The following is a 115343-nucleotide window of genomic DNA, read 5'->3' on the forward strand; positions in this document are numbered from 1 at the left end:
ATGAACTGAAGCGACCCGCTCTCGAAACCTACTCAACTCATTGAATCTCAAGGAGTTTTCCGTTTCGACTGCGCCGGAAGTGGGGCGAATTATAGACGTCTGGAATCTGCCGTCAACCGCTATTTTCATAATTCTGTCATATCAGTCAAAAAAGCCCGAAAACGCAAAGGCCGACCTTAAAAGGTCGGCCTTCTGCATGCCCTTCTACTTATAAGCTAGGGAATGCGAACTGCGAAGCCTCATGGCTCGCACGCTGCGGCCAGCGCTGAGTGATCGCCTTGCGACGGGTATAGAAGCGCACGCCATCCGGGCCGTAAGCATGCAGGTCGCCGAACAGCGAACGCTTCCAGCCACCGAAGCTGTGATAAGCAACCGGCACCGGCAGAGGAACGTTGACGCCAACCATGCCGACTTCAATCTCATCACAGAACAGACGCGCCGCTTCACCATCACGGGTGAAGATGCAGGTGCCATTACCGTATTCGTGATCGTTGATCAGTTGCATGGCCTCTTCCAGGCTGTTGACGCGAACAACACACAGCACCGGACCGAAGATCTCTTCTTTATAGATGCGCATCTCAGGGGTGACGTTGTCGAACAGGCAGCCACCCAGGAAGAAGCCTTCTTCATGGCCCGCCACGCTCAGACCACGACCGTCGACCACCAGAGTCGCGCCCGCCGCCACGCCGTCATCCACATAACCGCTGACTTTGTCGCGAGCCTGACCGGTAACCAGCGGCCCCATGTCCAGACCGCAGGAAGTGCCGGCACCGATTTTCAGCGCCTTGATCTGTGGAACCAGTTTGGCCACCAGCGCATCCGCAACCTGGTCGCCCACACACACGGCTACCGAAATCGCCATGCAACGCTCACCGCATGAACCGTAAGCCGCGCCCATCAGTGCGCTGACCGCGTTGTCCAGATCGGCATCCGGCATCAGCACCGCATGATTCTTCGCGCCGCCCAGTGCCTGAACGCGTTTGCCGCGCTTGGTGCCTTCGGCATAGATGTATTCCGCAATCGGCGTCGAACCGACGAAGCTCAGCGCTTTGACTTCCGGCGCTTCGATCAGCCCGTCTACCGCGGTCTTGTCACCGTGCACCACGCTCATTACGCCTTTCGGCAGACCCGCTTCCAGCAGCAGCTGAGCGATCAGCAGCGTGGAGCTCGGATCACGCTCGGACGGTTTGAGGATAAAGCAGTTGCCGCAGACGATCGCCAGTGGGTACATCCACAGCGGCACCATGGCAGGGAAGTTGAACGGCGTGATACCGGCAACAATGCCCAGCGGCTGGAAGTCCGACCATGCGTCGATGTTCGGGCCGACGTTGCGGCTGTACTCGCCCTTAAGGATTTCCGGGGCGGCGCAGGCGAACTCGACGTTCTCGATACCGCGCTTCAGTTCACCGGCAGCGTCTTCCAGGGTCTTGCCGTGTTCTTCGCTGATCAATTGCGAGATGCGCGCTTCGTTCTGCTCCAGCAGTTGCTTGAAGCGGAACATCACCTGGGCACGCTTGGCCGGCGGCGTGTTGCGCCAGGCCGGGAACGCAGCCTTGGCGGCATCGATGGCTTTCTGGATGGTTTCGCGGGTGGCCAGTGGCAGCTTGTGGATCGCCTGGCCGGTAGCCGGGTTGAATACATCAACCGCGCGACCGTTCTCGGTTACCAGTTCACCATTGATCAAATGCGGGATAACGCTCATCGAAAACTCCTGAATTCTTGTCCGCGGATGCCCACGAGGGGCACCCGCCGTTTGTAGGTATATATAGAAGGAAAAATCAGTCGAGCTTGTTCAGCACTTCGCCGACCGCGTCGAACAGACGATCGAGGTCTTGCGGCTTGCTGTTGAAGGTCGGGCCGAACTGCAGGGTGTCGCCGCCGAAGCGCACGTAGAACCCGGCTTTCCACAGGGCCATGCCCGCTTCGAATGGACGCACGATGGCATCGCCATCACGACCGGCAATCTGAATCGCACCGGCCAGGCCGTAGTTGCGGATGTCGATGACGTTCTTCGAACCTTTCAGACCGTGCAACGCATTTTCGAAATGCGGGGCGACTTCGGCAACGCTTTGCACCAGGTTTTCCTTTTGCAGCAGATCCAGCGATGCCAGGCCAGCAGCGCACGCCACCGGGTGCGCCGAGTAGGTATAGCCGTGCGGGAATTCCACGGCGTATTCCGGGGTCGCCTGGTTCATGAAGGTCTGATAGATCTCGGAGCTGGCAATCACCGCGCCCATCGGGATCGCGCCGTTGGTGATTTGTTTGGCGATGCACATCAGGTCCGGGGTGACGCCAAAGCTGTCGGCACCAAACATCGAACCGGTGCGGCCGAAACCGGTGATCACTTCGTCGAAGACCAGCAGGATGTTGTGCTGATCACAAATCTCGCGCAGACGCTTCAAGTAACCCTGCGGCGGCACCAACACACCGGCGGAGCCGGCCATCGGTTCAACGAACACCGCGGCGATGTTCGACGCGTCGTGCAGTTCGATCAGCTTCAGCAACTCGTCGGCCAGGGCGATACCGCCCTGTTCCGGCATCCCACGAGAGAACGCATTGCTCGCCAGCAGCGTGTGCGGCAGGTGATCGACGTCCATCATCGACTGACCGAACAGCTTGCGGTTGCCGTTGACGCCGCCGAGGCTGGTACCGGCGATGTTCACACCGTGATAACCACGGGCACGGCCGATCATTTTGGTTTTGGTCGCCTGACCTTTCAGACGCCAGTAGGCACGGACCATTTTCACCGCGGTGTCGGCGCACTCGGAGCCGGAGTCGGTGAAGAACACATGGTTCAGGTTGCCTGGGGTCAGGTCAGTGATTTTTTCGGCCAGTTGAAAGGACAACGGATGGCCGTACTGGAAACCCGGCGAGTAATCGAGGGTGCCCAACTGTTTGGAAACCGCTTCCTGAATTTCCTTGCGGGTATGCCCGGCGCCGCAGGTCCACAGACCCGACAGCGAGTCGTACACCTTGCGGCCTTTGTCATCGATGAGCCAACTGCCTTCGGCACCAACGATCAGTCGCGGATCGCGCTGGAAGTTACGGTTGGCGGTGTACGGCATCCAGTGCGCGTCTAGCTTCAATTGGCTGGCCAGTGGCGACGGAGCGTTTTCGGGCATGTTCATCGGGCAAAACCTCGCAGGGCTTAAGCTTCAGGGAGATAAAAGTCGTTGTTGCAGCTAAATTGCCACGCGGATAAAGTCGGTGAAATCCAACTCTTCTAACCTTCAGTTAGAGCATCACTAAACTTTGAGCGATTAAACATGAGCAGCCGCCGTCCCGATCCGCTGGCCCAGGTCAGTGACTTTGATATTCGCCTGCTGCGGATCTTTCGCAGCGTGGTGGAATCCGGCGGCTTCTCGGCAGCGGAAACCGTGCTCGGCATCGGGCGCTCGGCAATCAGCCAGCAAATGAGCGATCTGGAGCAACGCCTCGGTTTACGTTTATGTCAGCGTGGCCGCGCTGGATTCTCGCTGACCGAAGAAGGTCGCGAGGTCTATCAATCAGCCCTGCAGCTATTGAGTGCGCTGGAAAGTTTTCGCACCGAGGTCAACGGCCTGCACCAGCACTTGCGAGGCGAACTGATCATCGGCCTGACCGATAACCTGGTCACCCTGCCCCACATGCGCATCACTCACGCCCTCGCCCAATTGAAGGAGCGCGGGCCGGATGTGCAAATCCAGATCCGCATGATCGCGCCGAATGAAGTCGAACAAGGCGTGCTCGACGGTCGTCTGCATGTCGGCGTGGTGCCGCAGGCCAGTGCGCTGTCGGGTCTGGAGTATCAGCCGCTGTACAGCGAGCGTTCGCTACTTTATTGCGCGGTCGGTCATCCACTGTTTTATGTCGATGACAAACAACTCGATGACGAACGCCTAAATAGTCAGGACGCCATTGCCCCGACGTTTCGTTTGCCGGCGGAAATCCAGGCGCACTATCAAGCGCTCAACTGCACTGCCAGCGCTTCCGACCGTGAGGGCATGGCGTTTCTGATTCTGACCGGGCGCTACATTGGTTATCTGCCGGATCATTACGCCAGCCTTTGGGTACAGCAAGGGCGTTTACGCGCACTCAAGGCCGATACACGTTTTTATGATTTGAGTCTGGCATCGGTCACGCGCAAGGGCCGGCGCCCTCATTTGGTGCTGGAAAGCTTTCTGGAGAGTCTGGCGGCAACACGTTGAAAACCAACAAACGCCCAGCCACGTTAGGCCCTAGAGACAAAATTAACCAATAACCTGAGCAAGTGGACAGCTTTTTGCAAAGCAGGATCAATCCCGATCCTTCAACAAGAAGCCCAACGCCATGCAGCCAGATTCTGAACCGTCCAGCGACTTGATCTACGGCCTCAACGACCGCCCCAAACCGCTGGCCGCGACCCTTGCCGCCCTGCAACACGTGCTCGCCAGTTTCGTCGGCATCATCACCCCGCCGCTGGTGATCGGCTCGGCGCTCGGGCTGACCGCGCATTTGCCTTACCTGATCAGCATGGCGCTGATGGTGTCCGGGGTCGGCACGTTTATTCAGGCACGCCGCCCGTTCGGGATTGGCGCAGGGATGATCTGCCTGCAAGGCACCAGTTTCGCCTTTCTCGGCGCGGTGCTGTCGGCCGGGTTTCTGGTCAAGCAGCGCGGCGGCAGTCCGGAAGACATTCTGGCGATGATCTTTGGCGTGTGTTTTTTCGGCGCGATTGTGCAGATCGTGCTCAGCCGTTTCATTGGTCAATTGCGCAGGGTGGTCACGCCGCTGGTGACCGGGATTGTCATCACGCTGATCGGCATCAGTCTGATCAAGGTCGGCATTACAGATCTCGGCGGTGGCTTCAATGCCCCGGACTTCGGCGCGCCGGGCAATCTGGCGCTGGGCGTGTTCGTGTTGCTGACGATCATTTTGCTCAACCGCTCGAACACGCCGTGGGTGCGGTTGTCGGCAATCATCATCGGCTTGGTGCTCGGCAGCCTGGCGGCGTGGTTCAGTGGGAAACTGGTTCCGCAGCCGTTGCCTGACTTGCCGCTGGTGAGTTTTCCTACACCGTTCAAGTTCGGATTCAGCTTCGACTGGACCGCGTTCCTGCCGGTCGCGCTGATTTATCTGATCAGCACCATCGAAACCGTCGGCGACCTCACCGCCAATTGCATGCTCGCCCGTCAACCCATCAGCGGCCCTTCTTATATAAGCCGCTTGCGCGGTGGTGTACTGGGTGATGGCGTGAGCTGCATGATCGCCGCAACGTTCAGCGCCTTCCCCAACACCACGTTTGCGCAGAACAACGGCGTGATCCAGTTGACCGGCGTTGCCAGCCGTTACGTTGGCCTATACATCGGCGCGATTCTGTTTTGTCTCGGCCTGTTTCCAATGATCGGTGCAGTGCTGCAACAGATCCCTAAACCAGTACTCGGCGGCGCCACTCTGGTGATGTTCGGTGCCGTCGCCGCTGCGGGTGTGCGCATCCTCGCGCAATCGCCGCTGGATCGGCGCAGCATGCTGATCATCGCCACGTCGTTCGGCGTCGGCCTGGGCATCGCCGCGCAACCGAACCTGCTGCACCTGCTACCGAAACTGGTGCAAAACCTGTTCGACTCGGCGATTACCAGCGGCGGGCTGACGGCAATCATCCTTTGTCTGCTGCTGCCGGAAGCAAAACCAGCCCCCACTGAAGTACATGCGCCGCTGAACAAGATCGAACAGGCGTAACGGTTTTATCGTTTCAGGACTTGTCGGATACGTGTGGGTGCGCTATCAACGCAACTGGTTGCACCCACAGACAAACCCGGAAGTGCCTATGACCTTTGAAGTCCCCGCTCACGGCGGCAAGCCCGCCAGCCGCATTCGTCAGAAGAACGAAGAGACCATTCTCAAAGCCGCCGAAGACGAGTTCGCCCGTCACGGGTACAAAGGCACCAGCATGAACACCATCGCGCAGAATGCCGGGTTGCCCAAGGCGAACCTGCATTACTACTTCACCAACAAGTTGGGGCTGTACGTAGCGGTGCTGAGCAACATCATCGAGTTGTGGGACAGCACCTTCAACACTCTCACCGCCGAAGACGATCCGGCTGAAGCGCTGACCCGTTACATCCGCGCCAAAATGGAATTCTCCCGTCGCCAGCCACAAGCCTCGCGAATCTTTGCGATGGAAGTGATCAGTGGCGGCGAATGTCTGAGCGAATATTTCAACCAGGATTACCGCGCTTGGTTCCAGGGCCGCGCGGCGGTGTTTCAGGCGTGGATCGATGCCGGCAAAATGGACCCGGTGGATCCGGTGCACCTGATCTTCCTGTTGTGGGGCAGCACCCAGCATTACGCCGACTTCGCCACGCAGATCTGCCGCGTCAGCGGGCGCAGCAAGTTGACCAAGCAGGACATGGAAGACGCCGGCAACAACCTGATCCGCATCATTCTCAAAGGCTGCGGCCTCACTCCTTCTCTATAAGACGTTTATGCCTTTCACCCTCAGCGGTTTTTGCGAGTACCGCGAAGAGATTCGCAAAAGCCGCTTTATCACTTTCGCTGCACCGATCAGCAGCCCCGCTGACGCGCAGGCGTTCTTCGAACAGCACAGCGACTTGAACGCCTCGCACAATTGCTGGGCGTGGAAACTCGGCGATCAATATCGCAGCAATGACGACGGCGAACCGGGCGGCACGGCCGGGCGACCGATACTGGCGGCGATTGAAGCGCAGGATTGCGATCAGGTCGCGGTGCTGGTGATCCGCTGGTACGGCGGCATTCAACTCGGCACGGGGGGATTGGCCCGGGCCTATGGCGGCGGAGCGAACAAGTGCCTGCAAACGGCGGCGAAAGTCGAGTTGATCAGCCGCGTGCCGTTGAGTTGTGCCTGTGGTTTTGCCGAGTTGGCGCTGGTGAAGTTGCGGGTAGCGGATCTGGGTGGGTTGATTGTCGAAGAAAACTTCACGGCAAACGGCGTTGAGTTGAAGTTAGCTGTGGGGGAAGCGCAGATCGAGGTCTTGCAAACGCAGCTAGCCGATTTGAGTCGTGGGCGGATTTTGCTTCAACGATAAAAGATCAAAAGATCGTCCGATCGCGGCCCGAGCGTTCCGCAGGTCCTACACTTGAAATGCATTCCCCTGTAGGAACTGCCGAAGGCTGCGATCTTTTAGGGCATCACCCTTTTCCGTTATTACCCGGACTTGCCCACATCGGCTGTGCACCCGGCTGTGGATAACCTGAGCACATACCGCTGTAACCCTTCTGTCATGCGGCTTTGCGCGATTTGTTCACTTTTCGTTCAATTCCCCCGACGAAATGCAAATCCCACGCAAAAACAATCAGTTATCTTGGTTTATCACCATTAGAAGAAAGCACCGCGGTGCTTATGCCCGGGATTTCAGCTTGCGCACAATAACTGTGGAACAACCTGTGGATAACCCGTTCATGGCTGTCGCAGTCGCCGATGCTGTATAGCTCCAATGAGTTTGCTCGTTTTTTGATCAATTGCCGACGAGCAAAACTGGAGCCTGATCATCAGCTTTGCTCTCAATTGGTGCTTGGCATCACCGGGATTTGACCTCGCCAGCTCTGCACCAAATGCTGGGAGGCGATGCGTGGCGGACTTCCTGACTCAATGGCCAGGAAATTGCTTTATCCACAGGCACAACTCCAAGCAAGTCGAGCCTGTCATGTCCATCGCCCCCCCTGTCCCGCGCCTGCAACTGCGCCATATCAGCAAACGCTACCCCGGATGTCTGGCCAATGACGCCATTGATCTGAGCATTGCGCCTGGTGAAATCCATGCGCTGCTCGGTGAGAACGGCGCAGGCAAAAGCACGCTGATGAAGATCATCTACGGCGTCACTCAGGCCGACGCGGGCGAGATGCTCTGGCAAGGACAGCGCGTGAACATGCGCAATCCGGCCCAGGCGCGACAGCTGGGGATCGGCATGGTCTTCCAACATTTCTCGCTGTTCGAAACTCTGACCGTGGCGCAGAACATTGCCTTGGCAATGGGTGCGGCAGCGGGCACACCGAAACAGCTTGAGCCAAAGATTCGCGAAGTCTCGCGGCGCTACGGCATGGCGCTGGAGCCTGAGCGACTTGTCCACAGCCTGTCGATCGGCGAGCGGCAACGGGTGGAAATCATTCGCTGCCTGATGCAGGACATCCGGCTGCTGATCCTCGACGAACCGACTTCAGTGCTGACGCCGCAGGAGGCCGACGATTTGTTCATCACCCTGCGCCGTCTCGCCGCCGAGGGTTGCAGCATTTTGTTTATCAGCCACAAGCTCGGTGAGGTTCGCGCCTTGTGCCACAGCGCCACGGTCTTGCGCGGCGGGCGGGTAGCCGGGCATTGCGTACCGGCCGAATGCTCGGATCAACAGTTGGCGCAGATGATGGTGGGCGAAGCGGCGGCGTTGATTGGCGACTATCCAAAGGCCAGCGGTGGCGCGGTGTTTTTGCAGGTCAGCGGTTTGAGCTGGCATAACCCGGACCCGTTTGGCTGCTCACTGACAGGTATCGACTTGCAGGTGCGCAGCGGTGAAATCGTTGGCATCGCCGGAGTCGCGGGCAATGGCCAGGATGAACTGCTTGCCCTGCTCAGTGGCGAGCAAACGCTGCCACGGGCCGAAGTCGAAAAGATTCGTTTCGGTCATCAGGCCGTTGCTGATTTACGCCCCGATGCACGACGCAAACTCGGTCTGGCTTTCGTCCCGGCAGAGCGTCTCGGCCATGGTGCGGTGCCGGAGTTGAGTCTGGCCGACAACGCGCTGCTGACAGCCTTCCAACAAGGGCTGGTGAGCAACGGTTTGATCGAACGCGGCAAAGTCGAAGCCCTCGCCCAGCAAATCATCCAGCGCTTCGGGGTAAAAACGCCGAATACGCAAACCGCCGCCCGCAGCCTGTCCGGCGGCAATCTGCAGAAATTCATCCTCGGCCGGGAAATCCTCCAGCAACCAAAACTGCTGATCGCCGCGCACCCGACCTGGGGCGTCGACGTCGGCGCCGCCGCGACCATCCACCGCGCGTTGATCGCCTTGCGCGACGCCGGCGCGGCGATTTTGGTGATTTCCGAAGACCTCGATGAACTGTTCCAGATCAGCGACCGCCTCGGCGCCTTGTGTGGCGGCAAGCTGTCGGCGCTGCAAAACACCACGGACACACAGTTAAGCGACGTCGGCGGATGGATGGCCGGTCAGTTCGATGCCCCTCAACAACACGCCACGGTTTAACGGAGTTTCAAACATGCTGCTTTCCCTCGAACCCCGTGGCCAGCAATCGCGCCTGATGCTCTGGTGCTCACCGCTGTTGGCGGCGGCGCTGACGCTCGGTTGCGGTTCGCTGCTGTTCATCGCCCTCGGTCATGATCCGCTGCAAACCTTGCATACGCTGCTGATCGCGCCGGTCAGCGACTTGTACGGCGTTTCGGAATTACTGGTCAAAGCCTTGCCGATTCTGCTCTGCGCGCTGGGCCTGGCGGTGGCCTACCAAGCGCGAATCTGGAACATCGGCGCCGAAGGTCAATTGCTGCTGGGCGCACTCGCCGGCAGTGCCTTGGCGGTCAACATCATCGACATGCAAAGCCGTTGGGCGCTGGTGCTGATTCTGCTGACCGGCACCGTCGCCGGCGCCGCATGGGCGGGGCTCACCGCATGGCTGCGCACACGCTTCAACGCCAACGAAATCCTCACCAGCATCATGCTCAATTACATCGCGCTGAACTTGCTGCTGTTCTGCGTACATGGGCCGCTGAAGGATCCCGCCGGTTTCAATTTTCCCGAGTCGGCAATGTTCGGCGACGCCAGCCGTTTGCCGCTGTTGCTGGAGGATGGCCGCGTGCATGCCGGGGTGTATTTCGCCCTGCTCGCGCTGGTCGCGGTGTGGGTGTTGTTGCAGAAGAGTTTTATCGGTTTCCAGATCAAAGTGCTCGGGCTCGACAAGCGTGCGGCAGGGTTCGTCGGCTTTCGCGAGAAGCGTTTGATCTGGCTTGCCCTGTTGATCAGCGGCGGGTTGGCGGGGCTTGCCGGGGTCTGCGAAGTCACCGGCCCGATCGGCCAATTGGTGCCGCAAGTGTCACCGGGTTATGGCTACGCGGCGATCACCGTGGCGTTTCTCGGGCGGCTCAACCCCATCGGAATTCTGTTCGCAAGTTTGCTGATGGCGCTGCTGTACATCGGTGGCGAGAACGCGCAGATGAGCCTCAATCTGCCGCAAGCGATCACGCAACTGATTCAGGGAATGATGCTGTTTTTCCTGCTCGCCAGTGATGTGCTGATTCTCTATCGACCACGCCTGAATCTGCGCTGGGCACGGCGCACACAGACCCCCACCGTAACCGCCGGAGCGCTGTGATGGATATCGATCTGCTGAGCAATATTTTCTTCGCGATGGTGCGTTGCGGCACGCCGCTGCTGTTGGTGGCGCTGGGTGAACTGATCTGCGAGAAGAGCGGCGTGCTCAACCTCGGTCAGGAAGGGATGATGCTGTTTGGTGCGGTGATCGGTTTTATCGTCGCGCTCAACAGCGGCAACCTGTGGCTTGGCGTATTGCTGGCGATGCTCGCCGGGATGTTGCTGTCGTCGCTGTTTGCTTTGGTGGCGCTGGTGTTCAACGCCAATCAGGTGGCGACCGGGTTGGCCCTGACGATTTTTGGCGTGGGGTTGTCGACTTTCGTGGGGGCGGCGTGGGTCGGCAAACCATTGGCTGGATTCGAGCCGTTGGCGATTCCGTATCTGAGTGAAATTCCGCTGATCGGACGGATGCTGTTCGCGCAGGATCTGCTGGTGTATCTGTCGTTTGCGCTGTTTGCGCTGGTGGCGTGGGTGATCATCAAAAGCCGCGTCGGGCTGATCATTCAAGCGGTCGGCGAGAACCCGGATGCGGCCAGTGCGATGGGCTTGCCGGTGTTGACCGTGCGCACCCTGGCAGTGCTTTTCGGCGGCGCGATGGCCGGGCTGGCCGGGGCGTATCTGTCGCTGGCGTATACGCCGATGTGGGCGGAAAACATGACGGCCGGGCGTGGCTGGATTGCTTTGGCGCTGGTGGTATTTGCCAGTTGGCGGGTGTGGCGGTTGTTGCTGGGCGCCTATCTGTTCGGCCTCGCCAGCATCCTGCACCTGGTGGCGCAGGGGTTGGGTTTGGCGATTCCGTCGAGCCTGCTGGCGATGCTGCCGTACGTGGCGACGATTGTGGTGTTGGTGTTGTTGTCGCGCGATGCGCTGCGCACACGGTTGTATGCGCCGGTGTCGTTGGGGCAGCCTTGGCAGGCGGGGCATTGATGCATTGACCTTGTTGGCCCTATCGCGAGCAGGCTCACTCCTACATTGGATCGGGTTCACAATTCACTTGTAGGAGTGAGCCTGCTCGCGATGGCTTTTCAACAGGCAACACCTGAGCGATGCCCCACGCCAGTTCGAAGACGAGGAAAACCAACAGAATCGAACTGGCGCCATGCAGCAAGGCATACCCCTGCCAAGCCGCAAACAGAAACCGCGCCACCGCGTCATAACGTCCATAAAGCGCCTGCGGATCACGAATCCGCAGCACCGCCCACACACAAACCACCGAACCCAACATATTCGCCATCAACATGTGCATCGGCGCGAACGCCGGCAACTCACCCGGCAAATCCATCGTCTGACTCAGCGCCGCGAAAACCCCATGCAAAAAAGCAAAACTCCACGGCGTCACAAACGCCGCCGTGACGATCAGGTCGTACCAGGCGCTGCCGCGCACCACGTTTCGATATTGTGTTGAAGTCCACATCGTCCATGCTCCAGAAATTTGAGGAGCAACCACGTTAAAGCCTGGAGTATGCTCCAGGGTCAAGCCCTCTTCAGAGCATCACAAATGCGCATCGGTGAATTGGCACAGGCCAGCGCAGTCAGTCGCGACACGCTGCGTTTCTATGAGCAACGCGGATTGATCGCGGCGCAACGCAGTGCCAATGGTTATCGCGACTACCCGCCGGAAATGCTGCAACTGGTGCTCTACATCAAGACGGCGCAGCGCCTGGGTTTTACCCTCGGCGAGATCGGCGACAGCGTTGCCGCACTGTGGAACGCGCCCGATCCGCAAAACGCTGTGGCGCAATTGCTGCGCGACAAGCTGCTACTGATTGAAACCCGCATGAGCGAACTCGACGCGCTACGGCATGAGTTGCAACTACGGCTCGGTCAGGCGTGTCCATTGAATCCTGAACTTTGACTTTCAAGGAACCCATCATGTCCCAGGCAAAAAACGCACTGATCATCGGCGCCTCCCGAGGCTTGGGCCTCGGGTTGGTGAAGACCCTGCTGGGCGACGGCTGGCAAGTGACCGCCACCGTGCGCAATCCCTCGAATGCCCAGGCGCTGCAAGCGCTGGGCAACGTGCGGATCGAGAAGCTCGACATGGATGACCAGCAGGCGGTGATCGCCTTGAGCCAACAGTTGAAGGGCGAAACTTTCGACCTGCTGTTCGTCAATGCCGGGGTCAAAGGCCCGGCCGTACAGACCCCGGGCGGCGCGACCCTGGCGGAAGTCGGTCAGCTGTTTTTCACCAACGCGGTGGCGCCGATCAATCTGGCGCAACGCTTTGCCGGACAGATCCGCGATGGCAGCGGCGTGCTGGCGTTCATGAGTTCGGTACTCGGCAGCGTGACCATGCCGGATGCGCCGGAACTGGCGCTGTACAAGGCGAGCAAGGCTGCGCTGAACTCGATGACCAACAGTTTTGTCACGCAATTGGGCGAGCAAAAACTGACCGTACTGTCGCTGCATCCGGGTTGGGTGAAGACCGACATGGGCGGTGAAGGGGCTGACCTTGATGTGGACACCAGCACACGCGGTCTGATCGATCAGGTGAATGCGTTTACCGGCAAGGGCGGACATCACTTCGTCAATTACAAAGGCGAAACCATTCCCTGGTAATCCCGGGTTTCTCTATCCGCAAATACCTGTAGGAGCTGCCGTAGGCTGCGATCTTTTGATTGTAAAAAACAAGATCAAAAGATCGCAGCCTTCGGCAGCTCCTACAGGGGTCGTCACGTTATGGTTTGAGTTGGGCGGGGTGTTGTCCTGTCGGGTGGGGCTTGCCCGGCGCAACGATTTGTTTGAAACTGCGCACCTCGTCCGTCGCGGCGAACCTGGATCAGCAGACAGGGCAACACTGAGCTGGCAACCCTGAACCCACTTTCAGAGGAGCCGGCGACAATGCCTGCGACCCGTACCTGGTTAAAAAACCCCCTCGCCATTTTCACCTCCAACGAGCTCGATGCCCGTGGCGGTCTGGTGCTGCAAGACGGCGTGATCGTCGAAGTGCTTGCCGCCGGTCAACAGCCGTCGGCGCCATGCAATGAAGTGTTCGATGCCCGCGAGCATGTGATCCTGCCGGGCCTGATCAACACCCACCATCACTTCTATCAAACCCTGACACGCGCCTGGGCGCCGGTGGTCAATCAGCCGTTGTTCCCGTGGCTGAAAACCCTGTACCCGGTGTGGGCACGGCTGACGCCGGAAAAACTCGCCCTCGCCACCAAAGTCGCGTTGGCCGAGTTGCTGCTGTCGGGTTGCACCACCGCTGCCGACCATCATTATCTGTTTCCGGACGGTCTGGAAAACGCCATCGACGTGCAAGTCGAAACCGTGCGAGAACTGGGCATGCGCGCCATGCTCACCCGTGGCTCGATGAGCCTCGGCGAGAAGGACGGCGGCCTGCCGCCGCAGCAGACCGTGCAGGAAGGCCAGGTGATTCTCGACGACAGTCAGCGCCTGATCCACGAGTACCACGAGCGTGGCGACGGTGCGCAAATCCAGATCGCTCTGGCACCGTGCTCGCCGTTTTCAGTGACGCCGGAAATCATGTCGGCCAGCGCCGAACTGGCGAACAAACTCGACGTGCGCCTGCACACGCACCTGGCCGAAACCCTCGACGAAGAGGATTTCTGCCTGCAGCGTTTCGGCCTGCGCACCGTGGATTATCTGGACAGCGTCGGCTGGCTCGGCCCGCGCACCTGGCTGGCCCACGGCATCCACTTCAACCCGGACGAAATCGCCCGCCTCGGTCAGGCCGGCACCGGCATCTGTCATTGCCCAAGCTCGAACATGCGTTTGGCCTCGGGCATTTGCCCAAGCATTGATTTGACCGACGCCGGTGCGCTGTTCGGTCTGGGCGTGGATGGCTCGGCGTCCAACGATGCATCGAACATGATCCTCGAAGCGCGTCAGGCGCTGTACATCCAGCGCCTGCGTTACGGCGCCGAGAAGATCACCCCGGAGCGCGTGCTGGGCTGGGCGACCAAGGGCTCGGCGAGTCTGTTGGGTCGTACCGACATTGGTGAACTGGCGGTGGGCAAACAGGCGGATCTGGCGTTGTTCAAGCTCGATGAACTGCGCTTCTCTGGCAGCCACGATCCGATTTCGGCGCTGCTGCTGTGCGGCGCAGACCGGGCGGATCGGGTGATGATTGGCGGCAAGTGGCGCGTGGTTGATGGCCAGGTCGAAGGGCTGGATCTGAAAGGCCTGATCGCCGATCACAGCCAGGCGGCTCGCCAGTTGATCGCCGGCACCTGATTCACCGCGATCCCCTGTAGGAGCTGCCGCAGGCTGCGATCTTTTGATTGTGTTTTGAAAAACGAGATCAAAAGATCGCAGCCTGCGGCAGCTCCTACAGGGGGGGGTGTGGCGGGCTTAAAGGCCCAGCAGGGACAGCATGATGAAGGTCGCAAACAACACAAAGTGCGTCATGCCTTCAATAGCATTGGTCTCGCCGTCATTGAGATTGATCGCACTGACGATCAATGTGAGAAAGATCATCACCGTCTGCACCGGTGTCATCGCCATCTGAAAGGGTTGACCGGTGTACAGCGCCATCGCTTCCATCACCGGCACGGTGAGGATCACCGTCGACAGTGACGCACCCATCGCAATATTGACCACTGACTGCATGCGATTGGCCAGCGCCGCCCGCAACGCGGTCAAAATCTCCGGCGCCGCCGAAATCGCCGCCACCAGAATCGCCGTGATCACTGGAGGAGCGCCCGTCCCTTCCAGGCCCAGATCGAGGGTCTTGGACATCACCTCGGCCAATGCGCCGATCACCACAATGCCGAACACCAGAATGCCGATCGACAGGCCGATGCTCGGTGCTTTCGCCTGCGCGTCCTGCGGTTCTTTCTTGCGACGTTTGTCCGGGTAGCTGTAGCTGAAAAAGTAACTGTGCGGGCCGACCTGCATGCGCAAAAACAGCGCGTAAAGCACCACCATTGCACCGATGGTGAACGCCGAATATATCTTCCAGTTGGCCTCGGGAATGAACTCCGGCACCACCATCGACACGCCCATCGCGGTGAGGATCATTACGCTGTAACTGCGCGCCGAATCGTCGTTGTAGGACTGCTCGCCATGCTTGATCCCGCCCATCAGCGCAGCGAGGCCGAGGATGCCGTTGATGTCGAGCATCACTGCCGAATAAATCGTGTCGCGCACCAGCGTGGGCGACGCTTCGTTGCTCATCATGATCGCCAGAATCACCACTTCCACCAGCACGGCGGCCAGCGTGAGGATCATCGTGCCGTATGGGTCGCCGACCTTTTCGGCGAGCAATTCGGCGTGATGGGCGACGCGCATCGAAGCGGCGACGATGAACGCGATCAGCACCAGACCGGCAGTCAGCGCGACGATCTGGCCGCTGTGCAGCATCCAGTGTTCCAACGGATAAGCGACGACTGCGGCGAGCAGGGCCAGCAGCAGAAAGCTTTCTTGCTTGAGGATTGAGAGCATGGCGGGCCTTTTTTGCCAAAGATTCGAATGAGCTACTGACTACGGCGCGGCGCTAACGTTTCGTTACACATTAGCGCACCAGCCGAAAGCAGCCGTTTCAACCGATGCACTTTTATTGGCCTCACCGGCCCCATCGCGAGCAGGCTCACTCCTACAGGGGAACGCTATTACCTGTAGGAGTGAGCCTGCTCGCGATAGCCTTCATGCGATTCCGGACGGGTTTGTTGTCCTGTTGGTCAGCAATTTGCATTGCCCCTGACCACACACAACAAAATGGAGCTCCAATTCATGCAAATACGTCCGCTGCACAAACTGCTGTGCGCCGCCATTGGTCTGGGGATAAGTCTGAGCGCCAGCGCTGCCGATCCGCTGAAGGTCGGTTTCGTCTACATCGGCCCGATCGGTGACCACGGCTGGACGTATCAGCATGAACAGGGGCGCAAGGCGCTGGCGGAGAAGTTCGGCGCGCAGATCACCACCAACTACGTGGAGAACGTCGCCGAAGGTGCCGACGCCGAGCGGGTGATCCGCAACATGGCGAAGGACAAGTACGACCTGATCTTCACCACGTCCTTCGGTTACATGAACCCGACGCTGAAAGTTGCCAAACAATTTCCCAAGGTGACCTTCGAGCACGCCACCGGCTACAAGCAGGACAAGAACCTCGGCACCTATCTGGCGCGCACCTACGAGGGCCGTTACGTCGGCGGCTTCCTCGCGGCGAAGATGACCAAGACCAAAAAGATCGGCTACGTCGCCTCCTTCCCGATCCCGGAAGTGATCCGCGACATCAACGCCATTCAACTGGCCCTGAACAAGTACAACCCCGGCACCGAGATCAAAGTGGTGTGGGTCAATTCGTGGTTCGATCCGGGCAAGGAAGCCGATGCAGCCAACGCGCTGATCGATCAGGGCGTCGACGTGGTGTTCCAGCACACCGACAGCCCGGCACCGATTCAGGCCGCCGAACGTCGCGGCGTGTATGCGGTGGGTTACGCCTCGGACATGGCGCACTTCGGGCCGAAAGCGGTGCTGACCTCGATCGTCAACGACTGGGCGCCGCACTACATTCAGGCGACTCAAAGCGTGATCGATCACAGCTGGAAGTCTCAGGATTACTGGGGCGGGCTGAAGGAAGGCACGGTTGAACTGCCGATCAGCGACCTGGTGCCAGCACCGGTCAAAGCCGAGGCCGAGCAGATCATTGCCGATATCAAGAGCGGTGCGTTGCAGCCGTTTACCGGGCCGATCAAGGATCAGGCCGGGGTCGAGAAAATCCCCGCGGGTGTGAGTGCGACCACGGCGGAACTGGCGTCGATGAACTATTACGTGGAAGGCATGAAGGCTGAGATGCCGAAGTAATTCTCCCAGAAACACCACCGAACCTGTGGGAGCTGGCTTGCCAGCGATGAGGCCATCACCTTCAACATCATTGTTGCCTGGGAGATTGCTATCGCTGGCAAGCCAGCTCCCACAGAGATCTCCGTTGCTTTTCAATCTGAGTTGCATCAGGACAAACGTATGAACAGTCTTCCGATCATCGACATCAGCCCGCTCTACACCGACAACCAAAACGCCTGGCCCGCCGTTGCCGAGCAGATCGACCACGCTTGCCGCGAGTGGGGTTTCTTCTACATCAAAGGTCATCCGATCACAGCCCAGCGCATCGACGCGCTGCTCGATCACGCGCAGCGTTTTTTCGATCTGCCGGCGGCAGAGAAGCTCAAGATCGACATCACCCAGACCCGCCACCATCGAGGCTACGGCGCCGTCGCCACCGAACAGCTCGACCCGGACAAACCCAGCGACCTCAAAGAAACCTTTGACATGGGCCTGCACCTGTCGGCGAACCATCCCGAAGTGCTGGCGGAAAAACCCTTGCGCGGGCCCAACCGCCATCCGGCAATTCCCGGTTGGGAGGCGCTGATGGAACAGCACTACCTGGACATGCAGGCCCTCGCGCAAACGCTACTTCGCGCCATGACCCTTGCCCTGGACATAGAACGCGACTTCTTCGACAAGCGCTTTCTTGAGCCCGTGAGTGTGCTGCGCATGATCCATTACCCGCCGCGTCACACCGCCAGTTCCGCCGAGCAGCAAGGCGCCGGGGCGCACACCGATTACGGCTGCATCACCCTGCTCTATCAGGACAGCGCCGGCGGCTTGCAAGTGAAGAACGTCAAAGGCGAGTGGATCGACGCTCCACCGATTGACGGGACGTTTGTGGTCAATCTCGGCGACATGATGGCGCGCTGGAGCAATGACCGATATCGCTCGACACCGCACCGGGTGATCAGCCCGCTCGGGGTGGATCGCTACTCGATGCCGTTCTTTGCCGAGCCTCACCCGGACACCCGTATCGAGTGCCTGCCCGGTTGCCAGAGCGCAGAACACCCGGCGAAATATCCGACGACCACTTGTGCTGAATTCCTGCTGTCGCGCTTCGCCGATACCTACGCTTATCGACGGGAACAGGAAGCGGTGTGACGGATCGCTTGGTCAGGTTTTGCCAATTATTTCAGCAAGCATCTGTAGAATGCCGTCATTGCACCTGATGAGAAAAGAATATGTACGACTGGCTCAACGCCCTGCCCAAGGCCGAACTGCACCTGCATCTGGAAGGCTCGCTGGAGCCTGAGTTGCTGTTCGCTTTGGCCGAACGCAACAAGATCGCCCTGCCGTGGAACGACGTCGAAACCCTGCGCAAGGCTTACGCCTTCAACAATCTGCAGGAATTCCTCGACCTGTATTACCAAGGCGCCGATGTGCTGCGCACCTCGCAGGACTTCTACGACCTGACCTGGGCCTACCTGCTGCGCTGCAAGGCGCAGAACGTGATTCACACCGAACCGTTCTTCGACCCGCAGACCCACACCGACCGTGGCATCCCGTTCGAAGTGGTGCTCAACGGCATCGCCGCCGCGTTGAAGGATGGCGAGCAGCAACTGGGCATCACCAGCGGTTTGATCCTCAGCTTCCTGCGCCACTTGAGCGAAGAAGAAGCCGAGAAAACCCTCGATCAGGCGCTGCCGTTCCGTGACGCGTTTGTCGCCGTAGGTCTGGACAGCTCCGAAATGGGCCATCCGCCAAGCAAGTTCCAGCGCGTGTTCGATCGTGCCCGTCACGAAGGCTTCCTGACCGTCGCCCACGCCGGTGAAGAAGGCCCGCCGGAATACATCTGGGAAGCCATCGACCTGCTGAAAATCCAGCGCATCGACCACGGCGTACGCGCCATCGAAGACGAGCGCCTGATGCAGCGGATCATCGACGAGCAGATCCCGCTGACCGTGTGCCCGCTGTCGAACACCAAGCTTTGCGTGTTCGATCACATGTCGCAGCACAACATCCTCGACATGCTTGAGCGTGGCGTGAAGGTGACTGTGAACTCCGATGACCCGGCGTATTTCGGTGGTTACGTCACCGAGAACTACCATGCGCTGTACGAACATTTGGGCATGACCCAGGATCAGGCCAAACGCCTGGCGCAGAACAGCCTGGATGCACGTCTGGTAAAACCTTAAGAGCAATACAAAAACCTGTGGGAGCGGGCTTGCCCGCGATGAGGCCATCAATTCCAACATCATTGTTGACTGACGGACCGCTATCGCGGGCAAGCCCGCTCCCACAGGTACAGTGTTAGCTCATGGATTCGGGCTCAGGCAAAGATTTCACACGCTCTGCTACGCCAGTTCCAGCTCTGTTTCCTTGGCAAATCGATGCAGTTCTCGCTGGCCAATAGCGGTCAGTTGCAACGCCCTCGAGTCATGGGGCAAGGTCAGCCAACCGGACTGCATGAACAACTGCAGCAACGCCGCGCCGAGTGACCCACCCATGTGCGGACGACGCTCGCTCCAGTCCGGGCAGGCACAGGCTACCTGCACGTTGCGATGGGCCAGCGCCTGGATGAACACGCCACGGCCGGCCAACTTGTTCGCGCCTTTATGGGTCACCACCACGCGTTGCTCAAGCTGTTCGATCCAGCCGGCGTCGAGCAGGCGCTGATACAGATCGGCGGCCAGTGTGCCGCCCAGGTGGTCATCACAGAAACGAGCGCGCAACAGTGAAGACGGCGCCGCCGCAACCTTGGCCATCGGTGTCTTACGTTTGAACACCTCGGCGACTTCTCGCGGGGCACTGGCGATGGTGGCGCTGGCCAGCGCTTCGATCGCAGCCCCTACCTCCGGTGCCGAGAGGCGGAAAAACCGTTTACGCCCACGGACTTCAACCTTCAGCAGTCCGCCAGCGGCCAGCCGTGCCAGATGCGCGCTGGCCGACGACGGCGACAGCCCTGCCAGTAGCGCAAGCTCCTCGGTCTGCCGGGCCGAGCCATCCATCAACGCCCACATCATCGCGCTGCGCTTGGGGTCGGCCAGCAACGTGGCGATCTGGCTGATGCAAGGTGCATGTTCCATGTATTCACTCCCTGTGGAATCGTATCGTCTACTGCTCGGAGACATCTTGACCAGTAATGAGTCGGCGGCCAAGACGCGAAAAACGCCCTGAGCCGGGGCAAGGCAGGCCATTGACACAACATGTTCCGGCGCCGAACCCGCAACCGCGGCAGTACCCGCAATTAAACAAGGCAGCTCGGCATTGAAGGCGTTCGGGGCCGGGTTTCGGTACTGGCATGAGGCGGGCGCTAGTATAAGCGGGATGCACGCGCCGTCCCGCGCTGCGGACTGCACGGGTGGTGATTGTTCCTGACAGAAATTTCTCTATTTACCTGCGACTAATGATCAACTTTCGAGAAAGCGGGAAATTGACTACTCAAATCAGCGCAACGGCTGGCGAGCATCTCCCTTAAAAGGTTCACAGGCTTACTCAATTGTGCGCGATGGGCGCACAACAAGTTCAGCGGAGCGCGCTCACACAGCAGCTCCGGCAATAGCACTTTGAGGCGCCCGGCGAGAACATCGGCGCCCACGTCCAGCCAGGATTTGTAGGCAATGCCGGCGCCCGCCACGGCCCACAGACGTACCACGTCGGCGTCGTCGCTGAAGCGGTCACCCGTGACAGTAAGGCTGACTTCGCGCTTGCCGTCAGTGAAGCTCCAGTGGTCATGGACCCGACTGCCGAGCATGAACAACAGGCAATTGTGCTGGGCCAGTTGTTCGAGTTGCCGCGGTTCGCCGTGCCGCGCCAGGTACGCCGGGGATGCGCAAAGCACGCGACGATTGTGCGGCGCGATGGGCAAGGCGATCAGGCTGGAATCTTCCGGCTCGCCATAACGCAGGGCGATGTCCACCGGCTGGCGAAACAGGTCGGCAATGCGGTCGCCGAGCAGCAAGCGCACGGTCAGTTTCGGGTGCTCGCGCTGGAACTCGTCGAGCCACGGCAGCAACAGGTTGCGGCCAAAGTCGGAAGGCGCCGACAGCTGCAAGACTCCGCTGACCTGATCCTGCCCGCTGGCCAGCAAACGTCGCCCCTCCTCGAGATTGCTCAACGCCGCCCGAGCGTATTCGAGAAAGCCTTCACCCTCGGCCGTCAGGCGCAAGCTGCGCGTCGAACGGGCGAGCAGACGCGCACCGAGTTGCTGTTCGATACGTTTCAGCGCCGCGCTGGCCACCGCGGCGGACATATCCATCACCCGCGCCGCCGCCGACAGGCTGCCCAGATCCGCTGCCCGGACAAACAATTGCAAGTCATCGAAACGCAGCATTCCAGCCTCGATTATCAAAAAAATATTGAAAGAGACTGCTCTTTTAGCCGGTTTTATCTCGCAGAGAAATAGCTAATCATCAGCCCTGTCTTCTACTACCTGTGCGGAGCCCTCCATGAAAGCCATTGCCTACTACGCCTCACTGCCCATCAGCGACGCCAAATCACTGCAAGACATCGATCTGCCTGAGCCAGTAGCCGGCCCGCGCGACTTGCTGGTGGAGGTCAAAGCCATTTCGGTCAACCCGGTCGACACCAAGGTGCGGCAGAATGTGGCGCCTGAAGACGGGGCCGCGAAAGTGCTGGGCTGGGACGTGGCCGGCGTGGTCAAGGCAGTTGGCAGCGAGGTGACGCTGTTCAAGGCTGGCGACAAGGTTTTCTACGCTGGCTCCATCGCCCGCGCGGGCGGCAACAGCGAACTGCATGTGGTCGATGAGCGTATCGTCGGCCATATGCCCAAGTCCCTCGGTTTCGCCGAAGCCGCGGCCCTGCCGCTGACCGCGATAACCGCATGGGAGTTGCTCTTTGAACGCCTGCAAGTCAGCGAAGGCCATATCGATAATGGCCAGAGCCTGCTGATCGTCGGTGCGGCGGGTGGCGTCGGTTCGATCCTCACCCAATTGGCCAAGCAACTGACCGGCCTCAAAGTGATCGGCACCGCCTCCCGTCCACAGACCCGCGACTGGGTCAGCGAACTGGGGGCGGATCTGGTCATCGACCACAGCCAGCCGCTGAGCGAAGAACTCAAACGCGCCGGCATCAATAACGTGACCCACGTCGCCAGCCTGACTCAGACCGATCAGCACCTGGATCAACTGGTCGAGGCCCTGGCGCCGCAAGGCAAACTGGCGCTGATCGACGACCCGAAGTCGCTGGACGTGACCAAGCTCAAGCGCAAGAGCCTGTCGCTGCACTGGGAGTTCATGTACACCCGTTCGCTGTTCGAGACGCCAGACATGATCGAACAGCACAAGCTGCTCAACCGCGTGGCCGAGTTGATTGATGCAGGCACGTTGAAGACGACCGTCGGCGAGCACTTCGGCACGATCAATGCGGCGAATCTGCGTCGCGCGCATGAGTTGCTGGAAAGCGGCAAAGCCAAGGGGAAAATTGTTTTAGAAGGTTTCTAAGGATCAGAAGATCGCAGTCTGAGGTAGCTCCTGCAAGGGCTGCGATCTTCTTTTGCCGTCAGTCAGATGCTTGACCGTTGTCACAATTGCGATCGTATTCAGGTCTACAATCGAAACCTCTGCGATACATCTTTTACGCAAGGGAGGTCAGCAATGAAGATCCTGATAAAAGAAGTGGCAAAGTCTCAATGGCAGGTTCGACTCGACCAGCACGCCGTGACATTCCGCAGTGAAGCCGAAGCGCTGGCCTTCACTCGCACCCTCGAAGCGCGACTCTGCGCGCCACACAAGATTCCCGATCACGGCCAGCAACGCGCGGCAGGCTGAGGTTCAAGCCTCGGCCTGGGCCTGAGCCAGGGCTCGGGCATTTTGCAGACGTCGGGTAAGAATCGCGACGATCACCACCAGAAAACCGCACACGCTGATGACGATGGCCATCGGCACGGCTGTGCCATCGTGCAATACCCCCACCAGTGCCGAGGCCCCGGCCGCGACACTGAATTGCATGCAACCGAGCAACGCCGAGGCGCTGCCGGCGCGCGCGCCCTGCCCGTTCATCGCGCAGGCGGCAGCGTTAGGGCTGATACAGCCGAGGCTGGACACGCAGATGAACAATGGAATCAACAACGGCCAAAGCGCATCGGTGTGCAAGGCGCTGACGGCCAGCAGTGTCAGCCCGGCAGCCAAGTAAACCCAGACCGCACGCGATAACAGAAACGCCGGGCCACGCTTGGCCAACAACCGCGCATTAACCTGCGCTACCAGAATGAACCCCGCCGCGTTCGTACCGAACAGCCAGCCGAAATGCTCGGCCGGAACGCCATACAGTTTGATGAAGATGAACGGTGAGCCGGCAATGTAAGCAAACATTCCGGCGATCGCGATGCCGCCGGTCAGGGCGTGGCCGAGGTAAATCCGATCCTTCAGCAGCCGTCCATACTGGCGCAGTGCACCGGACAGCGGCTGGCGCGGCATGTCTGCGGGCATACTTTCCGGCAGACCGAGCGCCACGGCCAGACCTGCCAACGCGCTGAACCCGGTCAGCACCAAAAAGATCGACTGCCAGCCGGTGGTATTGACCAACAGTCCGCCGAGCATCGGCGCCAGAATCGGCGCCAGGCCCATCACCAGCATCAACTGCGAGAAGACTTTCGCCGAGCCCACGGCGTCGCATTTATCGCTGACCACCGCCCGGGCGATCACCATCCCCGCACAACCGCCCAACGCCTGGACGAAACGTGCGCCGATCAGCCATTCCAGGTTCGGTGCATAAGCACAGGCAAGTGATGCCAGAGTGAACAGCGCCAGACCTATGAGCAACGGAACCCGTCGACCGAAGCGATCGGCTACCGGGCCGTAAGCCAGTTGGCCGATGGACAGACCGAGAAAATACGCTGCCAACGTCATCTGCACGTGCTTCTCGTCGGTGCCGAACGCGAGCGCCATGGACGGAAATGCAGGTAAATAGAAGTCGATCGCCAACGGACCGAAAGCGGTCAAGGCTCCGAGAATCAGAATGGTACGAAAGTTCATCAGGCATCCAGGTTGGCAAGTCGGCAGCCCGACAGTCTAGCCGGGCATGGACGCCTTGAACATTCCGATAGCTGGCTAACAATCAGAAATCCGGATATCAAGATCAAAAGATCGCAGCCTTCGGCAGCTCCTACAAGAGCAACGCAAATCCCCTGTAGGAGTTGCCGAAGGCTGCGATCTTTTTGCTTTTTTCAGTCAAGAACAATCAGGCAAGTTTCACCGCGTACCCTTCTTCGCTGATGATCTCGATGACCTGTTCGGCACTCAATGTACTTTCGACGCCGACCTCTTTTGCTGCCAGATCAACGCGCACACTGGCCGCCGGATCCTTGGCCTGCACGGCTTGAGTGACGGCTTTGACGCAGTGACCGCAGGACATGCCTTGAACATTGAACACTTGCATGGAATGACTCCTTTGAGTGAGGTTGCCGGCAGTCTCGAGCTTGCCACGATGGCAAGGTCAAGTTCTTGAATAAACTGCCGGGCTGGCAATCGGCGCCGCGCTCGGCCAAGCTGCATCCATCAATGACATGAATTCAGGAGATTCAGCCATGCGCTGGTCAGCTTTCAGCCTGTTTGGCTTTCTCGGCCTCTTTGCCGCCATCCCTTCGGTGCACGCCGCAGGTGAGGACTATGGGGTGCTGATCATTTCCCGCGAGCGACTTGAAGTAGCGACCTCGTGCGAGATTGGCGTGTATATCCAGGATCAACTGTCGGCGCGGCTGTTCCAGGAACAAAGCACCTCGTTCAACCTGCCGCCAGGCACCGTATCGTTGCGTCTGAAGTTGCTGCCGGGGCAAGCGCCAGGTTGCAATCCTGGTTTGCTCGCACCGGGCTCGCAGGAAATCAAATTGCAGGCCGGTGATATCCAGAAGTACCGGATCGCGATGACGCGGGAAGGCATGTACCTCAAGCGCGCCGACCTCGGCTATTAGTCAAATCCAAAAATGTATGAACAACCTTTGTGGTGAGGGGATTATCCCCGATGGGTCGCGCAGCGGCCCCCGCCTTCCGAAAATACACAGGAGCAACGACTGCAACACGATATTGACTGACACGACGTCTTCGCGAGCAAGCTCGCTCCCACATTTATCGTCTTGCGGCATTCTCAAGATTGGCGCTTGACCTTGCCCGCATGGCAAGGTTGATCCTGTAGGCAACTTCTACAGGGAGCGTGAACGATGTCCGAATCCATCACTTTCGATCTGCCGATTGCCGGCATGACCTGCGCCAGTTGCGCCGGGCGTGTCGAGCGGGCCTTGAGTAAAGTCAGCGGTGCCAGTGCCGTCAGCGTCAACCTCGCCACCGAACAGGCCCGCGTCAAGGCGCCCGGGGACAGTCTGCCGGCGTTGATGGACGCGGTTGAACGCGCCGGTTACAGCGTGCCGCAACAGACCCTCGAATTGAGCATCGACGGCATGACCTGCGCGTCCTGCGTCGGTCGTGTCGAGCGCGCCCTGAACAAAGTCCCCGGGGTGAAAAGCGTCAGCGTCAATCTGGCCAACGAACGCGCCCACCTCGAATTGCTCAGTCAAATCGATCCACAGATCCTGTTAGAGGCGGTGAGCAAGGCCGGTTACGCCGCCAGCGTCTGGCAAGCCGAACACCCTCAAAACGATAATCAGCAACAGCGTCTGCAACGTGAGCGCTGGGCACTGATCTGTGCCATCGCCCTGGCCTTGCCGCTGGTGTTGCCGATGTTGCTGCAACCGTTCGGCATCCACTGGATGCTCCCGGCCTGGGCGCAGTTTGCCCTCGCCACCCCAGTGCAATTCATCTTCGGCGCGCGGTTTTACGTGGCGGCTTGGAAAGCCGTTCGCGCCGGAGCCGGCAACATGGATTTGCTGGTCGCCCTCGGCACCAGCGCCGGTTATGGCTTGAGCCTCTACGAATGGGCCACCGCCGCCGGGCGCATGCCGCACCTGTATTTCGAAGCGTCGGCGGTGGTCATCGCGCTGGTGCTGCTCGGCAAATACCTGGAAAGCCGCGCCAAACGCCAGACCGCCAGCGCCATCCGCGCCCTCGAAGCTTTGCGTCCGGAGCGGGCGATTCAAGTGATTGACGGCCGCGAACAGGATGTCGCCATCAGCGCTCTGCGCCTCAATGATCGGGTGTTGGTCAAACCCGGCGAGCGCTTCCCGGTCGACGGCGAAGTGCTGGAAGGCCAAAGCCACGCTGACGAAGCGTTGATCAGCGGCGAGAGCCTGCCGGTGCCGAAACAGCCCGGCGACAACGTTACCGGCGGCGCCATCAACGGTGAAGGCCGGCTGCTGGTGCGCACCACTGCCCTCGGCGCGGAAAGCGTGCTGGCGCGCATCATTCGCCTGGTCGAAGACGCCCAAGCGGCGAAAGCACCGATCCAGAAACTGGTGGATAAAGTCAGCCAGGTGTTCGTCCCGACCGTGCTGGTGTTGGCGCTGGCGACACTGATCGGCTGGTGGCTGTACGGCGCGCCGCTGGAAACCGCGTTGATCAACGCCGTCGCGGTACTGGTCATCGCCTGCCCCTGCGCCCTTGGCCTCGCCACACCCACCGCGATCATGGCCGGCACCGGCGTGGCCGCGCGCCACGGCATTCTGATCAAGGACGCCGAAGCCCTGGAGCGCGCCCATGAAGTCAGCAGCGTGGTGTTCGACAAGACCGGCACGCTGACCTCCGGCACGCCGCGCATCGCGCATTTCAGTGCAATCGACGGTCATGAAAATAATCTGCTGCAACTCGCCGGCGCCCTGCAACGCGGCAGCGAACACCCGCTGGCCAAAGCGGTGCTGGATGCGGCCGCCGAACGTGAGCTGGATGTACCGGACGTCAGCGACAGCCAGTCGCTGACCGGTCGCGGCATCGCTGGCAATCTCGACGGTCGGCGCCTGGCTCTGGGCAATCGGCGAATGCTCGAAGAAAGTGGCCTGAGCGCCGGCGATCAGGCGGATTCGGCAAAAGCCTGGGAAGCCGAGGGTCGTACGCTTTCGTGGCTGATCGAACAAAGCCCCGAGCCCCGCGTTCTCGGTTTGTTCGCCTTCGGTGACACCCTCAAACCCGGTGCACTGGAGGCGGTGCAACAGCTTGCCGCTCGAAATATCCAAAGCCATTTGCTGACCGGGGATAACCGTGGCAGCGCGCGCGTGGTGGCTGAGGCTCTGGGCATCAACAACGTCCACGCCGAAGTCCTGCCAGCCGACAAAGCCGCCACCGTCACCGAACTGAAAAAAACCGGCGTCGTGGCCATGGTCGGCGATGGCATCAACGACGCCCCGGCGCTCGCGGCAGCCGACATCGGCATTGCCATGGGCGGCGGCACCGACGTCGCCATGCACGCGGCGGGCATAACGCTGATGCGCGGTGATCCACGACTGGTGCCGGCGGCGCTGGAAATCAGCCGCAAGACATACGCGAAGATTCGCCAGAACCTGTTCTGGGCCTTCGTCTACAACCTGATCGGTATTCCGCTGGCGGCGTTCGGCTTTCTCAACCCGGTGCTGGCCGGCGCGGCGATGGCACTGTCGAGCGTCAGCGTAGTGAGCAATGCGCTACTGTTGAAAACCTGGAAACCCAAGGATCTGGAGGAGCATCGATGAACATCGGCCAAGCGGCCCGGCAAAGTGGTCTGAGCGCAAAAATGATCCGCTACTACGAATCGATCGGCCTGCTCAAAGCTGCCCACCGCACCGACAGCGGCTACCGGGTCTACGGCGCTGACGACTTGCACACACTGGCGTTCATCAAGCGTTCGCGCGACCTCGGTTTTTCACTGGAGGAAGTCGGCAAGCTACTGACCCTCTGGCAGGACCGTCAACGAGCCAGCGCCGATGTGAAGGCGCTGGCGCGGCAGCACATCGACGAACTGAACCAGAAGATCCGCGAGCTCGGCCAGCTGCGCGACACGTTGCAGGACCTGGTCGAGCATTGTCAGGGCGACCATCGCCCCGACTGCCCGATCCTCAAGGAACTGGCGTCGGGCTGCTGCGCGCAACCCGCCCGCGCCTGAGCGCCAGCCCCTTCACCGTCAGCAACGTGCCGAGTGGAATGCCGTGGAACAACATGACCACGGCACCCGGCGTCCACCATGAGTAAAACGGTGCGGCGATCAGCATGCCGACGCCGAAGCCGGTCATCTGCAGTAACGTCAAAAAGCTGAAAATCGGCAGGCGCAAATGCTCGGGCTCGCGTTGCAGGCGCGACATCAGACCGACCTCGGAAAAGCCGTCCCCCAGCCCCGCCGGCAACGAAAACAACAGCAGTCCATACAGGCTGTGCTGCTGGAACATCAGGATAAAACCGCAGGACATCAACGCCACCCCGAAGAAAAACCGACGCTCGAGGTGGATGTTGTCCGAGCCTTTCAAACGGCTGGCGATCCGCGCGCCGAGCAGTTTGCCACTGGCCCACACCGCCAGCATCAGGCCCAGGGTTGTGCTTGCTGAATCCGGTGACAGCAGTTTGGAAATGATCGGGAATCCGACGTTGTGCGCGGCGCTGCCCAAGGTGTCGGCCATCGTCACCGCGAGCATCGCAGCAACTACCGGGGCACTGCGCAAACCTTGCTTGAGGGCCGACCACTCGCCACGCTCGGGCGCTGGGTTGATAGTCACAGGCTCGAAACGCAGCGGCACAATCAACAACGCCGCGAGCAAATAGGTCAGCGCGTTCAAGGCAAATACCGTTTCGAACCCAAACCCCGCCACCAGCAACCCTGAAACCAGGCTGCCACCGACCATGGCTGCGGAAGAAGCCGAGGTGATCCAGGCGTTGGTCTTGAGCAACTGCGACGGCTCGATCAGCCGTGGTAACTGACTGTTGAGACCGATGGCAAACATCGAATTGCCCAAGCCCAGCGCGAAAGCGATCACCGGCAACAACAACGCTTGCTGACTGACCGGCACGATCAACAACAATCCGAGCACGCCGGCGCGCAACAGATCAAACGCGATCAGCGGCAGACGGCCGCTCCAGCGTCGGTAAAAACGCGTGCCGATCAGACTGGCGAAAATCCCGCCCCCCACGCGGCTGGCAAGGAAAATCCCCACGCTCATGGCGCTGTTGCTGAGCAGATAGACGTAGGTGGCCAACGCGACCATGTTGAGGAAGGCGCCGAAATCGGAGATCAGCCGGGCAGTGATGATGAAGCGGGTGTTGGCGTTCACATACGATCCTTGTAGGAGCTGCCGAAGGCTCGGGCCGCGATCGGACGATCTTTTGATCTTGCCTTTGAAAAACAAGATCAAAAGATCGCAGCCTTCGGCAGCTCCTACAAGGTCAGCAGCATCAAATATGTTTGTGGTTGCTTATGGGAATGTATCGGGCGCAAAAAACCCGGCCGAAGCCGGGTTTCTGTTCAAGCAATCACTGCATCCACGGGGGAGGCGGTGGCTCGTCCGACTTGCCCTTCGGCTCGTCGTCCGCCGCACGAATCGCTTGCTTGCGCTCTTCATCGAGTCGCGCCGCTTCGATCTCGCGCAGAATGCCGCCAACATCCGCCTGCTCTTCCGGATCGTCGAACTCACCGGTCAGCACGCTGGCCGGGTGCAAGGTGCCGGCTTCGTATAGCGCCCACATTTCCTTGGCGTACTTGGTCTTCTTCAACTCCGGCGCAAAACGTCCGAAGTACGAAGCCATATTGCCAACGTCACGCTCCAGCATGCTGAACGCGTGGTTGTTGCCCGCCGCATCGACTGCCTGCGGCAGATCGATGATCACCGGGCCGGTTGGTGTCAGCAGCACGTTGAACTCCGAGAGGTCACCGTGCACCAGACCGGTACACAACATCAGCACGATCTGCGAAATCAGGAACGCGTGATACTCGCGCGCCTGATCCGGCTCCAGCACCACGTCGTTCAGACGCGGCGCGGCATCGCCGTACTCGTCGGCCACCAGCTCCATCAACAGCACGCCTTCAAGGAAGTCGTACGGTTGCGGAACCCGAACGCCCGCGCCGGCCAGCCGGAACAGCGCGGCGACCTCAGCGTTCTGCCAGGCGTCTTCGGTTTCTTTCTTGCCGAACTTCGAGCCCTTGGCCATTGCCCGTGCCTGTCGGCTGTTGCGTACCTTGCGACCTTCCTGATATTCGGACGCCTGGCGGAAACTGCGTTTGTTCGCCTCCTTGTAGACCTTTGCGCAACGTAACTGATTGCCGCAGCGCACCACATAAACAGCTGCTTCTTTACCACTCATCAGTGGGCGCAGCACTTCGTCGACCAGACCGTCCTCGATCAGGGGTTCAATGCGTTTTGGAGTCTTCATCAGCTTTTATTGTGGGTCCTTTATTACCAAACACGCGAATGTCACTCGTTATACGGCAATCCTCGCGCTTCGGGGAGGGGTTGCCGACCTGTGAACCTTATGAATGCACACACTGTGCCGAAAAAATCGACCGCAGCGAATCATAGCTGAGCCGGTGGTAAATGTTGGTAAACAGTGATGAGGGCATTTGCGACAGAATCTGACATCGGGTGTTCTGGCCCTTGCCCCTCACCCCAGCCCCCTCCCGAGGGAGAGGGACTCTTCTAGCGCTCAATAATCGCGGTGACACCTTGCCCACCTGCCGCGCAGATCGAAATCAACCCTCTTCCCTGCCCCGCCGCATCCAGCAACTTCGCCAGATTGGCGACAATCCTCCCGCCGGTCGCGGCAAACGGATGCCCCGCCGCCAGTGAACTGCCTTTTACATTGAGGCGACTGCGGTCGATGGAACCCAGCGGCGCCTCAAGTCCCAGACGGTTTTTGCAGTACTCGGGGTCCTCCCAGGCCTTGAGCGTACACAAAACCTGCGCGGCGAACGCCTCATGAATTTCGTAATAGTCGAAATCCTGCAAGGTCAGGCCGTTGCGCGCCAGCAACCGGGGGACCGCGTACACCGGCGCCATCAGCAGGCCTTCGACGCCGTTGACGAAGTCCACCGCCGCCGTTTCGCCATCGCGCAGGTAGGCCAGAATCGGCAAGCCACGCTCCTTCGCCCATTCCTCACTGCCAAGCAGCACCACCGACGCACCGTCCGTCAGTGGTGTGGAATTACCCGCCGTCAGCGTGCCTTTGGCGCTTTTTTCGAACGCCGGTTTCAGCGCGGCGAGTTTTTCCAGGGTCAGGTCCGGGCGCAGGTTGTTGTCACGGGTCAGGCCGAGGAACGGCGTCATCAGATCGTTGTGCCAGCCTTCGCCATAAGACGCGGCCAGTTTGTGATGACTTTCGAGGGCCAATTGATCTTGATCTTCGCGAGCAATATTCCAGGTCTGCGCCATCAACTCGCAGTGTTGGCCCATCGACAGGCCAGTGCGTACTTCGCCGTTGCGCGGAAAATCCGGGATCAGGTGTTGCGGGCGCAGTTGCAGAAAAGTCTTGAGCTTTTCACCGGTGGTCTTCGCGCGGTTGGCCTGCAGGAGGATTTTGCGCAGGCCTTCGCTGACGCCGATCGGCGCGTCGGAGGTGGTGTCGACGCCGCCGGCAATGCCGCAATCGATCTGGCCGAGGGCGATTTTATTGGCCACCAGCAACGCCGCTTCCAGCCCGGTGCCACAGGCTTGCTGGATGTCATAGGCCGGGGTGGTCGGTGACAGGCGTGAGCCGAGCACGCATTCGCGGGCCAGGTTCATATCCCGTGACAATTTAAGCACCGCGCCCGCCACCACCTCGCCGATGCGCTGGCCGTGCAGGTTGTAGCGTTCGATCAGGCCTTCGAGGGCTGCGGTGAGCATCGCCTGATTGCTGGCCGCGGCGTAAGGGCCATTGGAACGAGCGAAGGGAATACGGTTACCGCCGATGATCGCGACGCGGCGCAGCTGACTCATGAAAAGCTCCTGTTTGGATTCCAGATTCACATAGCCCCCTGTGGGAGCTGGCTTGCCAGCGATGGGGCCGGCACATCCAACAAATTCATTGGCAGACAGTCCGCCATCGCTGGCAAGCCAGCTCCCACAAGGGCATTGGTCTACTCTGCTGTTCTAGCGTAGGCCTTATTGCGTGGATCGAACGATTGATTGCCGTGGGTAGTCCACACTTTGAACCCCAACTTTTGGAGAGCGTTCCATGTCTGACCGCTATATCGACTTCGCCAACTCGTCCATCGGCCATCGCCTGGTCGGGGCTTTGGGCCTGCCGTCGCCGGTGCGACTGGAGCGCTGGCAGGCCGGGCGCCTGCGGCCGGTGGAAGGTGCGCTGCTGATCGGTGGTGGCCCGCTGACCGAGCGCATCAGTGCTTTCGCCAACCGTTTGACCGAAGGGATTTACCGTTACGGCGAGCAACCGGCGACGGCCACTGAGTGGATTCCGGGCCTTGGCCCAAAACTCAAAGCCGTGGTGTTCGATGCGAGTGACTTGCAGCACACCGACCAGCTCAAACAGCTGCGCGAGTTCTTCCAGCCTCTGATGAAAAACCTTGAGCACAGCGCCCATCTGGTGATTCTTGGCCGTGCGCCGGAAAGCCTGCGCGATCCGTTCGCGGCCAGCGCCCAACGTGCGCTGGAAGGTTTTTCCCGTTCGCTGGCCAAGGAATTGCGTAGCGGCGGCACGCTGCAACTGATCTATGTCGGCGAAGGCGCCGAGGATCAACTGGAAGGGCCACTGCGATTTTTCCTTTCGCCCAAAAGCGCTTTTGTCTCCGGACAAGTAATTCGCCTGACCGCGTGTGCGACCCCGGTGACCGACTGGACGCGGCCACTCGCCGGACGCAAGGCATTGGTCACTGGCGCGGCACGCGGTATCGGCGCATCGATTGCCGAGACCCTCGCGCGCGATGGCGCTGACGTCATCCTGCTCGACGTGCCACCGGCCAAGTCCGATCTGGAAGCCCTCGCCGCACGCCTGGGCGGTCGCAGTATTACTCTCGATATCTGCGCCGAAGACGCCGCCGCGCAATTGATCGAACAGTTGCCGGACGGCCTCGACATTCTGGTGCACAACGCCGGAATCACCCGCGACAAGACCCTGGCCAACATGACCCCGGAATTCTGGGACGCGGTGCTTGCGGTCAACCTCAACGCCCCGCAAATACTGACCAAAGCCCTGCTCGACAGCGGCACCTTGCATGACGATGCGCGGGTGGTCCTGCTGGCCTCGATCAGCGGCATCGCCGGTAATCGCGGGCAAACCAACTATGCCGCGAGCAAGGCCGGTCTGATCGGCCTCGCGCAGGCCTGGGCACCGACGTTGCAGGAGCGCGGCATCAGCATCAACGCCGTGGCCCCGGGGTTTATCGAAACCCAGATGACCGCGCACATCCCCTTCGGTTTGCGTGAAGCCGGCCGCCGCATGAGTTCGCTGGGCCAGGGCGGCCTGCCGCAGGACGTCGCCGAAGCGGTGGCGTGGCTGGCGCAACCGGGCACCGGCGCGTTCACCGGGCAGGCGCTGCGCGTCTGTGGGCAAAGCGTTCTGGGGGCATAGGCATGAGCATCGAATGGCACACGCTGGACCGCGAACCAAGTCTGCCCGGGCTGTACGCAAGGGCCGCGACACGGCGCAAAATCACCGGCACACAATTGCCCGACAGTGGTTTGCGCTGTTGGGTCGATGTCGACGGCAAACGGTTGGCGGACTATCGCAAGGTCTGCGGTTTTGTCGACGATGGTCTGCTGCCGCCGACTTATCCCCACATCCTCGCGTTTGCCTTGCAGATGCAATTGCTCACAGCCAAGGACTTTCCGTTTCCGCTGCTGGGGTTGATTCATTTGCGCAACCGCATTCGCGTGCTGCGGCCGATGGGCGGGATCAGTCGGGCGCAAGTCAGCGTGCGCGTGCACAACCTGCAACCGCATCCCAAGGGGGCGACGTTCGATCTGGTGACCACACTGGACGATCAGCTCGGGCCGCTGTGGGAAGCCGAAAGCCAGATGCTCTGTCGCGGTGTGAAACTCGACGGTGAGGCCGTCGAGCAGCAGTGGGAACCGTCGCAAGCGCTGACTGAAGTGACGCACTGGAAAGCACCGGCAGACATCGGCCGCCGATACGCCAAGGTCTCCGGTGACTACAACCCGATTCACTTGAGTGCGGCCAGCGCCAAGCTGTTCGGTTTCCCCACGGCCATTGCCCATGGTTTGTGGAACAAGGCACGCACAATCGCGGCATTGGCGGATCATTTGCCCAAGGCCAATCTCGAAATCACCGTGCACTTTCGCAAACCGGTGCGATTGCCGAGTGAGGTGACATTGCTCGCAAGCGCGGCAGGGTCCAGCGGCGAATTGCGCCTGGTGGGCGCGGGGGAACTTGAGCACATGGTGGGTGGCTGGCAGCCGATTGCCTGAAAACCCTTTCGATAGCGTCGGGGGCAAGCCTGTTAATTGTGTATATATCACTTAAGTTTTTGCGCGCTCTGCCCCCTTCTCCGGCAAACACCCAGCCTTGATATTCAAGGCTTTTTTTTGTGCGTCTATATCGTGGGTATTAGTCCTTAGGCGCTGCGCAGCACCTTATATATAAAGGCGTTAATACCAACTTGAGAATGGTGCGAACCCTGCCCCCGGACTGAGATTGGCACAACGGACGAGGCATCACCGACAACAGATCGGCGGGCCATCGAAGACGACGAACGTTGTGACAGGTGCAGGTAACTCGATCATGAAAACTCAAAACGTGTGGTGCAAATCGGCAATTGCTCTGGCATTGATGCTTTCCCTCGGCCTCACCGGTTGCAGCAGCGGCGGTGGCGGTCACAAGAGCAATCCCGGCGCCTCTTCGCAGGACAGCACCGCCGGTACCGATGGGACGGGCGGAACTGGTGGAACAGGCGGAACCGGTGATACCGCCGGAACGGGTGGCACTGGCGGAACCGGTGACACCGCCGGTACGGGTGGCACTGGCGGCACTGGCAATACCGGAGGCACTGGCGGCACTGGCGGAACAGGTGATACCGCCGGCACAGGTGGAACAGGAGGAACGGGTGGCACCGGCGGTACTAATCCTACCAATCCGATAAACCCTACAAACCCGACAGATCCAACCAATCCAACCAATCCAACGAACCCGACAGATCCAACCAACCCGACTAATCCCCCCCCAGCGCTGGTGACCACCACCCTCGTGCAGGATGTCGGTAAAACAGTCAGCGGCGTCGGCGATGGTGTTGGCCAAGTGGGCGACTCCCTCAGCGGCGTGCCTGTAGTCGGTGGCGTGGTACAGAGCGCGGCCAACACCGCTGGCAACGTTGTCTCCACACTGGGCGACGGCGTAACCAACGGCATCGGTAAACTGGCGACTGATCCAAAAGGCCTCACCACCACCGTCTCGTCGGTCGGCGGCGTGGTACAGGATGTCGGCGACGGCGTGTCCGATCTCAGCGGCAAACTGTCGACCGCAACCAATCGCGTCCCGGTGGTCGGCGGCGTGGTCACCAAAGTGGCTCCGTTGCTCGATGGCGTCGGCGAGAAAGTCACCATGCTCGGCGACACGCTGAACACATCTCTCAGTACCGGCCCAACCAGCCAACTGACCAACACCGTTGGCGGCAAACTGGTGCCGGTGATCGCCATGGTTGAAAGTACTACTGACAAAATCGGTAGCGCCACCGGCCTGGGCACTCCGCTCAAAGGTGTGATTTCGCAAGTCGGCGGCGCGGTGAACGGCTTGGGTGGCAAGGTCACCGACGCCGGTCACGGCAATGCTCTGACCAACACCGTCGGCGGTGCGCTGAGCAATACCGGCACAGCCGTTGGCAAGGCCGGTGGCCTGGTGTCCAACGGCACCGGCTCGGGTATCGGCGGTGTCGGCGGTGTCGGTGGTATCGGCGGCGCTGTGGGCGGGGCTGTCAGTGGTGTCGGCGGCGCTGTCGCAGGTATCGGTGGTGCTGTCGGTGGTTTAGGTGGTGCCGGTGGTGCCGTAGGCGGTGCTGTCAGTGGTGTCGGCGGCGCTGTCGTGGCTGTCGGTGGCGCGATCAGTAGCGGCAGTGTCGGTGGCGGAGGTGTCGGTGGTGTCGGTGGTGTCGGCGGCGCTCTGGCTGGCACGGGCCTGCTGCAAACCGTTGGCGGCGCAGTGGTCAACGTCGGCGCAGGCTTGAATGCCGGCAGCACCAATGGCGTGGTCAGTGCAGGTGGTGTCACCGCGGGTGGCTTGGGTAATACCATCGCTTCGCTCAACACTGCACTTGGCGGATCGGGCACACCGATCACCGCTCCGACCTCACCACTGGCCACCGTCGGCGCCACTGTGGGGGCTGGTCTGAACCCGGTTACCAGCGCTGTCACCAGCCTGACCCAAAATGTCGGCGCCACCACCGGTATCTCCGCACCTGTGGCCGGTCTCACCACCCAGGTCGGCGGCGCAGTCAGCAACATCGGCAACACGATCGCTGCCACCAACAACCCGGTCACTACAGCCGTCGGCGGTCTGGTCAACAACGTAGGTGCTACCGTCGGCGCCGTCGGTGGGCTGGTCAATGGCGGTGCCAGTACAGGCACCACCGGCGGCACCACAACTGGGGGTCTGGGCGGTGTGCTCGGTGGTTTGACCGGCGCTCTGGGAGGCAACAATCGCTAAATTGCACCTGGCCGATTCGACGGCCTTACCTACAGCGCCTACGCTTGGTTGAGGGCGGAAGATTCCCACGAGTCTTCCGCTTTTTTCTTTGGAAAATCAGCCCTTCGCTGTGTTCTGACCATGGAGTGTCCTATGCGCGTTATGGCATCCCTGCTGTGCCTCAGTCTCAGTTCCACCGCCCTCGCCGACACCCTGCCCAGCTTTCTCAACAGCAACGAAACCATCCGCAACCTGCCCGTGCCCAACCTGCCGGCCGACGCTTATCGCCCGAGCGCCACGCCGCTGGAAGTGCCTGACCCCGGCGCCGCCACCGCGCAACCGTTGCTGATGGAAACCAAGGTCAATCTCAGGACCGTGCAGATCGAAGGCGGGACGATTTATCCGCTCAACGAACTGGCCGAAGTCTACAAGCCGCTGATCGGCCACCAGACCAGCCTCGCCGACCTGATCGAGGCGACGCGCAACATCACCCGACGCTATCAACAGGACGGCTATCTGTTGTCCTACGCCTTCCTGCCGCAACAGAATTTCGACGACGGCGTGGCGCGAGTGGTGCTGGTCGAAGGCTACGTTCGCGATGTGCAGATGCAGGGTGATGTCGGCCGGGTCAAAGGCCTGCTCGATAAGCTGGTGGCGAAAATACAGGCCGAACGGCCGCTGACCCGCAAGACCTTCGAGCGCTACACCACGCTGATGACGCGCATCCCCGGCGTCACGATTCAGGCCCAGGTGCCGCCGCCCGGCACCACTGACGGCGCCACGACGCTGATCGCCGAGGCCAGCCGCAAACCGTTCACCAGCACGCTAAGCGCCACCGAAAACAACCGTAACGGCACGCAAGCGTTGCTCGGTGTCAGCAGCAATTCGCAAACCTCCATGGGCGAGCAACTGACCCTCAGCGGCCTGTTCCCGCCGGGAGATGACCACGAACGTTACTATCGCCTCGACTACAGCCAGTTCCTCGATGCTGAAGGCACGCAACTGAATCTGTCGGCCTCGCGTTATCGCGCCGACCCCGGCACCGAGGTGCTGGTCAACAATGGCGGCCGCCTCGATACCCACCGCGAAAACGACCGTTACTCGATCGGTTTCAGCATGCCGCTGATTGCCTCCTCCAACGAACTGCTGACTGCCGGCTCGCGCCTGTACGCGGTCGACGACAAGACCCGCTACGACGGCATCAACTTTCCGTTCAGCACGGAGTTTCGCACCGACATTCGCGCCCTCGCCTTCGAAGGCGACTGGCGCAAGGCCGATGCCCGCCAGTTGCGCATCCTCAGCGCCGGCGTCTATCAGGGTTTCGACAGCCTGGGCGCGCATACCAACTTCGATGACATCGACCTGGACTTCTTCCGCGCGCGACTCTCCGGCGTGCAGAGCGACAAGTTCTTCGACAACTGGCAAGGCGTGCTGTCGGCAGCGTTGTACTGGAGCGACGACACCTTGCCCGACAGCGAGCGCGCCGTGTTCGGCGGGCAGAATTTCGGCCGCGGTTATCCCGATGACCAGGCGTCCGGCGACAAGGGTTGGGGGGTGGCTTACGAGGTCAACTACAGCTTCAACCGTGAGGGCAACTGGGTGCGAATCCTGCAACCGTACGTAGTGCTCGACCGCTCGCGCAGCTGGTTCAATGACTTGCCGGTGCAGGCCAACAACCTGTCATCGGCAGCGATCGGATTAAGGTTCGGCGATGCCAAGTACTACAACATTGCGTTGGAGGCAGCGAAGGCGATGTCGGATGAGGCACTGGACACCTTCAATCGCAAACCGCGGTACAGCATCAGCTTCAGTTATCAGCTGTAAGTAAATCCCCTGTAGGAGCTGCCGAAGGCTGCGATCTTTTGATCCTGTTTTTAAAGATCAAGATCAAGATCAAAAGATCGCAGCCTTCGGCAGCTCCTACACAGGTGCGTGTAGTCAGCGTGAGGTGGGCGGACCTCATCGCGGGCAAGCCCGCTCCCACAGGGTCATATGCCATTTTCAAGATAGATGCAGATCCTGTGGGAGCTGGCTTGCCAGCGATGAACGATGACGCGGTTTTCGTTGTGGATCAGGTTTGCGGATCAACTCGATCCAGCGCCCGGTTCACCGTCAGTTCGGCGAGCATGATGATCTGCTGAATGCCCAACACCGTGCTGCGCTGCAAGCCGCTCAGTTCGCTGGCGAAGTTGCTGGCCGCCGCGCTGGCGCTGGCCAGTGATTCGCAGGCGTGGGCGAGCAGGCTTTCGGTATCGACGCTCGGATTGACGAGGAACATCGTGCTCGGCTGGCTCGGTTTGAAAACCTTGTGGGATGGTTCCGAAAATCCCACACACCCCGAATTGAAATCCCCCCCGTGTAGGAGCTGCCGAAGGCTGCGATCTTTTGATTGCGATCTTTAAAAACAAGATCAAAAGATCGTCCGATCGCGGCCCGAGCCTTCGGCAGCTCCTACACGGGTATATGCAGTCTGCATGAGTTGTATTGACTGGGCTGCTCGCGAAGAACGATAACGCGGTGAACCGGGCTAGCCCCCCGATCCGCTGTCGACCTCCCCGCCCTCGTCCTGATCGAAATACTGCGGAATCTCGTGCAGGTAGCTTTTCAGCCAGCGCTGCATGGCCAGTTCCCGTTCAGTCGGCGTCTGGGTTTGCACGACCGGCGAGGCGACTTTGTTACGGCTTTGCAGCAGCAGCCAGCCTTCGGTTTCCTGTTGCTGGGCCGAGGCCGGGCCGGCGTCGATGGCGTGGCTGGTCAGCGGCAGTGCCAGCAGGCCAACAAAAAAAATGGCAGCTCTCATCGCGGTCTCCTTACTTGAGCATCGCCGTGACGGCGGCGGTGGCCGGGCTCGGCACTTTGAGTTTTTCCGCGCGGCCCTGGGCTTCGCTGAATTGCGCCGGGCTCAGGCCGAGACGGCTGACCAGTTCGGCGGCGCGGTTCCAGTCGTTCTGATAGAGCAACAGCGTCACCAGGTTCAGCGCCGCCAACTGATCGCTCTGCTTGAGCTCCATGGCGGTGAGGAATTCGAAGCGTGCGTCTTCAATGCGCAACTGGTTGAGGTAAACCACCCCCAGATCGTTACGGATTTTTTCGTCGGTCGGCGCCAGGCGTGCGGCGCGTTGCAAATGAGCCTGCGCCTGACCGTAGTCGGACCTCGCCGCTGCCAATTGGCCCAAGCCGTGTTCGGCCTCGGCGGCCAGACACGAACCGAGCAGGCTGCGATACAGAGGCTCGGCCTCACTGCGACCGAGCAAGCGGTACACCTTGGCCTTGCGCAGACGCACATCAGCGATGTTGTCCGGCAGGCTTTGCAGGTTGGCGAGGCTGGCGTGCAGCTTGCCATCGTTGGCCATGTCATCGGCGAGGTTCAACGACAGCTGTTGATCGGAACTCAACTTGGCGCAACTGGTGTTATTGGTCAGCGCTTGCCAAGGGTTTTGCCCGGTGTTGGCACAACCACCGAGCAGCAGCAAACAGACACCTGCAATCATCGCTTTCATCACCACTCCTTCAAGCACCCAACGCCTTCGCCAGGGCGGTGAAGCCCGGGCCGGCGAGGACAATCAATAGCGCCGGGAAGAGAAACAGCATCATCACGACGGACATTTTTGCGGACATTTTCGAGATGTATTCCTGCAGGCGCGTCAGGCGCCGGTCATCAAGCAGTTGCTTGAGCGACAGCAGCGATTTCATCGCGCCGCCGCCCTGATGCAGCAGTTGCTGGAGGATCACGCAGGTGTCGGTGAACTCGTCGACCGCCAGCAGTTGCGTGGCTTTGTTCAGTTCTGCGCCCAACTCAAGGCCTGAGTCGACGCGGCTCAACACCAGCCGCAGTTCCTGGGTCAGCACCGGCAACAACGCCTGGCCTTCATGGCTCAACACGCGCAGTGCCTGCTCCACGGCCATGCCGGATTCGAAGAGGATGCGCAGCAGCGGAATGAACGTGCCGATCTCACTGGCCAGTTGTTTTTGCCGACGGGCGACGGCAATCACCAACATTCGCTTGGGCAGCAGGTAGCCAACGCCGAGGGCAAACAGTGGCGCGATCCATTGTTTTTCCACGGTGGGGAAAAATACCGATTGCAGCAGCACGGTCAGCGCCAGCAGCAACAACGGCGAGCCAATCTGGCAGGCGGCGAACAGCGAGCGCTGACGGGCGCTGCGCCAGCCGAGACGGTTGAGCAGGGCCTGGGTTTCGTTGTCGATTTTGACGCTGCGCTGGCCGACCTTGCTGTCGCCGAGCACTTGCAGCAGATTGCCGAAGCGATTCTGCCGCAGCAGGTTGCCCTCCAGCCGGCGGCTGATCTGCTGGCTACGGCGGCGCTGGTCCAGCAGGCTGAAAAGCAGCAACAGCGCGGCGCCAAGCAAGAGCAAGGCGCTGATCATCAGTGGCGTCGTCATAGGCTGCGCAACATCCGCCAGAGCAACAGACTGCCGATCACCTGCATGCCGAACGCCGTGGCCAGCATCCGCTGTCCGGAGGGGTCGTGCCACATGGCGACCAGATAAACCGGATTGGCCATCAGGAAGTACCCGGCCATGGTAATCGGCAGCAAGCCCAGTACCCACGCGGTGAGGCGGGTTTCGCCAGTCATCGCGCGCAATTGGCGCGCGGCCTGATCGCGCTCGCGGATCATCTTGATCAGGTTTTCCAGCAGCTCGCTGGCGTTGCCGCCGTAGCGATGATTGACCTTGAGGCCGAGGGCGAACAGCCGAAATTCATCGCGCTCGTAAAGCTCCGCCAGATCCGACACGGCGTCCGGCAGGATCACGCCCAACTGCACGCTGCGCTGGACCCGGCCCATGGCATCCTTGAGCGGATCTTCACTGGCCTCAATGGCTCCGAGCACCGCATCGGCCAGGGTACGTCCAGACTTCAGGCTGCGCACAGTGTGGTCGAGCAGTTGCGGCAATTGTTCAATCATTCGCCGCAGCCGACGTTGATAGCGCCAACTCACATACCCGCGCAGGGCAAGCGGCGGCAAGACGAACAACACCAGCAAGCCAATCAGCCCCGCCAGGGCGAAACCGATGAGCATCGCAAAGGCCCACAACAGTAACCAGAGGCCGATACGCTCCGTCGGCCGGCCCAGTCCCGCACGCAGAAACGCACGTTCAAGCCCCACCCAGCGCGGCGCCTCCACCGTCAATTGCGGTTGCCCCTGATTAAGCCGATCAAGCACCCGCTCGGTCCCGCCCTGACGCCAGCCGCTGTAGAACAGGCGCAGCGACAACCCCAGCAAGGTCAGGCAAATCACGATCAGCAACAGCGGTTTGAGCATGCGGTGGGCCCTCAGTGCGCGAGCATCGGTTCGCGGCGCAACTTGTCGCCAGCCGGGTTGACCGCCTCGCGCATGAAGCCGAAGCCTGTGCGGCGGTCGAGACGGAACAGCGTGTTGGTGACGTAGACGTCATCGCGCACGCCGACCACTTCCACCACCTCGCTGACGCAGCGACGGCCGTCCGGCATGCGCGTCAGTTGAATCACCACATCCAGCGCGGCGCATATCATCTGGCGCAGGGTGCGTTCGGCGATGGTGCGCCCGGTCAGGCCGACCAGGGTTTCCAGACGCAGCAAGGCGTCCTGGGCATTGTTGGCGTGCACGGTGCTCATGGAGCCGTCGTGACCGGTGTTCATCGCCGTCAGCACGTCGACCACTTCAACGCCGCGAATCTCGCCGAGGATGATCCGGTCGGGACGCATACGCAGGGCGTTGCGAATCAGGTCGCTGGCTTTCACCTCGCCATGGCCTTCGGCGTTTGGCGGCCGGGTTTCGAGGCGCACGACGTGGGGATGGCCGAGCTGCAATTCGGCAACGTCTTCGATGGTCACCAGACGTTCGTTGGGATTGATCAACTGGCTGAGGATGTTCAGCAAGGTGGTTTTGCCAGTGCCGGTGCCGCCGCTGATGAGGATGTTGCAGCGCTTGCCCACCGCCTCCTGGATGAAGTCGAAGATCGCCTGATCGATGGTTTGCATTGCCATCAGGTCGGTGCTCTTGAGCATGTCCTTGCGAAATTTTCGGATCGACAGGCACGGGCCGTCGAGGGCAATCGGCGGAATGATGGCGTTGACCCGGCTGCCATCGGGCAGGCGTGCATCGACCATCGGCGACGACTCATCGAGACGCCGACCGAGTGGCGCGAGAATGCGCTGCATCACCCGTTCAACGTGGTGTGCATCAATAAAGCGCAGATCGCTCAGGTGCAGCACGCCGTCGCGTTCGATGAACACCCGGTGCGGGCCGTTGACCAGAATCTCGGTCACCGCGCTGTCGCGCAGCAATACCTCCAGCGGACCGAAACCGGTCAGCTCATCGACGATTTCTTCGGCCAGGCGCTCCATCTCATAACGGGAAATCGCCAGGTGCAGGCGTGCGATGTATTCGGCAACCTTGTCGATGACGAACTGCGAGAGCACCTGCCGCGAGCCCTCCAGCAGGTTTTTCCCCGACTCTTCGATGGCGTCGATGATGTAGCGGTGCAGCACCAGTTTCAGGCCGTCGTGATCGGTGTTGCCGGGGGCGGTGCGCTGCGTCCCGCCGAACAGTTGTTCGCCGCTCATGAGGTGCCTCGCAACCGGTCGAACCAGCTGGACTTGGGTTTGGCCAGGCCTTCGGAGCGTTTCGCCAGACGTTCGCCGAGGGTACGCAGGCTTTGGCTGATGGCTTCACGCGGTGCCAGTTCGAACAGGCTGACACCCTGGTTTTTTGCGTTTAGACGAATCTCCGGACTGTAGGCGAGCACCGCGATCACCTCCAGGCCGAAGGTCTTGCCGAGGGTGTCGGAGTCCGGTGCGACGTTGCGCAAGTAACGATCCACCAACAGCCGGCAGTGGTCGAGTTTCATGCCTTTTTCGCGCCACAGATTGAGCACCGCAAGGTTGCGCCGACAGTCGAGGACATTCTGATCGGTGTACCACAACAACTTGTCGCAATGGCTGACGAAGGTGCGCAGTGCTTCGCTGTCGGGCTGGCCGGTCAGGTTGACCACGATGTGCTGGAAGTGTTGGCGCAGGGCGCTGAGCAACATATACAACTCGGCGGCACTGGTGCGCTCCAGCGGCTCGTCGCCATTGGCGTAAGCGAGAATGCGCAGGCCGGCTTCGGCGCTGGTGAAGGCGCTGTCGATCAGGGTCGCATCCAGCCGCCGCAAGTGGCGCAACGCGTCGCCGAAATTGAACGAACTCTCAAGCCCAAGCAAGGCCAGACTGTCACCGCGCGGCAGGCCCAGATCGAGCAACAGGGTTTGCTGGCCGCTCTTCTGCACCACCAGCGCCATGTGGTTGGCGAGCAGTGCGCCGTCGGCGTTGCTTTGTACGCCGTAGAGCACGGTCAAACCACCGAGCTGAGTGCTCGGCGTCACCGCCGGCAGACGTTTGCTCAGGCGTCGTACCAAGCCTGCGACTTCACTGGAGCGCGAACCGTAGGCGACGAAATCCCGCGCGCCGGCGCGCATTGCGTTGAGCACCAACTGATTGTCCATGCCGTCACCGAGGGCGACGATGGCGAGCATCGGCTTGGCTTCCAGCACCCCTTCGATCAGGGCGCTTTGCGCCACCAGATGATCACGATCAAGCCCCACGAACACCAGGCTGGCGAAGGTTACATCGACCAGCGCCAGCAACTCGTCAAGGCTGCCGCCACCGGCGCTGACCACCTGACCGAGTGGCGCCAGCGCACCTTGCAGCCACTCAAGGTCGGTGTCGTTGCGGGTGATGGCGAGGAAGGTCTGACTCAGGTTCTGGCTCATTGCGATAATCCGCTGCGTTTATCGAAGTTGCCGTTTTCGAGGAAGTACAGGCGATACCAGTTCGGGTCGTAGTTGCGCAGTTTCTCCCCCGGCAGCGAAGGCAGCGGCGCATTCGCGGCCAGTGGCTGCACCAGGTGCGGGGTGACGATCATCAGCAACTCGCGCTCTTCGCGATTGATCGACGAGTTGCGGAAAAATGCGCCGAGGACCGGGATGTCGCCAAGGCCGGGAAACTTGTTCACTTCAGAGGCGTTGCGCGTGCTGATCAGCCCGCTGATCACAAAGCTCTCACCGTCGGCCAGAGAAATGCTGGTGTCGGTGCGGCGGATGGTGAACGCCGGCACGGTGGTGCCGCCGATGGTCACGCCATTGTTGTAGTCCAGCTCGCTGACTTCAGGGGCGACCTTGAGAGCGATGCGGTTGTTGCTGACCACGGTCGGGGTCAGGGTCAGGCGGATACCGAATTCCTTGTATTCGATGGAGTAACTGTTGCTGTTGGCGCTCGGCACCGGGATCGGAATCTCACCGCCAGCAAGGAAACTCGCGCTCTGCCCGCTCAACGCCACCAGGCTAGGTCGCGCCAGGGTGTAGGCGAAACCGCTGCCCTCCAGCGCATTGACGATGCCGAGAAATTTGCTGCTGCCACCGCCCCAGACAATGTTGAACGCGTCGTTGACCAACGGAATGCTCGGTGCAATGACCGGCACCGTACCCGGTCTGACTACGGTGCCTGGCACCGTGCCCGGGCCGCCGAACAGGAAGTTGTTGGAGCCTTTACCGTAGATCGATGTGCCGGCCTCTTTCAGTTTGGTGCGGCTGACTTCGACAAAACGGATGTCGGTCTGTACTTGCGACGGCAGGTTCGGGTCATCGGTTGCCGGCAGCGTAACGGCCGTCATCGCTGCGCTGGCCTTGCCCTGCACGAACACCATGCTCTGCAGCGGCGCGCTGGCGCAGGCACTCCAGATCATCAACGTGGTGGCGCCGGGCGCGACGCCGGTGAGCAACACGCCTTGATCGCCGGTCACGCGCACATCGGCGATTTTCGGGTCGCCCACCGCAACCCGAGTGATTGGCACGGGTGATTGCAGCGCTTGTTGCAGGCCTTCGCCGACTTCCAGTGTCGCCGGCAACGGACCGAGCGCGGCGCAGTTGCTGGCGGCGGCGACGGCAGTGCCGATCGAGGCGACGCTCAGCAGCGGGGCTCGAAACAGGCCGTTGAACAGAGGCGTAAAGCGTTTGCGCATGTAAAGGCGTCCTTGCTCGGATCAGGGAGTGGGTTGGGCGGTTTCTGCACCGCGGATGACTTCCACGGTGGGTTTGCGCGCAGCCGGTTGACCGGCCACAGCAAGTGGCCTGGGCGGGGGCGTCAGGGACAATTGGCTGAACTCGAGCAAATCCCGGCGAGGTGTATCGAGCCGCGTCGCCACATCGTTTTCGCCGGCCCAGTATTTCGCCAGTTGCTGCTCATCGGCGCTGCGCACCGCGAGGCGCAGCACACCGGCGCCCGAGGCCAGCATCAAGCGGCTGAGCAACGGTTCCGGCACGGCGAGCACCACGCTGCGCGCAGCCATGCGTTGTTGTTCCTGTTTCAGGCGCTCTTCCTCGGTGCGCGCGGGGCTGGCGGGTTGACCCTCGTTGGTCAGGCCCATCTGGTTGCCGACGACCAGCACGCGCACCGCAGGTACCACCAGTTGCGCCGAGGCCTGCGAATTGCTTTCGTCCTTGCGCAGAAAGAGCAGTACGTCGACGTAGTCGCCGGGCGCCAATTGCCCACCGGCGTTAATCACTTCATCCACCGCCACGGCCAATGCGCGTTCACCAGGGCGGATCATTCGTGCCAGTTGGCTGCCCGCTTCGAAGCTTTCTTCACTCAACCAACTGCCGGCGCTCAAGGGCCGCCAAGGCGTGCGGCCGACGACTTGCTCGACAGCGCCAAGGCTGCCGGCGGGGGCGGTGCGCAGCTTTTCCACCGCGACATCGGCTGCGGTGATTTTCACGAACGGTGCGATATCGCGCAGTAGCACAACAACGGGTTGACGGGTCGGGTCTTCAACCGGTGTCGCAGGCGCAGCGTTCGTTGCTACGACAGCGACAGCAGCGGGCGCTGCGGCCGGTTCGGCAGTCGGTTGACGGCTTAAAGTCAGCCCCCAGTATCCGGCGATGATGGCGCCTAGCAGAAGCAATCCGGCCAGACCCAAAGTGACGCGACTGTTCATGACGGCTCTCCCTTTCCTGCTGCGTTGTGTCTTTTGCAATGACCCGTGACTTCCATCGAGACAAATTCGCAATCAGGCAGCTATGAACAAGTAACTATTTCGCTATTTGACGGTAGCGCAGCGCGAACAAAACGCCATTAAACGCACTCAAATATCCGCGAAAATCAGAGGGCTAAAGCGCCAAACGTCGTTTTGTGCCGTTAAACGGCGCATTACTACTTAAGCGTTAATCCGTTGTTACAGTTGTTGGAGCAAGAAATGCCGACAATGCTGATGCTGGCACAGGGAAATCATGTTGCGAACGCGCAACACCTGGCGTGCTCTAGGAGAATCCTCATGTCGTATTCGCGCGTTGTTGCAAAAATCAAATCCGAGTTCGCGTTCTTCAAAAACCTGGCCAAAGACACCGAGGGTGCCTCGGCCATCGAGTATGCGCTGGTGGTTGGTCTGGTGGCGCTGGTGATTGCTGCGTTCGGTAACGGCATCGGCACGCAGGTCACCAGGATTTTGACCGCTATCCAAACCGCGCTGACACCCGCCGTCACCGGCAGTTAACTTGTCAATGCAGCCATTGGGTTCTAACGTCAGCACTCAGTCCATTGCAGGTGTTGCCCATGAACTCTTCACACACTCCACGCCAGCAGTTGCTCCTCGTCGACGATGAAGAGGACGCACTGCTGGAGCTTGCGGAGTTGCTGGAGGGCGAAGGCTTCACCTGTCATACCGCAACGTCGGTGAAACTCGCCCTTCACCATCTCACCCGCCATCCCGATATCGCCTTGGTGATCACTGATCTGCGCATGCCGGAAGAAAGCGGCATGTCGCTGATCAAGCGTCTACGTGAACACACCTCGCGCCAGCACTTGCCGGTGATCGTCACGTCCGGGCATGCGGACATGGAGGATGTCAGCGACATGCTGCGCCTGCAGGTACTGGACCTGTTCCGCAAACCGATTTATCACGTGCGCCTGCTGGAAACCCTCAACAACCTGTTTCCCAAGTCGAAGGTCTCTATCGGTTGAATTGCGGCGGTTGAGGTATGTGACCCCGCGCAAGAGCGGGGTCGACAAAGGTCAGTGCGCGGTCACACGTTGACGCCCCGAGTTGCTCGGTGACAACGCCAAAGCCAATTGGGTGCGGTTGTGCATATGCGTCAGGCGCAGCACCTGCGAGACATAGAGTTTTACCGTGTTCTCGGTAATCCCCAGTTCACACGCGATCTGATAGTTGGTCTGGCCCTTGCCTACCAACCGCGCGACATCGAGCTGACGTGGCGACAGCTGATTGAAAATCGCCGGTATCTCCAGCCCTTCGACATTACCCGACGCTTCGTCACTCACAGGCGCAGGGCCGCGGCGAACTTTGTCGAGGTCCTGGTAAAGGTCGTCAATCGACTCGGACAGGTATTGCAGCTTCTGATTCAGATGGCCCAGTTGCAGGGTTTTCTGCCGCTCTTGCAGTGCCACTTCCTGGCGTTGCAGACCTTCGAGCAGTTCGTCCAGATCAATAGGTTTCTGGTAGTAGTCGGCAATCCCGGCGCGTAATGCCTTGATCACGTCCTGCTTATCGGCGCGACCCGTGAGCATGATGGCTTCGAAAGCACGGTGCTTGCCCGACAACCGTTGCAGTTCCTGCACCAGTTCAATGCCGTCCATGTCCGGCATATGCAGGTCACTCAACACCAGGCCGATGGCAGGGTCTTCGATGAATTGTTCGATCGCCTGCTTGCTTGATTCGCAAGGCACGCAACGATAGCCGCTGCTCTCGAGGAATTCGCAGAGTTCTTCGACAACCAGCGGCTGATCGTCGACTACCAGAACCTTTATTGCAGACGTAAGCTTGTTCACTTGCCACTCCATGCCCAGGCCAAAGGCTGACCGTTCCTGTACTTACAGCGCAATGCTGTACAGCGTTAATTTGAAAGTAGACGCACTTTCTGACTATGTACATAGCAGTAGTGGCAACGAGCGACTAGTGGAACCAGAGTAAAGTCAGGACTGTTCCAGCCAGCACGAACGGTGCAAATGGCAGCTTTTTTGACATTCCTGGTGCCATATATCGAAGATGTTCTCTAAGCCTTTGACTCATATGCAGCCAGAGTTTTGGCACCAGCAGTATCCACAGGGCGCTGGTCAGCGCCGCGCCGATAAATGCGCCGAGCAGATGCGCACCGTCCGTCGCGAGGGCCAAGGCTGTCATTAATTTCACATCACCGGCGCCAAAACGTTTCAAGATATAACCGGGAACAGTGAGCACCAGCGCCAGCAATACCGCCCAGCCGCCTTGCGCCGCTTCGGCACCGAGCCAGGTGTGGCCGGTCAACAGCAAGTACGCCGCAGCGAGGCTGCCGACACCCAGCGTCAGGGCGTTGCCAATATGCCGTTGCCGGGCATCCTGCGCCGCGCATAGCGCCAGCCAGATCAGTAGGACAAAGCTGTGCATGCGGTAAAAAACGTCCGTTTTGGCCGAATGATTCTATGCTGATATTACGTAGTGAATGTCAGGGTAGACGCAGTCATGAAATCCGGCCTCCCCCGCAAGCAAAAAGGCGCAGTCGCCATCGAGTTCGCCTTGGTCTTCATCATCTTTTTTGCTGTGTTTTATGGCCTGGTCAGCTACAGCTTGCCGCTGTTGCTGATGCAGTCGTTCAACGAATCGACGGCCGAGGCAGTACGGCGCAGCGTGGCGCTTGATCCGGCCACCGACAATTACCCCACCGTCGTCACCACCAACGCCAGAACCGAACTGGCCCGGCAACTGGCCTGGCTACCTGGCGCCCTGGACTTCAACGCCACCTCGGACAGCACCATCACTTATGTCGGTGGCGTGCTGACCGTAACCATTCACTATCCCACCAGCAAATTGAATCAGGCGCTGCCGTTTCTGGTGCTGCCGGGCATCGGTTCAGTGCCGCGCCTGCCAGCGACACTGCGCGCCTCTTCGAGCCTGCAATTTTGAGTACGGGTGACAAGCTGTTCGCCCGCCTGCTCAATCGACAACCCGGCCTGCCTCAGCCTCTGAACAGGTCCGTAGTGCCAAGCGTCGGCCTGCAGCTGTATGTGGATGACGACGGCCACGTCGAGCATTTGAGCGGACCACTGCGCCATTTGCTTGCGCAACAAAGGCCCAGTAGCCGTACCGCGCCGCTGCTCGAATATTTATTGCCGCACAGCAGCCTTGCGGTGGAAGGTCGACCGGCCGACTGGCAAGGACAACTGCTCGACCTGGATTTTTACAGCCTCGCAGGCCCGCCATTGCATTTGCGCGGCTGGGTGCAGGCGCAAGGTGACGGCTGGCTTCTGCAATTGCTGGACATCGGTGATCTGCTCGGCGAACGGCGGCAGGCGCGCAGCCGTGAGCAATGCCAGTGGCTGGCCACACAGATTCGCGACCAACTGCGCCTGGGCAGCCTCGCTCGCCTCCCGCAGGTGCTGAGCGAACAGTTGCAACGTTTGGGTCAGCATTTGCACATTCCCAGCCTGGCGGTGGCCCTGCTCGATGAGCAGGGCCAGGGCTGGCAGATTCATCAGCACTACGCGGCGCCGAATGCACCGCAGGTGTGGCGTGACCAACAGCGCCTGGGCACTGGCCTCGACAGCCTGAACGGCGCCCTGCCGCAACGTTTAATGGCAAGCGAGCAGCCGCGACTGAGTGCGCTGCTCGGCCCGAACGAAGGGTTTGCCGTGCCCTACCGCGACGCTCAAGGCGTAGCGGCATGGTTGTTGTGCGCGGGCTATAGCGCGGCGCAACAGGCACCCGACCTGAGCGATCATGACTGGCTCCTGTTGGCCGCCGCCGTGGCCGCGCCGCTGCTGGAGCGGCTGCGCGAGCATCGTCATCATCAACAGCTGGAACGATTGGAAATCCTCCAGGCACTGCTCGGTACCGGTTGGTGGGAAGTCAGCAGCGCCAGCGCCGAAGTGCAACTGGCGCCAGCACTGGCGGTGAACCTCGGTTTGCAGAGTGAGCGAATCTCCATCGAGGACTGGTTCAGCCACGTGCATCCCGCCGATCGCGATGAGCTGCGCAGCCATCTGCAAGCCTTGCAGGATGACGGCACGCCGCTGGAATTGTGCGTGCGCCTGCAAACCAGCGATCAATCGTTGCCGCTGTGGTATCGCCTGCAAGGCCGGTCGCTGGGCATCGGTGCCGAACGCCGACTGGTAGGGTTCATGCTCGACATCAGCGACATCAAAAATCAACAGCAGCAGGCCGCTGCCGCCCATGCGCGACTGGACAATCTGATCGCCAGTTCACCGGCGGTGATCTACGTGCAGCGCTACGTCGAAGGGGCGCTGCAACCGACATTTTTCAGTGCCAGCCTGCAACCCTTGCTGGGTTGGGATCTCGCCGATTGTGCCGATGGTCGACTGGTGGAGCACGTCCACCCCGAAGACCGTCCGCGCTATTTCGAACGCACTCGCCAGTTACTGCGCGAAGGCTCGGTGAGCGCTCGCTATCGGGTGCTCGACCGTCAGGGTCAGGCGCACTGGTTGCTCGATGAAGCCAAACTGCTGCGCGACGATCTCGGCCTGCCCGTCGAAGCAGTGGGCCTGTGGCTGGACGTCACCGAAGCGACCCTCGCCGCCGAGCAGGTCAAGGCCAGCGAGGAGCGCTACCGGATTCTGGTCGAAGATTCGCCGGCGATGATTTGCCGCTACCGCCCGGACCTGACACTGACCTTCGGCAACCGGCCGTTGGCGACTTATCTGGAGTGCGCGCCGGAGCAGTTGCCCGGGGTGAATCTGGGCAACTGGATGTCTGACGAACAGCGCGAAGCCTTTGTTCAGCGCCTGGCGCAACTGACCCCGGAACTGCCGGTGAGTACCGCTGAAATCAATCTGCGCCTGCCCGGTCGCGAGCATGCGTGGTGGGTCTGGTCGGATCGTGGCGTGTTCGATGAGCACGGGCGTTTGCTCGAAGTGCAAGCAGTGGGCCGCGACAACACGGAAGTGCGCCGCTCGCAGCAGCAACTGACGCAGAGCGCAAAAATGGCCACCCTCGGCGAAATGGCCACCGGCCTGGCGCACGAGATCAATCAGCCGCTGAACGTGATGCGCATGGCCATCGTCAATGTGCTCAAGCGTTTGAGCAACGGCGATGTGCAGATCGACTATCTGACCGACAAGCTCAAACGCATTGACGCCCAGGTGCAACGGGCGGCCCGAGTGGTGGATCACATGCGTGTGTTCGGCCGCCGCTCGGAAATCGAACAACATCCCTTCAACCCTCTCGACGCCATTGAAGGCACGCTGGCGTTGTTGTCTGAAGGCCTGCGCGGCAAAGGTGTCGAGTTGCGAATCAAAGACGCTAGTTTTCAGGTTCAGGTGCGCGGTTACGTCGATCAGCTTGAGCAAGTGCTGATCAACCTGATGGTCAATGCTCGCGACGCCCTGCTCGGCAAGCGTGAGGCCAATCGCGACTTCCAGCCGTGGATCGCCGTGCACGCCGAGTGCGACGAGCATGTGGTGCGGCTGTGCGTCGAGGACAACGGCGGCGGCATTGATCCGCGCCTGCTGGAGCGCATTTTCGAGCCGTTTTTCACCACCAAACCCGTGGGTGTTGGCACCGGTCTGGGCTTGTCGGTGAGTTACGGCATCATCGAAAACATGGGCGGACGCCTGAGCGTGCGCAATGGCGTTGAGGGTGCGCGGTTCTGTATCGAGCTACCGATTGCACCCAGCGATCAGATCACCAGATAGGCTCTGCCAGTCTGCCCGCAAGTCATGTTGGCGCCGACCTCGACGTTCATCAGGTTGATGCCCAGGCTTTTTAGCAGGTTGTTGAGCAGTGGGTCGAGCAATGGCGAGATCAACCCGGTCACCACTGGCAGCAGACGGTTGGTGACATCGCTGATCAAAGACGCCACGCCCGTCACGATAGCGCCCAGCGGGTTGCTGCCCACCGGCCTGTAGACGATCAGGTTGATGCCCGCCAGGCTATTGGCCAGGCTTGCAACGATATTGTTGGTAGGTACCACCGCCTGAATACTTGGCGGCAGTTTGAGGTTGGCCGGGGTGGCGAACGGCGTGGCGCTGGAAAACAGCAAGTCTTGCGAATTTTGCGCAACGCTGGTGTCGAGTTTGATCCCGATTCCACCGGCGCGGTATGGCACATGGGTGGCGGGATTGCACGAGCCAATACCAAGAATCTTGTGGCACGTGACCGTGCCAAGATCGATCAGCGGCAGCGGCATGACCGTCGGCTCGGCGACCGACGAGAAAGCGTTGGTCGGGTCGATCTGGCCGACCTTGAGATCGGCGATAGAGGTAATAGTGTGGGCGGTCAGGCTTTTCGTACCCGTGCTGCCGGTCGGGCAACTGTAATCAGTGACGTAACTCTTCGCGCCGCCGGCATCGAGGGCAATATCGATTCGCGGGGATGGCAGCAATTTGGGATCAAGCTGTTCGCAACCAGCGCCCAGCAAACACAACACGGAGTTGAGCGTATCCACCAGATTCAGGCTCAACAGTGCATTCAGGGTCGGGGTCAATGTGCCCACTAATCCCAGCACCGCGTTGGTCAACCCGGTTACCCCCGAAAGCACCGGCAGATTGACTGACAACATCGTACGAATCTGCGCCGTGCGCACAAAAATCCGGTCCGGCCCCAGCGGGTTGGCCTTGGCTCGGGCCGGGTCGCCAATCGCGGAAAACTGCGGTGGTTCGATTACCTTCACCCGCACCGTAACGTTCGCCAACCCCGGCACACTGATCGGCAACGTCGCCGCTACCGCGCTTTTGCTGTTGGCCAGTTGCACCACGCCCTGAATCAGTTGCAGCAGTTGCAGGTTGGCATCCAGCCCCGCCGACGTGGTGCCGGTCTGCAATTGCAGAATCTCGCCGAGCTTGACCGGCGCCGCGTTGATTGCTGCCACTTGAAGCGCGCCGAGCGCGGTAATCACTTCGGCGGTCGCGCCGTTGAGTTGCGCCACTGTCGCAGCGGCTTGAATCAGTTGTGTGACCGAGGCTTGAGTGTTGAGCAATTGACTGTAGTTACCGGCCGCGACATTCAGATTGATCGCCAGTTGATCGAGGTATTTGAGCAGGTTGATATCAGTTTTCAGCAGGCCATCCCAGCCCAGCGCGGTGAGGTTGACGTTGCCACCGAGCAGCCCTGAAAACAGCGGGTTGAGGATGTTCGACTGGGCGGTATCGATGCTCGCCAGATTGCTGCGAATGTTCAGTTGCGCGAGCGTCGGCTGCGGTTTTGCGGCGACGGCGGAAGCCTGCAACGTGGTGTTCTGGCTGACCGATGCTCCCGAGAACAACGCGCGTATGCCACGGGCGAAACTGGTGGTCACCGTGCGACTGGCCGCGACCTGGACCGCTGCCGCCTGAGTCGCATCAGCGGTGAACGTGCGCATCCCGTTGGCGCCGGTCAGCAAAGTGCCGCAACTGGTCGTCAGGGTATTGGTGGTATCGACGGTGTATCCATTGCGCACGGCGCTTTGCCCGGCATAAGTGGCTGCCGTCAGGCCGGACAGGCAATTGCCACCGCGACTGACCGCTTCCAGAGCGGCGTTATCCACCACGCGCTGCAGTTTGCGTTGCTCCATGTACAAGCGGCCGGTATCGACTACCAGCAACATCATCAACACCGCAAGGCCGAGGGTCAGTGCCGCCGTCAGGCCGATCGCCCCGCGCTGTCGGGCCGGGCTGTTGAATTGTGAACGGGGTGACATCGCGCACTCCTTTGCCGGCGCACCGCCGAGCGCAACCTCCATGGGTGGATTTGAGTGTAGACGGGGCGCGGCGAAGTTGCTGGCACCAAGCCATAAGCTAACGGCACCGTCACAAATCCCCTGTAGGAGCTGCCGAAGGCTGCGATCTTTTGATCTTGTTTTTAAAAGATCAACATCAAAAGATCGCAGCCTTCGGCAGCTCCTACAGGGAGTTTGTGTTGGGCAAAAAAATGGGAACCCCAAGGGTTCCCTTTTTATACAGAGTTAGCGCGGTGGATAGTTGGCGAGGATGCGCGCGACTGTCTCGCGTATGGCGTTGCTGCGGTCCTCTGGATTCGGCCTGCTGGCGAGCATCTGCTCATCGCTGCCGCGCCACACCAGTTTGCCGTCCTTGCCATCGAGCAAGTCGACCTGGATGGTTGCGACCTTGTAGGTGATGTTGCGGGTTTCGTTGTACATCGGCGCGCCCCAGTAACCATTCCATGGGCCACCCCAACCGCCGCCGTAATTGGTCGTCACTTGCTGCTGGCGATCCTCGACAATCAAGTAGGTCTGCACACTCACGTCACCCTTGGCGCCTGCCGCTGCGGGACGCAAACCCCGTTGATCGAGCTGATCGGTCACCGCCTGACGAATCCTTTGTTCGGTCAGGTCGCTCTTGATCCGTGGGTCATCCGGGCGATATTGCAGGGCGGGATCTTTCCAGCTCCAGCTGCGATAGGCAGCGAAGTCGCGGCTGGCATCAAAGTCGTGATTGACCTGGTTCGAGGCGCAGGCGCTGAGCAGCGCGGCCATGGCCAGTAAAGCGAGACGGCGGAACATGGGTTTTCTCCACTCGTAGGAGGTAGCTAACTCGGAGGATACGCCGACATGGCCTTTTCCACAGCCTCGCGAATTGCATCGGTGCGGTCGCTCTGGCTGCCCCTGTTGGCGGTTTCGGCGCTGGCGCTCCACACCGGTTGACCGGTGACGGCGTCGAACAGATCGACTTGCACCACCACGACCTGTTCCTGATAGGTACGGACGATCGGTACGGTGTTGTACATGCCGTAACCGCGTCCGTAACGATCATAGCTGCCGTATCCGCCGTAGTAGCCGTAATCGTCGCGCTCCTGACGCAAGCGGGTTTCCAGACGCAGGTCGGCGGTAACGAAAAGATCCGCCGGGCGATTGTCGTGCAACGGCCGTAAACCACGCTGATCCAGCGCATTGCTCACCGCATCGGCCACTTGCGCCGAATCCGCCCATGCAGTGCCCGGCGGCAATTGCCCGTTGAGCCAGGCCCAACTGCGATAGCGCCCATAATCACGCGGTGGTGCCGGGTAGGCACTGCGGTCAAACGTGTTGGCGGCTTGCGGCGGCGCCGGGGGCAAGGGTCGCGACTGCGCCACATACGGGTTGCTACCCTGGCAGGCAGCCAACCCCAGACAGATCAGCAATAACCCGGATTGAGCTTTCATGTCGCGCTCCGATCAGATCGGCCGGCAGATCCAGTGCAAGTAGCGCCCAAGCCCGGCGAAGCTTGGGTGACGACGGTGGGCGAGCTCCATCTCGAGTAAATCCGCGAGTTCGACGCGGGCCTGGAATTCCATCGGCATGTAGTCGTGAAAAACCCGCACTCCGCTCTGGCTTTCGACCTGCCACAAGCCTTCGAGTTGCGTTGCAAGTTCTCGCGGGTCGAGGGGCTGCTGCGGGGTCAGGCTCTGCTTTTCGCCGGCCATGACGTTCTTGCGCATCTTCTTGAAATGGCCCTTGAGCAGATTGCGGTAGATCAGCGCATCGCGGTTGTAAAACGCCAGCGACAACCAGCCGCCGGGCTTGGTCAATTGGTGCAGCACCGGCAAAATCGCGTGGGGTTCGGCCAGCCATTCCAGCACGGCGTGGCAGATCACCAGGTCGTAGGGTTCAGTGAGCTGGCCGGGCAATTCCTGCCACGGCGCCTGAATGAATGTCGCAGCCTGCCCCGCATCGGCAAAGCGCTGGCGAGCGCCTTCGAGCATCGGCTCGGCCGGCTCGGTAAAGGTCACATCGTGCCCGCGCTCTGCCAGCCACAGCGACATATGGCCCAGACCGCCACCAATGTCGAGCACCCGCAACGGGCGATCCGGCAGCGCTTCGGCAAGGTCAGCCTGCAACACCGCGAGGCGAATGGCACCTTTGGCACCGCCATAGATTTTTTCGGCGAAACGCGTCGCCAACTGATCGAAATGCCGGTCGCTCATCAGCTGAACCGCCGTTCGCTGTCGGCGAGTTTGCTGCGCACCACTTCATTCATGTCCAACCCCAACTCGCTGCACAGCAGCAACAGATACAACACGATGTCGCCAACTTCCTGCCCGGCGTGGGCGAGTTTGTCCGCTGGCAACTGGCGCGACTGGTCTTCCGTCAGCCACTGGAAGATCTCCACCAGTTCGGACATCTCGACGCTGGCGGCCATGGCAAGGTTTTTCGGGCTGTGAAATTGCCGCCAGTCATTGCGATCGCGAATGGCGTGCAGGCGTTCGGTCAGTTCAACAAGGTTCATCGGGTTCTCCTGAAGGCGTATAGCTTCGGGGGGATGTTGCTTGAAGGCAAGGCCCATGTAGGCGCTGCCGCAGGCTGCGATCTTTCGATTTCTGGTTTTTGAATTCAAAAGCAGGATCAAACGATCGCAGCCTGCGGCAGCGCCTACAGGTTTACGCCATACTCCCGCCACGGAACTCGGCCATAGATGCCGCGGCCCAAGGTTCAATGCCAATTTCTCAGGATGCACACATGCAGGTAGAAAGCTTTTTCGAATGGCTCGGCCAGGCACTCGGCGCGGTCATCCGCTTTATCGTTGATGGTCTCAGTGGTTTGTTCAACATACTGAGCAACGCCGGAGGCAACTTTGTCGACGGCCTGGCCAAGACGCTGGGGATGGACACTTCGATCATCAGCATCATCGCCCTGATTGTCGGGCTGATGCTGTTGTGGTCGGCGATTCGTGCGTTCATGAATGCGTCGATCATTGCCGGGATTATCTGGTTGTTGCTGGGGTTGTGGTTGTTGAGCTGGATTATTCACTGACCCCACGAAACCCTTGTAGGAGTGAGCCTGCTCGCGATAGCGGTAGGTCATTCAAATCAATTCTGACTGACTCACCGCTATCGCGAGCAGGCTCACTCCTACATTGGATCGCATTGCCAGCCAGATGAATCGCTACAATGCCCGCTCCCCCAAGGAGCCCGCATGTCCAACCTGATTGCCGACTGGCGCGACCGCCCGACTCACCGCAAGGTCTGGGTGCTCGCGGCGCCCATGATTCTTTCCAATATTTCTGTGCCGCTGGTAGCGCTGGTCGACAGCACCGTCATCGGCCACTTGCCCCACGCCCATCAACTGGGCGCAGTGGCGGTCGGCGCCAGCCTGTATACCTTTCTCGCCTGGGCCATGGGTTTCCTGCGCATGGGCACCACCGGGTTCGCCGCACAAGCGGCCGGGCGCAGTGATGGCGCGGCGCTGCGGCAGATTCTGTTGCAAGGTTTGCTGCTGGCGATGGGTCTGGCACTGGTACTCGGCACCCTGGGTGTTCCGCTGAGCGGCGTGGCGTTGCATTTCATGCAGCCGTCGGCGGAGCTTGATCAGCTCACTCGCGAGTTCTTCCACACCCGGTTGTTCGGCCTCCCCGCCGCGCTGGCCAGTTATGCGCTGGTGGGCTGGTTCCTCGGCACCCAGAACGCGCGGGCGCCGCTGGCGATTCTGCTGACGACGAACCTGATCAACATCGTCCTCAATCTTTGGTTCGTCATCGGCCTGGACTGGGGCGTGGTCGGCTCCGCTCGCGCCTCGGTCATCGCCGAATGGAGCGGCGCCCTGCTCGGCTTGCTGCTGACCCGCAAAGCGTTGCGCGCCTATCCCGGGCACATCGCCTGGGCCGCGTTGAAGGTATGGCAGAGCTGGCGACCGCTGCTGGCGGTCAACCGCGATATCTTCATCCGCAGCCTGGCGCTGCAATCGGTGTTTTTCCTGATCACGGTGCAAGGTGCGCGGCTCGGTGATGCGACGGTCGCCGCCAACGCGCTACTGCTCAATGGTTTGTTACTGACTGCGCATGCTCTGGATGGTTTGGCCCACGCGGTCGAAGCCCTTTGCGGACACGCCATCGGTGCGCGTGATCGCCTCGCCTTGCGCCGTTCACTGGTGGTTGCCGGTGGCTGGTCGCTCATCGCCAGTCTCGGCTTTGCCCTGCTGTTTCTCCTGGCCGGGCACTTGTTCATCGAGATGCAAACCGACATCCAGAACGTACGCGACACTGCATTCGTCTACCTGCCCTACCTCGCCGTGCTGCCATTGGTTGCGGTGTGGAGCTACCTGCTCGACGGTCTGTTTATCGGCGCCACCCGGGCCCGGGAAATGCGCAACGGCATGCTCATGACGGTGGTGTTGCTCCTGCCGTTCGCCTGGGCGCTGCAAGGTCTGGGCAATCATGGCCTGTGGATAACGTTCCTGTTGTTCATGGTGCTGCGCAGCCTGACTCTCGGTGCGCAAGCCTGGTGGCTGAAGCGCAACGACGGCTGGTTCACCGGCGCCGCTCACTGAGCCGGCGTGTGCTTGATGAAGCCGACTACCTGATCGAGCACCGGCGCCAGTCCACGTAACGGTCGCGACAGCGTCGCCACCAGCGTTATGTGATTGGGTCGCGAATAGTAGAAATCCTGCACCGGCACCCCGGCCGCGCGCAGTTTGTGCGCCAGGCCGCCGGTGTTGCGCGTCGGGTTGACCAGATCATCCTCGCTCGCCGCGATCAGCAGCGCGGGCGGCGCACCGCCACTGACATGATTGATCGGCTGCGATTGCGGCGGCGAGTCCGGCCAGAAAAACACCGGCCGCACAGCGGGATTCTCGATCGGCAGAAAGTCGTATGGCCCGGCCAGACCGATCCAGCCGCGCAGGTCTTTGGGGGACATGCCCGCCGCAGCGAGCAGATCGCCGTCCAGTGCCAGCATCGCCGCGTTGTAGCCACCCGAGCTGTGCCCCATCAGGTACAAACGCTGTGGATTGCCGGAAAACTCGCGGATGTGCGCCTTGGTCCATGCCACCGCCCGCGCACCGTCCTGCAGAAACAGTGGATAACGCACCTGCGGATACAGCCGATAATCCGCCACAACCGCGACAATGCCCCGCGACGCCAACGCCTCGCCAACAAAGTTGTAGTCCTCGCGCGCACCGCTGTTCCAACTGCCGCCGTAGAAAAACACCACGACCGGGGCATCTGGCAAGGCGTGGCGCGGCACGTACACATCAAGTTTTTGCCGTGGATCGCCGCCATAAGCAATACCGGCGGTTTTGACGAACGTGCTGTCCGGCGTCAGCGCATTGAGCAGCTTGACCGGCGAACAGGCACTCAATGCCAACAGCAACAAAGCGCCGAACAATGCAGCGAATCCTTGACGAAAAAAACCTGCCATACGCGCCGAACCTCAGGTCAAATTTGATCGCTGCGCCACTGGCGCCGCACATGCTCAAGCCGCTCTTGCTGGGTCAAATCCTGCGGTGGCGGCACCAGCACTGCACGCGGATGCTGCAAGCGTAGCCACAACCAGCCTTCGAGCACGGTGCGGTCGCTGAAACCCAGCGCCAGGCCCTGCTGAACATGGGAGGCGATCGCCGCGTAATCAGTTCCCAACGATTGGCACCAGCGCCAGATGTGTTGCTCCAGCAGGCAGGTTTGCAAGCGTTCGCACTGTCGCCGGGTAAGGCTTTCTTCGATGCTCAACGGCTCCACGCTCAGACCCGGATTGCGCAACTGCTGCCAGCCCTGACTGCCGATGGCGCGGTCGGCCCAAGTGCCACCGAACCAGTGCAACAGGCGGATAGGCCCGAGCCAGCGACTCAGTTCTGCGGCGTCGCAGGCGTCGAAAAAATAGCTCGCGGTCTGGCGGTTGTAATAACTGAGCAAGGCCCGATGGCTCAACCCGAACGAAACCGTGAGCATGCGCTGCAAGTGGCTCAGCAGTTCCTGCGCCGACGCTTCGCTGCCCAGCAACAGCCCGCGCCACGTATCCGGATCGCTGTGACACAACGACGCCAGCGCCGGACTGTCACGCATATCGACCAGCACAGGACCGTGGTCGCTGACCGGCTCAAACTCGGTGCCGTCGAACAGTTTGAAACTCGGCAAGCCGGCGAAACCCTTGCTCAGCGTCGTCAAGGCCCGGGCTGCATCCGCGCCGTCGAGCAACAGCCATTGCGCTACCGGCTCAAGCGCCACCCCGCTCATCTTGCGCTGCTCTGTTTAAGCGTGGTGACCAGCCGACAACTGCAAACCGCCTCTGTGCAATGGTTGAAACTGCCGCCTCCTGGGATCAGGCACAACAACAGCAATGGCTCGCCTGACGTCAGCATTTGCTGCAAGCCTTCACTCGCCAGGCTGTCCGGCAGCGGCGGCGTTGGCGCATCGCTGGTTTGCGCAGCAGCGACTGACGACTGTAAAACGCCGCTGATCATTGGCTGATCCGGGTCACCCTCAAAGAAGCTCACCACCACTTCGACACCATCGCCCAACGCCGCCATTGGTGCTTCGGCCAAGGCCGGCGCGAGCGGCAGCCAACAATGACTCGGCGCCGCGCCTTCGCCCTGATAGAGCCAGTCGAACTGCACCGCCACCGGCCTGAAACGGTCGGGTTGCGGTTCGTCTACGGTCACCACCCAGGCCCGTTGCAGGCTGTGCATGCGCAAGCGCGACGGCGCCGATGAGGGTAACTGCGCGGCGGCAAACAAACGGTTGGCGTACGGCAGATCAAGGGACAGGTCAGCGCTGTGTTCGATTCGGGTCAACAACCATTGCCGATTGCATTCGGGGAAAGGGTGCCCGACCAAACGCAGCCAATGCCCGCTGCGCAACGCCGCAAGATCACTGCGTCCTTCGGCATTCGTTGCCTGCCGCAAACCTTGCGAGCCGGCCTGCATGGCTTCATGCAACTGCCAATGGTGAACGGCAGGACAGGTACTTTTTTCGTCTTGTTCACCTTGATACAGCGCGGCGCTAGCCAGCGGAAAATGCGCCGGGTCATCGCTGAACACCAGGCAATGCCGGTCGTGGGTATGCTCGAAGAAATAGTGAATACGCGCCTGTGTGCACAAGCGCTGCAGCAGTTGCAGATCCGATTCGCGGTATTGCGTGCAAAACGTGCGGGCCGGGTAGTCGTCACGCAATTCGAAGCGTCGCTGGGCACCGACGATCCCGTGTTCCCTGAGCACCTGCTCGATGATCTGTGGCACCGAACGGCCACTGAAGATCCGCTGGCTGATGCGCAGGTCAAGGCAAGCGAGTTTCGGTCCCAGATGGATCCGGCTCAACCGCGAACCGTGTCCGTGCTCATGCTGGACAAGGCTCTGCAACTGCCCGTGCACACCCTCCCCCGACGGCCCGAAACAGAGGAACGCCGAACGATAAAGCAGGCCGGCGAGATCCAGTTGCGGATCGTCGATCAACACATCGATTTCGAACGCAAAAGGTTCGTTGAGGGCTTCGCTACCGGTAAAGGCCAGGACTTCGAAAGGGTCGGACAGGCCCGCTACATCGAGACGAAATGACGACTCGTTGACTGGATCGAACATAGGCGGATCTCTACAGGAGGGGCGGTCGGGGATTCTCGCCGAGAGCCATGGCCGAGTAGAGAGCTGAAGTACAACTTAGGAAATGACCTACGCGAAAAGCAGACCGGATCACTTTGCTGACCGGGATAGCCAAACATATCGCGAAGATTTTGGGATATATCCCACCGGGTCATCCGAATTTTCCACAGCAATAGGGAAAATTTCAGACAACCCGGCGAGACAGCAACCTGGTCTCAGGAAGACAGGTAGGAGGAGCGGGTCAGGCCCAGACGCAAGGCATCGAGAAATTGCGTGCGCTCGCTGGCACTGATGCGGGCACTGGCGCACTTGTCGCGGTAGTGGGTCATCAGTTCTTCCGGCGACAAGTGCACATAACGCAGCATGTCTTCGATGGTGTCGTGAGTTTCGATACCCGCGTTGTACACGCTGCCATCGGCGTTCTGGTAGATGTTCACCGAGTCGGTGTCACCGAACAGGTTGTGCATGTCGCCGAGGATTTCCTGATAGGCGCCGACCAGGAACACGCCCAACAGGTAGTCTTCGCCTTCATTCAAGCCGTGTACTGGCAGGCTGGTCTCGATGCTCTGCTCGTCGACGTACTGGTTGATCTTGCCGTCGGAGTCGCAGGTCAGATCCTGCAGCACCGCGCGGCGCAGCGGCTCTTCGTCGAGACGGTGCAGCGGGATGATCGGCAGGACCTGATCGATCGCCCAGGTGTCCGGCAGGCTCTGGAATACCGAGAAGTTGCAGATGTACTTGTCGGCCAGTTTGTCGTTGAGCTCGTCGAGCACCTGACGGTGCGAACGCTGACGGGCTTTGAGCGAGTTGTGCAGGCGACGGCACACGGCGAAGTAGCACTGCTCGGCCAAGGCTTTTTCAGCCAGGGTCAGCTTGCCATCGGCGTACTGAGCGGCAACGTCGCTCATGTAGTGGGTGGCGCGCCAGTAGGTTTCGGTGACCATTTCGATATCGGTCGGGCCGAGCAGGTCAACCAGCCACTGCACGGTTTCCGGCAGCGATTCCTTGTTTTCGATCTGCGGGATCTCGTCGTTGTGCTTCTCGACGTCGGTCACCTGCACCACCAGCATGGCGTGGTGCGCGGTCAGCGAGCGGCCGCTTTCGGAGAAGATGTGCGGATGCGGCAGGCTCTGCGCGTCGCAGAATTCCTTGAGCATGCCGACCACGACACCGGCGTAATCGTCCATGTCGTAGTTGATCGAACTGGCGTTGCGCGAGTGTGTGCCGTCGTAGTCGACACCCAGACCGCCACCGACGTCGATGTGATCGACCGGCAGACCGAGATTGCGCAGCTCGCCGTAGTAACGGATCGCTTCCTTGAAGCCGTGCTGATAGTCGGCCAGGTTGGCGATCTGCGAGCCCATGTGGAAGTGCAGCAGGCGGATGCCCTGATCCAGACCGGCCGCGCGGAAGCGTTCGACCACCGACAGCAATTGCGCAGCCGACAGACCGAATTTGGATTTCTCGCCACCCGTGTCCGCCCACTTCGACGAAGCCAGCGACGACAGACGCACGCGCAAGCCGACCTGTGGCTTGACCTTGAGCGAGGCCGCTTCTTCGATCACCAGCGCAACTTCGGACTCTTTCTCGATCACGATGAACACGTTGTGGCCAAGTTTCTGACCCATCAGCGCCAAGCGGATGAACTCGCGGTCCTTGTAACCGTTACAAACGATGGTGCCACCCTTCGGCGCCAGCGCCAGCACGGCCAGCAGCTCCGGCTTGGAGCCGGCTTCCAGACCAATGGAGACGTCCTTGGTGGCGATGATGTTCTCGATCACCGCTTCTTGCTGGTTAACCTTGATCGGGTACAACGCGGTGTACTTGCTCTGGTATTCCAGGCGCTCGATGTTCGCATCGAAGGCGCCGGTCAGCTGGCGTACACGGTCTTGCAGAATGTCGGGAAAACGAACCAGCAACGGCAAGGACAAACCGCTTTTGCGCAGTTGGTCGACTTGCTCGAACAGGTCGATAGGCGAGCTGCTCGGGCCGTTCGGACGAACTTCGACGCGACCGGCGTCATTGATCGCGAAATACCCGGCCCCCCAATGGCGGATCCCGTAAACACTGCGGCTGTCCGCAACTGTCCATTGGCTGCCATCGTCTTTGCGTGTGCGTCGTACGGACATCGAAGTCCCCTATAAAGAAGTCATAGTGCGTCGCCTGATCTCAGGCCGGCGCAGTCTAAAGTATGAAAATGACGATTCGTCAGCGCGGCGGTAGACCGCGCGGACCGCGTGGAGTTTAGAAACCGGTCATGAACAGGCTCTGTGAAAACCATGGAGACGATGCCGGAGCTGAACCTGTCAGAACCGGATCAAGCCGCTGGTGGCTTTCACAGAGGCTGCTAGCCGCCGGATTTCTTCGCTTTGAAACCGTGCTTGATCAGTTCCGCCAAGAGTAGCTCGACATGATCGCCCTGGATTTCGATGATCCCGTCCTTCAACGCCCCGCCGGTGCCGCAACGTTTCTTCAACGTTGTCGCCAGCTCCTTGAGCGCGTCTTCGGCCAGCGGCACGCCGGTGATGGTGGTCACCGTCTTGCCGCCGCGGCCCTTGCTCTCGCGACGCACGCGGGCAATGCCGTCACCGGCAGGGATCACGGTTTGTTTGCAGATACAGGCGTCCACCGGCTGACTGCATTCCGGACAATGACGACCTGCGTCGGTGGAAAATACCAGACCGCCAAGGGCGGCGAAGGATGCGGCTTTTTTGGCCACCGGCAATCCTCTTGGGAGGACAAAGACTGATCGCAACCTTGGGCAAGGTCATCGACCGCGAAGCCCCACTCAGGCAGGGGCAGCGCTACTGCACCGGAATGTGGACTGAACTGTAGGAGCTGCCGCAGGTTGCGATCTTTTGATCCTGATCGTTAAAAGCAAGATCAAAAGATCGCAGCCTTCGGCAGCTCCTACAATAAGTCAGCAGGCCAACATCAAGCGATTCGGTGCAGCTTGAAAAGGTCGCGCAGTGTAACGGCAAAAAACCCAATTGCTAAGTGCCAATCGGCGCCAATTTATGTGTTCTTTGCGACGTCGCTTTGCTGCGCCTTCAGATAGCGCTTCAAAGCGGCCAGAGAGTCCGGGCAATAAGGCTTTTGCCGGATTTCCTGCATGACCTGTTCGACCGAAATGAAGCGCGCTTCCAGGACTTCTTCCGGCTGCAGTTTCAGCGGACCGTCCCACACGGCGGAAAACGCCGAACACCACAGACGGTTGCCGGTGTCCTCGAAGTAAAAATGATCGTGGGCGGTGAGTTCCACACCGCTGACCCCCAACTCTTCCGCCAGCTCACGGGCAGCCGACTCGGCATAGGTTTCGTTGGCCTGCACCATACCGCCTGCCGCCACATCCCAGTAACCGGGGTAGATCGCCTTGCTCAAGGTTCGCCGGTGCACACAAAGCTCACCGGCGGAATTGAACAACATGATGTAAGTGCCGCGACCGATCAGCCCGCGTTCTCGCAGATCGGCACGCACCAAGGCGCCGAGCAGGTTGTCCTGCTCGTCGACCCAGGCGATTTGTTCGGCATCCGAGGCGGCGCGATGGGCCGCCTCTTTGGCGTTTTGACTCATGTATCAGCCCTGATTGAGCAGTTGACGCAAGTCGATGACTGCCGCGTTGGCCCGGGAAATATAGTTGGCCATGACCAGCGAGTGGTTGGCCAATACGCCGAAGCCGCTGCCGTTGAGAATCATCGGGCTCCAAACCGGCTCTTGCGAGGCTTCCAGCTCACGGATGATCTGACGAACGCTGACCGTGGCGTTCTTCTTCGCCAGTACATCGGCGAAGTCGACTTCGATCGCACGCAGCAAGTGCGACAGTGCCCAGGCCTGACCGCGCGCTTCGTAGAAGACATTGTCGATCTGCATCCACGGGGTCTCGACAACTTCTTCGTCAAGCTGCGGCACTTCACCGACGGCCGGGACTTCGGTTTTCAGCGCGGTGTTGAGTTTGACCCGACCAACACTGGCCGACAGCCGTTGCGACAGCGATCCCAGACGCGTGCCGACATCGCCGAGCCAGTTGTTGAGGTTGTCAGCGCGCGCGTAAAACAGCGCGTTTTTCTGCGAAGGGTCAGACAGGCGCGCCTGATAGCGGCTCAGGGAGTTGATGCCTTCCTGATACTCGGACTCACTGGACGGCAGGATCCAGCTCTTGTTGTCGAAGTTGAAACGCGGTTCGGCCTTGGCCAGATCGGAGTCTTCGGCCGATTGCGATTGCGAACGGGCGAAGTCTTTGCGCAAGGCGCGGGTCAGGTCACGGACCTGTACCAGTACGCCGTATTCCCAGCTCGGCGTGTTGTCCATCCACAGGCCTGGGGGAAAACGGTCGTTGGAAATGTAACCGCCCGGTTTATCGAGCAAGGTGCCGGCAACGGTCTTCAGAGTCTCGACCGTGGTGTAGCCGATCACCATCTGCTTGCCCTCTTTCTCGGCGGCCAGTTGCGCGTTTTGCGCCACCGGAAATAACGCCGGCTCCTGGCTCCAGTACCAGCCCAGGCCAATGGTCACTAACAAATAAATACCGAGCAGAGTGGCCAACGCACGGCTGAACAACAGCCCGCCGACATAGCTGCGGGCGGCCGACTTGGGCTCGGCGGCACGTTCAGGCGCGCTGCCCGCGCGGTTTTTCCAGTCCAGCATGGCGATATCCTTTCAATCACTTGGGGTCAACGGTTCGACCACAACCATACAACAACGTGCCAAGGCCGGGCACCTGCGCGTGAAGATATGCCGCAAATGGTGCAGGCGCTCGACGCATCCGTCAGGTCTAAGGGAATCCCTGATGCCATTCACCTGCTATTTCGACGCAGAGCCATTAAAACCTCGTTTGCCCCATTGGTGTGAGACGCACAGAGTTACCTGAAATGTTAGCCGCTATATATTAAGGCGCCCTGCCTACAGGGACTTTGCCGACGTCCAGAGCGAAAACAAAACCACTCGGTCAGAAACTGAATAGTGACGCATTACAGATTATTGACGTACGACACTCGTCTAAGGGAAAAGAGGTGCTAGCATAGAGCCACCAGTCGATCTCAGCATGCACCCTAACTAGTAGTCAGGATATGACCGAGCCAGAAGACCCCAGCCGTGAGCGTCTCAAGCACCACTTTGCCCAGCGGGTAATTCATCAGGCACGTCAGATTCTTGAGATATGGCAGCGCCTGCAACGCAGTGAATGGTCCACCGTCGACCTCGCCGAATTGAGTGAGGCCAACCTGCGCCTGCTGCGCTTTGCCGAGCGCTTCGAACAGCCTGAACACACCCAGCTCGCGCGCCACATCAGTCAGTCGCTGGAAGCAGTGGACGCCAATCGTGGACGCCTGAGCAGTGGCTTGATCACCGACCTCAATCGTTTGATGCAGCGCTTGTCGCGTACCGGCCTGCGCCAAGGCGATCAGCTCGACCAGACCTTCCTGCCGCCGCTGCGCAAGCCCATCTACGTGATGCTGCAGGATCACGACCGTGCCGAGCGGCTGGCCAAGCAACTGGAATTCTTTGGCCTCAGCGCCCAGTCGCTGGACAGCGTCGCGGCGTTTCGCTCATCGATGGTCGAGCGCTTGCCGGCCGCGATCGTCATGGACGTGGATTTCAGTGGTGCCGGCGTCGGCCTGAAACTCGCAGCCGAAGCCCAGGTCGGGCTGGAGGAGCCGTTGCCGTTGCTGTTTTTCAGCCTGCACGAAACCGACACCCCGACGCGCCTCGCGGCCGTGCGCGCCGGCGGCCAGGAATTCCTCACCGGCACCCTCGAAGCGTCGAGCCTGCTGGAAAAGATCGAAGTCCTGACCTGCGTCGCCCAGTACGAACCTTATAAAGTGCTGATCATCGATGACTCCCGCGCCCAGGCCATGCACACCGAACGCCTGCTCAACAGCGCCGGTATCGTCACCCGCACCTTGATCGAACCGATTCAGGCAATGGCTGAACTGGCGGATTTCCAGCCTGACCTGATCATCCTCGACATGTACATGCCAGCCTGCACCGGCACCGAACTGGCCAAGGTGATCCGCCACAACGACCGTTATGTCAGCGTGCCGATCATTTACCTGTCGGCCGAGGACGATCTGGACAAGCAGCTTGACGCCATGAGCGAGGGCGGCGACGACTTCCTGACCAAACCGATCAAGCCGCGTCACCTGATCACCACCGTACGCAACCGAGCTGCCCGTGCGCGCAACTTGAAAGCACGGATGGTGCGCGACAGCCTCACCGGTTTGTATAACCACACGCACATCCTGCAATTGCTCGAAGACTGCTCGTTCCGCGCCCGTCGCGAGAACAAGCCGCTGAGCTTTGCCATGCTCGACATCGACCACTTCAAACGGGTCAACGACAGCCACGGCCACCCGATGGGCGACCGTGTCATCAAGAGCCTTGCACTGTTCCTCAAGCAACGTTTGCGCAAAACCGATTTCATCGGCCGTTACGGCGGCGAAGAGTTCGCCATCGTCATGCCCGACACTGACATGGAAGCCGCGCATAAAGTGCTCGACGAGATCCGCCAGCGCTTCGCCGAAATCCACTACCCGGCACAACCTCATGACTTGTGGTGCACCTTCAGCGCCGGCGTGGTGGAAATGCGCGATGATTCCGACAGCCTGATGATGGCCAGCCAGGCCGACGAAGCGCTGTACCGTGCCAAGGGTGCCGGGCGTAACCGGGTGCAGACGGCGCGGGAATCAAAGCAAAGTGCCACTATTTCATCGGAATCCACCGATTCGGTCATAACCCTGTAATAGAACCGCAATAAATTCAGGCGCTTACCATTTCTGTCGTTGGTAGCTGTCATGCGCCTGAAGTTGCTCACAAATTTTAATACGCTGCTGCTGGTCGCCGTGTGCCTCGCACTCGGCGCCACGCTGTGGTGGTCGCAAAAAGCGCTGGAACGCCCGTATCTGTTGATGGAGCGTTATCTGGGGCTGTCGCAGCAGTTTCAAAACGAGGTGGCGCGCAACGTCGGGGACTACCTCGCCAGTGGCGATGCCTTGCGTTTGAGCAGTGCCAGCCAGGCCATCGACAACGTACAGAAAGAACTTGGTGAACTGCCGCCGGCGCTGGCCGATACGTTGCGCCCGAGCCTGTCAGGCCTCGATGAATTCAGCAAAACCGATTTGCTCGCCGCCGGCAAACTGGCCGGTGATCCGCAGGCATTGCTGTTGCAGGCCGAGCGCGAATTGAGCGCCAGCCTCGACCAGCTCAGCGCCTATGCCAGCGGCAACGCGGCCTACCTGACGCCGCTGCTTGCTGCCTCTCAGCACTTGGGCAAACTCTCACTGGCGCGAGACAAACTGGTCAGCAGCGGGCGCAGTGAACTGGCGGTCGACGTTGAACGCGAAGTCAGCAATATCCGCGCTCAAGCACAGTTGATCGATGCCCTGCCCCTGCTGGGTGTAGTGGCCAGCAACGAATCGAGCAGCGACGATTTCGCGGCGATGATGGGTATCGAAAGCAGCGAAAAAACCGTTGCCGAGGATGCCGGTGTCGGCCTCAAACGTGAACTCAACAGCCTGCTCGGTCGCTACCCGGCAGAGCTTGCACGCACCCGCGAGCAAATCCAGAAACGCAGCGAACTCAGCACCGCCACCCACGCGAAAATCGCTGCCGTACAACACGCCATCGCCGGACTGGAACCGGTGGTGCGTGCCCAGCACGGGCAAATTCAGGGCGAAGTGCGGCTGATGCAAGGCGTGATGATCGGCCTGATTCTGCTGATTGCGCTGCTGATCGACACCTTGCAGCGGCGTCTGGCGCGAACCCTGACCAACCTCGCGCCGGCATTGTCCGTATGGGCCGACGGCGATTTCAGTCGCGACATTCAACTGGGCAAGACCAACCGCGAGCTGCACGACATCGAAGCCTCGCTGAATCGCTTGCGCGCGTATCTGGTGGATCTGGTTGGGACCATTCGCGGCAATGCTGAACAAGTCGCGGGCAGCAGCCGCACCCTCGCCGAGTTGAGCAACGAACTGCACAGCGGCGCCGAACATCAGGCCGGAGACACGGCGCTGATTCGCGATTCGCTCGGCGAACTGGAGGCGACTATCCAGCAAGTTGCCGGGGACGCGCGTCAGGCCGCCGATGCCAGCCGTCATGCCGGTTTGGCTGTCGAGCACGGTCAGACCGTCATCGGCCAGAGCCTCACAGGCCTGCACGCCTTGGTCGGCGAAGTGCAGGGCAATGCGCAGATGATCGAACATCTGGCTGAAGAGTCGGCGACCATTGGCGGCGTGCTGACGGTGATCCGCTCGATTGCCGACCAGACCAATCTACTGGCACTGAACGCAGCGATTGAAGCGGCGCGCGCCGGGGAAATGGGCCGCGGTTTTGCCGTGGTGGCCGAGGAAGTGCGCTCCCTGGCGCAGCGTACGGCCGGGGCGACGGCGGAAATTCAAACCCTGATTGCCGGCCTGCAAACCGCTGCCCGGCAATCGGTCGAAGGCATGCGTGCGCAAGTCGAGCACGCCGAAGCGACGGCGAATCAGGCACAAGCGGCGGACGGTGCGCTGGACAAGATTGTCGGTGCGATCCAGACCATTTCCGACACAGCAATCCGCATCGCCGATATCACCGCGCAGCAAAGTGGCGCGGTCAGCGAGATTCGCGATCACAGCGAGCGGATTCATCAGTTGGGTGGGGATAACTTGCTGCGTATCGGCCGGGGCCGCGAGCAAGGCGAAAACCTGTTGGTACTGGGCGGGCAGTTGCATGAGGCCGTACAAGCCTTCCGCGTCTAAAGAAATTCCCTGTAGGAGCTGCCGCAGGCTGCGATCCTTTGATCTTGCCTTTAAAAGTCAAAAGATCGCAGCCTTCGGCAGCTCCTACACAGTTGCGTGATGCAAATGACCGGATCAGATCACGCGGTCACATATTTTGCGCAAACATCGGCCATCGTGCTGGCTATTGCATAGAACTGGACAGTCATAAAGTCTTTGCGGCATAGTCGCCGGGTTCTGACGACTGCTCATTCATGACAAGGACAACGCAGATGGCAACCCTACTGGTGCTGCACGGCCCCAACCTGAACCTGCTCGGCACCCGCGAACCGGGTACCTATGGGTCGACGACCCTGGCGCAGATCAATCAGGATCTGGAGCGCCGCGCCCGTGAAGCCGGCCATCATCTGCTGCATCTGCAAAGCAATGCCGAGTACGAATTGATCGACCGCATCCACGCCGCACGCGGCGAAGGTGTGGACTTTATCCTGATCAATCCGGCCGCATTTACACATACAAGTGTTGCATTACGTGACGCGTTGCTTGGAGTGAGCATCCCATTCATCGAAGTGCATTTGTCCAACGTGCACAAGCGCGAACCTTTCCGCCATCACTCTTACTTCTCCGACGTAGCGGTGGGAGTGATCTGCGGCCTTGGCGCCAGCGGTTACCGACTGGCCCTGGAGGCTGCACTAGAACAGCTTGAAACACAGGCAACGACTTGAACGACAAGCGTTAAGCGCCCCTGACCGACCCTTGGGAGTTGATGATTCATGGATATCCGTAAAGTTAAGAAACTGATCGAATTGCTGGAAGAGTCCGGCATCGACGAGCTCGAGATCAAGGAAGGCGAAGAGTCCGTACGCATCAGCCGTCACAGCAAGACCCCGGCTCAGCAGTACTACGCGCCTGCACCGATGCAAGCGCCGGTCGCTGCACCAGCCGCCGCTCCTGTAGCTGCAGCTGCTCCGGTTGCCGCTGCTGCCCCGGCGCTGAACGGCACTGTTGCCCGTTCGCCGATGGTCGGCACGTTCTACCGCAAGTCTTCGCCAGCCTCGCCGTCCTTCGTTGAAGTCGGCCAGACCGTGAAGAAAGGCGACACTCTGTGCATCGTTGAAGCCATGAAGATGATGAACCACATCGAAGCTGAAACCAGCGGTGTGATCGAGTCCATCCTCGTCGAAGACGGCCAGCCGGTTGAGTACGACCAACCGCTGTTCACCATCGTTTGAACTGCGGAGAGCCTTTGATGACTGCGAAGTTGGAAAAAGTTCTGATCGCGAACCGCGGTGAGATCGCCCTGCGGATTCTGCGTGCCTGCAAAGAGATGGGCATCAAGACCGTCGCCGTTTACTCCAAGGCCGACAAAGAGCTGATGCACCTGGGTCTGGCAGACGAATCCGTCTGCATCGGCCCGGCCTCGGCCTCTCAGTCTTACCTGCACATCCCGGCCATCATCGCTGCCGCCGAAGTGACTGGCGCTACCGCCATTCACCCAGGCTACGGTTTCCTCGCGGAAAACGCCGATTTTGCCGAGCAGGTCGAGAACTCCGGCTTCGCCTTCATCGGCCCGAAAGCCGACACCATTCGCCTGATGGGCGACAAGGTATCGGCCAAGCACGCGATGATCGAAGCAGGCGTGCCAACCGTTCCAGGTTCTGACGGCCCACTGCCGGAAGACGAAGAAACCGCGCTGCGCATCGGTCGTGAAGTCGGCTACCCGGTGATCATCAAGGCCGCTGGCGGCGGCGGTGGTCGCGGCATGCGCGTGGTGCACAAGGAAGAAGACCTGATCTCGTTCGCCAAACTGACCCGCACCGAAGCAGGCGCGGCGTTTGGCAACCCGATGGTCTATCTGGAAAAATTCCTGACCAACCCGCGTCACGTCGAAGTGCAGGTTCTGTCCGACGGCCAGGGTCACGCCATCCATCTGGGCGACCGCGATTGCTCGCTGCAACGTCGTCACCAGAAGGTTCTCGAAGAAGCGCCGGCACCGGGCATCGACGAGCAGGCTCGCCAGGAAGTTCTGGCTCGCTGCGTCAAGGCGTGCATCGACATCGGCTACCGCGGCGCCGGCACTTTCGAGTTCCTGTACGAGAACGGTCGTTTCTACTTCATCGAAATGAACACTCGTGTTCAGGTGGAGCACCCGGTTTCGGAAATGGTCACCGGTATCGACATCGTCAAGGAGATGCTCAGCATCGCCGCTGGCAACAAACTGTCGTTCACGCAAGATGACGTGGTTATCCGCGGTCACTCGCTGGAATGCCGGATCAACGCTGAAGACCCGAAAACCTTCATGCCGAGCCCGGGCACGGTCAAGCATTTCCACGCGCCAGGCGGCAACGGCGTTCGCGTCGATTCGCACCTGTACAGCGGTTATGCCGTTCCGCCGAACTACGACTCGCTGATCGGCAAGCTGATCACTTACGGCGCTACCCGCGACGAAGCCATGGCCCGCATGCGCAATGCCCTGGACGAAATCGTGGTTGACGGGATCAAGACCAACATCCCGCTGCACCGTGATCTGGTTCGTGACGAAGGCTTCTGCAAAGGGGGCGTGAACATTCACTACCTCGAGCACAAGCTGGCTGGCGAGAAGCACTAAGCTTCAGCCCGCACCAGACAAAGCCGCCTTCGGGCGGCTTTGTTGTTTCTGCAGCAAAGTCAAAAGATCGCAGCCTGCGGCAGCTCCTACAGGGGAACACATTCCAATTGTAGGAGCTGCCGCAGGCTGCGATCTTTTGATCTATAGCCTTTTAACCATGGTCGTGTTCTGCCGCGCGCTCGCGTAAACTTGCGCGCTTCTCGCAGGCCGCTAGTCTGCAATCAATATTTTTCAAAGGTGCCCGCCATGCCTTGGCTGCAAGTACGTCTCGCCATCAGCCCGGAACAAGCCGAAACCTACGAAGACGCTTTCCTTGAAGTGGGCGCTGTTTCGGTGACCTTCATGGACGCCGAAGATCAACCGATCTTCGAGCCGGAACTCAACACCACTCCGCTGTGGGCGCACACTCACCTGCTGGCCCTGTTCGAAGGCGGCACCGAGCCTGCACCCGTGCTGGCCCACCTCGAATTGCTGACCGGCAGCCCGCTGCCCGAGCATCACAGCGAAGTCATCGAAGACCAGGATTGGGAACGCAGCTGGATGGATGGTTTCCAGCCAATGCGTTTCGGCCAGCGCCTGTGGATCGTCCCGAGCTGGCATGCCGCGCCCGAGCCTGACGCAGTCAACCTGCTGCTGGATCCGGGCCTGGCGTTCGGTACCGGCACCCACCCGACCACCGCGCTGTGCCTGGAATGGCTCGACGGCCAGGACCTCAAAGACTGTAACGTGCTGGATTTCGGCTGCGGCTCGGGGATTCTGGCCATCGCCGCCCTGCTGCTCGGCGCTAAAGAAGCCGTCGGCACCGACATCGACGTGCAGGCGCTGGAAGCCTCGCGCGACAATGCCGGGCGCAACAATATCGCCGAGGAGCTGTTCCCGCTGTACCTGCCGCAAGATCTGCCGCAGGTCAAAGCAGACGTGCTGGTCGCCAATATCCTCGCCGGCCCGCTGGTGTCGCTGGCACCGCAATTGTCCAGCCTGGTCAAATCCGGCGGGCGCCTGGCGCTGTCGGGCATTCTTGCCGAACAAGGTGAAGAAGTCGCTGCTGCCTACGCTCAGGACTTCGATCTCGACCCGATCGCCAATCGCGATGGCTGGGTGCGCATCACCGGGCGTCGGCGCTAGAATGGCCGCCTGCATAATCCGGATCGCCGCATGACCGACAGCTTCGTCACTCAGTGCCCGCATTGCCAAACCAGCTTCCGTGTCAGCCACGCTCAATTGAGCGTGGCCCGCGGGGTGGTTCGCTGCGGCTCCTGCCTGCAAGTGTTCAACGCCGCCAAACAGCTGCTTGAACAGCACGCGGGCAAGGACGCGGTGACGCCGGTTGCACCTGCCAATGCCGAACAACTGCCGGTTGCACCACCGCCGGTGGTTGAATCGCCCGCGGTCGTTGAGCCACCTGTCACCCGCGCCATCAGCCAAAAGCAATGGAGCGCCTCGGAGCTGGACCTCGACAGTCTCGACCTGGACGAAGAACTCGCCCGCCTCGAACAACGGGAAATCCAGCCAACCACCGAATTCGGTCGTCCGCGCGAAGATTCCCTGAGTGCCCGTCGTGACAGTCCGGAACCGGATGAAGCGGTCTGGTCCGACAGCCTGTTCAGCAAGCCTGCCGACGAGAGAGCGGAGCCTGAAGCCGAACCGGAAGTTGTCGAGGAACCGATCAAAGCCGCACGCACCGAGCCCTCGCTGTCGCTGGAGCCGGTGGATCTGGATGATGAACCGGCGATCCCGCAATTGCGCCTGCACGATCCGATCGATCCGAATTCCCGCCGTGAGCGCCTCTCCGCGAGTGACGACAGCGATGACGATCTGCCATTGCTCGAACCGCAGCGCAAAAAACGTGAGCGCGCAGACCCCGGTGTACGCGCCGAAGTCTTGCAGGACCTGACTGACGATCCGCTGCAACTGGACTGGCAGAAGCGCCGCTCACCCTGGGCCCGTCGCCTGCTTTGGCTGCTGTTGGTGTTGCTCGCCGCTGGCGGGCTCGCTGCCCAGTACATCGCCTACCATTTCGACGAACTGGCGCGGCAGGATCAATACCGCCCATGGTTCCAGCAAGTCTGCCCGCAAATCGGCTGCACGGTGCCGTCCAAGGTCGACATTGCCAGAATCAAAAGCAGCAACCTGGTAGTGCGCAGCCATCCGGAGTTCAACGGCGCGCTGGTGGTCGACGCGATCATTTATAACCGCGCAACGTTCTCCCAGCCGTTTCCGCTGCTGGAGCTGCGGTTTGCCGACCTAAACGGCCACCTGATCGCCAGTCGGCGCTTCAAACCCGGCGAATACTTGAGCGGCGATCTCGAAGGTTTGGCAGAAATGCCGCCACAAACGCCGATCCACATCGCGCTGGATATTCTCGATCCAGGCCCTAAAGCGGTGAATTACAGCCTGAGTTTTCACTCGCCCGAGTGAATCGCTTCATCGTTTCTGAATTGACGGCAATTTTCTGACTGCGCGCCGGGCTACCGAACCGCTGGCGATAAGAAAATAACTGTTCAGATTTTGTTCAATTCAGCCTTTATCCAGTCATCGAGAGCGGGTATCATGCCAACCCTTTTTCGAACTCTCATGATCCGGCCCCACTTCAGGGAAGTCCTATGTCGGCGGTACGCATCGGCCCATATACATTACAGAACGGCTTGATTCTCGCCCCGATGGCGGGGGTCACCGACCAGCCCTTTCGTCAGCTTTGCAAGCGTTTGGGCGCAGGGCTTGTGGTCTCGGAAATGGTCACCAGTGACATGAGCCTGTGGAACACCCGCAAGTCGCGCATGCGCATGATCCACGAAGGCGATCCCGAGCCACGCTCGGTACAGATTGCCGGTGGTGATGCACAGATGCTGGCAAATGCGGCCCGCGCCAACGTCGAACTGGGCGCACAGATTATTGATATCAACATGGGTTGCCCGGCAAAGAAGGTCTGCAACAAGGCCGCCGGCTCCGCGTTGTTGAAAGATGAAGCACTGGTGACCGAGATCCTGCAGGCCGTCGTGGCGGCGGTTGATGTGCCGGTCACCCTGAAGATCCGCACTGGCTGGGATCGCGACAACAAGAACGGTCTGACCGTGGCGAAGATCGCCGAGCAGGCCGGGATCACCGCGCTGGCAGTGCATGGCCGCACTCGCGCCGATCTGTACAAAGGTGAAGCCGAGTACGACACGATTGCCGCGATCAAGCAGGCCGTGTCGATCCCGGTGTTTGCCAATGGCGATATCGATTCGCCGGAAAAGGCCCGTTACGTACTCGATGCGACCGGTGCCGATGGCCTGTTGGTAGGCCGAGCCGCCCAAGGGCGGCCATGGATTTTTCGCGAGATCGATCACTTCCTGCGCACTGGCGAGAAATTGCCGGCACCGGAGCTGATCGAGGTGGAACACATTCTGCTAGAGCATCTGGCCGCACTTCACGCTTTCTATGGGGATGTGATGGGCGTGCGTATTGCTCGAAAGCATGTGGGCTGGTATCTCGCAACCTTGCCGGGCGCCAAGGAGTTTCGCGCCCACTTCAATCGTTTGGATGGTACGGAAACACAATGCGCCAATGTTCGGGAGTTCTTCGCCGAGCATTACAAGAGCCTGACAGGGGACGAAGAAGGGGTGGCCGCATGACGATGATGACCGAGACTTTAGTGAGTGGAACAGCACCCGTGAGCGACAACGTGAATTTGAAACAGCACCTCAATACACCAAGCGAAGAAGGTCAGACCCTTCGCGGGAGTGTCGAGAAGGCGCTGCACAATTATTTCGCCCACCTTGAGGGCGCGTCCGTCACGGATGTGTACAACCTGGTGCTCTCCGAAGTCGAGGCTCCCCTGCTCGAAAGCGTGATGAACTACGTCAAGGGCAACCAGACCAAGGCCAGCGAGCTGCTCGGACTCAACCGAGGCACGCTGCGCAAGAAACTCAAGCAGTACGATCTGCTGTAAGCATTCAATCAAACCAGAAAGGCGCCCGCGTAAAACCGGTCGCCTTTTTTGCTGACTTCCTTTGCTTTTGATGGAAATTGAGATGACCGACCAGACTACCCGCCTGCCGATCCGCCGCGCCTTGATCAGCGTTTCCGACAAGACCGGGATCCTCGAATTCGCCAAGGAGCTTGAAGCCCTGGGCGTCGAGATCCTCTCCACCGGCGGAACGTTCAAGCTGCTGCGCGACAACGGCGTTGCCGCAGTGGAAGTCGCGGATTACACCGGTTTCGCAGAGATGATGGACGGTCGGGTGAAGACCCTGCACCCGAAAATCCACGGTGGCATCCTCGGTCGTCGCGGTATCGACGACGCCATCATGAACGAACACGGCATCAAGCCGATCGATCTGGTCGCGGTCAACCTGTACCCGTTCGAAGCGACCATCAACAAGCCAGGTTGCGACCTGCCGACCGCCATCGAGAACATCGACATCGGCGGCCCGACCATGGTCCGTTCGGCAGCAAAAAACCATAAAGACGTCGCGATCGTGGTCAATGCCAGCGATTACGCCAACGTCCTCGAAAACCTCAAATCCGGCGGTCTGACCTACGCTCAGCGTTTCGACCTGATGCTCAAGGCGTTCGAACACACTGCTGCCTACGACGGCATGATCGCCAACTACATGGGCACCGTGAACCAGGCCGCTGAAACCCTGAGCACCGAAGGCCGCAGCGAATTCCCACGCACCTTCAACAGCCAGTTCATCAAGGCTCAGGAAATGCGCTACGGCGAGAACCCGCACCAGAGCGCGGCGTTCTATGTGGAAGCCAAACCTGCCGAAGTCGGCATCGCTACCGCGACCCAACTGCAAGGCAAAGAGCTGTCGTACAACAACGTGGCCGACACCGACGCTGCGCTGGAATGTGTGAAGAGCTTCGTCAAGCCAGCCTGCGTGATCGTCAAGCATGCCAACCCGTGCGGCGTGGCGGTGAGCCCGGACGCCGAAGGCGGCATCCGTCAGGCCTACGAACTGGCTTACGCCACCGACACCGAATCGGCGTTCGGCGGCATCATCGCCTTCAACCGTGAACTGGATGCCGAGACCGCCAAAGCGATCGTCGAGCGTCAGTTCGTTGAAGTCATCATCGCCCCTTCCGTGAGCGAAGAAGCCCGCGCCATCGTTGCCGCCAAAGCCAACGTGCGCCTGCTGGCCTGCGGCGAGTGGTCGGCTGACCGCGCTGCCGCTTGGGATTACAAGCGCGTCAACGGCGGCCTGCTGGTACAAAGCCGCGACATCGGCATGATCGGCAGCGAAGACCTGAAAGTCGTGACCAAGCGTGCACCGACCGAACAGGAAATCAACGACCTGATCTTCGCCTGGAAAGTGGCCAAGTACGTCAAATCCAACGCAATCGTCTACGCCAAGAACCGTCAGACCATCGGTGTCGGCGCTGGCCAGATGAGCCGCGTAAACTCCGCACGTATCGCTGCGATCAAGGCTGAACACGCGGGTCTGCAAGTTGCGGGTTCGGTGATGGCGTCGGACGCGTTCTTCCCGTTCCGCGACGGTCTGGACAATGCGGCCAAGGTCGGCATCACTGCGGTGATCCAGCCAGGTGGCTCGATGCGTGATGCTGAAGTGATTGCCGCTGCTGATGAAGCCGGCATCGCGATGGTGTTCACCGGCATGCGCCACTTCCGTCACTGATACACGCTCCCTCTGTGCAGAAGCTTTGTAGGAGCTGCCGGAGGCTGCGATCTTTTGATCTTGTTTTTGAGATCAAGATCAAAAGATCGCAGCCTCCGGCAGCTCCTACAGGGTTTGCACACAGAGGTTTTGCAGCGCTTTACAGAATTTGAGGTTTTTGAAATGAATGTTTTGATCATTGGCAGCGGTGGCCGTGAACACGCTCTGGCCTGGAAAGTGGCTCAGGATCCGCGCGTGCAGAAGGTTTTTGTTGCCCCGGGCAACGCCGGCACGGCGATTGAAGCCAAGTGCGAGAACGTCGCCATTGACGTGCTGGCCCTTGAGCAACTCGCCGATTTCGCCGAGAAAAACGTTTCCCTGACCATCGTCGGCCCGGAAGTGCCGCTGGTCGCTGGCGTTGTCGACCTGTTCCGCTCCCGTGGCCTGGACTGCTTCGGTCCGACCGCCGGCGCTGCGCAGCTGGAAGGCTCGAAAGCGTTCACCAAGGACTTCCTGGCGCGCCACAAGATCCCGACCGCCGACTACCAGAATTTCACCGAGATCGAGCCAGCCCTGGCTTATCTGCGTGAAAAAGGCGCACCGATCGTGATCAAGGCCGATGGCCTGGCCGCCGGTAAAGGCGTGATCGTTGCCATGACCCTGGCCGAAGCAGAAGACGCCGTGCGCGACATGCTTGCCGGCAATGCTTTCGGCGATGCCGGTTCGCGCGTGGTCATCGAAGAATTCCTCGACGGCGAAGAAGCTTCGTTCATCGTCATGGTCGACGGCAAGAATGTCCTGCCGATGGCCACCAGTCAGGACCACAAACGCGTCGGCGACGGCGACAGCGGCCCGAACACCGGCGGCATGGGTGCTTACTCCCCTGCCCCGGTAGTCACCGCCGATGTGCACAAGCGCGTGATGGACCTGGTGATCTGGCCGACCGTGCGCGGCATGGCCGAAGAAGGCAACGTCTACACTGGCTTCCTGTACGCCGGTCTGATGATCGACAAGGCCGGCAACCCGAAAGTCATCGAGTTCAACTGCCGTTTCGGTGATCCGGAAACCCAACCGGTGATGCTGCGCTTGCAGTCGAGCCTGGTGCTGCTGGTTGAAGCCGCTCTGGCGCAAGCGCTGGACAAGATCGAAGCGCAGTGGGATCCACGTCCGAGCGTTGGCATCGTGCTGGCCGCTGGCGGCTACCCGGGCGACTACGCCAAAGGCGCGGCGATCAATGGTCTGGACGCTGCGGCAAGCCTGGAAGGCAAAGTCTTCCACGCCGGCACCGCACTGAAAGATGGCCAGGTCGTGACCGCCGGTGGTCGCGTACTCTGCGCCACCGCAATGGGCGCCAGCGTCAGTGAAGCCCAACAGCAAGCCTACAAGCTGGCGGCCGCGATCGACTGGGAAGGCAGCTTCTACCGCAAGGACATTGGCTACCGCGCCATTGCCCGTGAACGTGGCGAAACCCAGGAATAAGCAGTCCTTGAAGTCCGGCGAAGGAGACCGCTCCTCGCCGGGCTGTTCCGCCGCCGCGCGTCGTTATACTCTGGCATCAACCTAAGAAGGGATTTCGCCGTGCGCTGGCTCAGGATTGCCATAAGCTTCACCGTCACGTTGCTGACCTTGCTCTGCATGCTCCCGGCCCAGGCCTCGCAAGGCAGTGGCTGGTCGGTATTGCTCGACGATCAGGGCAATCTGCAACTGAGCGACATCCGCTCAGCCCGTTACACCAATCAATTCAGCCCCATCGACCTTGACCGCCTCACCGCGGCCCAGCCCGAGGGAGCATTGTGGCTGCGTTTCAGGCTCGCGCCCGGCAAGCACGAACAAGTGCTGCGGATCTTCGCCCCGGACCTTTCACACCTCAATCTGTACGTGCTCGACGGCGACCAGTTGATCGAGCAACGCAACACCGGCACCGACCAGCCCCAGGCTGAACGGCCGCTACCGAGCAGCGACTTCATGCTGCCCCTGCCGCAAAGTGGCAAGCCTCTCGACGTCTACGTGCGGCTGGTTTCCGACCATCAGTTGCGCCCGCACATCACCCTGCAATCGGCGGTCATGAGCGCAGCCGACCAGAACCAGACACTGATCTTCGGCCTGTTGTTCGGCTGCCTCGCCATGCTGTTGCTGCACAATCTCGTGCGTTACGCCTACTCCCGTTCACGCAGCAGCCTGTGGCTCGCGGTCTGCGAGGGTCTGTTGGGGCTCAGCCTGTTGCTGTTGCTCAACCTCGCCGGCCCCTGGCTGCCGAACTGGCATGCGATCCAGACGCCAGGGGCTTATCTCGCGTTGCTGCTGACCGCTCCGGCCGGTCTGATGTTTGCCCTGCGCTTCTTCGCCCCGCTGGGCCCGCATCCGCTGAACAAACTGTTGCTGGGCGACATTCTGTTCATCGTGACTTGTAGCTTGTTGCTGTTGTTCGTCAACACCTTGCCACTGAACATCATCACTTACGCGCTGGTAGCACTCGCCGGCCTGAGCATGTTGTTTGTCGCGTCCTATCACTGGCAGAAGGGCTACCGCCCGGCGCGGTTGTTCGTGGCCGCCATGGTGGTGTTCAACATCGGTACGCTGATCATTCTTCCGGCATTGCTGGGCCTGACCTTGGTCGCGCCGCAAGGCCTGATCATGACGTTGATGGTGTTTATCTGCATCAGCGGACTGTTGATGAGCATTGCGCTGGGCGAGCGTCAACGCAGCATCACCGAAAGCCGCTTCAGCATCAGTCGCGACCTCGCCGCAAGCAACGCCGAGATCAACGCCAAGGCCGAGTTCCTCGCCAAGATCAGCCACGAGATCCGCACGCCGATGAACGGCGTGCTGGGCATGACCGAGTTGCTGCTCGGCACGCCGTTGTCGGTCAAACAGCGCGATTACGTGCAGACCATCCACAGCGCCGGCAACGAACTGCTGACATTGATCAACGAGATCCTCGACATCTCCAAACTCGAATCCGGGCAGATCGAACTGGACGACGTGCAGTTCGATCTCAACGCCTTGATCGACGATTGTCTGAGCATCTACCGCGCCAAGGCCGAACAGCAGAACGTCGAACTGATCAGCTTTATTCAGCCGCAAGTGCCGCGGGTGATCAGCGGTGACCCGACCCGTCTGCGCCAGACCCTGCTGAGCCTGCTGGAAAACGCCCTGAAGAAAACCGACGAAGGCGAAGTGCTGATCGTCGTCGCCCTCGATGAGCGCAGCAGCAAACCACGCCTGCGCATCGCCGTGCAGGACAGCGGCCAGCCGATGGAGCAGGAAGAGCGTGACGCGCTGATGCACGCCGAGCTGCACAGCAAGCATTTCCTTTCGGCCAATCGTCTGGGAGGCAATCTGGGTCTGGTGATCGCACGGCAACTGATCCGGTTGATGCAGGGTGAATTCGGCATCAAGAGCGGCACCAATCAGGGCAGCACCTTGTGGCTGACGCTGCCGCTGGACCCGGATCGCCTTGAACACCCGACCTCCGACCTCGACAGCCCGCTGCAAGGCGCGCGGGTGCTGGTGGTCGATGACAACGACACTTGTCGCAAGGTGCTGGTGCAGCAATGCAGCGCCTGGGGCCTGAACGTCAGCGCCGTGCCGTCGGGCAAGGAAGCACTGGCGCTGCTGCGCACCAAGGCGCACCTGCGCGACTACTTCGATGTAGTGCTGCTCGATCAGAACATGCCCGGCATGACCGGCATGCAACTGGCAGCCAAGATCAAGGAAGACCCAAGCCTGAACCACGATATCCTGTTGATCATGCTCACCGGCATCAGCAACGCGCCGAGCAAGATCATCGCGCGCAACTCGGGGATCAAACGGATTCTGGCCAAACCCGTGGCCGGCTATACGCTCAAGACCACCCTGGCGGACGAACTCAACCAGCGCAACAAAGGCCAGGTGGTGTTCCAGCCGCAAGTGGTGAGCGCGGCCACGGTGGCCAAAGTACCGAGCGACTTCCGCATCCTCGTTGCCGAAGACAATACGATTTCAACCAAAGTGATTCGCGGCATGCTCGGCAAGCTCAACCTGCAACCCGACACCGCCAGCAACGGCGAAGAAGCGCTGCAAGCGATGAAAGCCCAGCGTTACGACCTGGTGTTGATGGACTGCGAGATGCCCATCCTCGACGGCTTCTCGGCAACTCAGCAATTGCGCGCGTGGGAAGTCAGCAACCAACGCATCCGCACGCCGATCGTCGCGCTGACTGCGCACATTTTAGCCGAGCACAAGGAGCGCGCACGCCAGGCCGGAATGGACGGGCACATGTCCAAACCGGTCGAGCTGTCGCAATTGCGCGAGTTGATCGAGCATTGGGTGGCCCAACGTGATCAGCACAATCGTACGGCGTCGACCTTCTGAATCGCTCAGATCTCCAGACTGCTCAGATAATTGAGCGAGCCGCTTATTACCGACTTTTTTACCTTTTCCCGAAACTGGGCGTAATAAAGGGTGTTGAATGTGATGGCGGCGATCTGTTCGACGCTGTCATGGATCAGCGTCTCGTCCTCGCCGAACAGAAATCCTGAGATCTGTCGCTTGATCCTGAACTGACGATTATAGATGCCCATCTGCACCTTGTTCAGGCCGCTCATGACGCAGGGAATTATCTGAAAGAAACCGGCATTGCCACGAATGCTCGTAGACTCGAACAGCTTGAGCGCCAATGTATTGCGCTCCATTGCCACCAGCGCACGACGCATTGGCTCGGAAAACTCCTCGCCCATGATGGTTGAAATCCGTTGCGTCGCCTGGCCGGCCATCAAGCTGTTGCGCAATGGCGTCAAGGTTTGCGGTTTCGGCACATCCCAACCGATAAACTTGAGTACCTTGCAGTAGTACTCGAACCAGTCAGCCGAAAGACCATCCTCAATTGCCGCACGCGTAGTCTTTTGTGCATAGGCGGTGCTCATGAAGATGTCTTCTCGATGTGACGCCGGCAGGCTACCGGCAAATGCCACAACGCTACCGCCCACCACCGCTGCCTGCGGTGTCATCGCAGCCGACATGATTCCACCTCCGTTGGCAGAGGCAACGTTGCAACATTGCGCGCAAGTCTGTCCCTGACTTTCAAGGCAGTCGCGGCACGCACAGGGCCGTAAAGCTGTTCAATAAGGTTTGCACACGCGTGATGCACGTGAACCAAACCGTGCAGATCATCAGCTTGATACGACTGTTGGAATGGATTGGGGCTCAATACCTGTCGAGTTTTGAACTCGACATACGCGCTGGTAATCGAGTTGGGGGATTTCGCGACTATCACCAGTAAACGTACATCCATCAAAGGCTCTGGAACTGCGGTCGGCTTGGGCTCAACCAATGGTTGCATGTGACTGCGCAGCAGTTGGAGTGCCGGCTCTTTGTCTGGCAACCTTGCAACTCGCGCCAGAACCGCGGCGGTTGTATGGGCGTCACCCAACGCGCCGTAAGTCAACATGGCGGTAAACACATCGGGCACGAGTCCTTCTGCGTTGTAACTGAACTCCCATGTCTGATTCGACTTTTTTTGTCGTAACCAGTAGGCATCGAGAACTTCCATACAGGCGTCATACCAGACTATCTCAGGAGTTTTTTCAATCTTTTTATTAGCCACCAGTTGTGCAAGCAATATCGAATTGATCAGATCATCGTAAGCCGCCGCACCATCAACTTCAGGCACAAGTACAATGGAATTTCCCACCACCATCGTCAAATATTCATCGACCATGTCCACCCCTCCTGAATATAAAAAAGGGCAGCCGACTCCGACCGCCCTTCCAACACTGATTAAATCTCGAACTCTTCGATTTTAGAAAGTGCATTCAGACCCAACTTAGTGCGTATATAGTCGCGAGTTGCATTGGCTGTATCAGTGTTTTTTTCAAACACGGTTTCGCCACGATACATTTTCACGTTGCGAACATCCACATCGACGAACAGCACTTTGTCCGACGTATTCCTGCGCAGGAAACGAACTGCACCGACAGCCATTAAGGGCACACCATTTACTTCGGTACAGGCTCCGGTCGAAATACCACCCACGCCGTTATTCAAAAGGTTTCGTTCATACAGCGTCAAGGCGGTCTCACGCTTGCTCAGGGCTGCAATTGCATCGGTTGCCACTTTCAACATCAATGCACTAGTCGGACCGGGCAATGCTACACCCGAGAGAACTGAACCCAGAATCTCCAGTACCAGTTTGTCCATTCGAACACTGGTACCGCCTACTTCAAGATCATTGTAATATTTCCTGATAGACGTCCAGCCCGCGGCTTCCATAACGTTACGGAAGAGAAGATACCATTCTTGACCTTGGTCTTCCCGCGGATACCGTTTGTTCGCCGCCAGGCTTGCGAAAAGAAAGGCATTTTGTGCGTCGGTTCGATTTACATCACTGAGGTTACCCGTAAAAGACAGAATACCCTCACCAACGACAGAGCCTTTATCCGGTACTACAACAGCATCTCCCGCGGCAATACCCGAGGCAAAACTTCGACTCCGAATAGCGGGCATTTCACTGACATCATATTGTTGTATTTCTTTCAAACACCTATCAACAAACGTTGGCTGCATCACTTGGTTACTCATCACGAATTCCTTATCGTTACTCAAACAAGCTCTCATGAACTTGTGAGAACAACCATAACCAGCCAAACAAAAACATACCAACCTAAAGATGTAACATAATCAACAAACAAAACAACAACCAACAACCAAACGAACAGCAACTCCAAACATATTAAAAAGACGTTACCGACAAAAACTTGAACGACTGATAGACTCCATCCCCACATTCTCCTGCCGTGAGCCAAGATCATGCTCCACGTGTTATTCAGCGTTTACCTGAAGATGCTGGTGCTCTACAGCCCGTTCTTCGTGTTGTCCTGCTTTATCAGCCTGACCCGTGGTTATTCGCGCAAGGAGCAACGCCGACTGGCGTGGAAAGTGGCGATCGCCACCCTGGTTTCCAGCGTTCTGCTGTATTTGTTCGGGCGAGTGATTTTCGACGTGTTTGGCATCACTGTGGATGCCTTCCGGATCGGCGCCGGCAGCGTGTTGTTCATATCGGCGCTGGGCATGGCGCAGGGCAAGTCGGTGGTGCAAACCGACAATGTGCAGCAGGATGTGACCATCGTGCCGTTGACCATTCCACTGACCGTCGGCCCCGGCACCATCGGCGCCTTGTTGGTGATGGGCGTCAGCCAGCCACACTGGGACGACAAACTCACCGCGATCACAAGTATCGCGCTGGCCAGCTTCACCGTCGGCGTGGTGCTGTACCTGTCGAACCGCATCGAGCGGATTCTCGGCGATCAGGGTCTGCAGATTGTCAGTCGTTTGATGGGCTTGTTCGTGTGCGCACTGGCGGCGCAGATCATCTTTACCGGGATCAAGGGTTATCTGGTGCCTTGAGTACAGACTCCCCGGCAATAACCACCCGGTAAAACGCCGCGAACGGTATCGTTCGCGGCGTTTTGCTGTCGCTCAGGGTTAACCGGCGCTCACCGGCCCTGCCGAATTCAAATCAAACGTTTTCAACAACCGCGTCGAGTGTGGCAAACCCTTTATCACCCCGCGCTTTGGCCAAAGCGCTCAGCCACTGCTGAGTCGCGAGCGTGTACAGGTGGTCGGCAACAACGATGCTGATTTGGACTGTCATGCCTGTTTCCCCCTCCTGCGGTTCAGCCGCGCGCACGATCAGACTGTGCGCATTGTCCGGATCGCTGAACACCAGTTGCCCATCAACCTGCGACATCACCAAGCGTTCATTGTTGGCCAGGTCCAGAACCAGCGTGCCCTCGCCGGCGACTTGCGTAGCGGATGGTCGGCGGCTATCGACAACGATGCAGTCCAGCCGCTGCCACGCTTCATCCGAGATTCGGTAGCTCGACGTAAACGCACCGAAAGCCAGAACCAACGTGGTGACCCCGTCCGGCAGCATCGCCACGAGATCGTTGACCTCACCACTCGCTTCAAGCGACAGCACCTCACCGTCGCGGTGTGCGTAACTGTCCGGCAGCCAGATGTTCGTCGCCGCTCCACGACTGAAGATCAAGCCGTCCACAGGATCGAACAGCAGTGCCACCGACTCACCGAGAGTACCCAGCAACTCAGCCCACTGCCCATCCGCGCGGCCGCCAACTTCGAACAGCCGATCCAGTTTCGGCACGTAATAGGTGTAGCGCTCCTCATGCGCTTTGATTGGCAGGAAGGGCGCATGGTTCTCCCTGCTCAAAAGTGCTCGCAAGCGCTCCTGCAACTGCTCGGGATGTTGCCCGGCTGTGTCCGACCATGTGTTTTCGAAACTGACAATACGTGCAGGCTGATGATCGAACAGCTCCAGGTTGACACCTTCGTGGGATTGTCCGAGCAGGCCTTCGCCGTCCATCAGCACTTGGGCAAATGACCATTGCGACCAGACTTTTTCCGCGCGTGGCAAATGCTCTGGATGCAACAGACGACTGCCATCGGCAAACACCCGGCGCAAACCTTCCATCTGCATCAGGGGCTGGCGATAGAGTCGCCCCCAGCCATCCAGCAGCCACGCGGCCTGTTTGTCAGGCGTCAGTCCAACCAGATCCAACTCCCTGGCACCCGTGATATTGGCCAGCAAGACCTTGCCGTCGATACACCACATCGCCAGTGAATGTTCGCTGCTGACATCGCCAGGCCCAATGATCGAAAACGGCGCAGCTTTCCACGTTTCAGCAAGTGCCGGTAAAGCGGCGAGCCAATCCGTATGCTTGCGCAACCAGTGCTTCCCGACACCGACAAAATTCATCACACCTTGCTTGTCGACCTCGAACAACAGGCCGTCTTCTCGAGTGGCGATGTAACGCTGGCCGAATTTGCTGACATCGATGACGTCACTGGCGATGACTTGCGCGGCATCCGTCTCTGCACCACGTTGCAGTAGCCCGGCGCTTTTACTGTAGAACAACGGGAGATCGCCCAGACCTTCATCCCAGACCAGCATCACCGTATCCAGATCGAGGCCACTGGCGCGGCTTAAATGTAAATACAGACCATCGGCCAGACGAATCCAGCCCAGATCTCGAACCGCTTGCTGGACATGACTGCGTATCTGCACAAATTGGGCAGGTCCCCAAATCGCCACACTCGGCGCCATGCCGGAGAGGCTATCGGAGTAGTCACGCGGCGTTTTGAAGCGATCAACCAATGAACGCCAGTAATTCACCGACCGGCGCGGCGTGTAATCGCCCCAGGCAGCCGAAGTGTCGATGCACTCAAGCACTGTCGCGGACTCAGTCAGAATGTATTCAAAACCGGTCTCCACGCCGCTGACAACTTCAAGCATCGTTTGCCGCACCCGAATGCCGCCGGCAGTCTGTTCACAACCGACAATCCTTGAGCCACAGGCGGGATTCATCAGCCGATAGCGACGGTTGACGGTGCCGGTGATCGCGTCGACGCGCCAGACCGTTGCATGCTCGGGGTGATAGAACCAGGCGTGCCTTGTGTCGAGTGCCGCCAGCATCACGCCGTCATTGACTGCCTCGGGCAGGTTGCGCGCATAGAACGTCTGGGCGTTCGCCACGTCATAGTAAGCGGTGACGAACACCGGTTGATTAGCCTCGTTCAGCGGCACCTTGAACTTGTACAACGGCACATAAGCGGTGGCGACGCGTTGCTCTGCTACCAGCCTTCGAATCCGCTCCTTCACCTCTGCCTGCGAAGTTTCTCTGCCAGCCGTAATGTTCCATGTCGACAAGGTGGCCAGCATAACCGGATGCTGCAGCGTGATTGATACCAGCACCAGCCGCGCGGTTTTCCAGTCGAGGCGGAACAATTCACCGTTGGCCAGTTCGATGAAGTCCACATGACCTTCAATGGGAATTCCGTCGACGTTAAGCGTCACGCCGTTAAAGCGAATGCTTTTTTCGGCAGCCCACGCTGCATGAAGTATCCACTGCGTCGCTGCGTAATTGCGCAGGGAAACCGCAACGAGCCCCGGCGTCAGCCAGAGCTGACGGATGCCGGGAGAACGGCTGACGATCTCGTAAGAAATGCACTGTTTCCATTCCTTCGGCAACTGCGGGACTACCAACTGACGGACATGCTCATCCAGTTGCACTTCTATGTTCGTCGGTTTATGGGTCGGGATAAGTTTGTAGAGGATGTGTTTTAGCGATGGAGTGCTGTACAGGTAAAACCGTTGGTTACCTTGTTTGTCATACTCCAACTTGTAAGCCGCACTGTTGCGTAATTGAGGATAGCGGGTATAGATGCCATCGTTGTAGCTGTCGGCAATCGCTTCAATGGCCACAGCAAGAGGCGAAAGGTATGAATACCACTGTGGCCCGGGGGCCTCACTCGCGGCACGCGGCGCAACCACCTCTCCTGGCTTGGGCACGTACTTGTGCCCCGTGCCCCCCAGTTGATACTCGTATCCGTAAAAGCAGACAGGCGTACACGGCAGCACGACCGTATGGCGATCGCTGGCTCGGCCCTTGTCGAGCGTCATGACTTCGGGCAGCTCCAATGCCTCACGAATGTTGATGGCGCGGTGCATATGCTTTGCGGCAGCGGTGTAATGCGGCAACTCCAGAGGGCCGCCCACCCATGGGTAAAAACTCTGGCTGTTGAACCGGACTTGATTATCTTGCAGATCAAGGCCTGTGATGACCGCCTCGGCCGGGAACTGCAGAACCCCGTTTTCGAGCGTATAGGCGCCGGGAGTGTAGGCATTCTGGATATCGCGCAGATGATTGCCGACGGCGGTAGCCTTGTCCCGGATCTGCCCCAGATTGCTGGCGATGGCCGTCACGCCGATGCCGATACCGAGCAAGGGGACAGAGAGAATAGCCGCTGCTCCGCCAACGACGCCGCCCGCGGCCAGCGCGACGATATCCAGCCCCAGCGCTGCGACGTTGAACGCCAGCGATGTGGAAAACCGCGAACGCTGTTCATGGTTTTCGGCAATCGACAGGTTGTAAATGTCGAAGCCGATATTGGCGAGGGAGAATACAAAGCCGACGCCAGTGGCAGCACGACCGACCAACCGTCCCGATACAGGGGCCTGTCGCAGTGCCTGTTCAGCGGCAGACACCTGTTGCACCAGCCGGGCAATCTGCACCGCGTCGCTGACCACACCAAAACCCAGTTGTGCATAGTTCACATACACCTGAACCTGAAGGGCAATCGCCAATGCCGGCATCTGTCCTTCGCCGTCCTGGTAATCACGTTGGCGCATTTCAGTGATCAGCGTCTGAATCGCGAAGGCGAAACTCAAGCGACTCCCGCCGTCGGCTTCCCCCGCATGGGTGGCCTCACCGGCCAGGGTTTTCACCAGACGCTGAAGGTGTTGTTTGATCTTGCTGAACCGCGCGTCGGTGGTCGAGACCTTGAGGCTGTTCTGCGGGTGGCGTGCGTCGGCCATGGTCAGCGAGTAACCCGCATCCGGCGTTTTTTCGACGGTGTCCAGCAACGGCAGGTATTCAGGTCCCAGTTTATGCTCGGCGCGCAAAAGGTCGGTGGCCTGGGCAAACTCCTGCGTCCAGTAGCGAGCGTCCAGCTGCGCCAGACCAGCGCCCATTCGAGCGTTTTCATTCACCGAGCGGGTGCGCTCTACTGAATATTTTTCCCAGATTGAAACACCTTGAGCATCGGCAATCGCCTCACTTTGCAGAAAGCTGTCGAGCCGCAGATTGGAAGAAAGCACGGTGCTGGCTATCTTCGTGGTATCCAATTCGATTACGTTGAATTGTGCTTTGGCAATGTCGTCCAGACCGTAAAGCCTGGCCATCGCGCTCTTTCCGGCGCTCAAGTAGAGCGCCATACCCAAGGTCAGTTCTGGCGCTGCGGCGAAACTGAAAATCGCAAAGTTGGGGTCATAAAAGCGCAAGACCGGCGTATCGCCCTGCATGACTTTGGCCACCAACAGCGCATGATTGCCGGTATCGAGCAGCATCACGGCGGGCGCCGTTTTCGCTTGCAGCATCTGCACGATACCCTCCAGCCCGAGCAGGCCGCGCGCGCTTCCATGCTCGGTGATGGGCGTTTGATGCAGCTCATCCAGTGCCAGCAGCAAGGCCCGTGAATCAGCGTCATCCGGTGTCTTGCCGGCGTTGGCCACACGCCCGATCAGTGCACGCTCGGCCGACTCGCCCTGTGCCAGTGCCGACGCAGTCAGCAGCGCCAGCGGATAGCAGCGCCGACCCGGATCGCCTGCAGTGTTCATCAGTAAATCCTGCGGCATCTGCCGGCTGGAAATGGCACCTGCCTTGAAAAACAGATCACGCACCTGCCCGCCGCGCTTGAGGATTTGCGCGTGATATTCACGTCGCGCGGTGCGGTTGATCTGCTCAACGCGCTCACGCCAGCTGTTGAGCGTCAACGGTTCGGTCAGGGCAAACACCTTGAGCTCGCGCGAAGTGTGGCTGTCAGGCTGGCCACCCGGCGCCGGGGCGGTTTCGTTGACCGCTGGCTGACGCTGGCGCACGGCATTCTCGATGGCGTTGTAGCGAGCGAACAGACCGTCTTGCGTGGTTGCGTGCGCGATATCCGATACTTGCTGCCAAACACTGGCGAACCCGGCGGCGTCCAGGCTTGTAGCGCCGAAAATACCGCCCAGTATCACGCGCAGCATCGGGCTCAGGTGGTCAGGTTTGAGTGAGCCGTGGGCGACGTGGGTGAACAGTTCGTTCAGGTTGCTGGTGGACTCGACGCCAAGGGACGTCGGGATCTGGCTGTCGGGTTGCGCGATGATCTGTTGACGGGTATCAAAATCAAGGGCGAAGGCTGTGTCGAAGGTGAAATCACCGCTCAACTTCTCCTTCATGACGCGAATGAATGGCTCGCCCAAATCATTCATCAACTGCTGCAATACTGAAGTCAACAACACCGGTTTGCCTTCAATCACCGGCCAGCCTTGCTTGAACGTCAGCGTGTGTTCTTTCAGCAGGTCCGCCAACTGGCCGGCGTAACGCGACTTGAGTTTGCCGGTTTGCCATTTTTCCACTTCTTTTATTAACCAGTCCTCCTCGGTACCGTTTACCGTCCAGCCGCTGACGAGTTCCTCTTCGGTATATGTGTTGTAGCCCTGCGTCAACTTCAGTTTGTCGCGCACGGCCAGCCATTGAGCAAGTTGCAGATGTGTGGCCGCGTACTTACCGAGCCCTGCACTGGCAGCACTCGGACCGCTCAATACAATCGTGCCGCGCGATTCGGGACGAATCCCGTCTGAGTAATACTGAAGAATCGCCAGTTCCAGCCGGGGCAGATACAACTCATCCGCATGCGACAGTGCGATGACTCGTGCGGCTTTTTCTTCCATTACATCGGCGATGACTTTATTCAGCCGTGCTTTCTCTCCCCATCCCGCGCCTGCTGCATCCATCCGCCGTTCGACTTCGGTGAGACAGTCGTAGTTGACCCGTATGACTTCCATGATGGAGCGGGTCATACCACTACCAGGATGGGCCAACATATGCGCATTCATTTCCCCCCTTGAAGGATCGCTGTGCGCAGTCCCCAAGCGAATCGCTTGCCGTGAAACCCTCTTGTCCCGTGGCGCAACAAAAATATCCAGAGCGCGCGGTTTGCTGCGCGCAAATGTGGTCAACGCCTCTACATGCCGGGCAGGAATTTGTCCGCCGATGCCTTCGTAACGAAGCGCATCGCGACCCGGCATCAACGCCTCGTTGTGATCCAGTAAAAGTTTAAGAACCGCAAATCGCTGCTCTCCATTGAAACCACTGATATCCACGCCACCCAATTTGTCGGCCAACGGTGGCAAGTAATCCATGTCACTGTAACGGCCACCCTCGAGGTGCACGGCCTGCAAACGCACCACATCACTGGCCGCCGCAAAGTTGCCGCGCATGGCCACTTCGCGCTGATAGACATCCTGTAAAAAGTGTCCGGCGAACGCCTGACGTACGTCGCGCAAATCCAGATCCGATCCCGCCATGGCCTGATGCGAAGCCAGACACTTTTGGCGAAAGGCCTCAAGCGTCGCGCGATCCTTGCCATACGCCCGCACCATCAGGTCAATACGGGCCTCATCCGCCCTGCCGCGCCATTGCGGTTGTTCGATGTACGCGAACATCTGGTGCTTCAACACGCGCGCGCGATCCTCGATCATGCGTGCCAGTTCGCCGGGTTTCCCGGCCAGAGCGCCTCCCGACTCCATCGCATCAATACGTGCGCTGTCGAGAATCACCCGATTCATTTCAAAAGCAAGCAAAGCGTCGCTGTCGTACCAGAGATTGAACCGGTACTGCTCAGGCTTGAGCACTTCGCGCCAGATATTCATGTAATCACGCTGAATCGCACCAACTTCACTGCCGCCCACCCAAACGAAGTGCATGATGTTCGGTACGGGTGTTGCCGCTCCGGAAAGGATCTCCACCGTCGCCGAAAGTCTCGCAATATATTCGGTCAACCCGCCTTGAATCCGATTGATCGCCACAGGTGCGGACGGTTTACTGCGTTTTAGCAGTGATCCCAGTTTCTCCTGAAACAACTTCACCGCCAGCAGTTTTTCGGCAGGATCAACGGTGTTACTGGCAACTTCATGATGCGCAGTCAGCGCCGCGTATTCCGCAGACGCGGCAAACTCGAACAACGCCAGTTGCAGTATCGAAAAATCTTCAGTCGAAATAAATCCGCCCTTGCTTACATGACTTTCCATAGCCCCCATATGCATTTATCCTTGAGTCAATAGTTAAAACGTCAAACAAAACTATTGTTTAAACAGGGCGCACTCAAACAAGAAAGAAACTCAATCGGTGTCACGCGAAACATCGAACAACATTCAAAGTGCACAAGCGCATGATCCAGCAACACGTTCAGCTTTGATTTTTTCACCTGCAAACGCACAAGGCCGCGAACCCGAATGGGTCGCGGCCTTGTTTTTGTTATCGCACTTTAAGTGCGAAAGGATTAACTCCATGTCACGCCAAGTTGAAGTTACTTACAACTTCCCTGGCCGATCAATGGGCGAGTTTTCAGCCAATCGGCTTTTCACCATACCAACGAGGCGTGTAAACCCATTCCCCTCCGCCGGCGCGTGCAAACGTGCAAGTTGTGGAGGAACCGATCAACACCATGGTGCGCATGTCCACCTGATCCGGCGTCAAAGCGCCGAGAGTCGTAGTGCGCAGGGTCTGCCCCGGCCGGCCGATGTCACGCCCCAGCACCACCGGGGTTTGCGGTGTGCGATGTTGCGCGACGATTTCCAGGGCCCGACCCAGTTGCCATGGACGGGCGCGGGAGATCGGGTTGTAGAACGCCAGCGCCAGATCCGCTTCAGCGGCCAGATCGAGACGCTTCTCGATGATCGACCACGGTTTGAGGTTGTCCGACAGCGACATCACACAGAAGTCATGGCCCAGCGGCGCACCGGCCTGGGCAGCGGTGGCGAGGGACGCAGAAACGCCCGGGAGAATTTCCAGATCGACACGGTGCCACGCCGGATCATCCGACTCGTGCAACGCTTCGAGCACCGCCGCCGCCATGGCGAATACGCCCGGATCGCCGGACGAAACCACAATCACCGAACGGCCCTCGGCCGCCAGCCTGAAGGCGTGGCGGGCGCGCTGCATTTCTTCGCGGTTGTCGGTGCAATGCTGCACTTGATCGTCGCGAAACGGGCCGGCCATGCGCACATAGGTTTCATAGCCGAGCACATCGGTGGCGCGAGCCAGTTCGGCTTTCACCGCCGGCACCATCAGTTCGGCAGCGCCGGGGCCGAGGCCGATCACCGCGAGACGACCGCGCGGGCGACCGATGTGCGCGACGTCCAGCGGCTGTTCGGCGATAGCGATAGCCAGGCCGTTTGCCTCAACGATCCGGGCCTCAGGCAGCGCAATGCGCGCCAGCGTGCTGATGTCGCTTTGCGCCGGGACAAACCGCAATGGCACATTCAGTTCAAGTGCTGCCTCGCGCAGGTCAGCCGAGGCCATCGCGGTATCCGCTGCCAGCAGACAAGCCAGTGCCTGAACCGCGACGTTCGCCTGCTGCAACGCCTTACGAATCACACTCGGCAAATCCGCCCCGTCAGCGCTCACCGCCACCGCAACACTGCGCGGATAGATCAGCAACTCATCGGCACTTGCCGCACGCTCGGCACTGCCGACATGAATCGAACGCTGCGCCTGTGGATCTTCCAGCAGTTGCGCCTGCTCCAGCCACGGCGCTGCGCCTTCGATGCGCACGCTGTGCCCGGCCAGCAGATCGGAGACAAAGCGTTTACCCGACTCCAGATCCGCCAGCGCATAACCGCTTGGAGGGTTGAGCAGGCAAGTGCCAAAGCGCAGTTCGCCGCTGGTGGTGATCGCCGCCGCGACTTGCAGCCCCGCAGCGATTTCCCGCGCCATGACATTCACCCCGCCGAGGCCACCGAGCAGCGGCACCACGGCGCTGCCGTCTTCGGCGACGGCAAGAACCGCAGGCTCGGCGCCCTTTTCCAGCAACAGCGGCGCCAGTGTGCGGATGACAATGCCGGCCGCGCACAGGGCAATGATCGGCGTGGCCTGCTGGTACAACTGGCGCAGGGTCGCGCCGAATTCCTGATACGTGCAGTCGGCACCTTCGACACGCCCGGCGAGGCCGTGAATCTGCGCCGCCGGATACACCTGCTGAATGCGCCGGGCGGTGGCCAGGCTGCCCTGACCGAGAATGACAATCGCGGGAGTGGATGCAGTCATCAGCCTTGCCACCGTTCGCCAGGCACGATGATCAGCGAGAAGTACGGCGACGACATCGGCTCGACCTGGTCGATCGGCACGATCTTCTGATTGGCCATGGTCGCACGCTCGACGTAGAGCGCCCGCTCGGCCAGGCCGAGTTCTTCCAGCACCTGACGCACTTTGTGGAAATTGCGCCCCAGTTTCATGATCACTGCCGCGTCGGCATCCGCCAGACGTCGCTTCAGTTCTTCATGGGGCAATACGCCGGAAAGCACCGACAGACTCTGATTGCGGTACACCAACGGCGCACCCAGCACCGACGCGCCACCAAGCATCGAGCACACGCCCGGCACCACTTGCGCTTCATAGCGGGTGGCCAGACGGTCGTGCAAATACATATAGGAGCCGTAGAAGAACGGATCGCCTTCGCAGATCACCGCCACGTCACGACCGGCATCCAGATGCGCGGCAATCGTCTCGGCGGCTTCATCGTAGAAATCACTGATCACTTGTTCATACGAGAGCGGCGCCGGCAGCGCTTCGGTGGTCACCGGGTACACCAGCGGCAGCAGATTCTGCGCGTCCTGCAGGTGCGCTTCGATGATGCCGAACGCGTTGCCCTTTTTGCCCTTGGCGACGAAGTACGCCACCACCGGCGATTCGCGCAGCAGGCGCAAGGCCTTGACGGTGATCAGTTCCGGATCACCGGGGCCGACGCCCAGGCCAATCAAACGTCCTTTGGCCTGCATCATTCGATCTCCGTAGCGAGGGCATTGACCGCCGCGGCCGCCATGGCGCTGCCGCCGAGTCGACCTTGCATGATCACAAACGGCACGCCACGGCTGTCGGCGGCCAGCGCCGCTTTCGATTCTGCGGCACCGACGAAACCCACCGGGAAGCCGAGAATCAGCGCCGGTTTCGGTGCGCCGGCATCGAGCATTTCCAGCAGATAAAACAGCGCGGTCGGCGCGTTGCCGATCACCACGACGCTGCCTTCCAGGTGCGGGCGCCACAGTTCCAGCGCGGCGGCGGAACGGGTGTTGCCCAGCTCGCGCGCCAGCTCCGGCACGCTGTCGTCGCGCAGGGTGCAGATCACTTGGTTGTTGGCCGGCAGACGCGCGCGGGTCACGCCCTCGGAGACCATTCGCGCATCGCAGAGGATCGGCGCACCCGCGGCCAGCGCAGCGCGCCCGGCCGTGCCTGCGCCTTCAGAGAATTGCAGACCGTCGATGGCTTCGACCATGCCGCAGGCGTGAATCACCCGCACCGCGAGTTTTTCCAGATCGGCGGGGATGCGCGCCAGATTGGCCTCGCTGCGAATGATCGCGAAGGAGTTGCGATAGATCTCCTGACCGTCGCGGATGTAATCAAGCATCAAGGGGGCTCCGGGAGCGGGCTTCGGGCAGCATCGATAAGGAGTGCCGCGGCCGCTTCAATAGTAAGGTTGCGTGCGTGCAGCGTGCCGAAACCCGGCCGTGCTGCATCGCGAAAATAGAGGTCGTATTGACCGGCACTGACGGCCAGCAAGGTCGCCGGGGCACAGTGCGCGGCGGCGCACGAACGCGTGCAACCGGACAGGTGCACGCTTTGCGCTTGCGCCAGCAGCGTCGCCAACAGACGGGCATCGCTTTTGGTGTCGGCCAGGCCTTTTCCACAGCCGTTGGTGCCGGTGCAGGCGATCATTCTTGCCAGTGGCTCAGCGGCCTCGGTCAGCAGGTGCAGTTGTTTGAGGCCTTCGATCACCTGGTTTGCGTCGGTCTGCGTCACGTTCGGCAGCAGCAGGCTTTGCCACGGGGTGAAACGCAGGCTGCCGTCACCGAACTGACGAGCCAGTTGAGCGGCACCGCGCAGCATGGCCGGGTCGAGGCGACCGAGTGGCGGCACCGCGCCAACGTAGACGAGAGTGTCTGTGCCTTGCGGATGAACGCCTATGTGCAGATCGTCCGCGCCTGGCAGACGTTGCCAGTTGCTGATCGCTTTGATCGGCAAGCGTGTTCTGAGCTGTTCAAGAAACGCCAGCATCGGCAGTTCTTCAAGTAAATGGCGCATCCGCGTTTGCTCGGGCCGCGCCAGTTCGAGGAACAATTCCAGCACCGCGACCACCAGCGCATGGCCATTCTCCAGCTTCACCGCGCCGACCGCGCGATCGCTCGGGCACCCGGCCAGACCAAACGCCAGCAACGTTTCGCCATCGCGCTCGAACGCCGACAACCACAGGTCGTGGGGATGTTCGAGCATCGCCAGCGCTTCACCGCCATCGAGTTGCACGGCGAACTTGGCGCTCAACTCGTGGAAACGTGGATGGCTCTGCAGCGTGTCGAGAATCTGCTCGGCGAGTGCGCGGGTGTCGAAACGCATCTGGCGGTCGATCCCGGCGGTTGGGCTGAGCATCAGATTGCGCACATCATCGCCTGCGGCGGTGCGTGGCCCCAGTCCGGCAGCCAGCAAACCGTCGATCAGGGCAGCCGATTGCTCGCCGATGCCACGGATTTGCAGGTTGGCGCGATTGGTCGCCTCAATCGCCCCGCCAGCGAACTGTTCGGCGGCATTGGCCACCGCGTCAGCCTGATCGGCGCTGATCGAGCCGCCATTGAGCTTGATCCGGCAGATGCCGCCGTCCAATGCCTGGACGATACGCAGCAACCCCGGGCAGGCCGAGGGGCGTATGGCGGTGGACATCGGGCGTTCGTTCAAGGGGCTGACCGGCTGCGTGGGAAAGGCGCTTCGCGGGCGAAGGCGCGGTATTATGCCTGCTTTGTCCGGCGGCATGAAAAGTCTGCCCGTCGGAACGGCATGTTTAGAGGAATATAGATGTCACCCTGGCTGACGGTTGTGGGAATCGGTGAAGACGGCTTCAAGGGCCTGGGCAAAAACGCCCGGCGTGCCCTGATGGGCGCCTCGCGGATCGTCGGCGGTCAGCGCCAACTGGACCTGTTGCCCGTGTGCATTCGCGGCGAGCGGCAGTTGTGGCCGAGCCCCTTTTCGCTGGCACCGGTGCTTGAGCAGCGCGGTGCAGCGGTGTGCGTGCTGGCCAGCGGTGACCCGATGTTCTACGGCGTCGGCGCCAGCCTCGCGCGGCAACTGCCGAGCGACGAGATGCTGATCCTGCCCGCGCCATCCTCCTGCTCGCTGGCCGCCGCCCGCCTCGGCTGGCCGTTGCAGGACGTTGTGACGCTGTCGCTGGTCGCTCGACCACTGGCGGCGCTCAATGCGCAGTTGTTCAGCGGCGTGCGTCTGTTGCTGCTGAGCAATGACGGAGCCAGTCCCGCGGCAGTCGCGCAATTGTTGCGTGACCGCGGCTTTGGTTCGAGTCGCATAAGCGTGCTGGAACATCTGGGCGGCGACGCCGAACGGCGTATCGACAGCAGCGCCAATGACTGGTGCGACCCGCCGATTGCCGATCTGAATGTGATCGCCGTCGAATGCCGCGCCAACGCTGAAACCCCGCGACTGTCCCGTCTCGCCGGCCTGCCCGACTCGGCATTCCAGCATGACGGCCAACTGACCAAACGCGACGTGCGCGCGATCACCCTCGCCCGCCTCGCGCCGACTCCCGGCGAACTACTGTGGGACGTCGGCGCGGGCAGTGGTTCGATTGGCATCGAGTGGATGCGCGCTCACCCAAGCTGCCGGACACTGGCCATCGAAGCCGATGACGGCCGTCAGCAATTGATCGAACACAACCGCGACGCGCTGGGTGTGCCAGGGCTGCAATTGATTCGCGGCAAGGCACCGCAAGCACTCGCGGGACTGGAGCGCCCGGACGCCATTTTCATCGGCGGTGGCGTGACCCGCGAAGGCGTGTTTGAAACCTGCTGGGAACAACTCAAACCCGGCGGCCGACTGGTCGCCAACGCGGTGACCCTGCAAAGCGAAGTCACCCTGATGCACTGGCGCGAACGTTACGGCGGCGAGCTGACGCGCATCCACGTCGCTCAGGCGCAACCGCTCGGCGAGTTCGACACCTGGCGTCAGGCGTTGCCGATCACCCTGCTCGATCTGGTCAAACCTTTCGATGCGTGACGAAACCGCCGAACAACCCGCGCCCCTGCGCAGCGGCCTGACCACCGGCAGCTGTGCCACCGCCACCAGCCTCGCCGCCGCCCGGCTGCTGCTCGGCGGAGTCTCGGCCGATGCCGTGCAAATCATCTTGCCCAAGGGCAAGCAGGTGCAGATGCGTCTGGAGTTCTGCCGGTTGACCGACGACGGCGCCGAAGCCGGGACGATCAAGGACGCCGGCGACGACCCGGACGTGACCCACGGCGCCTTGCTCTATTCGCGGGTGCGACTGCTGGCCGAACCGGGGATTCGCTTCAATGCCGGTGCGGGCGTTGGCACCGTGACCCGCCCGGGACTGGTGCTGGCCGTGGGCGAACCGGCGATCAATCCGGTGCCGCGCAAGATGATCAGCGACCACCTGAGCCTGCTCGCGGCCGAAACCGGTTATGCCGGCGGTTTCGAGGTCACCGTCAACGTCGAGGGCGGCGAAGCCCTCGCGCTGAAAACCATGAACCCGCGCCTGGGCATTCTCGGCGGATTGTCGATCCTCGGCACCAGCGGCATCGTCCGGCCCTTTTCCTGCGCGGCGTACATCGCCTCCATTCACCAAGGCATCGATGTCGCCAAGACCAACGGCTACCTGCACATCGCCGCCTGCACCGGCAACGCCAGCGAAGACACCATGCGCCGAGTCTACGATTTGCCGGAAATCGCCCTGATCGAAATGGGCGACTTTGTCGGCGCGGTGCTCAAGCATTTGCGCAAAGTGCCTGTGGATAAACTCAGTCTATGCGGCGGTTTCGGCAAGATCAGCAAACTGGCGGCCGGGCACATGGATCTGCACTCGCGCCATTCCAGCATTGACCTGCCGCAACTGGCCGACTGGGCGGCGGCGATCGGCGCTGACGAGACTTTGCAGCAGAATATTCGTGAGGCGAACACCAGCCAGCAGGCGTTGGCGATGGCCAGTGCAGTGGGGATCGCACTGGGCGATGAAGTCTGTCGACACGCGTTGAATTTCGCCCGTAGCGTGGTGCCAGCGCAGGTGCAGGTCGAGGTATTTGCGATTGATCGTCAGGGCGGCATTGTCGGCCATGCTGGAGGTTTCGCATGAAGCGGATTCTGTTGTTGGGCGGCGTGACTGAGGCGCTGGCGATTGCCCGCACCCTTGACCCGCAACATATTTACAGCCTGGCCGGGGTGGGTCGTGTGCCCAGCGATCTAAGCTGTCAGGTGCGCGTCGGTGGCTACGGTGGCGCTGAAGGTCTGGCGCAGTTCATTCGCGATGAAGGCGTTGATCTGCTGCTCGATGCCACTCACCCCTACGCCGCACAAATCAGCCAGAACGCCGCCACCGCCGCGCAACTGACCGGTATCCCCTGCTGGGCCTTGCGCCGTCCTGCGTGGCAACCGCAGCCGGGCGATGACTGGCGTGAAGTCAGCGACTGGGCCGAACTGATCGACGCCCTCGAACCGTTTCGTCGCCCCCTGTTCACCTTGGGCCGCGAACCGTTGCAACACCTCGACGAAATCCCCGCCGAACAATTCTGGACCCTGCGCGCCCTCGACGTTTATCCCGGCAACGAACGCTGCGAAGTCATCGGCGCACGTGGGCCGTTCCTGCTGGAGGACGAGCGGGCGCTATTCGAACGGCGGCAGATTGATGTGCTGATCAGCAAAAACAGCGGCAGCACGGCGACCGAACCGAAGCTGGAAGTGGCTCGGGAGCGTGGGGTGCCGGTGATTGTGTTGAAGCGGCCGGGGTTGCCGGGGGTTGATCGGGAGTTTGGGTCGGTCGACGAAGTCATCACCGCCCTCGCGACCTTCAACCGGCTTTAAAAAGGTCGCACCGTCGCTCCGGTGTGCACAGATTATGCGGATGACACAGACCACTGTAGGAGTGAGCCTGCTCGCGATGACGTCAGCACAGCCGGCACCTCATTGCCTGACACAGCGATTTCGCGAGCAGGCTCACTCCTACAATGTCCCAGGCTTGACCGAATATCTGACTGCGTCCGAATTTAATCCTACAACCGCGCCAGATACTGCCCACAACAACTTAACGAATTACTGACTGTCAGCGTCGAGCGTCCGCATCTACGCTCACTGTCTTTCATTCCAAAGGCATAGACATCCAATGTCAGAAAAATTCCTGCGTTTCGACGTTAAGGATCACCTCACAACATCTGCCGACCTCGGCCAATACATCAAGGCCTGTGAGATCGAAGACTCGGGCGATGGGCAACTCAACCGAGTATCTTTCCGAGACGTCATGCAGACCATCCGAGCACGAATAGAAAGCGACTCGGATTTCGCCCAGGCAATGCGAATCGAAGCCGCTACACTCATTTATAACGGCGAAATCGAGCTGGGCCGCAGACTTCTCAAACTCTTGCAGGAAGCTCTGCGACACCAAACCGCACGACGCTTTTTTACTTATCGGCCCTGATCAGGCTAAATAGCCACGCCTGATCGCCCACCCTATGGACCTGTCCCATGAACCGACAACGGCTCGCGCTTGCCTGGATTGCCTGCTTTGCAGTGCTGTTCAACATGCTCGCCATGCCGATGACGGGAGCGATGGCACAGGCGGCCAATTCACCGGCCGAGCAATTGTTGTGGAGCAGTTTCTGCACTGGCAGCGGGACGAAAATGGTGGCGATCAACATCGGCACCACCGATCAGCAAGCCCCGCCGAATGACACCCATTCCAACATGCAGCATTGCTGGTGTTGCTCGGGCTCAGCGCCGCTGGTGGCGCTGCCGGGACATGCACCGCAGCTGTATTTTGCGCGTTTCGAAAGCAATCGCAGTGTGGCGCCCGCCTCATTGCAAGCCCCTACGCCGCGCCAGCAATGGCCGAGTCTGAACCCCCGCGCCTCCCCTCTGGTTTGATTTGTTCGCGCAATTAATCTGCGTTTCAAATCGTTCTGGAGAACTGCCATGTTGAACAAATTCATCGTCATCGCTGCGCTGTTGCTGCCTGCGTGCTTCGCCCATGCCCACGAATATAAGGCTGGCGAGCTTGAAATTGCCCACCCGTGGTCACAGGAGCTACCGCCCAATGCACCCACGGTTGCCGCGTATTTCGTGATTCACAACACCGGCAAGACCGCCGACCGCTTGCTCAGTGTCGACTCGCCCATCGCCCCCGAAGCACAATTGCATGAGCATGTGATGCAGGGCGACCTGATGAAGATGCAGCAGGTGCCGAGCGTAGATATTCCTGCGGGCGGCAACGTGACCTTCGCGCCGATGGCCTATCACGTGATGCTGCTCAACCCGACTGAGCGCAGCCTGCTCAGCGACGGCAAACGCTTCCCGCTGACGATGCATTTCGAGAAGGCCGGGGACGTCACCGTCGAAGTCGCCGTGCAGAAGAAACCGCCGGAAAATACCAAGGCCCACGCGCACGCTCAGTAATCAGCCCGGCTGATCGCACCCATGCGCCCGCCTCGCGACAGGTCCATCGACAACCGCCGTCAGCACGGCAGTTGGATCGCCCTGTTCGCCATGTTGATGATCTTCATCGGCCCACTGATTTCTCAGTCAATGCCGATGAATCAGCACGCCTCGACATCCGCGCCAATGAGCATGGACATGTCGATGGACATGCCCGGCATGGATCACTCCGGGCATGGCGCAAAACCCGCCGCCGAACATTGCCCGCCACAATCCTCGCAGCATGTGCTGTGGGAAAAATGCGGCTATTGCAGCCTGCTGTTCAATTGCCCGGCACTGACCGGTGGCGGCGATTTCGTTGCCTTCAATATCCCGCCGCTGAACACCTTCACTTCACCCTCGCCACGCCTGGGTCATGCCCGGCAAACCTTCTTCCCCGGCGCCCGCCCCCGCGCCCCGCCCGTCACAGCGTAAACACGCACCTTTGATTGCACACGGTTGAGAAGACAGCCTCAGGCTGCCGGCCGTGTCGTTTACGACTGCTTGATGGAAATTGTCATGTCCAGGTTTTCTGCTGTTCCCCGCTCGGGCTCTGCCCAGGCGTCCTTCGCTTTGAACGAATCGCGCATTCGTTTCAGGCACGCTATCGCCGTCCTTTGCGGCATCCTGCTGTCCCCGCTGGTGCTGGCCGATGATCACGCCGATCACCGCGAAGAACTGAGCCCGACGGTGATTACCGCCATCGCCCCGAGCTCGCCACTGACCATCGTCACCAATCCCAAAGACCCGCGCCAGCCAGTGCCTGCCAGCGATGGTGGCGACTACCTGAAGACCATTCCGGGCTTTGCGCTGGTGCGCAACGGCGGCACCAACGGCGATCCGGTACTGCGTGGCATGTTCGGTTCGCGCCTGAATATTCTTACCAACGGCAGCATGATGCTCGGCGCCTGCCCAGGCCGGATGGACGCGCCGACCTCGTACATCTCGCCGGAAACCTACGACAAACTCACCGTAATCAAAGGCCCGCAAACCGTGCTCTATGGCCCGGGTGCCTCGGCCGGCACCGTGCTGTTCGACCGTGAACCGGAGAGCTTCGGCGAACTCGGCACGCGGGTGAACGCCAGCATTCTGGCCGGCTCCCACGGGCGCTTCGACAAAGTCGTCGACGCCGCTGCCGGCGGTCCATTGGGCTACGTGCGAGTGATCGGCAACACCGCGCACTCCGACGACTACCGCGACGGCAACAACGACATCGTCGCCTCGCGCTACGACAAGTGGAACGGCGATGTCGCCGTGGGCTGGACGCCGGACGCCGACACCCTGATCGAGCTCACCGCCGGCAAGGGTGATGGTGAAGCCCGCTACGCCGGACGCGGCATGGACGGTTCGCAGTTCCTGCGTGAAAGCCTCGGCCTGCGCGTCGAAAGATCCAACATCAGCGACGTGCTGGAGAAGCTGGAAGCGCAGGTCTATTACAACTACGCCGACCATGTGATGGACAACTACACCCTGCGCACCCCGTCCGGCACCGGCATGATGGCGGGGCCAATGGCATCCAACGTCGACCGCCGCACCCTTGGCGCACGGATCAAAGCGACGTGGCGCTGGGCTGACATTCAGCTGATCACCGGCCTTGACGCGCAGACCAACGAACACCGCCAGCGCAGCGGCATGGGCATCGATACCTACAAGGATCAGCCCTACAACAAGGACGCCGATTTCCATAACTACGGCCTGTTCAGCGAAATGACCTGGTACGCCGCCGACCGTGATCGCCTGATCACCGGCGCCCGCGTTGACCGCGCCTCGGCCAAGGATTACCGGCAGACCAGCGGTTCGGGAATGATGAGTCGACCGAACCTGACCGCCGATGACACCCGCGCCGACACCTTGCCGAGCGGCTTCGTGCGCTACGAGCATGATCTGGCCGACAGCCCGACCACGCTCTATGCCGGTATTGGCCACGCACAGCGCTTCCCGGATTACTGGGAGCTGTTTTCGCCGAAGTCGGGACCTGCGGGCTCGGTCAATGCGTTCGACTCGATCAAACCGGAAAAGACCACCCAACTGGATTTCGGCGTGAACTACAAGAGTGCCGATCTTGAGGCATGGGCCTCCGGGTACATCGGCGTGGTGCGCGACTACATTCTCTTCGACTACACCCCGGGAATGATGGGCATGAGCACTTCGCGCGCCGAGAACATCGACGCGCGGATCATGGGCGGTGAACTCGGTGCCGCGTACAAACTCACCGACAACTGGAAAGCCGATGCGACCCTGGCCTACGCCTGGGGCAAGAACAGCAGCGACGGTTCGGCCCTGCCACAAATGCCGCCGCTGGACGCACGTATGGGCCTGACCTATACCGAAAACAACTGGAGCGCCGGCGCACTGTGGAGGGTGGTTGCCGCGCAAAACCGTATCGACCAGAACAAGGGCAACGTGGTCGGCAAGGATTACGACAAGAGTTCGGGCTTCGGCGTGTTCTCGCTCAACGGTGCCTACCGGATCAACAAAAACTGGAAGGTCAGCAGCGGCGTCGACAACCTGTTCGGCAAGGCTTACGCCGAACACCTGAACCTGGCGGGCAACGCCGGTTTCGGCTACCCGGCCAACGACCCGCAAGCCATCAATGAACCGGGGCGCACGCTCTGGACCAAGGTGGACATGAGTTTCTGACAAAAAAAGTCAAAAGATCGCAGGCTGCGCCAGCTCCTACATTGGAGCGCGGACATCCTGTAGGAGCTGCCGAAGGCTCGGGCCGCGATCGGACGATCTTTTGATCTAAAAAAATTCGCCCAGCGGAGCAAACGTGATGCAAAAGCCCAAACCGAATTTCTACAACCTGGCCTGGCGTTGGCATTTTTATGCCGGATTATTCGTCGCGCCGTTCATGGTGATGCTGGCCCTGACCGGCATCATTTACCTGTTCAAACCCCAGCTCGATTCGCTGATGTACAGCAGCCTGCTCAACGTCCCGGCCGGTCATCACACCGTGCCCGCCGACGACCTGCTGCAACGGGTCAAAAGCGCTTATCCCCAAGGTCAGATCACCCAGTACCTGCCACCGGTAAACGCCGAGCGCAGTGCGCAATTTGTCGTGACCAATGCCGGGCAGGAGCTGAACGTATTCGTCGATCCGTACCACGGCGACATCCTCGGCGAGCAGGATGCCAAGCAGAATCTGCAAGCCATCGCCCGCGCCATCCACGGCGAATTGATGATCGGCACCATCGGTGACCGGCTGATCGAAATGGCCGCCGGTTGGGGCGTGGTGCTGGTGGTGTCGGGAGTTTTCCTGTGGTGGCCGCGCGGTCAGGCGGCAGGAATTCTGTGGCCGCGCCTGAACAGTCGCGGCCGCGTGTTGTGGCGTGACTTGCACGCGGTCACCGGTTTCTGGGGCGCGACATTGCTGCTGGTGATGCTGCTCAGCGGCATGACCTGGACCGGTTTCTGGGGCAAGCAATACGCGCAGGTGTGGAACGTGTTCCCGGCGGCGATGTGGGAAAACGTGCCGACCTCCGACGTCGAGGCCCGCAGCCTCAACAGCGCCACCCGCCAGACCGTGCCATGGGCGATGGAAAACACGCCGATGCCAATGTCCGGCGACCACGCCGAACACATGGCCCACGGCGCCGCCCCGGCCGGCCCGGCCGCACCGAGCATCAGCCTGCAAGATGTGCAGAACATTGCCACTGAACGCAAAGTCGAACCGGGCTACAGCATCACCCTGCCCACCACCGCGACCGGTGTGTTCACCATCGCCGTGTTTGCCGACGACCCACGCAATGACGCCACGCTGCATGTCGACCAGTACACCGGCAAGGTTCTCGCCGACGTGCGTTTCGAGCAATACGGTACGGTGGCACGGGCCACGGAAATCGGCGTGATGCTGCACGAAGGCAAGATGTTCGGCACCTTCAACCAGATCGTCGTGCTGCTGATCTGCCTGATGATTCTGCTCAGCGCCGTCAGTGGCGTGGTGATCTGGTGGAAGCGCCGCCCACAGGGCAAGTTCGGCGTGCCACCGCTGCGTCATGACCTGCCGAAATGGAAAGCCGGCGTGGTGATCATGCTCGCACTGGCGGTGATTTTTCCGCTGGTGGGGGCTTCGCTGGTGGTGGTGTGGTTGCTGGATCGACTGCTGCTGTCGCGCCTGAGCAGGCAAACCGAGTCCGCCTCGACTTCATCCTGATCCACCCCATGTAGGAGCTGCCGCAGGCTGCGATCTTTTGATCTTGATCTTGAAAAACAACATCAAAAGATCGCAGCCTGCGGCAGCTCCTACACGGATTGTTCGCGCCCCATTCTGGCGCGACCGCCTGCACCAACGCCTCATGTGCGTCCCTTCATGGTGCAAAGCTCAGCAGCGCAAGCGCTCTAACACGACATTTTCCTGCCCAAACCCGACCGGGCACAGCCCTTGCAAAACACCCTTCAGTCGTCCGCATCTGCCAACCATAAAAAACTTTAACGTTCATGGAGATCGCACAATGAAGCGTCGCAGTTTGATCAAGGCTTTCACACTCACGGCATCCATTGCCGCGATGGGCATGACCTGGACTGTCCAGGCAGCCGAGACCATCAAGGTCGGGATTCTGCATTCGTTGTCCGGCACCATGGCGATCTCCGAAACGTCGCTCAAAGACATGGCGCTGATGACCATCGACGAGATCAACGCCAAGGGCGGCGTGAACGGCAAGATGCTCGAACCGGTGGTGGTCGACCCGGCCTCGAACTGGCCGCTGTTTGCGGAAAAGGGCCGGCAGTTGCTGACCCAGGACAAGGTTGCCGTGGTGTTCGGTTGCTGGACGTCGGTGTCGCGTAAATCGGTGTTGCCGGTGTTCGAAGAACTCAACGGTCTGCTGTTCTACCCGGTGCAGTACGAAGGTGAAGAGATGTCGCCGAACGTCTTCTACACCGGCGCCGCGCCGAACCAGCAAGCGATCCCGGCCGTTGAATATCTGATGAGCGAAGAAGGTGGCAGCGCCAAGCGCTACTTCCTGCTCGGCACCGACTACGTCTACCCGCGCACCACCAACAAAATCCTGCGCTCGTTCCTGCACTCCAAAGGCGTGGCCGACAAGGACATCGAAGAGGTCTACACCCCGTTCGGTCACAGCGACTATCAAACCATCGTCGCCAACATCAAGAAGTTCTCGGCTGGCGGCAAGACTGCGGTGATCTCGACCGTCAACGGCGACTCGAACGTGCCCTTCTATAAAGAACTGGCCAATCAGGGTTTGAAAGCCACCGACGTTCCGGTGGTGGCGTTCTCGGTGGGTGAAGAAGAATTACGTGGCATCGACACCAAACCGTTGGTGGGCAACCTCGCGGCGTGGAACTACTTCGAGTCGGTGGAGAACCCGGCGAACAAGAAATTCGTCGCCGACTGGAAAGCCTACGCGAAGAAACACAACCTGCCGGGCGCTGACAAAGCGGTGACCAACGACCCGATGGAAGCCACTTATGTCGGCATCCACATGTGGGCGCAGGCCGCAGAGAAAGCCAAATCCACCGACGTCGACAAAGTCCGCGAAGCCCTCGCCGGCCAGACTTTCGCCGCACCGTCGGGCTACACCCTGACCATGGACAAGACCAATCACCACCTGCACAAACCGGTGATGATCGGCGAGATTCAGGCCGACGGTCAGTTCAACGTGGTGTGGCAGACCGAGGGGCCGATTCGGGCGCAGCCTTGGAGTCCGTTTATCGATGGCAACGACAAGAAGCCGGATTATGCGGTGAAGAGCAACTGAGCCATTGGGTGTCGGGCCTGACTTTTTGGCCCGACACATATCCCTGTGGGAGCGGGCATTTGTGGCGAGGGGATTTATCCCCGTTCGGCTGCGAAGCAGTCGCGAAATCGGTCGACGCGATCTACCTGATACACCACGACCGCTGGATTTGGGGCCGCTTCGCGACCCAACGGGGATAAATCCCCTCGCCACAAAAGCCTGCTCCCACAATGTCTGCGTCAAGGCGACTGAATATGCCCACTGCCCTTTATCGCTTCATCCTCGCCATCGCCATCTTGCTGCCGATGACCACCCACGCCGGCGACGCCGAAGACTTCGTCGCCGCCAATCCCATGCAACAAGCCAAACTGCTGGAAACCTGGGCCGCGCAGCCCGACCCGGCCCGTATCGAACTGATCAACGCGCTGCAACAAGGCCAGTTGACCATCGACGGCCAACAGAAAACCCTGCGCCTGAACAATCGCCTGCGGGGTCTGATCGACACCGCTCTGGCCAGCCACCAATTGCTCGCCGCCGACGGCAAAATCCGTCTGAGCGCCGCGCAGCAATTGCAGAAAAGCGCCAAACCGGCGCAGCTGAAATTCCTCGACCAGCAACTGGCTGGCGAAAAAGATGAAAGTGTCCACGCGGCCCTGAGCCTGGCGCTGGCCAATCTGCAACTGGTCGACGGCGATCCGGCAGTGCGACTTGCCGCAGTGCGTCTGCTAGGTGAAACCGGCGACCCGCTGGCCCGCACCCGACTCGAAGGCTTGCTCGAACCCGGAGTCGAAACCGATGCCAGCGTGCGCACCGCCGCCGAAACCAGCCTCGCCCAGGTCAAACGCAAACTGCTGATCGGCGAAGTTCTCGGGCAGGCGTTCAGCGGCATGTCGCTGGGTTCGATTCTGCTGCTCGCGGCACTCGGCTTGGCGATCACGTTCGGCCTGCTCGGCGTGATCAACATGGCCCACGGCGAGATGCTGATGCTCGGCGCCTACTCGACGTATGTGGTGCAGTTGATGTTCCAGCGCTACGCCCCACAGGCCATCGAGTTCTATCCACTGATCGCATTGCCGGTCGCATTTTTCGTCACCGCCGCGATCGGCATGGCGCTGGAGCGTACGGTAATTCGTCACCTCTACGGCCGACCGCTGGAAACCCTGCTCGCCACCTGGGGCATCAGCCTGATGCTGATTCAGTTGGTACGTTTACTGTTCGGCGCGCAGAACGTCGAAGTGGCCAACCCAGAGTGGTTGTCCGGCGGGATTCAGGTGCTGCCCAATCTGGTGCTGCCGTACAACCGCATCGTCATCATCGCTTTCGCGTTGTTTGTGGTTGTCCTCACCTGGCTGCTGCTGAACAAGACACGCCTTGGCCTCAACGTCCGAGCCGTCACCCAGAACCGTAACATGGCCGCTTGCTGCGGCGTGCCGACCGGGCGCGTCGACATGCTCGCCTTCGGTCTCGGTTCCGGCATCGCCGGACTCGGCGGTGTAGCGCTGAGCCAGATCGGCAACGTCGGCCCGGATCTGGGCCAGAGCTACATCATCGATTCGTTTTTGGTCGTGGTGCTCGGTGGTGTTGGCCAACTGGCCGGCAGCGTACTCGCGGCATTCGGCCTGGGCATCGCCAACAAGATTCTTGAACCGCAGATCGGTGCGGTGCTCGGCAAGATCCTGATCCTCGCGCTGATCATTCTGTTTATCCAGAAACGTCCGCAAGGCCTCTTCGCATTGAAAGGACGGGTGATCGACTGATGAACCAGCCCCTGCTCGTTACGGCCACGCAAAAGGCCGGCCCGAAAATCACGATTGCGGTTGGCGTCGTCATCCTCGCGTTGCTGATCGCATTACCGTTGCTGTCGCTGTTGTCACCGGACAGCGCGCTGCACGTCTCCGCTTACACCCTGACTTTGGTCGGCAAAATCCTCTGCTACGCCATCGTCGCACTCGCGCTGGATCTGGTCTGGGGTTACGCCGGTTTGCTGTCGCTGGGCCACGGTCTGTTCTTCGCCCTCGGCGGTTATGCGATGGGCATGTACCTGATGCGTCAGGCTGCCGGCGATGGCCTGCCGGCGTTCATGACGTTTCTGTCGTGGACCGAGTTGCCGTGGTACTGGACCGGCACCAGCAGCTTCCTCTGGGCCATGTGTCTGGTGGTGCTGGCGCCAGGATTGCTGGCGCTGGTGTTCGGCTTTTTCGCCTTCCGCTCGCGGATCAAAGGCGTGTACTTCTCGATCATGACCCAGGCCCTGACCTTCGCCGGCATGCTCCTGTTTTTCCGCAACGAGACCGGGTTCGGCGGCAACAACGGCTTCACCAATTTCCGCACGATTCTGGGTTTCGGCATCACTGAACCCGGCACTCGCGCGGTGCTGTTTCTGGCGACGGTTTTGTTGCTGGTGGCGAGTCTGTTTATCGGCTGGCGTCTGGCGCAGAGCAAGTTCGGTCGCGTGCTGACCGCGCTGCGCGATGCGGAAAACCGTCTGATGTTCTGCGGCTACGATCCGCGCGGTTTCAAGCTGTTTGTCTGGGTGTTGAGCGCGGTGTTGTGTGGCTTGGCCGGTGCGTTGTACGTGCCGCAGGTCGGGATCATCAACCCGAGCGAAATGTCGCCGACCAACTCGATTGAAGCGGCGGTCTGGGTCGCTCTCGGCGGACGCGGCACCTTGATCGGCCCGTTGCTGGGCGCTGGCGTGGTCAATGGCATGAAGAGCTGGTTCACCGTGGCGTTCCCTGAATATTGGCTGTTCTTCCTCGGTGCGCTGTTCATCATCGTGACCCTGTACTTGCCCAAAGGCGTGATCGGTCTGCTGAAAAAACGAGGTGAATCATGAGAGTCACGGCCAGCGCAGAATTCATGCTTGAACCCGCCTTCTTTCCTGTCGAGCCGAACAAGGACGCCGGCACCAGCCGCGATTCCATCGGCCTCGGCCAACGCGTCGGCCCGGGCCTCGATACCCGTCATGGCACGATCCTGACCCTGGAAGACATCAGCGTCAGCTTCGACGGCTTTCGCGCACTGAACAATCTCAACCTGTACATCGGCGTCGGCGAATTGCGCTGCATCATCGGCCCCAACGGTGCGGGCAAAACCACGCTGATGGACGTGATCACCGGCAAGACCCGCCCCAGCCACGGCAAGGCCTGGTTCGGTGAAACGCTGGATTTGACGCAGATGAGCGAAGTGCAGATCGCCCAGGCCGGCATCGGTCGCAAGTTTCAGAAACCCACGGTGTTCGAAGCGCCGAGCGTGTTTGAAAACCTTGAACTGGCGCAGAAAACCGACAAATCGGTGTGGGCCAGTTTGCGTGCGCGCCTGAGCGGCGAGCAGCGCGATCGCATCAGCGAAGTGCTGGACACCATTCGCCTGACCACCTCGGTCAATCGCCCGGCGGGGCTGCTGTCCCACGGCCAAAAACAATTTCTGGAAATCGGCATGTTGCTCATGCAAGACCCGCAATTGCTGCTGCTCGATGAGCCGGTGGCGGGCATGACCGATGCCGAAACCGAGTTCACGGCAGAACTGTTCAAGAGCCTGGCCGGCAAGCATTCGCTGATGGTGGTGGAGCACGACATGGGGTTTGTCGGCTCGATTGCCGACCACGTGACGGTGTTGCATCAGGGCAGCGTGCTGGCGGAAGGGTCGCTTGAGCAGGTGCAGGAAAACGAGCGGGTGATCGAAGTGTATTTAGGCCGCTAAGGTCACCCTGTAGGAGCTGCCGCAGGCTGCGATCTTTTGACTTTGCTCTTCAAAAACAAGATCAACAGATCGCAGCCTGCGGCAGCTCCTACAGGGATTTCGGGAGATTTTGGACATGCTGCAAGTCGACAAGCTGCACCAGTACTACGGCGGTAGTCACATCCTGCGTGGCCTGAGCTTTGACGTGAAGGTTGGCGAAGTCACCTGCCTGCTCGGGCGCAACGGCGTGGGCAAGACCACGCTGCTCAAGTGCCTGATGGGCCTGCTGCCGGCGAAAGAAGGCGCGGTGAATTGGGAAGGCAAACCCATCACCACGTTCAAACCGCACCAACGGGTCCACGCCGGAATTGCCTATGTGCCGCAGGGCCGGGAAATCTTCGGGCGGCTGACCGTGGAAGAAAATCTGCTGATGGGTCTGTCGCGGTTTCCCGGCAGCGAAGCGAAGGAAGTCCCTGCGTTCATCTACGAATTGTTCCCGGTGCTGCTGCAGATGAAACAGCGTCGCGGTGGTGATCTGTCCGGTGGTCAGCAACAGCAGCTCGCCATCGGCAGAGCACTGGCCAGCCGTCCGCGCCTGCTGATCCTCGACGAGCCCACCGAAGGCATTCAGCCGTCGGTGATCAAGGAGATCGGTGCGGTGATCAAGAAGCTGGCGGCGCGTGGCGACATGGCGATTCTGCTGGTGGAGCAGTTCTACGATTTCGCCGCGGAGTTGGCCGATCAGTACCTGGTGATGTCCCGAGGCGAGATCGTGCAACAGGGTCGCGGCGAAAATATGGAGGCCGAAGGTGTGCGCGGGCTAGTCACGATTTAACAATACGATCTAACCTGTAGCTTCCTAACGATAATTACAAACCATGAATTTACCCATTTCCACTGCCCTGTTTACCCCGAGCTGGCACGCTGAGCTGGAGCTGGCCTACGCGCGCTTCGGCGATTGCACGCGCCCGGTCATGCGCCGTCACCTCGGCCCGCTGCGGGTGCAAAAGCATCTGTACGCCGAAGGTCCTGAAGTGTGCCAACACATCATCGTCCACCCGCCTGGCGGGATTGCCGGCGGTGATCGGCTGGACATCAGCGCCCGCGTCGAGGCGCACGCCTGGGCGCAGATCACCAGCCCCGGCGCGGCCAAATGGTACCGCGCGGCAGGCCCTGCGTATCAGCAGCTGGACTTGAAAGTAGCTGCCGGGGCAACGCTGGAATGGTTGCCACAAGAGACCATCGTCTACAGCGCTGCGCAGGCAGAACTAACGACCTCGATCGATCTTGAAGGCGATGCGCGGTTGTTCTACTGGGACGTGGTCGCGCTGGGCCGCCCGGCCAGTGGCGAGCGCTTTGATCTGGGCCATTTTCAGAGTCATCTGGATATTCGTCGCGATGGTCGATTGCTCTGGCATGAGCGACAGCGCATTGTCGGCGGGGACGGTTTGCTTGATTCGCCCATAGGTCTGGACGGGCAACCGGTGTTTGCGACATTGCTGGTCACCGGCGAAATTGATGCTGAATTGCTGGAGCGTTGTCGTTCGCTGGGCCACGAAGTACGTGGGGATCTGACGCAGTTGCCGGGGCTATTGGTCGCTCGGTGTCTGGCCAGTGAAGCATTGCTCGCCCGGGCCTGGCTCATCGATTTATGGCGTTTGCTCAGACCCGCCCTGCTGGGTCGCGACGCCCAGCCCCCACGAATCTGGAACACCTGAAATGCATTGCGCATTTGAACCCTGAAATGCAATCCCCCTGTAGGAGCTGTCGAGTGAAACGAGGCTGCGATCCTTTGATCTTGCACTTAAAAACAAAGTCAAAAGATCGCAGCCTTCGGCAGCTCCTACAGTGCGCACGACTTAATATCTTTAACTGCCGAGATTGATTCCAAATGGACCTGACCCCACGCGAAAAAGACAAGCTGCTGATCTTCACCGCCGGCCTCGTCGCCGAGCGGCGTTTGGCTCGCGGTGTGAAGCTCAACTACCCGGAAGCCATGGCCTACATCTCCGCCGCCCTGCTCGAAGGCGCCCGTGACGGCCGCACCGTGGCCGAGCTGATGCACTTCGGCACCACCCTGCTCAGCCGCGATCAAGTGATGGAAGGCATCCCGGAAATGATCCCGGAGATTCAGGTTGAGGCAACGTTCCCCGACGGCACCAAACTGGTCACCGTCCACCAACCGATTGTCTGAGGCCGCGCCATGACTTACGCCATTCGCGATGCCCTCCACGCCGACCTGCCGGCGATCCGCGATATCTACAACGATGCCGTGCTCAACACCACGGCGATCTGGAACGAATCGGCCGTCGACCTCGGCAACCGGCAAGCGTGGTTCGCCGCACGCCAGGCTCAGGCTTACCCGATCCTGGTCATCGTCGACAGCGACAACACGGTGCTCGGCTACGCTTCGTTCGGTGACTGGCGGCCCTTCGACGGCTTCCGCCACACCGTCGAGCATTCGGTTTACGTACGCAACGACCAACGCGGCAACGGCCTCGGTCCGCAACTGATGACTGCACTGATCGAGCGCGCAAAAACCTGCGGCAAACACGTCATGGTCGCCGCCATCGAAAGCGGCAACGCCCCCTCGATTCGCCTGCACGAGCGCGCCGGTTTCCTCATCACCGGGCAGATGCCGCAAGTCGGTACCAAGTTCGGCCGCTGGCTGGACCTGACCTTCATGCAACTGACCCTCAACCCTGGCGCGGAGCCGCCCGACACCGACAAGGAGTGACACCGATGAACGCCGCCCAACTGCGCCGCGTCAACGCTGAAAGTTTTGCGCATTATCGTCAGGGCCTGATCGATCTGCTGCTTGATGCCGTGGGGTATGGCGCCAGTGTCGGCTTCATGGCCGACCTCGATGCCGCGCAGGCCCGCGCCTATTTCGATGAGGTGCAAGACAACGTCAACAAGGGCAGCGTGTTGCTTTGGGTGGTGGTCAACGACGAGCAAGTGCTGGCCAGTGTGCAGTTGGCCCTGTGCCAAAAGGCCAATGGCCTGAACCGCGCCGAAGTGCAAAAACTGCTGGTACGCGAGCAAGCGCGTCGTCGTGGTCTCGGCCAGCAATTGATGACAGCGCTGGAGCTCGAAGCGCCCAAGCACAAGCGCGGCATGCTCTACCTCGATACCGAGGCAGGCTCGCCTGCTGAAGACTTCTACAAGTCCTTGGGTTACACCCGCGCCGGGGCCATCCCCGACTACGCCTGCGATCCCCACGGCACGTATCGACCGACTGCCCTCTATT

The 115343-nt window shown here is 60.3% G+C and carries 100 protein-coding genes and 1 pseudogene (1 of these 101 running past the window's edge); 59 read left to right on the top strand and 42 right to left on the bottom strand.

Translation table 11 applies throughout. The features are described 5' to 3' along the window. Nucleotides 1–208: 208 nt before the first annotated feature. The gene (locus ICA16_RS16975) at nt 209–1702 is read right to left on the bottom strand and encodes a CoA-acylating methylmalonate-semialdehyde dehydrogenase (protein ID WP_210701094.1); all 1494 of its coding nucleotides are present in this window, start codon (nt 1700–1702) and stop codon (nt 209–211) included. Between the two features lie 76 nt (nt 1703–1778). Beyond that, nucleotides 1779–3128 carry an omega-aminotransferase AptA gene (gene aptA / locus ICA16_RS16980; protein WP_150617868.1) on the bottom strand — a complete coding sequence of 450 codons (1350 nt, stop codon included), beginning with the start codon at nt 3126–3128 and terminating at the stop codon, nt 1779–1781. Between the two features lie 138 nt (nt 3129–3266). On the opposite strand from aptA, the gene ICA16_RS16985 reads away from it, so the two are divergent. The 7 genes from ICA16_RS16985 to ICA16_RS17015 all read left to right on the top strand — a co-directional run bounded on the left by ICA16_RS16985 (nt 3267) and on the right by ICA16_RS17015 (nt 11237). After that, nucleotides 3267–4187, top strand: coding sequence for a LysR family transcriptional regulator (locus tag ICA16_RS16985; RefSeq protein WP_210701095.1), 921 nt, complete (start codon nt 3267–3269; stop codon nt 4185–4187). A 121-nt stretch (nt 4188–4308) separates the two neighbouring features. Beyond that, nucleotides 4309–5697, top strand: coding sequence for a uracil-xanthine permease family protein (locus tag ICA16_RS16990; RefSeq protein ID WP_150602508.1), 1389 nt, complete (start codon nt 4309–4311; stop codon nt 5695–5697). Nucleotides 5698–5785: 88 nt separating this feature from the next. Next, nucleotides 5786–6436 carry a TetR/AcrR family transcriptional regulator gene (locus ICA16_RS16995; protein ID WP_150617871.1) on the top strand — a complete coding sequence of 217 codons (651 nt, stop codon included), beginning with the start codon at nt 5786–5788 and terminating at the stop codon, nt 6434–6436. A gap of 7 nt (nt 6437–6443) precedes the next feature. Next, nucleotides 6444–7025 carry an IMPACT family protein gene (locus tag ICA16_RS17000; protein ID WP_150617872.1) on the top strand — a complete coding sequence of 194 codons (582 nt, stop codon included), beginning with the start codon at nt 6444–6446 and terminating at the stop codon, nt 7023–7025. 618 nt (nt 7026–7643) lie between these two features. Next, on the top strand, nt 7644–9191 hold the full coding sequence (locus ICA16_RS17005; protein ID WP_210701096.1) for an ABC transporter ATP-binding protein: 1548 nt from the start codon (nt 7644–7646) through the stop codon (nt 9189–9191). A gap of 13 nt (nt 9192–9204) precedes the next feature. Continuing rightward, the gene (locus tag ICA16_RS17010) at nt 9205–10311 is read left to right on the top strand and encodes an ABC transporter permease (RefSeq protein ID WP_210701097.1); all 1107 of its coding nucleotides are present in this window, start codon (nt 9205–9207) and stop codon (nt 10309–10311) included. After that, a complete protein-coding gene (locus ICA16_RS17015; protein ID WP_210554179.1) occupies nt 10311–11237 on the top strand; it encodes an ABC transporter permease in 927 nt (308 codons plus the stop codon). Before ICA16_RS17010 ends, ICA16_RS17015 begins: the two co-directional genes overlap by 1 nt. 40 nt (nt 11238–11277) lie before the next feature. Here ICA16_RS17015 and ICA16_RS17020 read toward each other — a convergent pair whose 3' ends face one another. Beyond that, the gene (locus ICA16_RS17020; RefSeq protein WP_210701098.1) at nt 11278–11724 is read right to left on the bottom strand and encodes a hypothetical protein; all 447 of its coding nucleotides are present in this window, start codon (nt 11722–11724) and stop codon (nt 11278–11280) included. 84 nt (nt 11725–11808) lie between these two features. Between ICA16_RS17020 and ICA16_RS17025 the strand changes: the two genes are divergently transcribed. The 3 genes from ICA16_RS17025 to ICA16_RS17035 all read left to right on the top strand — a co-directional run bounded on the left by ICA16_RS17025 (nt 11809) and on the right by ICA16_RS17035 (nt 14510). After that, on the top strand, nt 11809–12165 hold the full coding sequence (locus ICA16_RS17025) for a MerR family transcriptional regulator (protein WP_150602514.1): 357 nt from the start codon (nt 11809–11811) through the stop codon (nt 12163–12165). A 17-nt stretch (nt 12166–12182) separates the two neighbouring features. Further along, nucleotides 12183–12869 (top strand): SDR family oxidoreductase, encoded by a 687-nt coding sequence (locus ICA16_RS17030; RefSeq protein WP_150602515.1) that lies wholly within the window; start codon nt 12183–12185, stop codon nt 12867–12869. Between the two features lie 282 nt (nt 12870–13151). Then, entirely contained in the window at nt 13152–14510 is a 1359-nt protein-coding gene (locus ICA16_RS17035; RefSeq protein WP_115145867.1) for an 8-oxoguanine deaminase, read from the top strand. Between the two features lie 117 nt (nt 14511–14627). On the opposite strand, the gene ICA16_RS17040 is transcribed toward ICA16_RS17035, so the two are convergent. Next, nucleotides 14628–15719 carry a calcium:cation antiporter gene (locus ICA16_RS17040; protein ID WP_150602517.1) on the bottom strand — a complete coding sequence of 364 codons (1092 nt, stop codon included), beginning with the start codon at nt 15717–15719 and terminating at the stop codon, nt 14628–14630. A 288-nt stretch (nt 15720–16007) separates the two neighbouring features. On the opposite strand from ICA16_RS17040, the gene ICA16_RS17045 reads away from it, so the two are divergent. From ICA16_RS17045 to ICA16_RS17055, 3 genes are all read left to right on the top strand, one after another. Further along, on the top strand, nt 16008–17081 hold the full coding sequence (locus tag ICA16_RS17045; RefSeq protein ID WP_042557520.1) for a BMP family ABC transporter substrate-binding protein: 1074 nt from the start codon (nt 16008–16010) through the stop codon (nt 17079–17081). Nucleotides 17082–17240: 159 nt separating this feature from the next. After that, a complete protein-coding gene (locus ICA16_RS17050; RefSeq protein ID WP_150617913.1) occupies nt 17241–18206 on the top strand; it encodes a 2-oxoglutarate and iron-dependent oxygenase domain-containing protein in 966 nt (321 codons plus the stop codon). A gap of 80 nt (nt 18207–18286) precedes the next feature. After that, on the top strand, nt 18287–19240 hold the full coding sequence (locus ICA16_RS17055) for an adenosine deaminase (RefSeq protein ID WP_210701099.1): 954 nt from the start codon (nt 18287–18289) through the stop codon (nt 19238–19240). 159 nt (nt 19241–19399) lie between these two features. On the opposite strand, the gene ICA16_RS17060 is transcribed toward ICA16_RS17055, so the two are convergent. Then, entirely contained in the window at nt 19400–20131 is a 732-nt protein-coding gene (locus ICA16_RS17060; protein WP_150617914.1) for an ArsR/SmtB family transcription factor, read from the bottom strand. Nucleotides 20132–20448: 317 nt separating this feature from the next. Further along, the gene (locus ICA16_RS17065) at nt 20449–21378 is read right to left on the bottom strand and encodes a LysR family transcriptional regulator (RefSeq protein ID WP_150617915.1); all 930 of its coding nucleotides are present in this window, start codon (nt 21376–21378) and stop codon (nt 20449–20451) included. A 115-nt stretch (nt 21379–21493) separates the two neighbouring features. On the opposite strand from ICA16_RS17065, the gene ICA16_RS17070 reads away from it, so the two are divergent. Both ICA16_RS17070 and ICA16_RS17075 read left to right on the top strand, forming a co-directional pair. Next, the gene (locus tag ICA16_RS17070) at nt 21494–22507 is read left to right on the top strand and encodes a zinc-binding alcohol dehydrogenase family protein (protein ID WP_150617916.1); all 1014 of its coding nucleotides are present in this window, start codon (nt 21494–21496) and stop codon (nt 22505–22507) included. A 153-nt stretch (nt 22508–22660) separates the two neighbouring features. Then, nucleotides 22661–22834, top strand: coding sequence for a hypothetical protein (locus tag ICA16_RS17075; protein WP_191626421.1), 174 nt, complete (start codon nt 22661–22663; stop codon nt 22832–22834). Nucleotides 22835–22837: 3 nt separating this feature from the next. Here ICA16_RS17075 and ICA16_RS17080 read toward each other — a convergent pair whose 3' ends face one another. Both ICA16_RS17080 and ICA16_RS17085 read right to left on the bottom strand, forming a co-directional pair. Continuing rightward, nucleotides 22838–24040 (bottom strand): multidrug effflux MFS transporter, encoded by a 1203-nt coding sequence (locus tag ICA16_RS17080; protein ID WP_210701100.1) that lies wholly within the window; start codon nt 24038–24040, stop codon nt 22838–22840. Nucleotides 24041–24245: 205 nt separating this feature from the next. Next, nucleotides 24246–24443, bottom strand: a complete 198-nt coding sequence (locus ICA16_RS17085) for a cation transporter (protein WP_042557513.1) — start codon at nt 24441–24443, stop codon at nt 24246–24248. Nucleotides 24444–24591: 148 nt separating this feature from the next. On the opposite strand from ICA16_RS17085, the gene ICA16_RS17090 reads away from it, so the two are divergent. The 3 genes from ICA16_RS17090 (at nt 24592) to cueR (ending at nt 28025) form a co-directional block, all read left to right on the top strand. Next, nucleotides 24592–24975, top strand: a complete 384-nt coding sequence (locus tag ICA16_RS17090) for a hypothetical protein (RefSeq protein WP_150617918.1) — start codon at nt 24592–24594, stop codon at nt 24973–24975. Between the two features lie 246 nt (nt 24976–25221). Further along, nucleotides 25222–27615 carry a heavy metal translocating P-type ATPase gene (locus tag ICA16_RS17095; RefSeq protein ID WP_210701101.1) on the top strand — a complete coding sequence of 798 codons (2394 nt, stop codon included), beginning with the start codon at nt 25222–25224 and terminating at the stop codon, nt 27613–27615. Continuing rightward, a complete protein-coding gene (cueR, locus tag ICA16_RS17100) occupies nt 27612–28025 on the top strand; it encodes a Cu(I)-responsive transcriptional regulator (RefSeq protein WP_150602525.1) in 414 nt (137 codons plus the stop codon). Before ICA16_RS17095 ends, cueR begins: the two co-directional genes overlap by 4 nt. Here the strand turns inward: cueR and ICA16_RS17105 are convergent. From ICA16_RS17105 to ICA16_RS17115, 3 genes are all read right to left on the bottom strand, one after another. Next, nucleotides 27979–29181 carry an MFS transporter gene (locus tag ICA16_RS17105; RefSeq protein WP_210701102.1) on the bottom strand — a complete coding sequence of 401 codons (1203 nt, stop codon included), beginning with the start codon at nt 29179–29181 and terminating at the stop codon, nt 27979–27981. The two genes, cueR and ICA16_RS17105, sit on opposite strands and share 47 nt — an antisense overlap. A gap of 199 nt (nt 29182–29380) precedes the next feature. Then, complete coding sequence (locus ICA16_RS17110; RefSeq protein ID WP_042557508.1) at nt 29381–30277, bottom strand: PA4780 family RIO1-like protein kinase; 897 nt, start codon at nt 30275–30277, stop codon at nt 29381–29383. A gap of 263 nt (nt 30278–30540) precedes the next feature. Beyond that, nucleotides 30541–31818, bottom strand: a complete 1278-nt coding sequence (locus tag ICA16_RS17115) for an acetyl-CoA C-acetyltransferase (RefSeq protein WP_210701103.1) — start codon at nt 31816–31818, stop codon at nt 30541–30543. A gap of 238 nt (nt 31819–32056) precedes the next feature. Here ICA16_RS17115 and ICA16_RS17120 point away from each other — a divergent pair, with 238 nt between their 5' ends. The 4 genes from ICA16_RS17120 (at nt 32057) to ICA16_RS17135 (ending at nt 38296) form a co-directional block, all read left to right on the top strand. Next, nucleotides 32057–33409, top strand: a complete 1353-nt coding sequence (locus ICA16_RS17120; protein WP_150617922.1) for a 3-oxoacyl-ACP reductase — start codon at nt 32057–32059, stop codon at nt 33407–33409. 2 nt (nt 33410–33411) lie between these two features. Beyond that, nucleotides 33412–34266, top strand: coding sequence for a MaoC family dehydratase (locus ICA16_RS17125; protein WP_210701104.1), 855 nt, complete (start codon nt 33412–33414; stop codon nt 34264–34266). Between the two features lie 313 nt (nt 34267–34579). Continuing rightward, entirely contained in the window at nt 34580–36493 is a 1914-nt protein-coding gene (locus ICA16_RS17130; protein ID WP_210701105.1) for a collagen-like triple helix repeat-containing protein, read from the top strand. Nucleotides 36494–36625: 132 nt separating this feature from the next. Then, entirely contained in the window at nt 36626–38296 is a 1671-nt protein-coding gene (locus ICA16_RS17135) for a ShlB/FhaC/HecB family hemolysin secretion/activation protein (RefSeq protein WP_210701106.1), read from the top strand. 247 nt (nt 38297–38543) lie between these two features. Here the strand turns inward: ICA16_RS17135 and ICA16_RS17140 are convergent. The 9 genes and pseudogenes from ICA16_RS17140 to cpaB form a co-directional block, all read right to left on the bottom strand. After that, nucleotides 38544–38771 (bottom strand): annotated as a pseudogene (locus ICA16_RS17140) (DUF6124 family protein); the annotation flags it as partial. 228 nt (nt 38772–38999) lie between these two features. Next, nucleotides 39000–39272 carry a DUF3613 domain-containing protein gene (locus tag ICA16_RS17145; RefSeq protein WP_150687511.1) on the bottom strand — a complete coding sequence of 91 codons (273 nt, stop codon included), beginning with the start codon at nt 39270–39272 and terminating at the stop codon, nt 39000–39002. Nucleotides 39273–39282: 10 nt separating this feature from the next. Then, entirely contained in the window at nt 39283–39972 is a 690-nt protein-coding gene (locus ICA16_RS17150) for a tetratricopeptide repeat protein (RefSeq protein ID WP_210554194.1), read from the bottom strand. Between the two features lie 10 nt (nt 39973–39982). Next, on the bottom strand, nt 39983–40873 hold the full coding sequence (locus ICA16_RS17155; protein ID WP_150602534.1) for a type II secretion system F family protein: 891 nt from the start codon (nt 40871–40873) through the stop codon (nt 39983–39985). Continuing rightward, on the bottom strand, nt 40870–41754 hold the full coding sequence (locus ICA16_RS17160; protein WP_210701107.1) for a type II secretion system F family protein: 885 nt from the start codon (nt 41752–41754) through the stop codon (nt 40870–40872). The genes ICA16_RS17155 and ICA16_RS17160 overlap by 4 nt, the downstream gene beginning before the upstream one ends. An 11-nt stretch (nt 41755–41765) precedes the next feature. Continuing rightward, entirely contained in the window at nt 41766–43037 is a 1272-nt protein-coding gene (locus tag ICA16_RS17165; protein ID WP_210554197.1) for a TadA family conjugal transfer-associated ATPase, read from the bottom strand. Further along, nucleotides 43034–44224, bottom strand: coding sequence for a CpaE/TadZ family protein (locus ICA16_RS17170; protein ID WP_150617931.1), 1191 nt, complete (start codon nt 44222–44224; stop codon nt 43034–43036). The genes ICA16_RS17165 and ICA16_RS17170 overlap by 4 nt, the downstream gene beginning before the upstream one ends. Next, on the bottom strand, nt 44221–45471 hold the full coding sequence (locus tag ICA16_RS17175; RefSeq protein ID WP_210701108.1) for a type II and III secretion system protein family protein: 1251 nt from the start codon (nt 45469–45471) through the stop codon (nt 44221–44223). The genes ICA16_RS17170 and ICA16_RS17175 overlap by 4 nt, the downstream gene beginning before the upstream one ends. A 21-nt stretch (nt 45472–45492) precedes the next feature. Continuing rightward, nucleotides 45493–46443 carry a Flp pilus assembly protein CpaB gene (gene cpaB, locus ICA16_RS17180; protein ID WP_210701109.1) on the bottom strand — a complete coding sequence of 317 codons (951 nt, stop codon included), beginning with the start codon at nt 46441–46443 and terminating at the stop codon, nt 45493–45495. A 336-nt stretch (nt 46444–46779) separates the two neighbouring features. On the opposite strand from cpaB, the gene ICA16_RS17185 reads away from it, so the two are divergent. Beyond that, the gene (locus tag ICA16_RS17185) at nt 46780–46998 is read left to right on the top strand and encodes a Flp family type IVb pilin (RefSeq protein WP_150596158.1); all 219 of its coding nucleotides are present in this window, start codon (nt 46780–46782) and stop codon (nt 46996–46998) included. 59 nt (nt 46999–47057) lie between these two features. Continuing rightward, nucleotides 47058–47465 (top strand): response regulator, encoded by a 408-nt coding sequence (locus tag ICA16_RS17190; protein WP_210701110.1) that lies wholly within the window; start codon nt 47058–47060, stop codon nt 47463–47465. A gap of 51 nt (nt 47466–47516) precedes the next feature. Here ICA16_RS17190 and ICA16_RS17195 read toward each other — a convergent pair whose 3' ends face one another. Together ICA16_RS17195 and ICA16_RS17200 are read right to left on the bottom strand one after the other, a co-directional pair. Next, nucleotides 47517–48290: a response regulator transcription factor gene (locus tag ICA16_RS17195; protein ID WP_150617934.1), complete on the bottom strand. Its 774-nt coding sequence runs from the start codon at nt 48288–48290 to the stop codon at nt 47517–47519. Nucleotides 48291–48414: 124 nt separating this feature from the next. Further along, on the bottom strand, nt 48415–48885 hold the full coding sequence (locus ICA16_RS17200) for a prepilin peptidase (RefSeq protein ID WP_210701112.1): 471 nt from the start codon (nt 48883–48885) through the stop codon (nt 48415–48417). 75 nt (nt 48886–48960) lie between these two features. On the opposite strand from ICA16_RS17200, the gene ICA16_RS17205 reads away from it, so the two are divergent. Together ICA16_RS17205 and ICA16_RS17210 are read left to right on the top strand one after the other, a co-directional pair. Next, on the top strand, nt 48961–49401 hold the full coding sequence (locus ICA16_RS17205; RefSeq protein WP_210701113.1) for a TadE/TadG family type IV pilus assembly protein: 441 nt from the start codon (nt 48961–48963) through the stop codon (nt 49399–49401). Continuing rightward, nucleotides 49398–52145 carry a PAS domain-containing sensor histidine kinase gene (locus ICA16_RS17210; RefSeq protein WP_210701114.1) on the top strand — a complete coding sequence of 916 codons (2748 nt, stop codon included), beginning with the start codon at nt 49398–49400 and terminating at the stop codon, nt 52143–52145. The genes ICA16_RS17205 and ICA16_RS17210 overlap by 4 nt, the downstream gene beginning before the upstream one ends. Here the strand turns inward: ICA16_RS17210 and ICA16_RS17215 are convergent. From ICA16_RS17215 to ICA16_RS17235, 5 genes are all read right to left on the bottom strand, one after another. Next, nucleotides 52130–54127: a pilus assembly protein TadG-related protein gene (locus tag ICA16_RS17215; protein WP_210701115.1), complete on the bottom strand. Its 1998-nt coding sequence runs from the start codon at nt 54125–54127 to the stop codon at nt 52130–52132. The two genes, ICA16_RS17210 and ICA16_RS17215, sit on opposite strands and share 16 nt — an antisense overlap. Nucleotides 54128–54391: 264 nt before the next feature. Then, a complete protein-coding gene (locus ICA16_RS17220; RefSeq protein WP_150602546.1) occupies nt 54392–54949 on the bottom strand; it encodes a DUF4136 domain-containing protein in 558 nt (185 codons plus the stop codon). 26 nt (nt 54950–54975) lie between these two features. Further along, nucleotides 54976–55587, bottom strand: coding sequence for a DUF4136 domain-containing protein (locus tag ICA16_RS17225; RefSeq protein WP_150602547.1), 612 nt, complete (start codon nt 55585–55587; stop codon nt 54976–54978). A gap of 12 nt (nt 55588–55599) precedes the next feature. Further along, nucleotides 55600–56349 carry a methyltransferase gene (locus tag ICA16_RS17230; protein ID WP_210701116.1) on the bottom strand — a complete coding sequence of 250 codons (750 nt, stop codon included), beginning with the start codon at nt 56347–56349 and terminating at the stop codon, nt 55600–55602. Next, nucleotides 56349–56651 (bottom strand): MazG-like family protein, encoded by a 303-nt coding sequence (locus ICA16_RS17235; protein WP_007951009.1) that lies wholly within the window; start codon nt 56649–56651, stop codon nt 56349–56351. The genes ICA16_RS17230 and ICA16_RS17235 overlap by 1 nt, the downstream gene beginning before the upstream one ends. A gap of 230 nt (nt 56652–56881) precedes the next feature. Between ICA16_RS17235 and ICA16_RS17240 the strand changes: the two genes are divergently transcribed. Beyond that, nucleotides 56882–57175, top strand: a complete 294-nt coding sequence (locus ICA16_RS17240; protein WP_150602550.1) for a hypothetical protein — start codon at nt 56882–56884, stop codon at nt 57173–57175. Between the two features lie 162 nt (nt 57176–57337). After that, complete coding sequence (locus ICA16_RS17245) at nt 57338–58687, top strand: MATE family efflux transporter (protein ID WP_150602551.1); 1350 nt, start codon at nt 57338–57340, stop codon at nt 58685–58687. On the opposite strand, the gene ICA16_RS17250 is transcribed toward ICA16_RS17245, so the two are convergent. The 7 genes from ICA16_RS17250 to ICA16_RS17280 form a co-directional block, all read right to left on the bottom strand. Then, a complete protein-coding gene (locus tag ICA16_RS17250; protein ID WP_210701117.1) occupies nt 58681–59556 on the bottom strand; it encodes an alpha/beta hydrolase in 876 nt (291 codons plus the stop codon). The two genes, ICA16_RS17245 and ICA16_RS17250, sit on opposite strands and share 7 nt — an antisense overlap. Nucleotides 59557–59573: 17 nt before the next feature. Continuing rightward, entirely contained in the window at nt 59574–60368 is a 795-nt protein-coding gene (locus tag ICA16_RS17255) for a DUF4123 domain-containing protein (RefSeq protein WP_210554203.1), read from the bottom strand. Beyond that, the gene (locus tag ICA16_RS17260; RefSeq protein ID WP_210701118.1) at nt 60365–61708 is read right to left on the bottom strand and encodes a type VI secretion system Vgr family protein; all 1344 of its coding nucleotides are present in this window, start codon (nt 61706–61708) and stop codon (nt 60365–60367) included. The genes ICA16_RS17255 and ICA16_RS17260 overlap by 4 nt, the downstream gene beginning before the upstream one ends. 233 nt (nt 61709–61941) lie before the next feature. Then, complete coding sequence (gene speA / locus ICA16_RS17265; protein ID WP_210701119.1) at nt 61942–63855, bottom strand: arginine decarboxylase; 1914 nt, start codon at nt 63853–63855, stop codon at nt 61942–61944. Nucleotides 63856–64073: 218 nt separating this feature from the next. Next, nucleotides 64074–64445 carry a translation initiation factor Sui1 gene (locus ICA16_RS17270; RefSeq protein WP_016984929.1) on the bottom strand — a complete coding sequence of 124 codons (372 nt, stop codon included), beginning with the start codon at nt 64443–64445 and terminating at the stop codon, nt 64074–64076. A gap of 296 nt (nt 64446–64741) precedes the next feature. Further along, nucleotides 64742–65299, bottom strand: coding sequence for an NUDIX hydrolase (locus tag ICA16_RS17275; protein ID WP_210701120.1), 558 nt, complete (start codon nt 65297–65299; stop codon nt 64742–64744). A gap of 3 nt (nt 65300–65302) precedes the next feature. Continuing rightward, the gene (locus ICA16_RS17280; RefSeq protein ID WP_150617947.1) at nt 65303–66370 is read right to left on the bottom strand and encodes a DUF2333 family protein; all 1068 of its coding nucleotides are present in this window, start codon (nt 66368–66370) and stop codon (nt 65303–65305) included. Between the two features lie 422 nt (nt 66371–66792). Here ICA16_RS17280 and gcbA point away from each other — a divergent pair, with 422 nt between their 5' ends. From gcbA to ICA16_RS17340, 12 genes are all read left to right on the top strand, one after another. Further along, complete coding sequence (gene gcbA, locus ICA16_RS17285) at nt 66793–68463, top strand: diguanylate cyclase GcbA (protein ID WP_210554205.1); 1671 nt, start codon at nt 66793–66795, stop codon at nt 68461–68463. Nucleotides 68464–69417: 954 nt separating this feature from the next. After that, on the top strand, nt 69418–70461 hold the full coding sequence (locus ICA16_RS28475; protein ID WP_414704748.1) for a methyl-accepting chemotaxis protein: 1044 nt from the start codon (nt 69418–69420) through the stop codon (nt 70459–70461). A 251-nt stretch (nt 70462–70712) separates the two neighbouring features. Then, complete coding sequence (gene aroQ / locus ICA16_RS17295) at nt 70713–71165, top strand: type II 3-dehydroquinate dehydratase (RefSeq protein WP_025111759.1); 453 nt, start codon at nt 70713–70715, stop codon at nt 71163–71165. A 48-nt stretch (nt 71166–71213) separates the two neighbouring features. Next, the gene (accB, locus tag ICA16_RS17300) at nt 71214–71672 is read left to right on the top strand and encodes an acetyl-CoA carboxylase biotin carboxyl carrier protein (protein ID WP_150602560.1); all 459 of its coding nucleotides are present in this window, start codon (nt 71214–71216) and stop codon (nt 71670–71672) included. Between the two features lie 17 nt (nt 71673–71689). Then, complete coding sequence (gene accC, locus ICA16_RS17305) at nt 71690–73048, top strand: acetyl-CoA carboxylase biotin carboxylase subunit (RefSeq protein WP_150602561.1); 1359 nt, start codon at nt 71690–71692, stop codon at nt 73046–73048. A gap of 246 nt (nt 73049–73294) precedes the next feature. Further along, entirely contained in the window at nt 73295–74173 is an 879-nt protein-coding gene (gene prmA, locus ICA16_RS17310) for a 50S ribosomal protein L11 methyltransferase (RefSeq protein WP_210701122.1), read from the top strand. A gap of 30 nt (nt 74174–74203) precedes the next feature. Continuing rightward, a complete protein-coding gene (locus ICA16_RS17315) occupies nt 74204–75466 on the top strand; it encodes a DUF3426 domain-containing protein (protein WP_150617951.1) in 1263 nt (420 codons plus the stop codon). Between the two features lie 185 nt (nt 75467–75651). After that, on the top strand, nt 75652–76662 hold the full coding sequence (dusB, locus tag ICA16_RS17320; RefSeq protein ID WP_150602564.1) for a tRNA dihydrouridine synthase DusB: 1011 nt from the start codon (nt 75652–75654) through the stop codon (nt 76660–76662). Then, complete coding sequence (gene fis, locus ICA16_RS17325) at nt 76659–76979, top strand: DNA-binding transcriptional regulator Fis (protein WP_003221275.1); 321 nt, start codon at nt 76659–76661, stop codon at nt 76977–76979. The genes dusB and fis overlap by 4 nt, the downstream gene beginning before the upstream one ends. A gap of 82 nt (nt 76980–77061) precedes the next feature. Continuing rightward, the gene (gene purH, locus ICA16_RS17330; protein WP_047299539.1) at nt 77062–78669 is read left to right on the top strand and encodes a bifunctional phosphoribosylaminoimidazolecarboxamide formyltransferase/IMP cyclohydrolase; all 1608 of its coding nucleotides are present in this window, start codon (nt 77062–77064) and stop codon (nt 78667–78669) included. Nucleotides 78670–78831: 162 nt separating this feature from the next. Beyond that, nucleotides 78832–80127 (top strand): phosphoribosylamine--glycine ligase, encoded by a 1296-nt coding sequence (gene purD, locus ICA16_RS17335; RefSeq protein ID WP_150617952.1) that lies wholly within the window; start codon nt 78832–78834, stop codon nt 80125–80127. Between the two features lie 99 nt (nt 80128–80226). Further along, nucleotides 80227–83001, top strand: coding sequence for a hybrid sensor histidine kinase/response regulator (locus tag ICA16_RS17340; RefSeq protein WP_210701123.1), 2775 nt, complete (start codon nt 80227–80229; stop codon nt 82999–83001). 5 nt (nt 83002–83006) lie between these two features. Here ICA16_RS17340 and ICA16_RS17345 read toward each other — a convergent pair whose 3' ends face one another. From ICA16_RS17345 to ICA16_RS17355, 3 genes are read right to left on the bottom strand one after another with little or no spacing between them, the layout of a single operon-like run. Next, nucleotides 83007–83648, bottom strand: a complete 642-nt coding sequence (locus ICA16_RS17345) for a hypothetical protein (RefSeq protein ID WP_210701124.1) — start codon at nt 83646–83648, stop codon at nt 83007–83009. Next, complete coding sequence (locus ICA16_RS17350) at nt 83633–84346, bottom strand: hypothetical protein (RefSeq protein WP_210701125.1); 714 nt, start codon at nt 84344–84346, stop codon at nt 83633–83635. Before ICA16_RS17350 ends, ICA16_RS17345 begins: the two co-directional genes overlap by 16 nt. 59 nt (nt 84347–84405) lie before the next feature. Next, nucleotides 84406–85206, bottom strand: a complete 801-nt coding sequence (locus tag ICA16_RS17355; RefSeq protein WP_210701126.1) for a hypothetical protein — start codon at nt 85204–85206, stop codon at nt 84406–84408. A gap of 228 nt (nt 85207–85434) precedes the next feature. Between ICA16_RS17355 and ICA16_RS17360 the strand changes: the two genes are divergently transcribed. After that, nucleotides 85435–86031 carry a MarC family protein gene (locus ICA16_RS17360; RefSeq protein WP_150617957.1) on the top strand — a complete coding sequence of 199 codons (597 nt, stop codon included), beginning with the start codon at nt 85435–85437 and terminating at the stop codon, nt 86029–86031. Between the two features lie 112 nt (nt 86032–86143). Here ICA16_RS17360 and ICA16_RS17365 read toward each other — a convergent pair whose 3' ends face one another. The 5 genes from ICA16_RS17365 to cobG form a co-directional block, all read right to left on the bottom strand. Then, on the bottom strand, nt 86144–93283 hold the full coding sequence (locus ICA16_RS17365; RefSeq protein ID WP_210701127.1) for a TcdA/TcdB pore-forming domain-containing protein: 7140 nt from the start codon (nt 93281–93283) through the stop codon (nt 86144–86146). 307 nt (nt 93284–93590) lie between these two features. Then, nucleotides 93591–95291, bottom strand: coding sequence for a precorrin-3B C(17)-methyltransferase (gene cobJ, locus ICA16_RS17370; protein WP_210701128.1), 1701 nt, complete (start codon nt 95289–95291; stop codon nt 93591–93593). Beyond that, the gene (locus ICA16_RS17375) at nt 95291–96025 is read right to left on the bottom strand and encodes a precorrin-2 C(20)-methyltransferase (protein WP_390896383.1); all 735 of its coding nucleotides are present in this window, start codon (nt 96023–96025) and stop codon (nt 95291–95293) included. The genes cobJ and ICA16_RS17375 overlap by 1 nt, the downstream gene beginning before the upstream one ends. After that, on the bottom strand, nt 96022–96648 hold the full coding sequence (locus ICA16_RS17380; protein ID WP_210554215.1) for a precorrin-8X methylmutase: 627 nt from the start codon (nt 96646–96648) through the stop codon (nt 96022–96024). Before ICA16_RS17380 ends, ICA16_RS17375 begins: the two co-directional genes overlap by 4 nt. After that, the gene (gene cobG, locus ICA16_RS17385; RefSeq protein WP_338049942.1) at nt 96648–97952 is read right to left on the bottom strand and encodes a precorrin-3B synthase; all 1305 of its coding nucleotides are present in this window, start codon (nt 97950–97952) and stop codon (nt 96648–96650) included. The genes ICA16_RS17380 and cobG overlap by 1 nt, the downstream gene beginning before the upstream one ends. A gap of 132 nt (nt 97953–98084) precedes the next feature. Here cobG and cbiE point away from each other — a divergent pair, with 132 nt between their 5' ends. The 18 genes from cbiE to ICA16_RS17475 all read left to right on the top strand — a co-directional run. Beyond that, nucleotides 98085–99296, top strand: coding sequence for a precorrin-6y C5,15-methyltransferase (decarboxylating) subunit CbiE (gene cbiE / locus ICA16_RS17390; protein WP_210701130.1), 1212 nt, complete (start codon nt 98085–98087; stop codon nt 99294–99296). Next, on the top strand, nt 99289–100386 hold the full coding sequence (locus ICA16_RS17395) for a cobalt-precorrin-5B (C(1))-methyltransferase (protein ID WP_210701131.1): 1098 nt from the start codon (nt 99289–99291) through the stop codon (nt 100384–100386). Before cbiE ends, ICA16_RS17395 begins: the two co-directional genes overlap by 8 nt. Next, nucleotides 100383–101111, top strand: a complete 729-nt coding sequence (locus tag ICA16_RS17400; RefSeq protein ID WP_210701132.1) for a cobalt-precorrin-6A reductase — start codon at nt 100383–100385, stop codon at nt 101109–101111. The genes ICA16_RS17395 and ICA16_RS17400 overlap by 4 nt, the downstream gene beginning before the upstream one ends. A 298-nt stretch (nt 101112–101409) precedes the next feature. Continuing rightward, a complete protein-coding gene (locus ICA16_RS17405; RefSeq protein ID WP_150617965.1) occupies nt 101410–101721 on the top strand; it encodes a hypothetical protein in 312 nt (103 codons plus the stop codon). Nucleotides 101722–101768: 47 nt separating this feature from the next. Next, the gene (locus ICA16_RS17410; RefSeq protein ID WP_150602579.1) at nt 101769–102167 is read left to right on the top strand and encodes a DUF2946 domain-containing protein; all 399 of its coding nucleotides are present in this window, start codon (nt 101769–101771) and stop codon (nt 102165–102167) included. 48 nt (nt 102168–102215) lie between these two features. After that, nucleotides 102216–102695, top strand: coding sequence for a copper chaperone PCu(A)C (locus tag ICA16_RS17415; protein ID WP_210701133.1), 480 nt, complete (start codon nt 102216–102218; stop codon nt 102693–102695). Between the two features lie 21 nt (nt 102696–102716). Then, a complete protein-coding gene (locus ICA16_RS17420) occupies nt 102717–103148 on the top strand; it encodes a DUF2946 domain-containing protein (RefSeq protein ID WP_210701134.1) in 432 nt (143 codons plus the stop codon). An 84-nt stretch (nt 103149–103232) separates the two neighbouring features. Next, nucleotides 103233–105353, top strand: a complete 2121-nt coding sequence (locus ICA16_RS17425) for a TonB-dependent copper receptor (protein WP_210701135.1) — start codon at nt 103233–103235, stop codon at nt 105351–105353. 136 nt (nt 105354–105489) lie between these two features. Further along, entirely contained in the window at nt 105490–106869 is a 1380-nt protein-coding gene (locus tag ICA16_RS17430) for a PepSY-associated TM helix domain-containing protein (protein ID WP_210701136.1), read from the top strand. Between the two features lie 298 nt (nt 106870–107167). Continuing rightward, nucleotides 107168–108433, top strand: a complete 1266-nt coding sequence (gene urtA / locus ICA16_RS17435) for an urea ABC transporter substrate-binding protein (protein ID WP_042557449.1) — start codon at nt 107168–107170, stop codon at nt 108431–108433. A gap of 233 nt (nt 108434–108666) precedes the next feature. Next, on the top strand, nt 108667–110169 hold the full coding sequence (urtB, locus tag ICA16_RS17440) for an urea ABC transporter permease subunit UrtB (protein WP_210701137.1): 1503 nt from the start codon (nt 108667–108669) through the stop codon (nt 110167–110169). Further along, nucleotides 110169–111248: an urea ABC transporter permease subunit UrtC gene (gene urtC / locus ICA16_RS17445; protein WP_150602585.1), complete on the top strand. Its 1080-nt coding sequence runs from the start codon at nt 110169–110171 to the stop codon at nt 111246–111248. The genes urtB and urtC overlap by 1 nt, the downstream gene beginning before the upstream one ends. Beyond that, a complete protein-coding gene (urtD, locus tag ICA16_RS17450; protein WP_210701138.1) occupies nt 111245–112114 on the top strand; it encodes an urea ABC transporter ATP-binding protein UrtD in 870 nt (289 codons plus the stop codon). The genes urtC and urtD overlap by 4 nt, the downstream gene beginning before the upstream one ends. A gap of 115 nt (nt 112115–112229) precedes the next feature. Further along, nucleotides 112230–112928 (top strand): urea ABC transporter ATP-binding subunit UrtE, encoded by a 699-nt coding sequence (gene urtE, locus ICA16_RS17455; protein ID WP_007950600.1) that lies wholly within the window; start codon nt 112230–112232, stop codon nt 112926–112928. A 43-nt stretch (nt 112929–112971) separates the two neighbouring features. Beyond that, on the top strand, nt 112972–113811 hold the full coding sequence (locus ICA16_RS17460) for an urease accessory protein UreD (protein ID WP_150617972.1): 840 nt from the start codon (nt 112972–112974) through the stop codon (nt 113809–113811). 173 nt (nt 113812–113984) lie between these two features. Continuing rightward, nucleotides 113985–114287, top strand: coding sequence for an urease subunit gamma (ureA, locus tag ICA16_RS17465; RefSeq protein WP_042557443.1), 303 nt, complete (start codon nt 113985–113987; stop codon nt 114285–114287). 9 nt (nt 114288–114296) lie between these two features. Beyond that, the gene (locus ICA16_RS17470; RefSeq protein WP_210701139.1) at nt 114297–114830 is read left to right on the top strand and encodes a GNAT family N-acetyltransferase; all 534 of its coding nucleotides are present in this window, start codon (nt 114297–114299) and stop codon (nt 114828–114830) included. Between the two features lie 5 nt (nt 114831–114835). Continuing rightward, nucleotides 114836–115343, top strand: the 5' portion of a protein-coding gene (locus ICA16_RS17475) for a GNAT family N-acetyltransferase (RefSeq protein ID WP_210701140.1). 26 nt of this gene lie beyond the right edge of the window; the window shows 508 of its 534 coding nt (coding positions 1–508); the start codon lies at nt 114836–114838; its stop codon lies off the right edge, out of view.

This window comes from Pseudomonas anatoliensis (assembly GCF_017976235.1).
Lineage (GTDB): Bacteria > Pseudomonadota > Gammaproteobacteria > Pseudomonadales > Pseudomonadaceae > Aquipseudomonas > Aquipseudomonas anatoliensis.

Coding starts and splice junctions, on each gene's coding strand:
- ICA16_RS16975 (WP_210701094.1), bottom strand. CDS start 1,702: ATGAGCGTTATCCCGCATTTGATCAATGGTGAACTGGTAACCGAGAAC.
- aptA (WP_150617868.1), bottom strand. CDS start 3,128: ATGAACATGCCCGAAAACGCTCCGTCGCCACTGGCCAGCCAATTGAAG.
- ICA16_RS16985 (WP_210701095.1), top strand. CDS start 3,267: ATGAGCAGCCGCCGTCCCGATCCGCTGGCCCAGGTCAGTGACTTTGAT.
- ICA16_RS16990 (WP_150602508.1), top strand. CDS start 4,309: ATGCAGCCAGATTCTGAACCGTCCAGCGACTTGATCTACGGCCTCAAC.
- ICA16_RS16995 (WP_150617871.1), top strand. CDS start 5,786: ATGACCTTTGAAGTCCCCGCTCACGGCGGCAAGCCCGCCAGCCGCATT.
- ICA16_RS17000 (WP_150617872.1), top strand. CDS start 6,444: ATGCCTTTCACCCTCAGCGGTTTTTGCGAGTACCGCGAAGAGATTCGC.
- ICA16_RS17005 (WP_210701096.1), top strand. CDS start 7,644: ATGTCCATCGCCCCCCCTGTCCCGCGCCTGCAACTGCGCCATATCAGC.
- ICA16_RS17010 (WP_210701097.1), top strand. CDS start 9,205: ATGCTGCTTTCCCTCGAACCCCGTGGCCAGCAATCGCGCCTGATGCTC.
- ICA16_RS17015 (WP_210554179.1), top strand. CDS start 10,311: ATGGATATCGATCTGCTGAGCAATATTTTCTTCGCGATGGTGCGTTGC.
- ICA16_RS17020 (WP_210701098.1), bottom strand. CDS start 11,724: ATGTGGACTTCAACACAATATCGAAACGTGGTGCGCGGCAGCGCCTGG.
- ICA16_RS17025 (WP_150602514.1), top strand. CDS start 11,809: ATGCGCATCGGTGAATTGGCACAGGCCAGCGCAGTCAGTCGCGACACG.
- ICA16_RS17030 (WP_150602515.1), top strand. CDS start 12,183: ATGTCCCAGGCAAAAAACGCACTGATCATCGGCGCCTCCCGAGGCTTG.
- ICA16_RS17035 (WP_115145867.1), top strand. CDS start 13,152: ATGCCTGCGACCCGTACCTGGTTAAAAAACCCCCTCGCCATTTTCACC.
- ICA16_RS17040 (WP_150602517.1), bottom strand. CDS start 15,719: ATGCTCTCAATCCTCAAGCAAGAAAGCTTTCTGCTGCTGGCCCTGCTC.
- ICA16_RS17045 (WP_042557520.1), top strand. CDS start 16,008: ATGCAAATACGTCCGCTGCACAAACTGCTGTGCGCCGCCATTGGTCTG.
- ICA16_RS17050 (WP_150617913.1), top strand. CDS start 17,241: ATGAACAGTCTTCCGATCATCGACATCAGCCCGCTCTACACCGACAAC.
- ICA16_RS17055 (WP_210701099.1), top strand. CDS start 18,287: ATGTACGACTGGCTCAACGCCCTGCCCAAGGCCGAACTGCACCTGCAT.
- ICA16_RS17060 (WP_150617914.1), bottom strand. CDS start 20,131: ATGGAACATGCACCTTGCATCAGCCAGATCGCCACGTTGCTGGCCGAC.
- ICA16_RS17065 (WP_150617915.1), bottom strand. CDS start 21,378: ATGCTGCGTTTCGATGACTTGCAATTGTTTGTCCGGGCAGCGGATCTG.
- ICA16_RS17070 (WP_150617916.1), top strand. CDS start 21,494: ATGAAAGCCATTGCCTACTACGCCTCACTGCCCATCAGCGACGCCAAA.
- ICA16_RS17075 (WP_191626421.1), top strand. CDS start 22,661: ATGAAGATCCTGATAAAAGAAGTGGCAAAGTCTCAATGGCAGGTTCGA.
- ICA16_RS17080 (WP_210701100.1), bottom strand. CDS start 24,040: ATGAACTTTCGTACCATTCTGATTCTCGGAGCCTTGACCGCTTTCGGT.
- ICA16_RS17085 (WP_042557513.1), bottom strand. CDS start 24,443: ATGCAAGTGTTCAATGTTCAAGGCATGTCCTGCGGTCACTGCGTCAAA.
- ICA16_RS17090 (WP_150617918.1), top strand. CDS start 24,592: ATGCGCTGGTCAGCTTTCAGCCTGTTTGGCTTTCTCGGCCTCTTTGCC.
- ICA16_RS17095 (WP_210701101.1), top strand. CDS start 25,222: ATGTCCGAATCCATCACTTTCGATCTGCCGATTGCCGGCATGACCTGC.
- cueR (WP_150602525.1), top strand. CDS start 27,612: ATGAACATCGGCCAAGCGGCCCGGCAAAGTGGTCTGAGCGCAAAAATG.
- ICA16_RS17110 (WP_042557508.1), bottom strand. CDS start 30,277: ATGAAGACTCCAAAACGCATTGAACCCCTGATCGAGGACGGTCTGGTC.
- ICA16_RS17115 (WP_210701103.1), bottom strand. CDS start 31,818: ATGAGTCAGCTGCGCCGCGTCGCGATCATCGGCGGTAACCGTATTCCC.
- ICA16_RS17120 (WP_150617922.1), top strand. CDS start 32,057: ATGTCTGACCGCTATATCGACTTCGCCAACTCGTCCATCGGCCATCGC.
- ICA16_RS17125 (WP_210701104.1), top strand. CDS start 33,412: ATGAGCATCGAATGGCACACGCTGGACCGCGAACCAAGTCTGCCCGGG.
- ICA16_RS17130 (WP_210701105.1), top strand. CDS start 34,580: ATGAAAACTCAAAACGTGTGGTGCAAATCGGCAATTGCTCTGGCATTG.
- ICA16_RS17135 (WP_210701106.1), top strand. CDS start 36,626: ATGCGCGTTATGGCATCCCTGCTGTGCCTCAGTCTCAGTTCCACCGCC.
- ICA16_RS17145 (WP_150687511.1), bottom strand. CDS start 39,272: ATGAGAGCTGCCATTTTTTTTGTTGGCCTGCTGGCACTGCCGCTGACC.
- ICA16_RS17150 (WP_210554194.1), bottom strand. CDS start 39,972: ATGAAAGCGATGATTGCAGGTGTCTGTTTGCTGCTGCTCGGTGGTTGT.
- ICA16_RS17155 (WP_150602534.1), bottom strand. CDS start 40,873: ATGACGACGCCACTGATGATCAGCGCCTTGCTCTTGCTTGGCGCCGCG.
- ICA16_RS17160 (WP_210701107.1), bottom strand. CDS start 41,754: ATGCTCAAACCGCTGTTGCTGATCGTGATTTGCCTGACCTTGCTGGGG.
- ICA16_RS17165 (WP_210554197.1), bottom strand. CDS start 43,037: ATGAGCGGCGAACAACTGTTCGGCGGGACGCAGCGCACCGCCCCCGGC.
- ICA16_RS17170 (WP_150617931.1), bottom strand. CDS start 44,224: ATGAGCCAGAACCTGAGTCAGACCTTCCTCGCCATCACCCGCAACGAC.
- ICA16_RS17175 (WP_210701108.1), bottom strand. CDS start 45,471: ATGCGCAAACGCTTTACGCCTCTGTTCAACGGCCTGTTTCGAGCCCCG.
- cpaB (WP_210701109.1), bottom strand. CDS start 46,443: ATGAACAGTCGCGTCACTTTGGGTCTGGCCGGATTGCTTCTGCTAGGC.
- ICA16_RS17185 (WP_150596158.1), top strand. CDS start 46,780: ATGTCGTATTCGCGCGTTGTTGCAAAAATCAAATCCGAGTTCGCGTTC.
- ICA16_RS17190 (WP_210701110.1), top strand. CDS start 47,058: ATGAACTCTTCACACACTCCACGCCAGCAGTTGCTCCTCGTCGACGAT.
- ICA16_RS17200 (WP_210701112.1), bottom strand. CDS start 48,885: ATGCACAGCTTTGTCCTACTGATCTGGCTGGCGCTATGCGCGGCGCAG.
- ICA16_RS17205 (WP_210701113.1), top strand. CDS start 48,961: ATGAAATCCGGCCTCCCCCGCAAGCAAAAAGGCGCAGTCGCCATCGAG.
- ICA16_RS17215 (WP_210701115.1), bottom strand. CDS start 54,127: ATGTCACCCCGTTCACAATTCAACAGCCCGGCCCGACAGCGCGGGGCG.
- ICA16_RS17220 (WP_150602546.1), bottom strand. CDS start 54,949: ATGTTCCGCCGTCTCGCTTTACTGGCCATGGCCGCGCTGCTCAGCGCC.
- ICA16_RS17225 (WP_150602547.1), bottom strand. CDS start 55,587: ATGAAAGCTCAATCCGGGTTATTGCTGATCTGTCTGGGGTTGGCTGCC.
- ICA16_RS17230 (WP_210701116.1), bottom strand. CDS start 56,349: ATGAGCGACCGGCATTTCGATCAGTTGGCGACGCGTTTCGCCGAAAAA.
- ICA16_RS17235 (WP_007951009.1), bottom strand. CDS start 56,651: ATGAACCTTGTTGAACTGACCGAACGCCTGCACGCCATTCGCGATCGC.
- ICA16_RS17240 (WP_150602550.1), top strand. CDS start 56,882: ATGCAGGTAGAAAGCTTTTTCGAATGGCTCGGCCAGGCACTCGGCGCG.
- ICA16_RS17245 (WP_150602551.1), top strand. CDS start 57,338: ATGTCCAACCTGATTGCCGACTGGCGCGACCGCCCGACTCACCGCAAG.
- ICA16_RS17250 (WP_210701117.1), bottom strand. CDS start 59,556: ATGGCAGGTTTTTTTCGTCAAGGATTCGCTGCATTGTTCGGCGCTTTG.
- ICA16_RS17255 (WP_210554203.1), bottom strand. CDS start 60,368: ATGAGCGGGGTGGCGCTTGAGCCGGTAGCGCAATGGCTGTTGCTCGAC.
- ICA16_RS17260 (WP_210701118.1), bottom strand. CDS start 61,708: ATGTTCGATCCAGTCAACGAGTCGTCATTTCGTCTCGATGTAGCGGGC.
- speA (WP_210701119.1), bottom strand. CDS start 63,855: ATGTCCGTACGACGCACACGCAAAGACGATGGCAGCCAATGGACAGTT.
- ICA16_RS17275 (WP_210701120.1), bottom strand. CDS start 65,299: ATGAGTCAAAACGCCAAAGAGGCGGCCCATCGCGCCGCCTCGGATGCC.
- ICA16_RS17280 (WP_150617947.1), bottom strand. CDS start 66,370: ATGCTGGACTGGAAAAACCGCGCGGGCAGCGCGCCTGAACGTGCCGCC.
- gcbA (WP_210554205.1), top strand. CDS start 66,793: ATGACCGAGCCAGAAGACCCCAGCCGTGAGCGTCTCAAGCACCACTTT.
- ICA16_RS28475 (WP_414704748.1), top strand. CDS start 69,418: ATGATCGGCCTGATTCTGCTGATTGCGCTGCTGATCGACACCTTGCAG.
- aroQ (WP_025111759.1), top strand. CDS start 70,713: ATGGCAACCCTACTGGTGCTGCACGGCCCCAACCTGAACCTGCTCGGC.
- accB (WP_150602560.1), top strand. CDS start 71,214: ATGGATATCCGTAAAGTTAAGAAACTGATCGAATTGCTGGAAGAGTCC.
- accC (WP_150602561.1), top strand. CDS start 71,690: ATGACTGCGAAGTTGGAAAAAGTTCTGATCGCGAACCGCGGTGAGATC.
- prmA (WP_210701122.1), top strand. CDS start 73,295: ATGCCTTGGCTGCAAGTACGTCTCGCCATCAGCCCGGAACAAGCCGAA.
- ICA16_RS17315 (WP_150617951.1), top strand. CDS start 74,204: ATGACCGACAGCTTCGTCACTCAGTGCCCGCATTGCCAAACCAGCTTC.
- dusB (WP_150602564.1), top strand. CDS start 75,652: ATGTCGGCGGTACGCATCGGCCCATATACATTACAGAACGGCTTGATT.
- fis (WP_003221275.1), top strand. CDS start 76,659: ATGACGATGATGACCGAGACTTTAGTGAGTGGAACAGCACCCGTGAGC.
- purH (WP_047299539.1), top strand. CDS start 77,062: ATGACCGACCAGACTACCCGCCTGCCGATCCGCCGCGCCTTGATCAGC.
- purD (WP_150617952.1), top strand. CDS start 78,832: ATGAATGTTTTGATCATTGGCAGCGGTGGCCGTGAACACGCTCTGGCC.
- ICA16_RS17345 (WP_210701124.1), bottom strand. CDS start 83,648: ATGTCGGCTGCGATGACACCGCAGGCAGCGGTGGTGGGCGGTAGCGTT.
- ICA16_RS17350 (WP_210701125.1), bottom strand. CDS start 84,346: ATGGTCGATGAATATTTGACGATGGTGGTGGGAAATTCCATTGTACTT.
- ICA16_RS17355 (WP_210701126.1), bottom strand. CDS start 85,206: ATGAGTAACCAAGTGATGCAGCCAACGTTTGTTGATAGGTGTTTGAAA.
- ICA16_RS17360 (WP_150617957.1), top strand. CDS start 85,435: ATGCTCCACGTGTTATTCAGCGTTTACCTGAAGATGCTGGTGCTCTAC.
- ICA16_RS17365 (WP_210701127.1), bottom strand. CDS start 93,283: ATGGGGGCTATGGAAAGTCATGTAAGCAAGGGCGGATTTATTTCGACT.
- cobJ (WP_210701128.1), bottom strand. CDS start 95,291: ATGACTGCATCCACTCCCGCGATTGTCATTCTCGGTCAGGGCAGCCTG.
- ICA16_RS17375 (WP_390896383.1), bottom strand. CDS start 96,025: ATGATGCAGGCCAAAGGACGTTTGATTGGCCTGGGCGTCGGCCCCGGT.
- ICA16_RS17380 (WP_210554215.1), bottom strand. CDS start 96,648: ATGCTTGATTACATCCGCGACGGTCAGGAGATCTATCGCAACTCCTTC.
- cobG (WP_338049942.1), bottom strand. CDS start 97,952: ATGTCCACCGCCATACGCCCCTCGGCCTGCCCGGGGTTGCTGCGTATC.
- cbiE (WP_210701130.1), top strand. CDS start 98,085: ATGTCACCCTGGCTGACGGTTGTGGGAATCGGTGAAGACGGCTTCAAG.
- ICA16_RS17395 (WP_210701131.1), top strand. CDS start 99,289: ATGCGTGACGAAACCGCCGAACAACCCGCGCCCCTGCGCAGCGGCCTG.
- ICA16_RS17400 (WP_210701132.1), top strand. CDS start 100,383: ATGAAGCGGATTCTGTTGTTGGGCGGCGTGACTGAGGCGCTGGCGATT.
- ICA16_RS17405 (WP_150617965.1), top strand. CDS start 101,410: ATGTCAGAAAAATTCCTGCGTTTCGACGTTAAGGATCACCTCACAACA.
- ICA16_RS17410 (WP_150602579.1), top strand. CDS start 101,769: ATGAACCGACAACGGCTCGCGCTTGCCTGGATTGCCTGCTTTGCAGTG.
- ICA16_RS17415 (WP_210701133.1), top strand. CDS start 102,216: ATGTTGAACAAATTCATCGTCATCGCTGCGCTGTTGCTGCCTGCGTGC.
- ICA16_RS17420 (WP_210701134.1), top strand. CDS start 102,717: ATGCGCCCGCCTCGCGACAGGTCCATCGACAACCGCCGTCAGCACGGC.
- ICA16_RS17425 (WP_210701135.1), top strand. CDS start 103,233: ATGTCCAGGTTTTCTGCTGTTCCCCGCTCGGGCTCTGCCCAGGCGTCC.
- ICA16_RS17430 (WP_210701136.1), top strand. CDS start 105,490: ATGCAAAAGCCCAAACCGAATTTCTACAACCTGGCCTGGCGTTGGCAT.
- urtA (WP_042557449.1), top strand. CDS start 107,168: ATGAAGCGTCGCAGTTTGATCAAGGCTTTCACACTCACGGCATCCATT.
- urtB (WP_210701137.1), top strand. CDS start 108,667: ATGCCCACTGCCCTTTATCGCTTCATCCTCGCCATCGCCATCTTGCTG.
- urtC (WP_150602585.1), top strand. CDS start 110,169: ATGAACCAGCCCCTGCTCGTTACGGCCACGCAAAAGGCCGGCCCGAAA.
- urtD (WP_210701138.1), top strand. CDS start 111,245: ATGAGAGTCACGGCCAGCGCAGAATTCATGCTTGAACCCGCCTTCTTT.
- urtE (WP_007950600.1), top strand. CDS start 112,230: ATGCTGCAAGTCGACAAGCTGCACCAGTACTACGGCGGTAGTCACATC.
- ICA16_RS17460 (WP_150617972.1), top strand. CDS start 112,972: ATGAATTTACCCATTTCCACTGCCCTGTTTACCCCGAGCTGGCACGCT.
- ureA (WP_042557443.1), top strand. CDS start 113,985: ATGGACCTGACCCCACGCGAAAAAGACAAGCTGCTGATCTTCACCGCC.
- ICA16_RS17470 (WP_210701139.1), top strand. CDS start 114,297: ATGACTTACGCCATTCGCGATGCCCTCCACGCCGACCTGCCGGCGATC.